The organism is Rhodococcoides corynebacterioides NBRC 14404 (assembly GCF_001894765.1).
Taxonomy (GTDB): Bacteria; Actinomycetota; Actinomycetes; order Mycobacteriales; family Mycobacteriaceae; genus Rhodococcoides; species Rhodococcoides corynebacterioides.
In genome coordinates this window covers 1-115343 of the sequence record NZ_BCWV01000009.1, presented here as the reverse complement: position 1 = coordinate 115343, position 115343 = coordinate 1, and the positions used below count along the sequence as shown (strand labels likewise).

Here is a 115343-nt window from a genome sequence, read left to right as displayed (position 1 = left end):
CCGCCTCGCTGCCCTGCACCACCAGCAGGTCGGCCCCGTCCTCGGCCGCCATCTCGGCCTCGGCCACCGAGGTGACGGTGCCGATCATCAGGGCCCCGATGTCGTGGACACGGTCGGTCAGTTCCCGCCCCGGCCGGCCGAAGGTCACCGACACCGCGGCGGGCCGATGACGCAGGACGATCTCGATCTTCGCCTCGATCGCGTCGTCGCCGTGGACGGGATCGCCGAGATCGACACCGAGGTCCGCCGCGAGCGGTTCCAGGCCGCGGCGGTAGTCGGCCAGCGCGGACTCCGACGCGATGCGCGCGGACGGCAGGAAGAGATTGACCCCCCAAGACCCGTCGGTCGACCGTTCCACCTCGGTCAGGTCCGCCTCGAGGGCATCGGGGGTGGAGATCGCACCCGCGAGCATGCCGAGCCCGCCCGCCTCGGCGACCGCCGCCGCGAGCGCGGGGGTGGACGGTCCGCCCGCCATCGGGGCGCAGACGATGGGCAGGGCGGCGGGGTGGACGGCCATGCGCACGAGGGTATCGACGGCCGCCGGGGCACGGATCGAACCGGTCCGCTCGACTGGACCAGAACAGACGACAGGTCCGGTTCTTCGGGACGAAGCACCACCGATGCCGGTTATCATCGTCACCGCAGTAGAGAAAGACGGCGTCGGGGCCGTACCGAATACGGGAGTACACCCATGCACGTCGACCCCTGTTCCACGCCGCGGCGATCGTCCGTCACGTGAGCCCGCCCGACCATCGGCAGCGTTCCGCCACGCCCCCGCACGATCCCCGGGGGCGTCGGGGTCGGCGCGGCGAGCCGCACCCCTGGCAGGGCCCGGGACGCCACTCCTCGCCGGAGCAGCGTGCGGCCGACGCCCGCCGGGGCCGGCGCGCCGCGTGGGGTGGTCGCATCGCGACGGGCCCGTTCGCCGTCTTCCGGCGGTGGCTGACCACTCCGCACGACTTCGACTGGATCTTCGTCCACCGCTCCACCCGGCCGCTGCACGGTCTGATCAAGGGCGTGGTGGTGTTCGGGGTCGGACTGAACGCGCTCGTGTCGATGCTCATGCTCGGCTCGCCCTACGGGCCGTCGGGAACCGCCGAGGTCACCTGGGTGATGATCGTGCTCGCCGCGCAGATCGCGGTGATCGCGTGGGTCACCTTCGCGCCCACCCCCACCAGGAAGGCGCAGTTCCTGGGGCTGCTGCTCTTCGGCGATCTGGGCATCACGTCGGTGATCCTGCTGGACACCCCGACCAGCGCCCTGATCGGCACGTTCCTGTTCGCGCTCAACGGCGCCCTCTGCACGTTCTTCCTCAGTGCGCGCATCTTGCTCGCGCACCTCGCCTTCGTGAACGTCGTCATCGCCTGGATCGGCCTGCAGGCGTACCTGCAGGGGCTCTGGGGGATCAACGACGCGGTGGCCGCCGTGCTGGTCGCGAGCGGATCGGTCAGCGGCGTTCCCGTCTTCGCCCACATCGCCTGGTCCCTGGTCTCGGCGGACGCCCGGGCGTCGGAGTTCGACGAACTCACCGGCGTCGCGAACCGTCGGGGCCTGCAGAACGCGGTCGACGAGCTGTGGGACGTCGCCCGCTCGCGCGGCGTGTCCGTCGCGGTCCTCCTGGTCGACATCGACCGGTTCAAGGCGGTGAACGATCGGTTCGGCCACGACCGCGGCGACGCCGTGATCCGGACCGTCGCCTCTCGGCTTCACGCGCTGCTCGGTGCTCGCGGGATCCTGGCCCGCACCGGCGGCGAGGAGTTCGTCGGTGTCGTCGTCGACACGGACGGCGACCTGCCCGACCTGGTGAGTCGCGTCACCGCGACGGTTCACGACCCGGCCGACGACGTGCCCGTCACGGCCAGTGTCGGCGTCGCCGTCATGACGCCCGATTCCCCGTCGTGGCAGGTCGGACCGGCCGCGGTCACCCGCGCGACCCGCGCGGCCGACTCCATGATGTATCGAGCGAAGGCCGCCGGCGGCGACCGCGTACTCACGACGAGGGTCTGACGGTGGCGCGGGCCGCCGCCCCCGGGGCGGGACACCGGGCACACTCGATTCCCATGACCTCCGTGTTCCATGGCCTCGTCGCGATGAATTCGCTCTTCGCGGCGTCGGCGTGGTGCCTCGCGCGCCCCACGCGCCTGTCCGCAGCCGCCACCGCCGTCGCGTCGGTGGGGTGGCTGTTCTTCAACGGCCCGATCGAGGGGCGCGTCCTGGTCGTGTTCTCCCCCCAGCACGGCATCACCGAGTCGGATCTGCTGTCCGTGGTCGGCGTCGCGATCGCCGTGACCGGGTGGTGGCGGTGGCGGCGCGCGCGGGACCGCGCCCTCCCCGTCCGCTGATCCCCCGGGCGCGCGCACAATCCGCGCGCGAACTGCGTGGACGGCGCATAGTGTTCCCATGTCGATCCAGGAACACCGGCGCCCGACGACGTCGTCGGTGACGCGAGAGGTGCCGTCCGACACGTCGTCGCCCGGGGGCCGATCCGGGGGCCGATCCGGGGGCCGATCCGGGGGCCGATCCGGGGCCTCGACCGGATTCCGCCACGAGGTCCCGCACTATCTCGGCCTCGCGGTCGGGATCTACTCGGCAGTGGTCTTCCTCTGGTCGCTCTCGCCCGCCCTGCGCGCGCTCACGCACCACCCCCGTGAGTGGCTCGACGACTACGTCCTCGACGCGCCGGACACCAGCCTGTCCTTCGCGCTCGTCGTCGCCCTGCTGGCGGCCGCGCTCTCGACCCGCAAACGCGTCGCATGGTGGATCGCGACGGTGTACGTGGCCGTGTCGATCGTGGTCAACGTCCTGATCCTCGTCGACGATCCGGGCACGGTGGGGTCCTGGATCGGCACCGTGTTGCAGCTCGCCGCGCTGGCACTGCTCCTGTGGTCCCGCCGCGAGTTCGACACCCGGGTGCGCCCCGGCGCGGTGTGGAAGGCCCTCGGCGTGCTGGTCGCCGGGCTCGCCGTCGGGGTGATCGCGGGATGGGGCCTGCTCGAGGCGTTCCCCGGGTCCCTGGATCGCAGCGAGACCATCTTCTGGTCGCTCAACCGCGTCGCCGGACTGGCGGTGATCGACAACGAGCAGTTCGACGGTCGCCCGCACGGATTCGTCAACTTCCTGCTCGGTTTGTTCGCGTTCCTCGCCCTCGCCGCAGCGGTGCTGACGCTGTTCCGGTCGCAGCGGGCCGTCAACGCCCTCACCGGCACCGACGAGTCCGCCCTCCGCGGCCTGGTGGCCGCCTCTCCCGACGACTCGCTGGCCTACTTCGCCACCCGCCGGGACAAGGCCGTCGTCTTCGCGCCGTCGGGACGCGCGGCGGTGACCTACCGCGTCGAGATCGGTGTCTGTCTGGCCAGCGGCGATCCGGTCGGCGTCCGCTCGGCGTGGCCGCAGGCCATCGAGGCCTGGCTCGACCTGGCGTCGCGGTACGGCTGGGCGCCGGCGGTGATGGGGGCGAGCGAGGCCGGCGCGGCGGCCTACCGCGCGGCGGGGCTCGGCGTGCTCGAGCTGGGTGACGAGGCGGTGCTGCAGACCCGCTCGTTCGGGCTCGGCGGCCCCGACATGCGGCCGGTCCGCCAAGCGGTCAACCGGGCGAAGGCGAAGGGCGTGTCCGTCCGAATCCGACGACACCGGGACATCGGCGCCGACGAGTGGCCCGCCATCGAGAAACGTGCCGACGACTGGCGGGACACCGAGACCGAACGCGGCTTCTCGATGGCCCTCGGACGCCTCGGCGACCCGTTGGACGGCGACTGCCTGCTGGTCGAGGCGGTCCTCGACGAGGCCGGCGGCGGGGCCGGGGACAGTGTGGTCGGCATGCTCTCCCTCGTGCCGTGGGGGCCGGCGGCCGCGTCGCTGGACCTGATGCGGCGCGCGCGGACCGCGCCGAACGGCACCGTGGAGTTGATGGTCTCGGAGCTGGCCACTCGGTCCGACACGGTGGGCATCACCAAGATCTCGCTGAACTTTGCGGTGTTCCGGTCCGTCTTCGAGGAAGGCGGTCGGCTCGGCGCCGGGCCGGTCCTGCGCCTGTGGCGCGCACTGCTGGTCTTCTTCTCCCGGTGGTGGCAGCTCGAGGCGCTGTACCGGTCGAACCTCAAGTACCAGCCGGAGTGGGTGCCGCGATACCTGTGCTTCGGCGACGGGCGCGACCTGCCGAAGGTGGGCACCGCGTCCGCCATCGCGGAGGGCTTCCTCAGCGTGCCGGGTCGACGCGGCCTCGCCGATCCCGGCGGCCGGGGCGTCGTCGGCCACACCGGCACCCACACCGCGGTGCCCGCGGCCGTCGCCGCGCACGGGCTGCTGCACGCCGACGGCAGCGAGCCGGACGGCATCGTGACCGAGACGGGCGCCGAGCGTCGCCGACCCGAGCAGGTGCGAGTCCGACTGGCCAAGTTCGACCGCCTGGCGGGCGAGGGCATCGATCCGTATCCCGTCGCGCATCCGCCGACGCACACCGTCGCCGAGGCCGCGGCGTCTCCCGACGGCACGACGGTCCGCGTGTCCGGACGCATTCTGCGTATCCGCGACTACGGCGGCGTGGTGTTCTGCCTGCTGCGGGACTGGAGCGGGGACCTGCAGGTCCTCCTCGAGCGCGACCGCATCGGGACGGAACCGTTGTCGCGCTTCGCCACCGACGTCGACCTCGGCGATCTGGTCTCGTGCAGTGGCATCCTCGGCCGATCGCGCGCCGGAGCGCAGGCGCTGCTGGTGTCCGACTGGCGGATGAACGGCAAGTCACTGCATCCGTTGCCGGACAAGTACCGCGGCCTGACCGACCCCGAGGCGCGGGTGCGGCAACGCTACGTCGACATGGCGATCAACCCGCAGGCGCGTGCGTTGATGCGAGCGCGCAGCGCCATCGTGACGTCGCTGCGTGACACCCTGGGCGGCCGCGGCTTCCTCGAGGTGGAGACTCCGATCCTCCAGCAGGTGCACGGTGGGGCCAACGCGGCGCCGTTCCTCACCCACATCAACGCCTACGACCTCGATCTCTACCTGCGCATCGCGCCGGAGCTCTACCTCAAGCGCCTGTGCGTCGGCGGCATGGAGAAGGTCTTCGAGATCGGCCGCGTGTTCCGCAACGAGGGTGCGGACTTCAAGCACAACCCGGAGTTCACGATCCTCGAGGCGTACGAGGCCCACAGCGACTACGAGCGGTGCATGGTCCTCTGCCGCGAACTCATCCAGAGAGCGGCAGTGGCCGCGCACGGCCGCGAGGTGATCCACCGTCCGGACGAGAACGGCACGCTCGTCGAGATCGACATCTCCGGCGAGTGGCCGGTCAAGACCATGCACGGCGCGATCGCCGAGAAGATCGGCGCCGACGTCACGCCCGCGACGCCCCTCGAGGAGCTGCAGCGACTCTGCGACCTGCACGACGTGCCGTACCAGTCGACCTGGGACGCCGGCGCGGTCGCGCAGGAGATGTACGAGCATCTGGTGGAGGACTTCACCGAGTTCCCCACGTTCTACATCGACTTCCCGACCTCGATGTCGCCGCTCACGAGGCCGCATCGGTCCATCCCCGGCGTCGCCGAGAAGTGGGACCTGGTGGCGTGGGGCGTCGAACTCGGCACGGCGTACAGCGAGTTGACCGACCCCGTGGACCAGCGGCGGCGGCTCACCGAGCAGTCCATGCTGGCGGCCGGCGGCGACCCCGAGGCCATGGAACTCGACGAGGACTTCCTCCAGGCCCTCGAGCACGGTATGCCGCCGACGGGTGGACTGGGGATGGGAGTCGACCGCGTGGTCATGCTCATCACCGGCGGCAGCATCCGCGAGACGCTGGCCTTCCCGCTGGCGAAGCCGCGCGGAGAATGACGATCGGGTCGAGCGGCGGAGCGCGCACTGTTTCACATGAAACCGTCACCGTGCTCGGCAGCGCGGTGCACGTGGCGCGGGTACACGGCGACTCCGCGCCGGTGGTGCTCTGCGGCGGCCTCGGCAGCTCCTGGCACGACTGGGTGGACGTGCTCACCCTCCTCGGCGACGCCGGGTGCAGCGCCGTCGCCCTCGATCGCCCCGGCTTCGGAGACAGCGAGCCGCGACCGGGGGAGGTGCCCACCGTCGCCGGTGAGGCCCGACGCATCGTCGCGGTACTCGACGCACTGGGCCCGACGCGGCCCGCCGTGCTGGTCGGGCACTCCATGGCGGGGTTCTACGTCGAGGGTGCCGCCCGCCTCGAGCCGGACCGCGTCGGCGGCCTCGTCCTGCTCGACTCGAGCGTCGAGAAGTCACCGGGCGCCCTGGTGCCCCGGCGCCTCCGCATGCCCGCCGCGCGCATCCTCGCCCGGACGTCCTCGGCGGTGGGGCTGCAGGCACTGGGCGCCGACGCCGTACGCCACCTCGTGGTCCGAGCGGTCCCCCCCGACGGCTACCCGCCCGAGCGCATCGACGACCTCCGGCGCCTCTACCGCGAACCCTCCTACCTCGAGGCCGCGACGGTCGAGTACTTCGCGTACGCCGACCTCGCCGTCGAGCTGAACCGACTGCGGCGAGACACTCCCCTACCGGACGTGCCCATCGTCGTCGCCGCGGCCCACACCTCCCACCGGACCCCGTGGGGCGCGCGGTGGATTCGGAAGCAGCAGCGGCTCGCGTCGTACCTCGGGGGACGGTTCGTCGTCGTCTCGCCCTCGCACCATCACGTGATGATCGACCAGCCGGGTGTGGTGGCGCGGGCCGTCGACGCGGTGCTGCAGGACGCCCGTCGCGAAAAATAGTCCGGAAACCGGAAAAGCCGGACATCTCCGTGCCGCGTCCATCCCGCGGCCGTGTCCGTTGGGTTCGACGACGACGAACCCGCGAGAACACGGAGGAAAACTCGCTCGGACACGAACATCACGCGAACTCACGGTGAACTCGACAGTATTCTGTGCATTCATTTCATTTCGACCGAACCGTACGTTTGTGATCGACGACTCGAAAAATTGCGAGATCGGTCATTGTCCGGAGGATCGATCACATGACGTCCCCGTACTCGATCGACCGAGAAACCGCCGTCGGCGCCGAAGCGCGGCTGTCCTGGATCCTCGCCGGAGTCGCCGGAATGCTCGGCGCGGTGGCCTTCCTGCATTCCGCGGGATACTTCGTCACCTTCATGACGGGCAACACCGAGCGCGCCGTCGTCGGCTGGTTCGGCCACCCCGACGGCAAGGAAGTCGCGCCTGGCGCAACACCTTTGGTCGCCCTGGCCCTCATCGTCTCGTTCGTGGCGGGCGTCGTCCTCGCGTCGTTCTGCCGTCGTCGCTACTGGGACAATCACCCGCACGGTGCCACCGTGGTCACCACGATCGCGTTGGCCCTGGCCGGCATCATCGACATCGCCGTGTCCGGCTGGTCCTCGGCGGACGTCAGCCTTTACCCCATTCTTCTGGTCGCCTTCGCGCTCGGTGCCCTGAACACCGCATTCACGAAGAAGGAAGAGACATTCATCCCGCTGAGTTATGTCACCGGCACCGTCGTGAAACTCGGCCAGGGAATCGAACGGCACCTGACCGGTGGCGGCACCCGATACGACTGGCTCTGCTATCTGCTGCTGCTCGGATCCTTTTCTCTCGGCGGCGCGGTGGGAGCGGCCGTGGGCGTCCTCATCACGGGTCCGCAGGTCCTCCTGCTCGCCGCCCTCCTCAGCGGCGGGGCCACCGTCTTCACCTTCACCCACACCGAGCGCCGAACGGTGTTCGGCTGAGAACGTCCGAGGCCCGGGCGGACAGGGTCGTCAGGAGCCCGGCTCGGACCGGGCGGCCCGGGCCCGCGGAACCACACGGGTGAGCTGGGTGACGTGCTCGGGGCCGAGGTCGGCGATCGTGTTCACCTGCAGCAGTTGCATGGTGCGCACGATCTCCTCGCGCAGAATGGCGATGGCGCGATCCACACCGGCGCGACCGCCCGCCATCAGCCCGTAGAGGTACGCCCGACCGATCAGGGTGAAAGAGGCCCCCAGCGCGATCGCGGCGACGATGTCGGCTCCGTGCATGATCCCCGTGTCGACGGCGACCTCGAAGTCCGGCCCGACCTCGCGCACCACCGACGGCAGCAGGTGGAAGGGCACGGGGGCTCGATCGAGCTGGCGGCCACCATGGTTGGACAGGACGATGCCGTCGACCCCACGTTCGGCGAGCTCGACCGCATCCGCCACGGACTGCACACCCTTGACCACCAACCTGCCGGGCCAGATGCTGCGGATGACGTCGAGATCGGCGAAGGAGATGGTCGGATCCATGGCCGAATTCACCAACTGGCCCACGGTGCCGCCGGTCGAGGACAGGGACGCGAACTCGAGCTTGGGGGTGGTGAGGAAGTCCCACCACCACCACGGCCGGGGAATGGCGTCGGCGATGGTCGACGCCGTCAACTGCGGCGGGATGGAGAAGCCGTTGCGCGTGTCGCGCAGCCTCGCCCCGGCGACGGGGGTGTCGACGGTGAACAGGAGAGTGTCGAAACCGGCCCGCGCGGCCCGCTCGACGAGGCCGAACGAGATGTCGCGATCGCGCATCACGTACAGCTGGAACCAGTTTCGGCCCGTCGGGTTGGCGGCGCGGACGTCCTCGATCGAGGTGGTGCCCAGAGTGGACAGGCCGAAGGGAATGCCGGCGGCCCCGGCGGCTCCCGCCCCCGCGTACTCGCCCTCGGTCTGCATCAAGCGGGTGAACCCGGTCGGGGCGATGCCGAACGGGAGCGACGACGGGCCCCCGAAGACGGTGGTCGAGGTGTCGACCCGGGACACGTCGCGCAGGATCGACGGGTGGAACTCGATGTCGCGGAACGCCTGTCGCGCCCGCGCGAGCGAGATCTCGGCGTCGGCAGCACCGTCGGTGTAGTCGAAGGCGGCGCGGGGAGTGCGTCGCCTGGCGATCGTCCGGAGGTCCTCGATGGTGAGGGCGGCGTTCAGTCGGCGGCGGCGCAGGTCGAAGTCCGGCTTCCGGAAGGACAGCAGCTCGCGCAGTTCGGCGGGGCGGGGCAGTTGGCGGGCGACGGGCATCGGTGTCGACCTCTTCTCGGGGGACGGCTACGGCAAGGACCACGTCCAGACTGCACCCGCACGGCGCCCCCTGGCACCATGGCGTCGGTGAAGCGCACCGTCTCGGCCGCCCTCGAGGTCACCGTCACCGATCCGACCAGCCTCGAGTTCCAGATCGCCGCCGCCCGCGTCCCGGGCCTGGTGATCGACGAGCAGTTGACGTTCGAGCTCGACGGCCGCGCCCTCGCACCCGTGGAGATCACGGCCGAGCACGGCAGCCGCATCCACGGCTTCGACTGCGATCGCGGCCGGCTCAGTGTCCGCTACCGCGCGACGGTCGACGGGCACGCCGAACCGCCGGACGTCGTCGATCGCGACCTGTCGGTGTACCTGCGCCCGTCGCGCTACGCGGAGTCCGACACGTTGACCGGTTTCGCCGCACGGGAATTCGGCCACCTGGAGTCCGACGGCGAGGTTCTCGCCGCCGTGACGGCCTGGGTCGCTCGGCGGTTGCGCTACGTGCCCGGCAGCAGCGATCCGATCGACGGCGCGTCGGACACGCTCCTCGCCGGAGCCGGCGTCTGTCGTGACTACACCCACCTCGTCGTGGCCCTGCTCCGAGCGCGGCAGATCCCCGCCCGCCTCGTCGCCGTGTACGCGCCGGGATGCGATCCCATGGACTTCCACGCCGTCGCCGAGGCCTGCGTCGACGGGGTGTGGCGCGTCGTCGACGCGACCCGCCTCGCGCCGCGCCAGTCCCTCGTGCGGATCGCCACGGGGCGGGACGCCGCGGACACCGCCTTCCTGGACAACCACGACGGGTACCTCACCCTCGACCGATTGGACGTCCTCGCCGTGGTCGAGGGCGACCTCCCCGTCGACGACGTGACCCGTGAGGTCTCGATTTCCTGAGCGGGCAGGGCTACCTTCTCCTGGCATGGCCCACCCCGTGCGGTTCGACGACGACGACGAGTTGCTGCGGCGTGTGCGGGAGCTGGCGTTGGCGTTCCCGGGCGCCGCGGAGAAGGTGAGCCACGGCCGGCCGCAGTTCGTCACCACCAAGACGTTCGCCGTGTACGGGGCGACGGTGAAGGGCGACCATCATTCGACGCGCTGGGCGCGGTCGCTGCAGTTCCTTCCCGATCCCGACGAGCACGACGCCCTGATCGGCGACGCCCGGTTCTTCGTTCCCGCGTACTGGGGTCCCGCCGGGTGGCTCGGCCTCGACCTCACGGCCGACGAGCCCGACTGGGAGGAGGTGCGCGAACTCCTCGACATGTCCTACCGACGCACGGCCACGAAGCGCCTGGTCGCCGAGCTCGACGCACGCTCGTGACAGCATCGACCGCGTGCAGCTGCTCCTGATTCGTCACGCGCTTCCGCTCTCGTCCACCGACGGGGCCGACCCGGATCTGTCCGATCTCGGCCGCGAGCAGGCCGCCCGCCTGCCCGACGCGCTGGCCCCGCACGACATCGTCCGCATCGTGTCGAGCCCGCAGCGTCGCGCTCTCGACACCGCCGCCCCGCTCGCGTCCGCGCGCGGACTGGGCGTCGACGTCCTGGACGGGCTGGCGGAGTACGACCGCGACCATGCCGGCTACCTGCCCATCGAGCAGGCCCGCGAGCAGTTCCCCGAGCAGTACGCACGCATCAAGGCCGGGTACCTACCCGACGGCGTCGACGCGGACGCGTTCGCCGGTCGCGTCGAGGACGCGCTCGCCCGGGTGATCGGCGAGGCCGACCCCGACGCGTCCGTCGCCGTCGTCGCGCACGGCGGCGTCGTCAACGCGGTGCTGCATCGCCTCCTCGGCACCGCGACGCCGCTGACGTTCCCGATCGACTACTGCTCGATCACCCGCGTGCTCGTCTCCCGGAGCGGTCACCGGACCGTGGCCTCGGTCAACGAGACCCAGCACGTGCTGGATCTGCTCCCCCGGTACCGGATGCGATCCTCATCGACTTCTCAATGAGCCTGCTCAGGGCCGGTTTTCGGCTGTGTGCGGGTTCCGGCGCGTCCGGCGGGGTCCGTCGGGGCCGTTAGCCTGAGCCCTACTATGTCTGCTCCCTCCGCGCACGGCGCGCCGCGGTCCGGCCCGCTCGCCGTCCTGTCCCGGCCTCTCGTGGCGCTTCTCGTGATCGTCCTTCCGCTGCTGGTCGTCGGCGGGTATGCCGTGGCCAGCGGGCACGACGTCGATCCCGTCGCGTCCTCGAGCACGTCCACCACCGCGGCGGCGGACGGCGAGAGCGGTGACGATTCCGCCGCGCAGCCCGGTGCGGACCCCCTCGCGAAGACGCGCTCGGCGCTGACGCAGACCCAGCTGCCGCTCAGCCTCCTCTCGGGCGGGCTGACCCAGCTCACCGACGGCGCGCCCCTCCTCTCGGGTGGGGTGAACCAGCTCTCCGACGGGCTGGGGCAGGCCCGCGACGGTGCCCAGCAGCTCGCGGACGGCAACGCCCAGCTCGCCGGTGGTCTCGGTCAGCTCCAGGGCGGGGTCGTCCAGCTCGGTGACGGTGCCACGCAGATCAGCGGCGGAGTGAACCAACTGACGACACCCCTGCTCGCCCTCGGTGAGAAGCAGGCAACCGCCACGGCGGCCATCGCCGACGTCGCGAACCGGATCGAGACGCTGAACAACCCCATCACCACCGACGCCGCCCGTCAGCTCCGCGAGTTGATCGACACCCTGAACGCCCAGGGCCTCGGCCCCGACACGGTCTCGCAGATCAACCAGCTGCGCGACGGCGCCGAGTTGCTCGCCTACCAGCTGAGCGACCCGTCCAGCGAGTTCGTCACCGGCGTCGCCACGGCGGTCGACGGCTCGAACCAGCTGGCCACCGGCTCGGTGCAACTGCGCGACGGCCTGGTCCAGCTCGACGACGGCGGCAAGCAACTGCGCGCGGGAACCGACCAGCTCTCCTCCGGCATCGAACCCATCGAGGGCGTGGTGACCAGCCTGCAGAACGGCGTACGCAACGCCTCGTCGTCGCTGCCCGGCGCGACCAACGTCACCGCGACCACCACGACGTCCGACGACGGCACCGTCTCGACCACCGTCGTCGCCTCGAGCCGGGACACCGCCACCTACTACGTCATCGCAGCACTCGTCGCGGTGGCCGCCGTCGCCGCGGTGAGCCTGCTGCGTCGCCTCCGACCGGGAGCTCGCGTGGTGCCCGTGGTGGCCGTCGTCGGCATCGCCGCGGCCGCCTCGCTCGTCTACTGGCTGGTCGGCGACGGCCGATCCGTCGGGACCCTCGTCGGCGGCGTCGCGTTCCTGCTGCTGTCCGCGGCCGCTTTCGTCGCGGCCGCCGGTGCGGTGCAGATGGCGTTCGGTCGCGCCGTCGGACAGTCCGTGAACCTCGTGGCGCTGCTCGTTCAGCTCGCGGTGGCCGGCGCGGCACTCGTCGCCGCTCCCGACAGCCCCGTCTTCGGTCGACTCGCCTCGTTCACGCCCGTCGGATGGCTCGCCACCGGCCTCGATCGCATCGGGGCCGACGCCATGGACGCCACCGGGTGGCTCGCCGTCGTCGTCACGGTGGCACTGCTCGGAGTCGCCGGCATCGTCTGGTCCGTCGTGGCCCGGTCGCACCCGGCCGACACCGTCGACGACCGGGCCTACGCCGGCGCCTGAGCCGCCCGTGGTTCAGGCGGGCGGTGCGAACGCGTCGATCACCGACGCCATGTCGTCCGATCCGTGGCCGCGATCGCTCGCGTCGGCGAACGCCGCCCGGACCGCGCCGAGCAACCGCCCCGCCGAGGTGTCGGTCGCGTCGATCATGAGGTCGAGATCCTTGACCACACCGTCCACCCCGAACGACGGGGTGAACTCGCGCTCGATCATCGCGGTCCCCTTGAGCTGCGTGTAGGGCGCACCGATGGGGCCGCCGTCGAGTGCCTGCAGGAAGAGCGTCGGATCGACGCCGAGGTGACGCGCGATGGCCACCGACTGCGCGGTGGCGGCCGTCAGGGTCGCCACCATCGCATTGCACGCGAGCTTGAGGGCGCTGGCCGCACCGGGCTCCGTGCCCGCCGACACCGTCTTCACGGCGATGGCCTCCACGACCGGCCGCACGGTCTCGAGGAGCGAATCGGGGCCGGAGATCAGCGCGGTGAGCGTGCCCTGCTCGGCCGGGGCCTTGGTGCCCAGAACGGGCGCGTCCAGCGTCGCGACGCCGTGCCGGGCAGCCAGGTCGGCCAACCGCACCGCTCCCGCCGGCCCGACGGTGGCGCTCTGCATCCACACCGCGCCGTCGCGCATCGCGGGCAGGAACGCGGCCGCGGCGTCGGCGGTGGCCGCCTCGTCGTACAGCATCGTGACGACCACGTCGGCGTCGCGCACACAGTCCGTCGGGTCGGTGGACCCCCGCGCCCCGGAATTCACGAGATCCGTCGTGCGCTCCGCGGTACGGTTCCAGACGGACACGTCGTGGCCCGCCCGCAGGATCGACGCGGCCATGCCCGCGCCCATGGTGCCGGTTCCGATCACTGCCACTCGCACGTGCGACCTCCCTCACGATGACGACGACGCATTTCGTCCCGCCCGTGCCGGTGTGTTCCCATCGAGGGTCGAGATCAATCGTGACTGACGGTAAGGACCACGCATGACCAGCCCACACACCACTGCTTCACCCCGAGCCGGGCTTCGGGAGTGGGTGGGACTGGCCGTCCTCGTCATGCCCATCCTGGTGGTGTCGATGGACATGTCGGTGCTCTACCTGGCCCTGCCGTCGCTCACCGTCGACCTGCAGCCGAGCAGCGCCGAGCAGCTGTGGATCCTCGACATCTACAGCTTCATGCTGGCCGGCCTCCTGGTCACCATGGGCTCACTGGGTGACCGCATCGGCACTCGCCGTCTGCTCATGATCGGGTCGGTCGTCTTCGGCGTGGCGTCCGTGCTGGCCGCGTTCTCGCAGAATCCCGAACAGCTCATCGCCTCCCGCGTGCTGCTGGGCATCGGCGGCGCCACCCTCGCGCCGTCGACGCTGTCCCTGCTGCGCAAGTTGTTCGTCGACCCGGTGCAGCGCGGCATGGCCGTCGGCGTGTGGACGGCCGGATTCGCCGGCGGTGGGTCCTTCGGTCCGGTGGTCGCCGGATTCCTGCTCGAGCACTTCTGGTGGGGATCGGTGTTCCTGATCAACCTGCCGATCATGGCCCTGCTGCTCGTCGCGGCGCCGCTGATCCTGCCCGAGGCGAAGAACCCCGACCCCGGGCGGTTCGATCTGCTCGCCGTCGCAGGGTCGATCGTGACCATGCTGGCTCTCGTCTTCGCTCTCAAGCACACCGCACAGGACGGCGCCGACTGGCAGGCCGGGGCGGCACTCGTGGTCGCCGCCGCCGTCGGCACGTGGTTCGTCCGCCGCCAACGCGCGAGCACCCACCCGATCATCGACTTCCCGCTGTTCCGCAATCCCGCGTTCTCGGTGGCCGTCATCGTGATCCTGGTGTCCGTTTTCGTCATCGCCGGGTTCAACCTGCTGCTCTCGCAGTTCCTGCAGCTGGTCATGGGATTCAGCACCCTCGAGGCCGGACTGTGGTCGCTGATCCCGGCCGTCGCGACCGCGATCGCCTCGCTCACGGCGCCGTTCGTCATGAAGCGACGGCCGCCGTCGGTGATCCTGCTCGGGTCCATCTCCGTCGCCGCCGTGGGCGCGGCGGTGGTCGGCCTGGTCGGGCTGCCGACGTCGGTGACCACCGGGGCCGCTCTGGCCATCCTGCTGTGCGGCATGGTGATCGCCTCGCTCGGCGTCGGAACGGGCACCACCCTCGGCTCGGACCGCGTGCTGGCCACCGCCGCACCCGAGAAGGCCGGGGCCGCGGGCGCCGTCTCCGAGACCGGCGCGGAACTCGGCGGCGCCCTGGGCATCGCGGTCCTCGGATCGATCAACCTCGCCACCTACCGCCTGGCGCTGGGCGGCGACGTCGCACCGAACAGCACCCTCGCCGGCGTGCTGTCGGATCCGACCACGGGATCGGACGTGGCCGACCGCGCCCGCGACGCGTACGTCGACGGTATGGTCGCCGCCGCCGGCGCCACCGTCGGCATGCTCGTGGTCGCGGGGCTGGCCTCGGCCTTCCTGTTCCGCCGGGCTCGCAGCAGCGCCCCCGACCCGGAGCGCGTGCCCGCCGCCTGACGCCCGCGACTTTTCCCACACGATCGGCGCGCGGTCCGCGGATTCGCGGAAATCGGCGCGATCGTGTGGGAGAACTCGCGCCGACGGCACCAAAACTGCGGTGCCCACGCCTGGCGCGATCCGGCGAAAAGTACCTGTCGGTCGGGATCGGAACCGAGAATGGCGGAATGACATCAATTCCGCCGGTGCCCGATGCGCTCGTTCCGCTTCTCACCTCCGGCCTTCCCCAGCAACGGGCCTTCGCGTTCTCCCGGCCTAGCTGGAGCAGATGGTTCGTACGCATGCCCGGTGTCCTGGACGCCATGGATGCGCTGCCCGACCGTGTGGACCGGGCCCACGTGGCCACAACTGTGGACGGGCTGATCGACAGCGATGTAGCTGCAGCGTTCGTCGTGGCAATGATCTGGGGTCACGGAAAGTCCGGCTACGGCCCGTTCCGAACAGCGCGCATCCTCACCGGAGGCCGCCGGCGCCCCTTGGAGCACGAACTTTCCACCGACGTGGTGGACAAACTCCGTGCGTCGGTCGACCACGTGCGGGGGGACGGACCTGTGGAGGGCTACCGATACATGGCGAACGAAGGGGCGCTATGGGGTCTCGGACCCGCCTTCTTCACGAAGTGGCTGTGTTTCGCGAGTGCCCGCGGTGATCACGAATCCGATACTGCTGCACCGATCCTCGACGCGATCGTCATTCGGTGGCTGCACCGGAACTCCGACGTTCGTCTACGAACGGGCCGAACCGTCGACTACGAGTGGTACGTCGACACGCTACGGGCATGGGGATCGGCGGCCGGTCTGTCCGCAGTCCAGGTCGAGGAGCGAATCTTCCGACTGAACCGTGCTGACGGCGCGGTCGCAGTGAATTGAGCGTGTGCCCGCCGCCTGACGCCCGCGACTTTTTCCACACGATCGGCGCGCGGTCCGCGGATTCGCGGAAATCGGCGCGATCGTGTGGGAGAACTCGCGCCGAACACCCCCGGACACACGTCAGCACCCCCTCCCGTGACGGGTGGGGGTGCCGACGGGGGTGGTTCCGACTAGCGCTGCGCCATCTGCGTCGGCGTGATCGGTGCCGGCAGGGCGGTCTTGCCCATGAGGAAGCTGTCCACGGCCGAGGCGGCGGAGCGACCCTCGGCGATGGCCCACACGATCAGGGACTGGCCACGGCCCATGTCTCCGGCCACGAAGACGCCCTCGACGTTGGTGTTCCACTTGTCCGTGCGGGCGACGTTGCCGCGCTCGTTGAGGTTCACACCGAGGTCGGTGAGCAGGCCGGGCTTCTCCGGGCCGGTGAAGCCCATGGCGAGCAGCACCAGATCGGCCTCGAGGTGGAAGTCGGATCCCTCCACCTTGTGGAAGCGACCGTCCTTGAACTCGACCTCGTGCGCGTCGAGCCCGGTGACGATGCCGTTCTCGCCGGTGAACTTCTCGGTGTTGACCGAGAAGACCCGCTCGCCGCCCTCCTCGTGCGCGGACGACACCCGGTACACCAACGGGTACGTCGGCCACGGGGTGGAATCGGCGCGCTCCTCGGGCGGGCGCGGCATGATCTCGAACTGGTGGACGCTGGCCGCACCCTGACGGTGCGAGGTGCCCAGGCAGTCCGCGCCGGTGTCGCCGCCGCCGATGATGACGACCTTCTTGCCGCGCGCGGTGATGGGCGGCTGGCCATTGGCGTCGGTGACGTCGTCGCCGAGCTGCACGCGATTGGCCCACGGCAGGAACTCCATGGCCTGGTGGATGCCGCCGTACTCGCGGCCGGGCACCTCCAGGTCACGAGCCTTGGTGGCACCGCCGGAGAGGACCACGGCGTCGAACTGCGACCGCAGCTCCGCCGCCGTGATGTCGACACCGACGTTCACCCCGGTGCGGAAGATGGTGCCCTCGGCCTCCATCTGCGCGATGCGGCGGTCGATGTGCCGCTTCTCCATCTTGAACTCGGGGATGCCGTACCGGAGCAACCCGCCGATGCGGTCGGCCCGCTCGAAGACCGTCACGGTGTGGCCGGCGCGCGTGAGCTGCTGCGCGGCAGCGAGTCCCGCCGGTCCCGAGCCGACCACCGCCACCGTCTTGCCGGTGAGGTAGGTCGGGTAGACGGGCTGAACCCATCCCTCGTCGAAGGCCCGGTCGATGATCTCGACCTCGACCTGCTTGATGGTCACCGGATCCTGATTGATGCCCAGGACGCACGACGCCTCGCACGGCGCCGGGCACAGCCGCCCGGTGAACTCCGGGAAATTGTTGGTGGCGTGCAGGCGGTCGATGGACTCGCGCCACCGGTCCTTGTACACCAGGTCGTTCCACTCGGGAATGAGGTTCCCCAGGGGACACCCGTTGTGGCAGAACGGGATACCGCAGTCCATGCAGCGGCTCGCCTGGGTCCGCAGCGTGTCCGTCGAGAAGTCCTCGTAGACCTCTTTCCAGTCCATCAGACGCAGGTCGACGGGACGCCGCTTCGGCAGTTCCCTGGACGTGTTCTTCAGAAATCCCTGCGGGTCACCCACGAGCTGCCTCCATGATCGCCTCGTCCACGTCGGCGCCGTTCTTCTCGGCTTCGGAAATGGCGAGCAGTACCTTCTTGTAATCCCGCGGCATCACCTTGACGAAGTGATTCACCTGCTGCGACCAGTCGGCGAGGATGCGCTCGGCGACCTCGGATCCGGTCTGGTCGCGATGACGGGTGACCGCGTCCTTGAGCCACGCGAACTCGTCGCCCTCGAGGGTTTCGATGTCCACCAGTTCGGTGTTGAGGTTGGCCTCGAACGTCGAGTTCGGATCGAACACGAACGCCACGCCGCCGGACATGCCGGCACCGAAGTTGCGTCCGGTCTCGCCGAGAATGACCACCTTGCCACCGGTCATGTACTCGCACCCGTGGTCACCCACACCCTCGACGACGGCCGTGGCACCGGAGTTGCGCACCGCGAATCGCTCGCCGACGACACCGCGGATCAGCGCCTCGCCCTCGGTGGCACCGAAGAGGATGACGTTGCCGGCGATGATGTTGTTCTCGGCGACGAAGTCCGGATTGGCGTCGCGCGACGGGCGCACGACGATCCGACCACCGGACAGACCCTTGCCGACGAAGTCGTTCGCGTCACCCTCGAGTCGCAGCGTCATGCCCTTGGGCACGAACGCGCCGAAACTGTTGCCGGCGGACCCGGTGAAGGTGATGTCGATGGTGTCGTCGGGCAGGCCGTCGGCACCGTACTTCTTGGTCAGCTCGTGGCCGAGCATCGTGCCCACCGTGCGGTTGACGTTGGTGATGCGCGTGGTGAACTGCACCTTCTCGCCCGAATCCAGTGCCTCACGGCTCTGGGTGATGAGCTGCTGGTCCAGCGCCTTGTCCAGCGAATGATCCTGGGTGCCCGTGCAGTACAGGTCCTGGTTCATGAACGCCGACTCGGGCTGGTCCAGGATCGGCGACAGGTCGAGCTTCGACGCCTTCCAGTGCTCCTTGGCCGCGGTGGTGTCGAGCAGGCCGACCTGGCCGACTGCCTCGTCGAGCGTGCGGAAACCGAACTCGGCCAGGTACTCCCGGACCTCCTCGGCGATGTAGAGGAAGAAGTTCTCGACGAACTCCGGCTGACCCGCGAACCGCTTGCGCAGCACCGGGTTCTGCGTCGCCACGCCCACCGGGCAGGTGTCGAGGTGGCAGACGCGCATCATGATGCAGCCCGACACCACCAGCGGCGCAGTGGCGAAACCGAACTCCTCACCACCGAGCAGAGCGGCGACCATGACGTCGCGGCCGGTCTTGAGCTGACCGTCGACCTGGACCACGATGCGATCGCGAAGTCCGTTGAGCAGCAACGTCTGCTGGGTCTCGGCCAGGCCGAGCTCCCACGGCGCACCCGCGTGCTTGACGGAGGTGAGCGGTGTCGCGCCCGTCCCGCCGTCGTGACCCGAGATGAGGACGACGTCCGCGTGGGCCTTCGACACGCCGGCGGCAACCGTGCCCACCCCGATCTCGGAGACGAGCTTGACGTGGATGCGGGCCGACGGGTTCGCGTTCTTCAGGTCGTGGATCAGCTGCGCGAGATCCTCGATCGAGTAGATGTCGTGGTGCGGGGGCGGCGAGATCAGACCCACGCCCGGCGTGGAGTGCCGAACCTCGGCCACCCACGGGTACACCTTGTGCGCCGGAAGCTGGCCGCCCTCACCGGGCTTGGCTCCCTGCGCCATCTTGATCTGGATGTCGGTGCAGTTGGTCAGGTAGTTCGACGTGACGCCGAAGCGCCCCGACGCGACCTGCTTGATGGCCGACCGACGCGAGTCGCCGTTCTCGTCCGGCGTGAAGCGTGCGACGTCCTCGCCGCCCTCACCGGAGTTCGACCGACCACCGAGGCGGTTCATGGCGATGGCGAGCGTCTCGTGCGCCTCGGCGGAGATCGAGCCGTAGCTCATCGCGCCGGTGGAGAAGCGCTTGACGATCTCGCGCGCCGACTCCACCTCGTCGATGGGAATCGGGCTCCGGCCCTCGGTGCGGAAGCGGAACAACCCGCGCAGCGACGCCAGCCGCTCCGACTGGTCGTCCACCATCTGCGTGTACTCCTTGAACACGCGGTACTGCCCGGTGCGCGTCGCGTGCTGGAGCTTGAACACGGTGTCCGGGTTGAACAGGTGGTACTCGCCCTCGCGGCGCCACTGGTACTCGCCACCGGTCTCGAGCTCGCGGTGTGCACGCTCGAACTTGTTGTCCAGGTAGGCGACTCCGTGACGGGCGGCCACGTCCGCGGCGATCTGGTCGAGGTCGATACCGCCGAGCGGCGAGGTGACGCCGTGGAAGTACTCGTCGATCAGATCCTGCGAGAGACCGATGACCTGGAACAGCTGCGCACCGGTGTACGACGCCAGCGTGGAGATGCCCATCTTGGACATCACCTTCAGCACGCCCTTGCCGGCGGCCTTGATGTAGTTGCGCACGGCGGTGTCGTACTCGACACCCTGCAGGTTGCCGCGCTCGATCATGTCCTCGATGGACTCGAAGGCCATGTACGGATTGACCGCGGCCGCACCGAATCCCACGAGCGTGGCCATGTGGTGCACCTCGCGCGCGTCACCGGCCTCCACGATCAGACCCACCTTGGTGCGCGTCTTCTCCCGCACCAGGTGGTGGTGGACCGCCGAGGTGAGCAGCAGCGACGGGATCGGCGCCAGCTTCTCGTTGGACTCCCGGTCCGAGAGGATGACGATGCGGGCGCCGCCGGCGATGGCCGCGGACACCTGCTTGCGGATGATCTCGAGCGAACGACGCAGTCCTTCACCGCCTTCGGCGACCGGGTACAGGCCGCGAACGACCACCGAGCGCAGCTCGTCGAGGTTGCCGTCGTCGTTGATGTGGACGAGCTTGGACAGCTCGTCGTTGTGCAGGATCGGGGAGTGCAGCACGATCTGGCGGCACGCCTCGGCGGTGGGCTGCAGCAGATCGCGCTCCGGACCGATGGTGCCGCCGAGGCTGGTCACCACTTCCTCACGGATGGCGTCGAGCGGCGGGTTGGTCACCTGCGCGAACAACTGCGAGAAGTAGTCGAAGAGCATGCGCGGGCGAGCCGAGAGCACCGCGACGGGGGTGTCGGTGCCCATCGAGCCGATGGCCTCGGCGCCCGTCTTCGCCATGGGAGCGAGCAGGACGTTCAGCTCCTCGGTGGTGTATCCGAAGATCTGCTGGCGGATGAGCACCCGGTCGTGCGACATGTGCACGTGCGGACGCTCGGGCAGCTCGTCGACCGCGAGCAGTCCCTCGTCCAGCCACTCCTGGTACGGGTGCTCGGCCGCGAGCTCGTCCTTGATCTCGTCGTCGCTGACGATGCGGCCCTGCGCGGTGTCCACGAGGAACATGCGGCCGGGCTGCAGACGGACCTTCTTCACGATGCGCGACGGCTCGATGTCGAGCACGCCGACCTCGGACGCCATGACGACCAGACCGTCGTCGGTGACCCACAGACGCGACGGACGCAGGCCGTTGCGGTCGAGCACGGCACCGATGACGGTGCCGTCGGTGAAGCACACCGACGCGGGGCCGTCCCACGGCTCCATCAGCGTCGAGTGGAACTGGTAGAACGCCCGGCGGGCGGGGTCCATGGTCTCGTGGTGCTCCCAGGCCTCCGGGATCATCATCAGCACCGCGTGCGGCAGGCTGCGGCCGCCCAGGTGCAGGAACTCGAGCACCTCGTCGAACCGAGCGGTGTCGGACGCACCGCGCGTACACACGGGGAAGATCGCGTCGAGCTTCTCTCGTCCGCCGAAGGCGTCCGAGTCGATCAGCGCTTCCCGGGCGCGCATCCAGTTCTCGTTGCCGGTGACGGTGTTGATCTCACCGTTGTGCGCGACACGACGGAACGGGTGCGCGAGCGGCCACGACGGGAACGTGTTGGTGGAGAAGCGGGAGTGCACCAGACCCAGGGCGCTCTCGACGCGCTCGTCCTGCAGGTCCAGGTAGAAGCCCTTGAGCTGAGGCGTCGTCAGCATGCCCTTGTAGACGATCGTCGACGGGGACAGCGACGGGAAGTACACCGACTCGCGGCCGGGGCCGTCCTTGCCGGGGCCCTCGGTCCCCAGCTCGTGCTCGACGCGCTTGCGGGCGACGAAGGCCCGGCGCTCGAGGTCCAGTCCGCTGAGCGACCGATCCGGTGCGGCCACGAAGATCTGGCGGAACGTGGGCATCGCGTCGCGGGCCAGAGCGCCCAGCGACGTGTCGTCGGTCTCGACGGTGCGCCAACCGAGGACCTCGAGGCCCTCCTCGACGACGATGCGCTCGACACCGGCGACCGCTTCCTGCACCGCGGCGCGTGCCTGCGGGAGGAAGGCGATGCCGGTGGCGTAGGCACCCTCGGCGGGCAGCTCGAAGTCCACGACCGCGCGGTAGAACGCGTCGGGCACCTGGATCAGGATGCCCGCGCCGTCACCGGTGTTCGGCTCGGCGCCCGCCGCGCCGCGGTGTTCGAGATTGACCAGTGCGGTGATCGCCTTGTCGACGATGTCGCGGCTGCGACGGCCGTACATGTCGACGACGAACGCGACACCACAGGAGTCGTGTTCGTGGGCGGGGTCGTAGAGGCCCCGTGCTGCTGGGTACCGGTGACCGGGAATCTGCATGGTGTCTTGCCTCACTGCGAGTCGAGCCAGAATCCGCGTCGTCGTCCTGGACTCCGCCGGCACGCTCGTCGAGACGAGAAGGAGCGCACGGGGCGATCGGGAGCCGCCGCGGGGCGGTTCGAGAGCGGGTTCGCCGTTGAACACACACTCGGATCGGGCTGTCGGCCGACCCGAACGCACCGCTCGATGATGGTGCTCGAGCAGCGCGCCGACGATCGACCGGGTGTTTCCGGGCAGGGGGGAGTGCTTGTGGGTCCACCCCGCGAGGAAAACGATAGGTCAGCACCCCGACGAACTCACAAACGAGGGTTACCTTCACGGCCCTCACCTGCGACGACGTCGAAAGCTACGACGGTACGTGGGCCGCCGGGCGTCGTTGCACGGCGTCGTGACCGTTCCGGTCCACCCGTCGATGTCGGCGGCCGGGGCGGCCGACACGGTCTGCACGGCTCGCCGTCGAGCGGGTGAGGACACGATCACGCAACGCCGACGATACCGGGACGACACCGGGCGCAACAGAGAGAAGGGCAGGAGAGCGACGATCAACGGCCCGTGAAACGACTACTGGCCGCAGCGATGGAGATCAGCTACGGCCAGCGTGGTGGGCGAAGGGGGACTTGAACCCCCACGTCCCGAAGGACACTGGCACCTGAAGCCAGCGCGTCTGCCATTCCGCCACTCGCCCGAGCGACCCGAGAACGGTAGCACGGCCGTCGTCGCGGGCCGAAATCGCCGGAGCCGCGGCGGTCCGTCCGGACCGTTCGCCCGTTTCTCGAGGTCGCGGCCGGGTCGGTCGACGGATTTCGGCGTATAGCATGACTGTGCCGTCCCGGACCGCCGGGACACGCAGCCGTGTCCGAAGCAGAATCGGTCGGGGCACGTCCGACACACGAGGTCCGACGCACGAACGAAGGAGGGTGACGTGGGAGTGGTTCAGCGGTTCGAGCGCAAACTGCAGAGTGCCGTCGGCGACGCCTTCGCCCGCGTGTTCGGCGGCGGCGTCGTGCCGGCGGAGGTCGAAGCCGCGCTGCGGCAAGAGGCCCTGAGCGGTGTGCGCACCCTCGACGGTGGTCACGTGCTCGCGCCCAACGACTTCGTCATCACCATCAGCCCGTCCGATCACGAGCGCCTCGCCTCCGATCAGGATCTGACCACCCGCGCCTTCTCGCGCCACCTGCAGGACTACATCTCCGAGCAGGGGTGGCAGACCTACGGTGCCGTGGCCGTCCACTTCGAGGCCGCACAGTCCCTCCATACCGGCCAGTTCCGCACCGCCGGTCGCGTGAACCCGGATGCGGGGACCGATCGTGGCCCCGCCGCCGCCGCACGTCAGACTCGAGACCGATCCCACCGCCCCACCCCGTCGACATCAGGAGCCGTCTCCATGACTCAGAATCCCGGGAATCGCACCGAGGGCGACGAGCCCGACCGCGAGGCCGGATCCGTCGCTCACGGCCCACGCAACGGCAGCGCCTACCCGGGCGAGACCGCGTCGGGTGCGGAGTCGGAGAACCGCGTTCGCCCGCCGGCCGGCTACCCCGGTCGCCCCGCGGCGGACGCACGTCCCCGCGGCCCGGTGGCGCCCTACGGTGCACCGAACGCCGACCAGGCCGAGCGCGCCGATGGACCCGGGGGCGACCGCGGGCGGGACGATCGCGGAGAGAGCCGTGGCGGCTACGACCCGCAGTACGGTCAGGCCGGATATCAGGGTGGCCCCGGCCCCGGCGGATACCAGTCCGGTGGATACCAGCCGGGTGGGTACCAGCCGGGCGGATATCGGGAGGACGACCAGCGCGGCTACGGGCCGGGCGGGTACGGCCCCGGCGGGTACGGCCAGGGCGGATACCCGCCGGGCCGCCCCCCGCAGGAGGACCAGCGCGGCTACGGCCAGGGCGGATATCAGCCGGGCTACGAGCAGGCGGGGCACGACCAGCGTGGCTACGGCCAGGGCGGGTACGACGACCGTGGCTACGGCCAGGGTGCGTACGACGACCGCGGTTACGGGCGGGGCGCCTACGACAACGGCGGCTACGGCCGCCCGGGACCCGACCCGCGCGCCTACGGTCGCCCCGACCAGCAGGGTTACGACGCACGACCGGCGTACGACCAGCCGGCCTACGACCAGCCGGGTTACGACCAGCCGGGCTACGACCAGCAGGCCTACGGCCGGGCGCCCTACGATCCGTCCGCAGCCGACTCGCGGGCCTACGGCGCCGCTGCTGCCGGTCACGACGCCGGGTACGCCGGCCCGTCCACGCAGGGCTATCGGGCTCCCGACCTGCACGACGTCCCCGCCGGGACGGCGACCGCGACCCTGTCGCTCGAGGACGGCAGTGGGCGACAGTTCCAGTTGCGCGACGGCGCCAACATCGTCGGCCGCGGTCAGGACGCCCACTTCCGTCTGCCCGACACCGGAGTGTCGCGTCGTCACTTCGAGGTGCGCTGGGACGGTCACGTGGCGACGTTGTCGGACCTCGGCTCCACCAACGGCACCACGGTCAACGGTTCCCCCGTGCAGGACTGGCAGCTCGCGGACGGCGACGTCGTGCGGGCCGGTCACTCGGAGATCCTGGTGCGCATCGTCTGATCCGGTGCACGGGGAGCGCCACCGCGTCGCGGTGCGCGTATGACCTCGCTGTCACCCCCTGCCCCTATGATGCTGCGAGATGGCACACGTGACGCGTGCGCCGGAACGTCCGTGTCGACGCACCGTCGTCGACGTCGCTCGCGCCGACGGCACTCCGTCGGCCGATCCACCGGTGGAACGAGGAGGTGATCGCTGTGCAAGGTCTCGTTCTGCAACTCACGCGTGCGGGTTTCCTGGTGGTGCTGTGGCTGTTCGTGTGGGCCGTCCTGCGCACCCTGCGCTCGGACATCTACGCCGCGTCCGGGCTTCGCGTTCCCCCTCGCTCGCGGAAGACGCCGGTGTCGCTGCCGGGCCGGAAGCAGAAGGTGGCCAAGTACCTGGTGGTCACCCAGGGTTCCCTCGCCGGTACCCGCATCACCCTCGGCACGCAGCCGGTGCTCATGGGGCGGGCGGACGATTCCACGCTGGTGCTCACCGACGACTACGCATCCACCCGCCATGCCCGTCTGTCGCCGCGCGGCAGCGACTGGTACGTCGAGGACCTCGGGTCGACCAACGGCACGTACCTGGATCGCGTGAAGGTGACCACGGCGGTGCGTGTCCCGCTCGGAACCCCCGTGCGCGTGGGCAAGACCGTGATCGAGTTGCGCCCGTGACCCTCGTTCTCCGCTACGCCGCACGCAGCGACCGTGGCCTCGTCCGGTCGAACAACGAGGATTCGGTCTACGCCGGCGCGCGCCTGCTCGCCCTCGCCGACGGCATGGGCGGTCACGCCGCAGGTGAGGTCGCCTCGCAGCTGATGATCGCGGCGCTGGCGCATCTCGACGACGACGAGCCCGGCGACGATCTGCTGGGCAAGCTCGAGCGCGCGACTCGTGAGGGCAACGCCACGATCGCCGAGCAGGTCGAGGAGGACCCCGAGCTCGACGGCATGGGCACCACGCTCACCGCGATCCTGTTCGGCGGACGCAAGATCGGCCTGGTCCACATCGGGGACTCGCGCGCCTACCTTCTCCGGGACGACGAGTTGACCCAGATCACGCGGGACGACACCTTCGTCCAGTCGCTCGTCGACGAGGGTCGCATCACCGCCGAGCAGGCCCACTCGCACCCGCAGCGGTCGCTCATCATGCGGGCGTTGACCGGCAACGAGATCGAACCCACGCTGACCGTCCGCGAGGCCCGCGCGGGCGACCGGTACCTGCTGTGCTCGGACGGTCTGTCCGACGTGGTGAGCAGCGAGACCATTGCGGACACCCTGCGCGAGGGTGAGAACGACGTGTGCGCCGACCGGCTCATCGAGCTCGCGCTGCGCAGTGGCGGTCCGGACAACGTCACCGTCGTCGTCGCCGACGTCATCGACCTCGACTACGGCCAGTCGCACCCGATTCTCGCGGGGGCGGCGTCGATGGACGACGAAGAGGACACTCCGCCGCCGAACACCGCCGCCGGTCGGGCCGCGGCGATGCGGCCGCCGCGGTCGACGCCGAAGCGCGTGGCACCGGCCCCGCCGCCGGAACCGGAGAAGAAGTCGCACAAGCTCCGGTGGATCCTGACGTCCGTCGCGCTGGTGGCGCTGCTCGCCGCCGGCGCCATCGTCGGGTGGTCACTGCTGCAGCGCAACTACTACGTCGGAACGGACGACGGCCGCGTCGCGGTGATGCGCGGTGTGCCGGGTTCGGTGCTCGGCTACTCCCTGCAGACCGTGGACCTGATCGGATGCGTGCGCGAGTCGCCCACCGAGTCCGCGTCCTCGGCCACCACCACGACGGCACCGCCGACCACCACGCCGGCCCCGGTGCCCGGGGCACCGACCGACACGGCACCGACCGACGCGGCACCGACCGACGAGCCGGCACCCGCGCCGGAGCCGGAGCCCGAGCCCGCGACCGTCGACCTGCGGTCACCGTCCGAGGCGGGCGACTGCCGCATTCTCGGTGTCGACGACCTGCAGCCGTCCGCCCGTGAGCAGGTGCGGTCCGGCCTGCCCTCCGGCACGCTGGCCGACGCGCGGTCCCAGGTCACTCGCCTGGTGTCGACGGATCTGCTGCCGGTGTGCGACGAGTCGCCGACCACCACCTCCACCACGCCCGTTCCCACCACGACCGACGTCCCCGCTCCGGGTGACCCGGCGGCCCCGCCCGCGGAGACCGCCCCGCCCACGGAGACGATCACGCCCACGCCGACCCCCACCCCCGTGGTGGGCCAGACGTGCCGGGTGGGTACGCGATGACGGCACCCTCGCAGTCCTCGCCGTCGTTCCCCAGCCCGCCCGGTGGGTTCGCCCCGGCTCCGCCACAGTCCACCCGTCGGGGTGTCGAGGCCGCACTCCTCGCGGCGGCGACGCTGATCACGACTCTGTCGTTCGTACTGGTCGAAGCCAGCCAGGAACAGGCCGTGACCTGGGACCTGGCGAAGTACGGCCTGGCGTACCTCGCGATGTTCGTCGTGGCCCACGCCGCGGTGCGACGGTTCGCCACCCATGCCGACCCGCTGCTGCTGCCCATCGTGGCGTTGCTCAACGGACTCGGCCTGGTGCTCATCCACCGACTCGACCTGGCCGCGCAGGAATCCGCGCGATACCTGGGAACGGACGCACCGTCACCGGACGCGAACCAGCAGGTGCTGTGGACGGCCCTCGGCATCGCGTGTTTCGTCGCGGTGCTGGTCCTCGTGCGCGACTACCGCACGCTCGCACGCTACGGCTACACCCTCGGCCTGGGCGGTCTGCTCTTCCTGGCGCTGCCCGCCGTCCTGCCGTCGTCTCTCTCGGAGGTCAACGGGTCCAAGATCTGGATCCGCCTGCCCGGCTTCAGCATTCAGCCCGGTGAGTTCGCCAAGATCGCGTTGCTGATCTTCTTCGCCTCGGTCCTGGTGGCCAAGCGTGAGCTCTTCACGACGGCCGGCAAGCACGTGTTGGGCATGGACCTGCCGCGAGCGCGCGACCTCGGTCCGATCGTGGTCGCCTGGATCGTCTCCATCGGGGTCCTCGTGTTCGAGAAGGACCTCGGCACGTCGCTTCTCATCTACTCGACGGTCCTGGTGATGATCTACATCGCCACCGAGCGGGTCGGGTGGATCGTCGTGGGGTTGGCGCTGCTGCTCGCCGGGTTCGTGGTCGCGTACAACACGTTCGGGCACGTCAAGATCCGCACGGACACCTGGCTCGACCCGTTCGCGGACTACAACGACACCGGCTACCAGATCTCGCAGTCGCTGTTCGGTCTCGCCACCGGGGGGATGGGCGGTACCGGCCTCGGCAGCGGTCGTCCGTCCCAGGTGCCGTTCGCCAACACCGACTTCATCGTCGCGACCGTCGGCGAGGAGTTGGGCCTGATCGGGCTCGCCGCCGTCCTCATGTTGTACCTGCTGTTCGTCCTCCGCGGCGTGCGCACCGCCCTCGCCGTGCGCGACAGCTTCGGCAAACTGCTCGCGGCCGGGTTGTCCGTCATCATCGCCGTGCAGCTGTTCGTCGTGGTGGGCGGAGTGACCAAGCTGATCCCGCTGACCGGTCTCACCACGCCCTTCATGTCCTACGGAGGCTCGTCCCTGCTCGCCAACTACGTCCTGGTGGCCCTGCTGATCAAGATCTCCGACGCGGCCCGCGCACCCGTCGTTCCGCAGAAGCGCGGACCCGCCGGCCCGCAGATCGGTGACGCACCCACCCAGGTGGTGAAGCGCCCGTGAACACACCCCTGCGCCGCGTCGCGATCGGCATCATGGCCATGGTCGTCGTGCTGCTCGCCAACGCCACCTACGTTCAGGTGATCAAGGCCGACGACCTCCGGACCGATCCTCGGAACTCGCGCGTCCTGCTGGACGAGTACGCCCGTCAGCGCGGACAGATCTCGAGCGGCGGTCAGGTCCTGGCCGCCTCCGTCGCGACGGACGATCGGTACAAGTACCTGCGCACCTACCCGTCCAACCCCGCGGCGCCCTCGAGCGCACTGGCGAACGCGCCGGTCACCGGGTTCTACTCGATGCTCTACTCGAGCACCGGTCTCGAACGGGCCGAGGACCCCGTCCTCAACGGGTCCGACAACCGGTTGTTCGGCAAGCGGTTCTTCGACCTGTTGGCCGGTCGCGACCCCCGTGGCGGCAACGTCGTCACCACCATCGATCCCGTGATGCAGCAGGTGGCCTACGACCAGCTGACCAGCAAGGGGTACACCGGATCCGTGGTGGCCATCGAGCCGTCCACCGGCAAGATCCTCACGATGGTCTCGACGCCGAGCTACGACCCCAACGAGTTGGCGTCGCACAACGGTGAGCAGACGGCCGCGGCCTGGGAACGGCTCAGCCAGGACCCCACCAATCCCCTGGTGAACCGGGCGATCTCGCAGACCTACCCGCCGGGGTCGACGTTCAAGGTGGTGGTCACCGCGGCGGCCCTCGCGGACGGCGCGTACCCCGACACGCAGCTGACGGCGGCACCCGACATCACGCTACCCGGCACGTCCACGACCCTCGAGAACTACAACGGAGCAACCTGCGGCGGCGGTGCCACCGCCTCGCTCCGCGAGGCCTTCGCACGGTCCTGCAACACCGCGTTCGTCGAGCTCGGCATCGACGCCGGTGCGGGCGCCGTGTCCGACACCGCCACCGCATTCGGCGTCGGCGAGAGCCAGTCCGTGCCCCTGCCGGTCGCGCCCAGCACCGTCGGGGACATCCCGGACGACGCCGCGCTCGGGCAGTCCAGCATCGGCCAGCGCGACGTCGCCCTGACCCCGCTGCAGAACGCCGAGATCGCGGCGACCATCGCGAATCGCGGTGTTCGCATGGCCCCGCATCTGGTCGCGCAGCTGCAGGCACCCGACCTGTCCACGCTCGACACCACCGAGCCGACATCGCTGGGTCAGGCCGTGTCGCCGGAGGTCGCCGGGACCCTCACCGACCTGATGATCGGCGCGGAGAACAACTCCGGATCCGAGGGCCGGATCCCGGGAGTACAGATCGCGTCGAAGACGGGTACCGCCGAGCACGGCAGCGACCCGCGCAACACTCCGCCGCACGCCTGGTACATCGCCTTCGCACCCGCGGAGGATCCGAAGATCGCGATCGCCGTCATCGTCGAGGACGGCGGTGACCGCGCCCTCGCGGCCACGGGCGGGTCGGTCGCAGCGCCGGTGGCGCGGGCCGTGCTCGGTGCCGGATTGCAGGGGAGGTGAGCCACGGAATGAACGGTGGACTGAACAACGGTGCCCTCGTGGCGGACCGCTACCGGCTGATCCGGCTCATCGCCACCGGCGGTATGGGCCAGGTGTGGGAGGCGACGGACAATCGCCTCGATCGGCGGGTCGCGGTGAAGATCCTCAAGCCCGAGTTCTCCGACGATCCGGAGTTCGTGGAGCGCTTCCGCATCGAGGCACGCACGACGGCGCTGCTCAACCACCCCGGCATCGCCAACATCTTCGATTACGGCGAGGTGCGTGACCCCAGCGGCCAGTCGCTGGCCTACCTCGTGATGGAACTCGTGATCGGCGAACCGCTGAACGCGGTGCTGGGGCGCATGGGACGGCTGCCGCTGGTGCATGCCCTGGACATGCTCGAACAGACGGGCCGCGCCCTGCAGGCCGCTCACCGAGCGGGCATCGTGCACCGCGACGTCAAGCCGGGCAACATCATGATCACGCCCGACGGCACGGTGAAGATCACCGACTTCGGCATCGCGAAGGCGGTCGACGCCTCCCCGGTCACACGCACCGGCATGGTCATGGGGACCGCGCAGTACATCGCGCCGGAACAGGCGCTGGGTCAGGACGCGACCTCGGCGTCCGACGTCTACAGCCTCGGTGTCGTGGGATACGAGGCGGTCTCCGGCCAGCGGCCCTTCGTCGGGGACGGCGCGCTCACGGTGGCCATGAAACACGTTCGCGACGCCGCCCCGCCGCTGCCGGCGGATCTGCCTCCGCAGGTGCGCGAGCTCGTCGAGATCACCATGACCAAGGACCCGGCGGCGCGGTACGCGAACGGCGGCGAGTTCGCCGACGCGGTGGCCGCCGTGCGGGCCGGTCGACGGCCCCCGACGCCGGGTACGCCCCGGTCCGCCACCGGAACCACTCGCGTGGTGCCCCCGGTCTCGGCGGGAGGGCCGAGCAGCACCCGGATGATGAGCACCGCGGCCGGTCGATACGCGGCCGCGGCGCCGCGTGACCCGGAGCCCGATCGTGGCGGCATGTCGCCCGGTCAGAAGGCACTGGCGTGGGCGGCGGCCGGACTGTTGCTCCTCGCGGCCATCGTCGCGTTCGGCCTCTTCGTGTTCTCCGAGAGCGGCGGCGGACCCACCGTCCCCGTGACCACCTCCACCACCACGACGACGCCGACGACGACCGAGCCGACCACCACCACGACCCGGCCGACGACCACGACCACCACCACGACCACCACGACGACGACCACCACCGAGCCCACCACCACCGAGCCCACGACCACGACGCCGAGCACCACCACGACCACTCCGGGCGGACTGTTCGACATCCCCGGACTCGGCGGTATCGGCAACGGCGGTGGAAACGGAGGCGGCAACGGAGGCGGCAACGGACCGGGAGGCGGCAACGGACCGGGAGGGGGCCAGCGATGACCACGCCACGCAAGCTGTCCGCCCGGTACGACCTGGGTGAGATCCTCGGCTTCGGTGGTATGTCCGAGGTGCATCTCGCTCGGGACGGACGCCTGGACCGGGACGTCGCCATCAAGGTCCTGCGTCAGGATCTCGCGCGCGACCCCACGTTCTACCTGCGGTTCCGACGTGAGGCGCAGAACGCCGCCGCACTGAACCATCCTGCCATCGTCGCGGTGTACGACACGGGCGAGGCCGAGACCGAGACGGGTCCGCTGCCGTACATCGTCATGGAGTACGTCGACGGTGAAACCCTGCGGGACATCGTCCGCGCCGAAGGGCCCATGGCGCCCAAGCGCGCGATGGAGGTCATCGCCGATGTCTGTGCGGCGCTCGACTTCAGCCATCGCAACGGCATCGTGCACCGGGACGTCAAGCCGGCGAACGTCATGATCAACCGTGCCGGCGCGGTGAAGGTGATGGACTTCGGCATCGCCCGGGCCATCGCCGACAGCTCGAGCCCCATGACCCAGACCGCCGCCGTCATCGGCACCGCGCAGTACCTCTCTCCGGAGCAGGCCCGCGGTGAGCAGGTGGACGCGCGGTCCGACGTCTACTCCCTGGGCTGCGTGCTCTTCGAGATCCTCACCGGCGAACCTCCGTTCACCGGCGATTCCCCGGTGGCCGTGGCGTACCAGCATGTGCGCGAGGACCCGCGCCTGCCGTCGTCGGTGAACAAGGACGTTCCGGCGGAGCTCGACTCCATCATCCTCAAGGCGATGAGCAAGAATCCGGCCAACCGCTACCAGAGTGCGGCGGACATGCGGTCGGACCTGATCCGCGTCCTCGGCGGACAGCGCCCGAGTGCTCCCGTCGTCATGAGCGACGAGGACCGCACCACGATCTTCGGCGGCTCCGACACCGGGCGCGCGCCCGACCGCGAACCGGCCGACGCACCGTCGACCCGCGCGTCGGGTCGGCACGCCGGGCCGGATCCGGACGACGGGCGCCGCAGCCGCGTGAAAGTCGCGCTCGCCGCTCTGGCCACTGTCGTGGTCGTCGGCATCGTCGGGGTGTTCCTGTGGAACCTCGGCCCGGGTGCCGACGCCCGGTCGGTGACCGTCCCGGACGTCTCGGCTCTCTCAGCGGACGACGCGCGGACCACCCTCGAGAACGCGGGTTTCCGCGTCGATGTGCAGCAGCGCACCGATCCGACCGTGCCGGAGGGTGCCGTCATCGGAACCCGGCCGGTCTCGGGTACCACCGTCGACGAGAACAGCACTCTGGTCCTCGAACTCTCGACCGGTCCCGAGCAGATCCAGGTTCCCGCCCTGACCGGACTGACCAGCGAGGCCGCGGCCGCCGCCCTCGATCAGGCGGGCCTGACGCTCGATCCCGACGTGGAGCGTGCCGCGTCGCCGCGCGACCAGATCGACAAGGTGGTCTCCCAGGAGCCGGCCCGCGGGTCGACGATGGTGCAGGGTTCGGCCGTGCGCATCACGCTGGGATCCGGTCCGCGGCAGATCCGGGTGCCCGACGTGGTCGGCCAGAACATCGAGGTGGCGCAACCGAACCTCGCCGGCGCAGGGTTCGTCGTCGATCGCCGCAGTGTCGATTCGGCTCGCCCCGCAGGCGAGGTCGTGTCGACGTCGCCGGCCGGGGGCGGCTCGACGAGCGAAGGGGACACGGTCACGGTGCAGGTGTCCAACGGGAGTCAGTTCACGGTGCCGGACCTCACCGGACAGACGCCCGTCCAGGCCGTCGACACCCTGCGTGCCGCCGGGTGGCAGGGCACCGTGTCGGACCTCGACCAGGTGGACGTACCGACGCTCGACACCGGTCAGGTCAATCGCATTCAGCAGCAAGCGGTTCCGGTAGGACAAGCACTCGGGAAGACCGCGCGGATCGGGGTCTCGATCGGCCGGTTCGGCATCTGATCCCGCGCGGCCGCCCGGGCCGGCCCGACCTCAGATCCGGGCGGCGCCCTCGAGGGTGCCGACCAGCGTCTCCGACGGGCCCTCGCCGCAGACGGCGAGCCAGTTGGCCAACATGCGGTGACCGCCCTCGGTCATGACCGACTCGGGGTGGAACTGGACACCGTGCACGGGCAGTTCGCGGTGCCGCATGGCCATGACGATGCCGGTCTCGGTGGTTCCGGTGACCTCGAGTTCGTCCGGGATCGTGTCCGGGCGCACCGTCAACGAGTGGTAGCGGGTGGCGGTGAACGGATCCGGCAGTCCGGCCAGCACGCCCAGGCCCGAGTGATGAACCCGGCTGGTCTTCCCGTGCAGCAGTTCGGGTGCGCGCTCGACGACCCCGCCGAACGAGGCTCCGATCGCCTGGTGACCGAGGCACACCCCGAGCACCGGGGTCACGGTCCGTGCGCACGCCTGGACCATGTCCATCGTGACGCCCGCCCGGTCGGGCGTTCCCGGCCCGGGACTGAGCAGCACGCCGTCGGCCCGCGCTACCGCGGCGTCGACGTCGAGGAGCTCCGGATCGTCGTTGCGCAGCACGGTCGGCCGCGTACCGAGCTGACCCAGGTACTGGACCAGGTTGAACACGAAGCTGTCGTAGTTGTCGACCACGAGGATGCGCATGCGAGCAGCCTAATCGCGGGATCGGCGCCGTCCGTGCCGGCGTCGTCGGTCGCGACGCACCGCGACGGCGAGCGAGCCGACCACCGCGATCAGACCGAGTCCCTGCAGACCGGGTGAGTCGTCGGCACCGCCGGCGATCACGGCCGCGACGCCGATCGCCATCACCACGACAGTGACCATGACGTCGATCCACGACACCCTCATTCGTCCTCCACCCACTCGAGCAGGTCACCCGGCTGACACTCCAGGACCCGGCAGATCGCCTCGAGGGTGCTGAACCGGATCGCCCGTGCCCGCCCGTTCTTCAGCACGGCGAGGTTGGCGGGCGTCAGGCCGACCTGCTCGGCGAATTCCCCCACACCGATCTTGCGCCGCGCCAGCTCCACGTCGAGGCGCACCACGATCGGCATCAGATCACCGTGTCCAGGTCGGACCGCAGGTCGGTGGCCTGCCGCAGCAGTGCCCGCATGACGACCATGAGCAGGGCGGCCACCGTGACGATCACGACCAGAAGGAAGAGCAGCAGCGGTGGGCCCGGGTCCGTCGCGGTGAAGCCGACCGCCAGGAAGACGACCACCAGGACCGCCCACGCCGCGACGATGGCACCGAGGATGGCATTCACCCACCGTCGCGACGACGTCGTGAAGATCGTGTTCCGCTGCACCTGGGTGAGGAGCTTCCACGTGGCGACCACCACGACCTGAACGCAGAGCACCCAGTAGATCGACACGGCCGTGAGCGGCCACCGAAGGCCGGCGTCCGCCGGTGACTCCTCGGCGAGGTGCGCGAACTGGCCGGGCAGAGAGAAGACCTGCAGGAACACCAGCACGGCGAACAGGACGGCGAGAACGAGTCGCAGCAGCGGCACCACTCGATGTTCGATCGACATGGATCGACTATCGACGTTGATCTATCGATTGTCAATCGACCTGCCGGTGCGCCCTGCTCGCCACCCGAGGGCGCGGGCACACGGCGATAGAGTGTTCTTCGAGGTGAGAACGCGCGCAGCCGCCCCACCGAGCCCGCCCCACCGAGCCCGCCCCACCGAGCCCGCCCCACCGAGACCCGAGGAAGTCCGATGCCGAAGTCGAAGGTCCGCAAGAAGACCGACTACACGCTCGATCCGACCAACCGCACGCCCGTCAAGGTCAAGGCCGCGCCGTCGAGCACGCTGTACCTGTCGGTGATGTTCGGTTTCATGTTGCTCGGTTTGGTGTATCTCATCGTGTACTACCTCGCCCAGGACAGCATCGGATGGATGGCGGACCTCGGAGCCTGGAACCTGCTCATCGGTTTCGGCTTCTGGATCATCGGTCTCGTCATGACGATGAAGTGGCGGTGACCGGCGGTGGCGACGTCGTGCGCGCGCGAATGACATCGATGTTGTTCATCAACAGTGTGGATAACTCCTGTGGATGAATCGTCCCCGGGCTCGGTCCGCGCGTGGGGAACGCCGCCTGCACTGATCGTCGTTCTGGTGCTCGGCGGGCTGGCTCTGCTGGTCGCAGCCGTGATGACCACCGGTGACACCCCCGGGCAGGTGCTGATCGGACTCGCGGCGCTCTGCGCCTGGGGGCTCGCCGGCGTCGGAGTTCGACGTCGACCGCAACTGTCGCTCTCGGACGAGACCTTGAACGTCAAGGGTCTGCGCGGGGTGCGCACCTACCGTCGCGGCGACGTCGACACCATTCGTCTGGTGCCGTACCCGCGCCTGGGGCGGCGGGTGCCGATGATCGAGATGGACCTCCGTGAACCCGACGCCTCGGAACGGCTGGTGATCCTCGGCCGGTGGGATCTGGGCACGGATCCCCGGACGGTGTTCGACGAACTCGACGACGCCGGGTGGGTGCCCGAAGGCTTCTCCTCTCGCTGATGCAGCGGCAGGAATCGGGGGCGCTCAGCCGAGCAGCACGCCGGCGCGCACCACGATCGCGAGGACGGTCAGCAGCCCGATCGCGCCCACGCCGATCCATCCGAGCACCCGAGTCCGCGCGGGGTCACCGCCGCGCAGGAAGAGGACGGCCGCGGTGGCGGCCGCTCCCGCGGCGAGACCGCCCAGATGTCCCCACAGCGAGATGCCGGGGATGGCGATCGACAGCACGACGTTCAGGCCGATGACGGCGAGCACGGGCGTCGGACTCCGACGCAGCCGCACGAGGATCACGGCCTGGGCGCCCAACAGTCCGAACACCGCCCCCGAGGCGCCGACGGTGGCCGACACGGGCGATGCCAGCCACATCACGGCCGCGGCCCCGCCGAGCAGGGACACCCCGTAGACCGCGAGGTAGCGAGCGCGGCCGAGGACGGCCTCGCAGTCCCGACCGATGACGTACAGCGCGAACATGTTGACGGCGAGGTGCACGATGCCCGAGTGCAGGAAGCCGCTGCCGAGCACCCGCGCGTAGTCACCATCGGCGACCAGGATCGGCACCAGTGCGAACGACCGGAACAGGCTGCTCGCCTGATTGCCGACGCCGCCCGCCTGCGCGGCGGTGAGGGCGTAGACGACCACGTTGATCGCCATCATCGTGTACGTCACGACAGGAGTCGCGACGGCGGCGCGCAGAGTCCCTCCGGCGACGGTGCGGGCCTGCGGCACGGCGCCCTCGGCGGCTGCCACGCAGTCGACGCAGTGCTGCCCCACGGACGCGGAGCGCAGGCACTGCGGACACGCCGGACGCCCGCAGCGCGTGCAGGACAGCCCGGTGGGAACGTTCGGGTGGCGGACACAGCCCGGCTGGGGCGGCATCGGAGCACCGCCCCAGCCAGGTGTGGTCATCAGGAGATGGTGACGCGCTCGATGACGACGTCGTCGACCGGGCGGTCGCCGCGGCCCGTGGGCGTCGCGGCGATCTCGTCCACGACCTTCTGGGACGCCGGATCGACGACCTCACCGAAGATCGAGTGGCGACGGTTCAGGTGCGGGGTCGGCCCGACGGTGATGAAGAACTGCGACCCGTTGGTGCCGGGGCCGGCGTTCGCCATCGCCAGCAGGTACGGGCGATCGAAGGACAGTTCCGGATGGAACTCGTCGCCGAACTTGTAGCCCGGACCGCCGGTGCCGGTGCCGGTGGGGTCGCCACCCTGCAGCATGAAACCGGCGATGACACGGTGGAAGATGGCGCCGTCGTAGAACGGGCCCTCCGACGTGCCGGCGGCGTTCTTGGTGGTGTACTCCTTGGTGCCCTGCGCGAGCCCGACGAAGTTCTCGACGGTCTTCGGCGCATGGTTGCCGAAGAGCGCGATCTGGATGTCGCCGCGGTTGGTGTGCAGCGTCGCTGTCTGGGTCTGAAGAGGTGAAGTCACGTCGTCCATCGTGCCAGGCGTCCGATGTGCGAAGGTGAAGGCATGACGACTGCACCGGATCGTGCGACGGCGAAGAAGGCCCTGGGGATCGCCCGCGAGACGGCGACCACCCTGGCGAAGGGCCCGGCGGCCACCGGATTCGTGGTGACCCGCAAGGGCGTTCAGGTTCTGCGGGCACGCCGCGCTCGTGCACGCGAGGACGGTGGCGTGTCGACACCGGTCCGCGCACCGCGGCCCGCACGACGGCGCCGGTCGGGTCGATCGCGCGTCCTGCGCATCGGGGTGCTCGGCCTGGTTGCCGCCGCGGCCGCCGGAGCACTCGCCGCGGCGCGGTCGCGGCGCACGGAGCTGCCGCCCCCGGCCGCCGAACCGCCGCGTCTGGACACGCCCGTGAACGGGTCGCGCCCGTCACCGCAGCCGCAGGCGTAGGACCCGAGTCCACGACGGGCTCCGTCCCTCACCACAGCCGCACCAGGAATCGCAGAACGTCGGCGACGTCGGTCGATCGCGAACCCCGGAGCACCTCCGTTCCCGCCACGACGGCCGCGACGTTGGACGCGGACACGCTGCCCTCGTCGAGATAGGCGGAGTGTCCGACGGCGCCGTCCGTCGCCAGGACGGTCGCCTCGGGGAGTTCGCTCGGATCGGTGCCGAATCGGCCGAGATCCGCCACCGGATCCGTCGCCGCTTCGAGCACGAAGGGAGCGGGGGCGTCGAGCGGCGGGTCGTTCCATCCGGGAGACCCGAGGAGAGCGACGGCATCCGCCGTTCCGCCCGCGCGGAGAGCCTCCGCCGCCAGCACCGTCCCGTACGAGTGCGCGACGATCGACACGCGGGGACCGTCGTCGGCGTCGTGCCGGGGCAGGTCCAGTGCCCGCAGGGCATCCGCCAGCGCGGCCGCGCCGGCGTGTGCCGGACCGAGACCGGCCACCGAACGAGCAGGATCGACGAGCTCGGCGTTCCAGGCCGGCGCCTCGTAACCCAGCCATGTGATGCCGGCGACCGCGGTGTCGGCGCGGCGCCCGGCGTCCGCCACGATGCCGGCGGTCTCGGCGTCGCGCTCGGCCAGATCACCGTCCACCGTCGTCCCGGCACCCGGGACGAAAACGGCAACGCGCTGCGCCGATCCGACCGGTCCCACGGCGACCGCCACCGTGGTCCGGTGCGGCCCCTGCTCGTAGTGCACGAGTCGGCGTCCGGGCAGCGCCAGCACGGCGAGCGTCGCGTCCAGCGCGGCCATTCGGTCGCGCGTCTCGACCAGCCCGGCGTCGGCATCGGTGAACAGCCCACCGAACACCGACCCGTCGACCTCGGCGGCGAGGTCCCGCTCGACGGCGCGCAGCGATTCCCGATCGGTGACCAGCCTCGCGCGCAGGACCGCATCGAGCACGTCGGCGGCATCGACCGCGTGACCCGCGTCGGTCGTCCGGGCCGACGACCCGTCGGCGTCGGCCACCACGGACCGCAGTGCCCCGGCCACGCGTGCGTCCAGTTCGGCGAGGACGTCCGCATCCGGCGGACCCCACCGGTCGAGCGACGCGCGTTCGTCCCCCGCGTCCGAGACGACGGCCTCGACGCGGCGCAACGCCGACACCGCCTCCTCGAAGCCGCGAGCCAGAGTCGTCGACTCGGCGGACGCCGCCGTCGCGGCGGCTCCCGACCACCCGGCGACGCGCGTCGTCGTCGCCAGGCGATCGCGAACCGTGTCGAGGCCCACCGCCGCCACCACGAGGGCACGCCCCCGCCGCCACATGTCCTGTGCCTGCCACATGACTGCCCCACCTCACCGTCTCGACGACCCCCGGGCGTCCAGTGGACAGCACGATGCCGACGGCCCGGGCGGTTCATCCCCGGGGAACCGGGTTGTCCCCGGGCAGTCGGATCCTGCCGATCGGGCGGTCAGGCAGACGGCCGTCGATGCGCGTCGAGAGGGGCGCCCGCATCCTCGACGACGGCCCGCGGCACCGGCCGCTCCGATCGGTCCGCCCCCCGCGCTCGCTTCGCGCGGTACAGCTCGGCATCGGCCGCCCTGTAGATCTCCGACCAGCGCCGCACCGTCGGCATGCAGACCAGACCGACGCTCCACTCCGCCGAATGAGCGAGCCGCAACTCGTCGAGGAGTGCGGCGGCGTCGTGCTCGGTGGTGCCGGGCATGAACAGCACGAACTCGTCGCCGCCGAGTCGGCCCAGCACGTCACCCTTGCGCAACCGCGCACGCCACGACGCCGCCACTCGTTCGAGCAGCACGTCCCCCGCGATGTGTCCGTAGCGGTCGTTGACGGTCTTGAAGTTGTCCAGGTCCAGCACGGCCATGCTGACGGGCAGGCCGCGCGCGGCGTACGTCGGCAACAACTTCTCCACGCTCGCCTCGAGTCCCTGCCGGTTGAGCAGGCCGGTGAGGGGATCCCGGTTCGCGGAATGGCGCATGCGGCGACTGTGGTTGCCGAAGAACTCCGCCGCGGCGACGATGCCCAGCGCGGTGAGCAGGTACGCGACGGCCGGCATGGTGGACGGGGACAACGCGGCGGCAACGACGCATCCCGCCAGGAGCACGACCACCCACACCCAGCCACCGCGCTCGCTCCAGTACCCGGTCAGCTGCATCGCGAGGAGCATGGCCGCCTGGGTCAGGAGGAGGTAGGCGACCGCGCCGTCGGACGTCAGGAACACCGCCCAGAGACCGGCCACCGCGACCCCCGTGGCGACGCCCAGGGTGCGCGTGGGAGTGGGGTGCGGGCCGAAGTGGACCAGGGCCGCGGCCACGGACTGCGCGACACCGACGACGATCATCACGACGGTGCCGGACGTGGTGCCGGAGAAGGCCACCGCTCCGGCCACGAAGAGAATCGACGTCAGACCGAGGTACGCCACCAGGGCGGTGGACGCTTCGAGGCGTCGCGCTGTGTTCACGAGAGCCAGTATCGGGGACGGTGGGTGATCACGTCACACCGCGGACATGGTGAATAGTCGTCAACCGACTGTGAGATCCCGAGCGAACGTCGACTGACGGAACGCGTGTCGGGCGACGAGGGAAGTGGAGCCTAGGAGATTCGAACTCCTGACATCTGCCTTGCAAAGGCAGCGCTCTACCAACTGAGCTAAGGCCCCGTCTCGGTGTCCGGCAGCGAGTGCCAGACGCGACTCTCGCGCACGATGGCGCGAATCGCGGCCGCCGTGGCGACCACCACGAGTGGGAGAACGATCTTCATCGGTGACCTCCACACTCGTTCGTGGGCCTAGGAGGACTTGAACCTCCGACCTCTTCCTTATCAGGGAAGCGCTCTAACCGCCTGAGCTATAGGCCCGCACATCGGCTCGAGACAGCGCTGATGCACTTTCCGAACCGAGGCACGAGATTACCGCACCGCGCGGCCAGGACCAAAACGCTTCCGGGCCCCGACCGCACGGTGGGTCAATCTCGGTCTGCGAGAGTCACTTCCAGTCCGCCGACCAGGTCGGAGGACAGGTTGTAGACGAACGACCCGACGGTGGTCAACGCCGTGAAGAGCACCACGTTGATCAGACCGATCACCGCTGCGTAGCCGAAGATCTGACCCGCCGACACCAGCCCGGCGTCGCCGGACGAGGCCACGATGTCGGAGAACGCGTTGTTGAGCCGGTCCCATACGCCCATGCCGTCGAGCACGAGATAGAGCAGGCCGACGGCCACCATCCACACGAAGAACAGCGACACCGAGATCACCAGCGACAGCTTCAACATCGACCAGGGGTCGAGCTTGCGTACCTGCACCGTGGCGCGCAGCGGTTCTCCGGGTACCGCCGCCGGACGCGGAGGGGCCACCGCGGCGACCCGTTCGGTCCGGGCGGGCTCCGACGTGGGATGCCGAACGGTGGACAGATCCGGCATGTCCGTCGGCAGGTCCTTGCGCTCGATGTTGCGCGTCGGGCCGTCGATCACCGCGGCCTTGCCGGCCGCAGCGCCGCGATCGGGCCGACCCTGCGCGCCAGAACCACCGGCAGGCGCACCCGCCGGTCCGCGCGCCCCGGCGGCCGGAGGACGCGGAGCCGTCGGAGCCGAACCGGTCGGCTGAGCACGACCCGCGCCCGGGTGCTGCGACAGGTTCGTCTGCGGCTGCCGCTGCTGACTGGACTGCTGCGGCCCCGACTGCTGCGGACCCGACTGCTGGGGTCCCTGCTGCTGGGGCGCGGGGTGGTTGGGACCCTGCGGCCGCGAACCCTGCGTCGCGGACCCCTGCTGCGCGGATCCCTGTTGCGGCCCGGACGGACGGCCCGACGTCGAGCCGGACCGCTCGGCCGGCGCGGGCGGGCGCGGGGCGTCGGAACCGGTCGGCGCGGCGTCGGTCCGCGGAGAACGGCCGGTGTCGGGCGTGTCGGGACTGGTCACGGTTCTACGACTCCTTCGATCCGTCGGTGTCTCCCGTGGGGAGATCCTCCGGCTCGTCCGCGTTGCGTGCGATGGCCAACAAGGTGTCGCCGTCCCCGAGGTTCATCAGACGCACGCCCTTGGTCTGGCGTCCGGCCCGTCGAACCTGCTTCGCCGCGGTGCGGATGACACCGCCGCTCGAGGTGATGGCGTAGAGCTCGTCGTCGTCGTTCACGATGAGCGCTCCCACCAGCGTGCCACGACGAGGGTCGAACTGGATGGTCAGCACGCCCTTGCCGCCGCGGCCCTGCGGCGGGTAGTCCTCCATGGCGGTGCGCTTGGCGTAGCCACCGGAGGTCGCGACCAGCAGGTAGGTGCCCTCCTTGACCACGTTCAGCGAGAGCAACCGGTCCTCGCCGTTGAATCGCATGCCCTGCACGCCGGAGGTAGCGCGACCCATCGGCCGCAGGACCTCGTCGGTGGCCGAGAAGCGGATCGACTGCCCCTGGGCGGAGACGAGCAGCAGGTCGTCGTCGGCGCTGCACAGCACCGCGCCCACCAGCTCGTCGTCGCCACGCAGGTTGACGGCGACGATGCCGCCGGACCGGTTGGAATCGAAGTCCGACAGCTTGGACTTCTTCACCAGGCCGGCCTTGGTGGCGAGCACCAGGTACGGGGCGTCGTCGTACGTCTTGATCTGGATGATCTGCGCGATGCGCTCGTCGGGCTGGAAGGCCAGCAGGTTCGCGACGTGCTGGCCGCGCGCCGTGCGATTGGCCTCGGGCAGCTCGTACGCCTTGGCCCGGTAGACCCGGCCCTTGGTGGTGAAGAACAGGATCCAGTCGTGCGTCGAGCAGACGAAGAACTTGCTGACGATGTCGTCCTGCTTGAGCCCGGCGCCCTGTACGCCCTTGCCGCCGCGCTTCTGCGAGCGGTACAGGTCGGTCCGGGTGCGCTTGGCGTAGCCCGTCTCGGTGATGGTGACGACGACGTTCTCCCGCGCGATGAGGTCCTCGTCGCTGACGTCGCCGTCGCTGGCGATGATGCGGGTGCGTCGATCGTCACCGTGCTTCTCGACGATCTCGGCGAGCTCGCTGCGGACGATCTCGCGCTGGCGCTCCGGCCGCTCGAGGATGTCCTTGAGGTCGGCGATCTCGAGTTCGATGGCGGCGAGGTCGTCGACGATCTTCTGACGCTCGAGGGCGGCCAACCGGCGTAGCTGCATCGCCAGGATGGCGTCGGCCTGGATCTGGTCGACGTCGAGCAGGTCCATCAGGCCCTGCCGCGCGACGTCGGCGTCGGCCGACCGGCGGATGAGGGCGATGACCTCGTCGAGCGCGTCGAGTGCCTTGACCAGGCCGCGCAGGATGTGGGCGCGTTCCTCGGCCTTGCGCAGCCGGTACCGCGTGCGCCGGACGATGACGTCGAGCTGGTGGGTGACGTACAGCCGGATCATCTGGTCGATGCGCAGGGTGCGCGGCACGCCGTCGACGATCGAGAGCATGTTGGCGCCGAAGCTGGTCTGCAGCTGGCTGTGCTTGTAGAGGTTGTTCAGCACCACCTTCGCCACCGCGTCACGACGCAGCTTGATGACGATGCGCATGCCGACGCGGTCCGAGGACTGGTCCTCGATGTCCGAGATGCCGGCGATACGACCGTCTTTCAGCTGCTCGGCGATGGAGGCGATCATGTTGTCCGGGTTGACCTGGTAGGGCAGCTCGGTGATGACGATCTGCGTCCCGCCGCGCTCGCCCTCCTCGATGTCGACGACACCGCGCATGCGAATGGACCCGCGGCCGGTGCGGTACGCGTCCTCGATGCCCTGCGAGCCGACGATCAACCCGTGCGTGGGGAAGTCCGGGCCCTTGATGCGCTCGATCATGGCCTCGAGGGCCACGTCCTCGGGGGCGTCGTAGTTGTCGAGCGTCCAGTACACACCCTCGGCGAGTTCCCGAAGGTTGTGCGGCGGAACGTTGGTCGCCATGCCGACGGCGATGCCGCCGCTGCCGTTGGCGAGCAGGTTGGGGAAGCGGCTGGGCAGCACCGTCGGCTCGAGGGTGCGACCGTCGTAGTTCGCGACGAAGTCGACGGTCTCCTCTTCGATGTCCGCGAGCATCTGCATCGCGAGCGGCGTGAGGCGACATTCGGTGTAGCGCATGGCCGCCGGGCCGTCGTTGCCGCGCGAGCCGAAGTTGCCCTGGCCGTCGACCAGCGGGTAGCGCATCGACCACGGCTGTGCCATGCGCACCAACGTGTCGTAGATCGAGCTGTCACCGTGCGGGTGGTAGTTGCCCATCGTCTCCGCCACGGGCCGTGCTGATTTCACGTATCCGCGGTCCGGGCGGTAGCCGTTGTCGAACATCGCGTAGAGCACACGGCGATGCACGGGCTTGAGGCCGTCACGGACCTCGGGCAGCGCGCGCCCGACGATCACGCTCATGGCGTAGTCGATGTAGCTGTTCTGCATCTCCTGCTGGATGTCGACAGGCTCGATGCGATCCGAGGTGGGGCCGTCCCCACCGGTCGGCGGGAGGGTGGTGTCGGTCATGCTGATCTCCTTGTGCGAGACCGCATCCCGCCCCTCGGGCGACCGTCCGTGAGGACGGCCACCGGGCGCGGGCGCGGGTGGTCGCTACACGTCGAGGAAACGAACGTCCTTGGCATTACGGGTGATGAAACTGCGGCGAGCCTCGACGTCCTCACCCATGAGGATGGAGAACAGCTCGTCGGCGGCAGCGGCGTCGTCGAGCGTGACCTGCCGCAGCACGCGCACGCTCGGATCCATCGTGGTCTCCCACAGCTCCTTGGCGTTCATCTCGCCGAGACCCTTGTAGCGCTGGATACCGTCGTCCTTGTTGATCTTCTTGCCCGCGGCGAGTCCCGCCTCGAGCAGTCCGTCGCGCTCGCGGTCGGAGTACGCGAACTCCGGCTCCGCGCCGCGCTGCCACTTGAGCTTGTAGAGCGGAGGCATCGCGAGGTAGACGTAGCCGTGCTCGACGAGCGGGCGCATGAAGCGGAACAGCAAGGTGAGCAGCAACGTCGAGATGTGCTGGCCGTCGACGTCGGCGTCGGCCATCAGCACGATCTTGTGATAGCGCAGCTTCGCGATGTCGAACTCGTCGTGGATGCCGGTGCCGAACGCCGTGATGATCGACTGGACCTCGGTGTTCTTGAGGACACGGTCGATGCGGGCCTTCTCGACGTTGATGATCTTGCCGCGCAACGGAAGAATGGCCTGGTACATCGAGTCGCGACCGGACTTGGCGGAGCCGCCGGCCGAGTCGCCCTCCACGATGTAGATCTCGCACTTGCTCGGATCGTTCGAGCGGCAGTCGGCCAGCTTGCCCGGCAGGCCGCCGATGTCCGTCGCGCTCTTGCGCCGCACCAGATCTCGCGCTCGTCGCGCCGCGGTGCGGGCCTGCATGGACGCGACGGCCTTGCTCACGATGAGCTTGGCCTCGGCGGGGTTCGCCTCGAACCAGTGCGTCAGATGTTCGCCGGCTGCCTTCTGCACGAAGGACTTCACCTCGGTGTTGCCGAGCTTCGTCTTGGTCTGCCCCTCGAACTGCGGCTCGCCGACCTTCACGGAGATGATGGCGGCCAGACCCTCGCGGATGTCGTCGCCGCTGAGGTCGCCGTCCTTCTCCTTGACGAGCTTCTTCTCCTTCGCGTACTTCTTCACCACCGTCGTCAGCGCGGTGCGGAATCCCTCTTCGTGGGTGCCGCCCTCGTGCGTGTTGATGGTGTTGGCGAAGGTGTGGACCGACTCGGTGTACGTCTGGTTCCACTGCATCGCGATCTCGAGCTCGTGACCGGTGCCCTTGGCCCCGAAGCCGATCACCGACGGATGCTGCGCCGTCTTGGACTTGTTGATGTAGCGGACGTAGTCCTCGAGACCACCGGGGTAGTGGTAGGTCTTCGTCTTGACCTTGGTGTCCGCGTCACCCTCGGCCTTGGGCATCTCGGCGAGCTCGTTGTCCGCCGTCTCGTCGGCGATGCGCTCGGCGTCGGACGCGCGCTCGTCGGTGAGCACGATGGTCAGTCCCTTGTTGAGGAAGGCCATCTCCTGCAGACGCCGCGCCACCGTCTCGAACTTGAAGACCGTGGTCTCGAAGATGTCGGGGTCCGGCCAGAAGGAGATCGACGTCCCCGTGCGGTCGGTCGGCTCACCCTTCTTCAACGGGCCGGGAACGGACCGGTCGTAGGTCTGCGTCCAGTGGTGGCCGGCGTTGTCGACCTCGGCCAGCAGGGTCGTCGACAGCGCGTTCACGACGGAGATACCCACACCGTGCAGACCGCCGGAGACCGCGTAGGAGTCGGAGTCGAACTTGCCGCCGGCGTGCAGCTGGGTCATGACCACCTCGATGGTGGGAATGCCCGACGCGTGCATGCCGGTGGGGATGCCGCGACCGTCGTCGACCACCCGAACGCCGCCGTCGGCGAGAAGCGTGACCTCGACGGTGGTGGCGTGCCCGGCCATCGCCTCGTCGACGGAGTTGTCGACGACCTCCCAGATGAGGTGGTGCAAGCCGCGCTCACCGGTGGATCCGATGTACATGCCGGGGCGCTTGCGCACCGCCTCGAGTCCCTCGAGGACGGTGATCGACGATGCGTCGTATTCCTTGGACTTGTCGCCGGGTTTGTCGCTCTTCCCCGAATTCCGGTCAGCCACGGTCAGCTGTTCTCCTTCTCGCCTCGTCCGCTCCCCCGCGCGCACCGAGGCTCGGTGGCGGCAACAGAGGACCTCGACCGAATGCGCGCGGCGCCACGCCGGGGCCGCGCTCGGTGGTCTGTACCGGTCCATCCTACCGGTATCGACACCCGGGGAGCGCACCTTGGCGCGCGAAACGCGGCCTCAGTGCCACAGAGACGGACGTTCGCGGCCTTCCGCGGGTCGGATCGTGGGTCCGACGGGCTGCGCCCCGTGTCCGGGCGCACGCGTGGCGATCGACGCCGGGCGATCAGAGATCGAGAACCAGCGAGTCTCCCTCGGCACGCGAGACACAGATCAGCATGTGGTCCTCGCGCTCGGCGGGGGACAGCCGCCGGTCCCGGTGCTCCGGCGTTCCCGCGAGAACACGGACGCGGCACGTTCCGCAGAAACCCTGGCGGCAGGAGTAGGGAATGCTCGGCCGCTGCTCACGCAGCACGTCGAGCGCGGTGCGGTCCGCCGGCACCTCCACGGTCTCCTCGGACCGGGCGAGGGTGACGCGGAACGGCTCGCCCGCCACCACCGGCGGCGGTGAGAATCGCTCGAGATGCAGTCGGGTCGCACCGGTCTCGGAGATGCCCTGGCGCACCAGATCCATCATCGCGGGCGGACCGCAGGTGTAGACCGAGCCACCGTCGGGGGCGTGGCGCAGCAGATCGGCCGCAGTCGGCAGGCCGTCGACGTCGTCGCTGCGGACCGTCACGCGCTCCGGCTCCCAGGTGGAGATCTCGTCGAGATACGGCGTCGCCTGCCGGGACCGGCCGGTGTGCACGAGGTGCCAGTCCATGCCCACCGCGCGGGCACGACGCACCATCGGGAGGATCGCCGTGATGCCGATACCACCCGCGACGAAGAGCGCCGACCCCGCGGCGACGAACGGAAAAGCGTTGCGCGGACCGGTGATCACGATGCGATCGCCGACATCGAGAGAATGCATCTCCCGCGAGCCGCCGCCGCCGTCCGGGATCAGCCGCACGGCCACCGTGTACGCGTCCGATTCGAGCGGATCACCGCACAGCGAGTACTGACGTCGTCGACCGGAGGGGAGTTCCGCGTCCACGTGGCAACCCGGATGCCACGCCGGAACGTCCTCGCCGTCGACGCGGCGGAAGGTGAACTCCACGACGTTCTCGTCGACGCACACCGTGCGTCGAGCGACCAGCTCCATGTCCAGGCGACGCACCACCGGGGGCGCCGCGACGCCCCGGTACTCGGACAGGTCGAGCATCGCGAACACCTTGTCGAGCCCATCGGTGATCTGTGCGAGCGCTTCGTCCTGGTCGTCGCCGCCGAAGAGATCCGTCGGAATGGTGCGGGACGCGCGATATCCCCGCACCGTCTCGAGAACTCGTGCGGCCTTGCGGCGGCGACCCGTCACCGTGCCGCGGCCCGCGCCGCGGGCGACTTGGCGAGGTAGTCGACGGCCAGCGCGGTGGAGCTCTCCTGCGAGGGGTGGAAGTCCTTCGCGAAGTACCGCAACGACGCCTTGCCGATGTCCTTGAAGTTGGGGAACAGCCCCGACGCCATCACGCGGTAGACGTCCCGCATCCGCGCCTTGCGCTGTGACGGCGGGAGCGTCGGATCGTTCTCCATCATGAACTTCAGTCCACGACCCCACATCGAGATGATCGACGGCGTCACCATGATGTAGGTACGCACGCGGCGCCACCGACGGGTGTCGAAGTACTGCAGCACGTCGAACGCCACGGACCGGTGTTCGACCTCCTCCGCACCGTGCCACCGAACCAGGTCCAGCATCATCGGGTCGATGTCGGCCTTGTCGAGGGCCGGCTCGGTGAGCACCCAGTGACCGAGGAACGACGTCAGATGCTCGATCGCCGCGATCAGGGACAACCGCTCGACGAGACTGTTCTTGGTGTCGGTGGGACGCTTGTCCAGCGCTACCCGGAACAGGTACTCCATGTGCTGGACGTACGGAGTCGGATCGAGTCCGTTGCTCCGCAACCAGTCGTGGATACCGGTGTGGGCCTGGGCGTGCATCGCTTCCTGTCCGATGAATCCGATGACGTCCTGCCGCAGCTTCTCGTCGTGGATCATCGGCAGCGCCTCCGTGAACACGCGCACGAACCATTCCTCGCCTTCCGGCAGGAACAGGTGCATCACGTTCATCAGGTGCGTGGAGACGACATTGTCGTCCATGTAGTGCATGCGCATGTCGTCCCAGCGGAACTCCACGTCGCGCGCTGTCAGCGTCACAGGTCCCGGATCATCGGTCACCGATGTCATTGTTCCTCCTCTGCCCCGATGAGCGGTAGTCGACGGCCATTCGGTTATTCGGTCCGCGACCACCGGTCGGATCGGTACGGCGTCCGCGTCGACGGTCGCGCGGTCCGACACCATCCCGACAACCGACCGTAAGACCGGACGCGGGACGGATCAACAGCTGTTGAGCCTCGTCAGTGCCGTCGCGTCGTCGCGTTGTGCTCGTGCGCAGAATCGTTGATTCGCCCCTCGCAGGCGATCAACCATAGGTGTCACGCGGGCCTCGTCCCGACACGTGTCGCTCGCCTTTTCGCCAGCTCGGAGCAGCCGGACCGGTGATCCGCAGGCTGGTGACCACGCCGTGTCCGACGGCCGCGGCGATACGACCGAGAATCTGGGACTGCATCAGCCGCAGCTGGGTCGCCCACGCCGTCGACTCCGCCGTGACGGCCAGCACCCCGTCCCGGAGCGTCGTCGGCTGCGCGTGCGCGGCGATGTCGGATCCGACCACCGACTTCCAGCGGCCGAGGACCGTTCCCTCGTCCACCTTGGCCGACCACCCCCGCGACTTCGCGAGCGACGCCGCGAGCGCCCCCAGCGCCTGAGGGTCACGGTCGTCCGGACGCGCCGACGACCAGGTCCGCGTGCGCCGCCGGCGCACCACCGACGCCCGGCCGTGGCCCACGGCCTTTCCGTTCGCCTTGGCGGCCGCGCGAGCGGCCTCGAGCGCCTGGCGGGCGATGTCCGACCCGCGCGGAGCCGGCGACTCCGACGGTGTCTCGCTCATCGATCCTCCTCGGTCTCGCGTCGAGTCTGCACGGGCTCACCGACAGCGTCCCCGGAACCGAGAGAGTCCCCGGAACCCGAGAAGTCTCCGAAACCCTGCCGAGTCGCCACCGACGATCGACCCGGCGTTCCGTCCGGGCCGGTCACCTCGTGCGCGCGGACGTCGACACGGACGGCGTCGAGCTCCGCCGGGACGTCCTCGCCGACCGCCGCGGTCACCAGGACCTGCTCGGCCGTGGCCGCGACCCGGGCGAGAGCCGTCCGACGCGCTCGGTCCAGTTCGGCGAAGACGTCGTCGAGGAGCAGCACCGGATCACTCCCCTCGGTGCGCAACAGCGCGAACGCCCCGAGCCGGAGCGCCAGAGCGAAGGACCACGACTCACCGTGACTGGCGAATCCCTTCGCCGGATCCGTGCCGAGGATCAGATCGAGGTCGTCCCGATGCGGTCCCACCAAGGTCGTGCCGCGCTCGATCTCGCGGGTTCGGACCACCGAGAGTTGCTGCAGGAAAGCCGCTTCGAGCACGTCGACGTCGTCCGGCGCCTCGGGCCGGGACAGATCGAACATCTCCGGGGGTGCCGACTCGGCCAGGGACGAGCGATAGGCCACGTACGCCGGACGGGACGCGGGTGCGATGTCGCGATACGACTGCGACACATGGGGTCCCACGTCGCGGGCGGCCCGTAGCCGGTGCAGCACGATCTCGGCACCGAACGCCGCGAGGCTGCTGTCCCATATCTCGAGCGTCGCCATCGCCGACGCACCGTCCTCGGATCCCGCACCGCGCCGCAGGGTGTGGCCGCCGGTCTTGAGGAGTGCGGAACGCTGACGCAGCACCTTCTCGTAATCCGCTCGGACAGCGGCCATTCGAGGCGACCGTGCCACGATCAACTCGTCGAGGTAGCGTCGCCGTTCGGTCGGCTCACCCCGGACCATGGCCAGATCCTCCGGCGCGAACAGCACCGTGTTGAGCACGCCGAGGATGTCCCGCGGTCGGCGCACGGGCGTGGTGCCCAACCGTGCCCGGTTGGCTCGCCCACCCGCGATGTCCAGATCCACCGTGAGCTCACGATCGTGGTTCACGACGGTCGCCCGAATCAGGGCTCGCTCCGCTCCGGTGCGCACCAGCGGCGCGTCGGTGGCGACCCGGTGCGACGACAACGTCGCGACGTAGCCGAGCGCCTCGAGGACGTTGGTCTTACCGTGCCCGTTGGGGCCGACGAGAACCGTCGCCCCCGGGGTCAGCTCCAGCGAAAGCCGTTCCCAGGAGCGAAAATCGACGAGCGTGGCGGAACGGACGAACACCTACGCACCGGTGGTCTCGGTGTTCGGAGCGCGCTGCACCGCGTGGCCACCGAACTGGTTCCGCAGGGCGGACACGGCCTTCATGGCCGGTGAATCCTGCTGCCGGGACGCGAACCGCGCGAAGAGTGCCGCCGAGATCACCGGAGCCGGGACCGAGTGGCGGATGGCTTCCTCGACGGTCCATCGCCCCTCGCCGGAATCCTGTGTGTAGCCGGAGATCTCGGAGAACGCCGGATCCTCCTCGAGGGCCTTCACCAGAAGATCGAGCAACCAGGAGCGCACCACGGTGCCCTTGGTCCACGCCCGGACCACACCCGTGACGTCCTCGACGAGATCCTCGGCCGCGAGCAGCTCGTAGCCCTCGGCGTACGCGTGCATCAAGCCGTACTCGATGCCGTTGTGCACCATCTTCGCGTAGTGACCGGCACCGACCGGGCCCGCGTGGACGAAGCCGTCGGCGCGCTCGCCCTCGGGACGCAGCGCGTCGAAGATCGGCATGGCGCGCTCGACGTCACCGGCGTCGCCGCCGACCATGAGGCCGTAGCCGTTGTCGAGACCCCACACGCCGCCCGAGACGCCGGCGTCGAGGTAGCCGATACCCTTCTCGGACAACATCTTTCCGTGCACAGCGTCGTCGGTGAACCGGGAGTTGCCGCCGTCGATCACCAGGTCGCCCTCGGACAGGACTCCGGCGAGCTCGGAGACGGTGTCCCGAGTGACCGGTCCGGACGGCACCATGACCCACACGATGCGCGGGGCCGGCAGCGCATCGGCGAGAGCGGCGAGGGACGCCACGTCCGTGACCTCGGGCCGAGGGTCGTACCCGACGACCTCGATGTCGTGGCGGCGCAGCCGCTCACGCATGTTGAACCCCATCTTGCCGAGTCCGATCAGACCGATCTTCATCCGTGGTGTCCTTTCAGGTGGTGACCCCGGGTCGCCGGTGACCGGCGCGTTCGGGTGTGTTCTGCCCCCGGTCAGCCCGGAAGACGCACGGGCATCAGCAGATACGTGTACTCGCTGCTCGGCGCCGCGAACGTTCCGCTCTCGTCGGCCGTGAGTTCGTCCTCGCCGGCCGGACGCAGCACGGCGGGGCGGCTCGGGGTGGTGAAGCCGAACGACACGCGCTCCGAGTGCAACGACGTGAGGCCGTCGATCAGGTAGCCGGGGTTGAAGGCGATGGTGAGCGGCTCGCCCTGGAAGTGCGCTTCGATGGACTCCTCGGCGCGTCCGGCGTCGTCTCCGCCGGCGGACAACGTCACGGAATCCGACGCGAACTCGAGGCGAACCTGAGCGCCGCGCTCGGCGAGCAGGGCGACACGCTTGATGGCGTCGAGCAGCGGCGCGATCGGCACCGTGGCAACGGCCGTGTGCTCGGCGGGCAGCAGCTGACGGAACTTGGGGAACTCGGCGTCGAGCAGTCTCGTCGTGGTGCGTCGACCGTCGCCGACGATGCCGAGCAGACCGTCGTTACCGACGTGCGACGCCGATCCGAGGGCGAGCTGCACGGCCGAATCCCCGCCCGTGCCGATGCTTTTCGCGGAATCCGACAGCGTCTTCGCCGGAATGAGCACGGCTGCGGTGGTGCCCGCGGCCGCCGGGCTCCACTCGAGCTCGCGGACCGCGAGACGGAAACGATCGGTTGCGGCCAGGACCACGGCGTCGCCGTCGATCTCCATCCGGATGCCGGTCAGCATCGGCAGGGTGTCGTCCTTGCCCGCGGCCACCGCCACCTGGGAGATGGCCTGCGCGAAAACGTCGACGGGCAGGGTGCCGGTCTGCGACGGGAGCTCCGGCAGCGACGGGTAGTCCTCGACGGGCATCGTCGGCAGGGAGAACTTGGCGCTACCGCACGTGATCAGCACCTTGGTGCCGTCCACCGTGACGTCGACGGGCTTCGCGGGGAGCGACCGGGTGATGTCGGCGAGCAACTTGCCCGACACGAGCACCTGACCGCTGCCGGCCACCTCCACCGGGACGCGGACCTGAGCGGAGACCTCGTAGTCGAAACCGGAGACCGTCAAGCCGGAATCGTCGACGGCCAGGAGCACACCACCGAGCACGGGAACGGCCGGGCGGGACGGAAGCGATCGAGCCACCCACGCGACGGAATCGGAGAAATCGTCTCGAGCGACTCGAAACTTCACGGTGCCCAGCTCCATCGCTCGGGTGATCCTCTCGGTCGTCGCGGGTCTCGTCACTCGACGGCCGGCCGCTGACAGCGGCGACGGGCCGAACGAGGTCGGGTGGGTCGGTACGGCACCGCTGAAGGGGCGGTGGGCACAGCACACGCTATGCGCTCGGCGGCTCGCTGGAAAGTCGGGCCTCGGTCCGATGCTCGGGAATCCCGACGCGAGTCGGTGGGTGTGCATCGATCTGTACCCACGCTGTTTTAGAAGAAGTGTTCTTGGAAAGAAATACAAGCAACAGTCATAGGTCCTGTGGAACCTGTGGAGCGAGGGTGTCCGGTGCTGGTGACACGGCGTGGCGGCTCGAGGATCGACCCGGGGGTGGAATCGGGACCCCGGCGGCTCGGGTGTGGACGGTCGGTGGCGCTCTGGAGAACTCCACGTTTCATCCCCGGGGAATCCACGTTATTCACATGGTTGTCCACAGGTGTGTATCGACGTCGAGTCGAGGGAAAGGCGACGGCCCCCGATCGATCCGCGGGGCGGAGATCGGGGGCCGGGGGGCGCTCGGGGTCATCGAGTGGAGCGTTGCTTGATGCGCGCGGTGAGTTCCTGGACCTGGTTGTAGGTCCGGTGACGCTCGGTCATCTCCTTGCGGATCTTCTTGTCGGCGTACATCACCGTGGTGTGGTCTCGACCGAAGGTCTGGCCGATCTTCGGCAGGGAGAGGTCGGTGAGCTCTCGGCACAGGTACATCGCGATCTGCCGGGCCTGGGCGATCGCTCGCGCCTTGCCGGGCCCGCACAGCTCCTCGATCGTGGTGTCGAAGTATTCCGCGGTCACCGCCATGATCGTGGCGGCGTTGATCTCGACTCCCGGGGCGTCCGGGATGAGGTCGTGCAGCACCACCTCGGCGAGCTTGGTGTCGAGAGTGTGCCCGTTGAGGGACGCGAAGGCCGTCACCCGGATCAGCGCGCCCTCGAGCTCGCGGATGTTGCGCTCGATCCGGCTGGCGATCAGCTCGAGGACGTCGTGCGGCACGTCGAGCCGGTCCATCTGCGCCTTCTTGCTCAGAATCGCGATGCGGGTCTCGAGTTCCGGGGGCTGGACATCGGTGATCAGGCCCCACTCGAAGCGGGTCCGCAGCCGTTCCTCGAGGGTGGCCAGCTGCTTCGGCGGCCGATCGGACGACACGACGATCTGCTTGTTGGCGTTGTGCAGCGTGTTGAAGGTGTGGAAGAACTCCTCCTGGATACCTTCCTTGCCCTCGATGAACTGGATGTCGTCGACCAGCAGCACGTCCGTCTCGCGATAGCGGCGCTTGAACGCCACCTTGCGGTCGTCCCGGAGGCTGTTGATGAAGTCGTTGGTGAACTCCTCCGTGGACACGTACTTCACGCGCATCCCGGGGAACAGACGCTGCGCGTAGTGGCCGGCCGCGTGCAGCAGGTGGGTCTTGCCCAGTCCCGACGACCCCCACACGAACAGCGGGTTGTACGCCCGAGCGGGGGCCTCGGCGATGGCGACGGCCGCGGCGTGGGCGAACCGGTTCGAGGCCCCGATCACGAAGGTGTCGAACGTGTACTTCGAGTTCAGGCTGGTCCCGCTCGACGCCGTCGTGCTGGTACGCGGTGGGGCGGTGTAGGACGTCGGCCACGAGTTCTGGACGGCGGCGACGGCATCCCGGTCGTCGTCGACCTCCTCGAGGTCACCGCCCTCGGTGTCCGACGGCACGCCCGACGTCGCCTCGCCGGAGAACCGGCGTCGATACACCGGGCCGGAGGTGGCGGGTTCGTACTTGTGATCGGGTTCGTCGTCCTCCTCGTCGTCCGAGGGCGGGGCGAGCCGCACGCCGAGCCCCTCGACGGGGACGTCCAGATGTCGACCCAGGGCCGTGAGGATCGGCTCGCGCAGACCCCGCTCGACGGCCTCCTGCGCCAGTGGGGACGGGACCGAGAGCAAGGCGAACCCCTGCGTGAGCGTGATGGGGCGCACCAGGGCCAACCAGGCCTTCTGCGCCCGTGACAGTGCCGCGGAGAGGTCCGAGCCGTCGGTGAGTTCGGCCACGACATCGGGCCACACTCCGGCCAACACGTCCGGATCGTCCTGCACGATGTCCCTCCCGATCGGGCCGTGGATCACCCGCGGCCGAAGTGACACGAGCTCCGTACGAGCCGGCGTCGACACCCGCGAATATGCCACCCGACCAGTGTTTCCACATAATTATCCACAGCTGTGGACGAACGACACGGATGTAGCCCCGAGGCCGTCGGTGGCGTGTGCCGTGGTCCTGCGCGAAATCGCCGCGAGGGCGACGAACCGGGTCCCGACCAGCAGAAACGCCGTCCACACCGGGTGCGCCGAGCGCACTCGTCCGGCCCCGCTGCCGTGGACGGCCCGACCCTGCGGCCGACCGGTTCCCCCTGCCGGGGGAGAAATTAGCACCCCGAGCGAGGCCCAACAAGGCGAACGGTCCGGTCCGTCCGATTCCGGTTCGTCGCCGGCGGTTTGACCCGCTTCCTCGCCGTCAGTACCCTCGAACGGTCACCTGCTGCGCACATGTGCGGTATGCGAATCCGCCGCGGCGGCCGCGCGGGTGACCACCCGAACTCGAGTTCACCGAACTCGCGACCATCAGCACACCATCGATGCCCGACGCGGGCGTCGACGTATCGAGGAGTTTCACCGTGGCCAAGGGCAAGCGGACGTTCCAGCCGAACAACCGTCGTCGTGCACGCGTGCACGGCTTCCGTCTGCGCATGCGCACTCGGGCCGGCCGCGCGATCGTGTCCGCTCGGCGCTCCAAGGGCCGCGCGTCCCTCACGGCCTGATTCGCCTCGGCGGACGCACAGGCATCCTTCTGGCGCGGTGATCGGAGGCTCGGGTGTTGCCTGAGCAGCACCGCCTGCATCGCTCGTCCGATTTCCGGGCGACGACGCGTGGCGGTCGTCGGGTAGGACGGCGCGACATCGTCGTGCACGTGTCCACCCGTCGCGTCGATGTGCGGCCGGACCCGGGAGGTCCGCGTGTCGCGCGCGTGGGATTGGTCGTCAGCAAAGCAGTGGGGCCGGCGGTGACTCGACATCGAGTCGCTCGCCGGCTTCGTCATGTCTGCGCTTCGATGGTCGCGAGCCTCGATCCCGACACCGACGTCGTCGTGCGCGCATTGGTCGGCGCCGCGACCGCGTCGTCGCCGGACCTCGAACGCCAGTTGCGGTCCGCGTTGCGACGACTCGGCGCGGTCGACGAGACGACCGCCGTGCCGAGTTCCGACCGCGGGCCGTCGGACCGGTGACAACTCCGTCGCGTCGTCTCCGGGCCGTGGTGTCGTTCCCCGCCCGTGCTGCGATCGCGATCATCGAGCTCTATCGCACGTACGTCTCGCCTCTGCGGCTGCCGACGTGCCGATTCACCCCCACGTGCAGCGAGTACGCCGTGGAGGCGCTGCGCACGCGTGGGCTGGTGGTCGGTACCGTGCTCGGCATCGTGCGTCTGCTCAAGTGCGCGCCCTGGCACCCTGGTGGGTGGGACCCGGTGCCGGAACGGCGGCGCCGGAGTGCCGCGCCGGCCACGGAGCGGTGCGACGACGAGTCCGGTCCCGATCATCCGCACGTGGATGGAACGAACATAAGGAGTACCTAGAGTCGTGCTCGACTTCATCTATTACCCGGTATCCGGAATCCTCTGGGTCTGGCACAAGGTGTTCGGTGCCGTCCTCGGCGCGGACTCCGGTTTCGCCTGGGCGCTGTCGGTGGTGTTCCTCGTGTTCACACTGCGATTGCTGCTGTACAAGCCGTTCGTGAAGCAGGTGCGGACCACTCGCCAGATGCAGGAGCTGCAGCCACAGATCAAGGCGCTGCAGAAGAAGTACGGCAAGGACCGGCAGAAGCTCGCGCTCGAGATGCAGAAGCTGCAGAAGGAGCACGGCTTCAACCCGATCATGGGTTGCCTCCCCGTGCTGGCGCAGGCGCCGGTGTTCATCGGCCTGTTCCATGTGTTGCGGTCCTTCAACCGCACCGGCACCGGTATCGGACAGCTGGGCCTGAGCCCCGAGGTCAACGCCAACACCCCGAACTACTTCTTCAGCGTGGACGACGTGCAGTCGTTCCTGTCGGCTCGACTGTTCGGTGCGCCGATCTCGGCGGCGATCACCTCGCCCGATTCCGTGCTCATCGCGTTCGAGCCGTTCGGCGGCATCCCGTCCGTGTGGCCGATCGTCGCGGTGTCCGTGCCCCTCATGATCATCGCGTCGGTGGCCACGCACCTGAACTCCCGCGCGTCGGTGGCCCGGCAGTCGGAAGCGGCGGCCGCCAACCCGCAGGCCGCGATCATGAACAAGCTCGCGCTCTACGTGTTCCCGCTGGGCGTCCTCGTCGGTGGACCGTTCCTGCCGGTGGCCATCCTCTTGTACTGGGTCAGCAACAACATGTGGACCTACGGTCAGCAGCACCTGGTGTTCGGTCGGATCGACAAGGAAGAGGCTGCGGCGAAGGAAGCCGCGATCGAGCGTCGCAACGACAACGCGCCCAAGCCCGGTGCGCGGCCCGAGCTGACCAAGAAGAAGCCGGCGCCCGGCGCCAAGCCGGTCCGTCCCGCCGTCTCGGGGAACGGTGAGTCGGCGGACGGCGATTCCGCGGCAGCGTCCTCGCCGTCCCCGTCCGGGACGGGTGGTGCGACCACACCGAAGAAGAAGAAGACCCCGCCGGGGAAGGTGCGGCCGAAGAATCAGCGACGTCGGTGATCGGCGCTGATCGGCTCTCCCCCACACCAGTCCGACACACCCAGCCCGATCGGTCCGCGAACCGATCGACGATGCGAACGGAAGCTGCCACTGTGACCACCGATGCACGGACCGACCCGGCCGAGCCCACCACCGACGAGACCATCGACGCGGCTGCGGTCGTGGAGTCCGACGCCGACGACGGTGAGGACTATCTGGTCGAGGAAGGCGAGATCGCCGGCGACTACCTCGAGCAACTGCTCGACGTGCTCGATTTCGACGGAGACATCGACCTGGACGTCGAGGGTGATCGCGCCGTGGTCTCCATCGACGGCGGCAAGGATCTCACCAAGCTCGTGGGACGCAAGGGCGAGGTGCTCGACGCACTCCAGGAGCTGACTCGGTTGGCCGTGCAGCAGAGCACGGGCGAGCGCAGCAAGCTCATGCTGGACATCGCCGGGTGGCGCGCTGCGCGCCGACAGGAGCTGACCGAGTTGGGCACCTCGGCGGCGGAGCGCGTCGCTCGGGACGGCGGCCGCGAGGCGCTCGATCCGATGACCCCGTTCGAGCGGAAGATCGTGCACGACGCGGTCGCGGCCGTCTCCGGAGTCACCAGCGAGAGCGAGGGTGCCGAGCCGCAGCGGCGGGTGGTCGTCGTCAAGGAGTGACGAACGACGGCTGTCATGCAGTGACAGGATCCTGCGGGATCGAGGACGGGGCGCGACCGAGGTCGCGCCCCGTTCGTCGTGTCGGGGCGTCGTCGGTTCGGACGATGTCGTGCTCTGCCATTACAGTGCGACGGTGCGCATCGGCACGACGGCACGGTGAATGACACCAGTGTGATTTCACGCCGCTGGACCCGGCGCGAGAGGATGTTTCACGTGGAACACGACAACACGGATGACGCCGCGGAGTGGGTGCACGACGCCATCGAGCGGGTGTTCGGCGATCGCACGGATCTCGCGCGGAGGTACTGGACCTCCCTCAGCACCGATGGTGTCGAGAGGGGGCTCATCGGTCCTCGTGAGGTTCCGCGCCTGTGGGAACGGCACCTGCTGAACTGTGCAGTGGTCGGCGAGCTCGTGCCGGACGGTGCGTCGGTGGTCGATGTCGGTAGCGGGGCCGGACTGCCGGGGATACCCCTTGCCATCGCGCGGCCCGACCTCACGGTGTTTCTCGTCGAGCCGCTGCTGCGGCGGTCCGTGTATCTCGCGGAGATCGTCGACGCTCTCGGTCTCACGGCCACGGTGGTGCGCGGTCGCGCCGAGCAACCGGGCGTCGTGAAGGAAGCGGGTGGAGCCGACGTCGTGACCTCCCGCGCCGTGGCTCCGTTGGAGAAGCTCGCGCGGTGGTCGCTCCCCCTCGTCCACGAGGGTGGCGTCATGATCGCCCTCAAGGGCAGTACGGCACAGGACGAGATCGACCGTGACCGGACTGCGTTGACGCGGTTGGGGGCTGCGAACCCGGAGGTCGCGGTCTGTGGTCGGGGAGTCGTACCGACACCCACTATCGTGGTGCGTGCGGAGCGCGCGCCTCGGAGCCACCGCCCCGCACGGCGGTCCGCCGGCAACTGACGGCGCGCGCGGTTTGTCCGCCCGCAGTCATCACACCCATGAAGGAGCCTGCATGTCGGGTGAGCCGACCAACCACGTTTCACGTGAAACACCCCGAGCTGTTTCACGTGAAACGTCGTCGGGCACGCGTGGTACCGACGGTGCCGCCGATCCGTACGGCTACTCGCCGATGACCACCGACGACACCCCCATCGGCGCAGCCGCTCAGCGCGCGAGTGAGGTTCTGCATCCGGGGGGCGTCTCGCTGCCGAAGCCGACACGCCGCCGCGTCCTGACGATCGCCAACCAGAAGGGCGGCGTCGGGAAGACCACGACAGCCGTCAATCTCGCCGCCGCCCTCGCCCTGCAGGGCCTCTCGGTCCTGGTCGTCGATCTGGACCCGCAGGGCAACGCGTCCACGGCGTTGGGTGCCGACCACACCTCGGGCACGCCGTCGAGCTACGAGTTGTTGCTCGGTGAGATCACGGCGTCGGAGGCCATCCAGCGCAATCCCAAGAACCCCCGTCTGATGTGCATCCCGGCGACGATCGATCTGGCCGGTGCCGAGATCGAACTCGTGTCGATGGTCGCGCGGGAGGGTCGCCTGAAGACCGCTCTCGCCGACAGTGCGCTCGACGGCCTCGGGATCGACTTCGTTCTCATCGACTGCCCGCCGTCGCTCGGACTGCTCACCGTCAACGCGATGGTGGCGGCCTCGGAGGTCCTGATTCCCATCCAGTGCGAGTACTACGCACTCGAGGGTGTCGGGCAGCTCCTGCGCAACATCGAGTTGGTCCAGGCCCACCTGAATCCGGCTCTGCACGTGTCCACCGTCATTCTCACGATGTACGACGGCCGGACCAAGCTCGCCGATCAGGTGGCCGACGAGGTCCGTGGTCACTTCGGCAGTGCCGTTCTGAAGTCGGTGATCCCTCGCAGTGTGAAGGTGTCCGAGGCACCGGGATACGGAATGACGGTTCTCGACTACGACCCGGGTTCACGGGGAGCGATGTCGTATCTGGATGCTGGACGTGAGATGGCAGCACGCGCTGCGGCGAGTGACGGTCGGGAGGTCGAGGCATGAGCCAGACGCGCAAGGGTGGGCTGGGCCGAGGTCTCGCGGCATTGATTCCGACCGGCCCCGGTCAGGGTTCGGGGCTGGGAACCGCGGCCGCGGACGTCGTGATCGGTGGTGACCCGACGGCAGCGTCGGCACCGACCCCCACTCCCCCGGCGGTGATCGCCGAGGAGGATCTCGCCCCCGCCGGCGCCACCTATCGTGAGATCCCGCCGAGCGCGATCGAACCGAACCCCAAGCAGCCCCGCACCGTCTTCGAGCAGGAGGCTCTGGACGAACTCGTGCACTCGATCCGCGAGTTCGGATTGATGCAACCCATCGTGGTGCGGGACATCGGCGGGGGCCGGTTCCAGTTGGTCATGGGCGAACGCCGCTGGCGTGCCGGCCAGGAAGCCGGATTGACCGCGATTCCGGCCATCGTGCGCGACACCGCCGACGACACGCTGCTGCGGGACGCGCTGCTCGAGAACATCCATCGAGTGCAACTCAATCCTCTCGAAGAAGCTGCTGCGTACCAGCAACTGCTCGAGGAGTTCGACGTGACTCACGATCAGCTGGCGGCTCGTCTGGGCCGGTCGCGACCGGTGATCACCAACATGATCAGGCTGCTGCGGCTCCCCATCGCCGTGCAGCGTCGCGTGGCGGCGGGCGTTCTGTCGGCCGGTCACGCGCGAGCACTGCTGTCCCTCGAGGCCGGGGCCGACGCGCAGGAAGAACTGGCGGCTCGCATCGTGGCGGAGGGGCTCTCGGTGCGCGCGACCGAGGAAGCGGTGACGCTGGCCAATCGGGAGGGACCGCCCGGGCCGGCTCCCGCGCCGCGCCGTAAGCCGATCCAGATGCCGGGGCTGCAGGACGTGGCCGAGCGGCTCTCCAACTCCTTCGACACGCGCGTCACCGTGAGTCTGGGCAAGCGCAAGGGCAAGATCGTGGTCGAGTTCGGGTCGGTGGACGACCTCGAGCGGATCGTGGAGATGATGGAACGTCAGAAGTCGTCCTGATCGCAGGAATCGTCGGTGCCGGGACACCAGGTCGATTCGTCACTGTGACGTTATGACGTCCCCCGGCGCCTAATACGTTGTGTCACAACGGATTCGGATGCTCGGCTGCCCGTCCACGGAACAATGGCGACCATCGCCTATTCTGAAGTGCGTCACATCGGTGCGAGGCCCGCCGGCTTCGCGCGTCGGGGTACGGAGGGTGAGTCCACGCGTGTCCATCGTCGTTTCCACACTCACACTCGGCGGCTTCGATGCGCTCCCGGCGCACGATCGGCGGTGCGCCTTCTGGACGATGGACCCGACCGCCGACGTCGTGGTCGATGCACTCGATCCGGAGTTCGAGAAGGAAGCATGGCTGTCCATGCTGATGCTCCAGTGGGGTCCGTGCGGACAGGTGGCCACGGGCGGCACGGACTCGGCGGTACCGGCGTCGTCGGATGCGATCGGGTGTGCGTTGTACGCCCCGCCGGACTCGGTGCCTCGGGTGACCCACTTCCCCACCGCGCCTGTCAGTCCGGACGCCGTACTCCTGACATCGCTCTCCACCCCGCCGATCGACGACGCCGGCCACGCCGACGACGTCCGTGACGCCCTGCTCGGTGCGGTGGTCCGCGATCTGATCAACCGTGGTGTCCGCGCGCTCGAGTCGTTCGGGTTGCGGCGCACCGACGAGGACGCGGTGGTGGTACCCGACGGTCGGTCCGCCGCGCCCTGCAGTCCGGCCACGTGCATGACCGACGCGGCTTATCTCGAGAAGTACGGTTTCGAGGTCATCGCTCCGCACCACCGGTTTCCCCGACTTCGACTCGAACTCGACCGGGACCACGGGTGGAAAGAAGACGTGGAAGCCGCGCTGGACCGCCTGCTCGAGGCCGCCGCGATCACAGTGGTGGAGCAGGACGCCCGGGTGCCCGTCGGCGCGCGGTGAGCGGCGCTCAGGCCCGTTCGGACGCGGCCAACTCGTAGGCGAGCAGTTCCGCGAACGTGAACGTTCCGGTCGGCTGATCGTCCTGGCCGAGCAGGTAGAGGCGCTTCACCGCCACCAGAATCGCCTCGGCGACGATGTCGCGCTGGCGTGGGTCGGTGAGCACCGCGACGTCGTGATCGTTGCTGAGATAGCCGAGGTCGAGCTGAACCGTCGGCATGTTGGTCAGGCGCAGGAGATCCCACGTGCGACCGTGAGAACGGCAGTCCTGCAACGACGTTCGAGCCACGATCTCACGCTGGATGTACCCGGTGAGTACCTGGCCGATGAGCGAGGCAGAACCGTGGGAGTTGCCGAAGTGGAAGCTCGCGACGCCGTGCGCCACCGGGCTGGTGTGGGTGCTGCATCGCAGCGAGATCATCAGGTCCGCACCGATGGAGTTGGCCGTCTCGGCTCGCTGCGCGGTACTCGGATCCGTGCCGCGCGCACGGGAGAGGTAGGTCTCCATCCCGGTGGCGGCCATGCGCCCCTCGAGCCGACCGGCCAGGTCCCAGAGGATGGCCTCCTCGGTGGTCGTTCCGTCGGCGGTGGTGACCACGGCACCGGTGTTGTCGCCGCCCAGGCCGGGATCGATGACGATGCGCTTGCCCGTGAGTTGGGGTCCGGAGCTGCGGACCAGTTCCTCCTCGGAGATGGCATGCGGTGAGCCACCCGTGACGCGCGGGCCCAGCAGCTCGAGCGCGCGCAACGTGGCCGGCCCACAGATGCCGTCGGCCGACAGTCCGATCTCTTCCTGGAACGACGACAGACTCTCGTGGGTCCGAGCGCCGAAGAAGCCGTCGACGCGGCCGTCGTAGAAGCCCAGGTCCTGCAGACGGCGCTGCAGGGTGGCGACGTCGTCGCCGTAGAGCGGCGCTGCGAGCTGGTAGATCAGCGTGCGCGCGCCGAGTCGGAAAGACGCTTCCTTGATGGACCGGTAGGTGGCGGTGTCCACCTCGCCGGTCACCAGCAGGCCGCGTTGCTGCTGGAATGCCCGGACGGCCTCGTCCAGACGGACGTCGAAGGTGACGTCGGGTTCGGTCCATGTCGCGCCGGTACCACCGCGTGCCGCATCGAGGGGAGCCAGGAAACCGAGGGTGCTCAAAATGTCCCTGATCTCCGCGACGGCCGGACCGTGATCGCCGTGACGGAGTGGTTTCATGCTGTTCGGCCCTTTCCTCGTGTCCACCGGACGACGGACTCGGCCCGTCGTGTCCAACCGTCCGATTGTCTCAGACGATGATGCGCGCCCGACAATCGTCGGGACCGCCTACGGCACGACGCCCGGCGTGTCGCGCACACCGGGCGTCGTGAACGCAGCAGATCGAGCAGTCAGGACAGGACGTCCTCGAGGTCGCGCAGGAGCGCGGCCTTGCCCTTGGCGCCGACGATCGTCTTCACGGGCTCGCCGCCCTTGAACAGGATCATGGTCGGGATCGACATGACCTTGAAGTCCCGCGCGGCCTTCGGGTTGGCGTCGATGTCGAGCTTGGCGACGGTCAGCTTGTCTCCGTGCTCACCGGCGATCTCGTCGAGCACCGGGGCGACCATCTTGCACGGGCCGCACCAGGTGGCCCAGAAGTCCACGAGCACGGGCTTCTCGCTCTGCAGGACCTCGGAACCGAAGGTGTCGTCGCTGATGGTGACGGTATTGGTGTCGGACATGCGCTTCTCCATCGAGGGGGTCGGGTGGACGAACTACAGGGGTGGGGGTCAGACGCTCACGGCGTCGACGTCGCGGTCGGCGTTCTCGACCGTGTTCTCGGTGATCTCGCCCTGCTCGGCGAGCCACCGCTCGGCGTCGATGGAAGCCGAGCAACCGGTGCCCGCGGCGGTGATCGCCTGCTGGTACACGTGGTCCACCAGGTCACCCGCGGCGAAGACGCCGTCGATCGAGGTGGCCGTGGTGGGGGCCTGGACTCGTACGTAGCCGTCGTCGTCCAGGTCGACCTGACCGCGGACGAGTTCGGACCGGGGATCGTGACCGATGGCGACGAAGATGCCGGTCACGTCGAGCACGCGCTCCTCGCCGGTGACGGTGTCCTTGATCTTCAGGCCGGTGATGCCGGTGTCACCCTGCATCTCGAGCACCTCGGCGTTGGTGACGAAGGAGATCTTCTCGTTGCTCTTGGCCCGCTCGAGCATGATCCGGGAGGCGCGGAACTCCTCGCGGCGGTGGACGATGGTGACCGAGCGCGCGAACCGCGTGAGGAAGGTCGCTTCCTCCATTGCCGAGTCGCCGCCGCCGATGACGGCGATGTCCTGGTCACGGAAGAAGAAGCCGTCGCAGGTGGCGCAGGCGGACACGCCCCGGCCCAGCAGTTCCTGCTCGCCGGGAACGCCCAGGTAGCGGGCAGCGGCGCCCATCGCCAGGATGATCGCGCGCGCGGAGTGGACGGTCCCGTCGACGGTGACGGTCTTGACGTCGCCGGTCAGGTCGAGAGCCTCGACGTCCTCGGTGCGGATGTCGGCTCCGAAGCGCTGGGCCTGCTCGCGCATCTGCTCCATGAGGTCGGGGCCCATGATGCCGTCGCGGAAGCCGGGGAAGTTCTCCACCTCGGTGGTGGTCATGAGAGCGCCACCGAACTGGGTGCCCTCGAACACCAGCGGCTTCAGCTCCGCGCGGGCCGCATAGACCGCCGCGGTGTATCCGGCGGGGCCGGACCCGACGATGATCAGGTCGTGGATGTCCGAAGTCGTCATCTTCGCCTTCCGTGGTGAGGGTGCCGCGTACGAGGACGCGGTCGGCAGGGCACACGTGGTGCACCGCCCGTGATCGCCTCAACACTAGGTCAGCGGCGATTGTTCCCCGGTCAGCCGATGTCCGCCCGCGCGACGGTGTCGGGAAATCCGGGCCCGCAGCGAGGGCCGACGGCCAGGGCGACCAGCGCACCCGGCGTCGTACCGGGCAGAACCACCAGCGTCGCCTCCCGCCCGTCGAGCGTGACCGGCCCGGACCCCAGAACTCGAGTCTCGGCGGCCACCCCGTTGGCGGCGAGACACGCCGCGAGTGTCGACGGATCGGCCAGTGGGCCGTCGTCGCGCCGACCGATCAGCGTCGCCACGTCCGTGCGGGTGACGACGGAACCGGGCGCGGCCACCGTCGTCGACGCAGGGTCACCCCGTGGCCACCACGTGGCGAGGGCACCGACACCGATCACGAGAGCCACGGCCGCCGCGGCGGCGCCGAGCGCGTGCCGGCGCGAGAGTCCGGAGGAGGGTGCGCAGGCGAGTGCCGCGTGGAGTTGCTCCTCCACCGCGGGCGGAATGGGTGCTCCGGCGTGAAGATCGGTTCCGCGCTCACGGAGGAGGCGCTGCACCTCGTCCAAGCTCCTCAGGTACTCCCTGCTCTCCCGCGAGGCCAGGATGCGTGGACGCAGGCGTGCGGCGTCGGCGTCGGACAGGGCTCCGGCGTGCAGGTCGGCGAGCTCGTCGTGCCCGGGTGCGGGGTGCCCCGCCGGCTCGCCGGGCCGCCCGCCGTCACTGGTCATGCCCTCTTGGACGCATCGCCGCGGGATTCGGTTCCCGCCGTCGGCCGAGTCGGCCGCGAGGGCCCGGGGGCGGACATCCCGACATCCGAGACAGCGGTGAAGTGCAGATCCTGGCCGCCGCCGTCGTCCGTTCGGACCGTCCGCAGGACTTCGGCGAGCTTCTGCCGTCCACGTGCGCAGCGGCTCTTGATGGTCCCCGTGGGCACCCCCAGCGCGGCCGCGGCGTCGGCGACGGAGTAGCCCTCCATGTCGACGGCCACGATGGCCGCTCGCTGGTCGGGAGGGAGGGTGAACAGCGCCCGCTCGACCACCATCGACAGGTCCAGATCGGCGTAGTGGTCGGACGGATCCCGCGGTTCGCGCACGTCGTCGTCCAGCGGGACGGTGGGGCGGACCCGGTTGCGCCGGATTCGGTCGAGGCAGGCGTTGACCACGATGCGGTGGAGCCAACTGCGGACGGCGGCGTCGGCCCGGAACGAGTGGGCGGTCCGATGAGCGCTGAGCAGTGCGTCCTGCAGGGCGTCGGCGGCGTCCTCGGCGGAGTAGCTCGCCCGCCGTGCCGTGATCCACAGATGATCCTGATGACGGCGGACCAGGACGGCGAATGCCGTCCTGTCCCCCGCGATATGTGCCGCCAGCAGCTCGCCGTCCGTGGCGTCACCCCCGGCGACTCCCCCCATGAGTCGCACGCGCGGAGACTAGCCGAGAACCGAACCGTCCTGGCGGTACGACGACATGCTTGTGACCACGCACGATGCGTGGCCGAACGATCAGCCCGCGGTGACGGTGATGTCCGCGATCGAGCTCTGATTGCGGCCACCCTGCGTGCTGAGATCCGTGATCCACACCAGCAGGTACTCCGTGGGCCCGTCCGGGGTGACGGCGATGTCGGTGCGGCCGTTGCCCAGCGTGGCCTGACCGATCACCTGGGTGTCGTCCAGCGTGGGCGACGCCGACGACGCACTCCGGATCTCCACCACCGTGCCCGGCGACGGCGAGTCGATCGACACCGAGGCGGGGGTCACGTCGCCGTCGAGCGTGGCCAGGATGCCGACTCCGCTCTTGAGGGATGGGAACGGGTTGAAGTACGAGTCCGTCTGCCACACGGTCGCCGGATCGTTGTCGAGCACGTTGTCGACGGTGGCGGGACTGTCGGCCGTGCCCTGCGGGGAGAAGACCTCCACCGAGGAGATGGCCACCGGGGCGGGCGCCGCGGGCGCAGCCGATCCCCCCGGGTCCGCGGGCGCGACCGCGGAGGTGGTCAGGCCGAAGTTCTGCTCGGTCAGCGGCTCGTCCGTCCCACCGCCGGCGAGCAGGTTCGCCAGCCACCACCCCACGAGCCCGAGGACCAGGACCGTGAGAGCACCGAGTCCCGCCAGCACGATCAGCGTGCGGTTGGACTTGGCGTCCGGCTCGTCGGGATCGGCGAGGGCATGACCCGTCGCGCCCGGCGGCCGTTGGCCGAGGCGCAGGGCCGGGATGTAGTCGGTCTTCTCGTTGACGACGGCCGCCTGGCCCAGGATGTGCTGCACCGTCGCGGCCGTGCGGATGCCGCTGTTCTGCTCGAGGGCGCGAACGGCGACGGCGGACACCTCGAACGGGATGTCGGAGCGGATCTCACGCGGGTCGACGGGCGCTCCCGCCGCGGTGCGGTCGGCCAGCGCCATGCCGCCGACCGATCCGGTCTCGCGTGCGTCGCCGAGCGGCCATCGGGCGGTCACGAGTGCGTAGAGCATCGCGCCCAGGCCGCGGACGTCGGAGCTCGGGTCGGCGTCGGCGAACGTGGCCGGGAACGCCAGCACCGCGTCGCCCTTGACGCTGATCCGCACCCGATCGGGATGGTCGATGGACAGGGCGCCACCGCTGCGATGGGCCTGCTCCGCGGCTGCGGCGAGGGACTTGATGGCATTGGCCGCCCCGAGCGGCGACGGCGTGGTGTCGGCCATCTCCCGCAGGGACCGACCCCGCGTCCACTCGGCGACGACGATGCCGCCGGAGCTGCCGCGCACCACGTCGAGTACGCGGGCCAGGCCCGGTGAGGAGATCCGGCCGAGCCGCAACGTCCGCGAGAGCACGGCCTGGGGGCCGTCGCCTCGGGTGTCGTCGGCACCACCGTCGGCACGCTGCTCGGCATCGACGAAGGTGAGCGCCACTTCGCGGTCGAGCTTGACGTCGTGGGCCTGCCAGAACTTCAGGCCGCGGGCACCGCCGTGGGGCGCGAGCAGACGGTAGCGACCGCCCGCGACGGAGGCACCCGGCACCAGCGTGGGCCCCCGCAGCGGGGCTCGCCGGGCGTCGGTCGGGGGCACGGCCGGCGGGAGCGGTGGCGATCCGACGGGCACGACGCCTGTCGTGGCCGGGTCGAGCGACGCCTCGCCGGCGGCCGAGGCGGTGTCGTCCGCAGCCGTCGACGCCTCGTCCGCGACGACCCGACCGGGGTCGGTGGCGGCGTCGTCGGTCGTCGGGGTCGCCGCCGGTGTCGGGGTCGCGGTGGCCGGAGCATCCGCGGTGGTCGGGGCGTCGTCCGTGCGGTCGGTGTGCACGCCGCCGTCGGGCCGGGCGGGGCCGTCGTCCCGGGTCGCCTGACCCCGGGTCGCCTCGTCGTCGGTCACGGACACTCCTTCGTCACGTCTGGTGGAACCGGTGCGGACCACCGGGAGAATGGTGGTGAGGGATTCGTCCGGGGGCACGTTCTGCACCCGTCGGACCGACCCTCGGTCACCGGTCGTCCCGGGGGCCTCACGATCCACAGGGTACGGGAGCGGTCCGACGTGGGGCGTCGGACCGAACCCGCCGGTCGGTCGTCCCACCGGCGGGAGATCGGGGCTGCCGATCGCGGGGATCAACTCGGTCTCGGCGAACATCTGAGGGTCCGCCGGGGGAGCCGGTGTCGCACGTCCGAGGCGTCGTCGCACGGCGACGGTCACGGCGTCGATCTCGGGGATGCGTGCTCGCACGAGACCGAGACCGGTGACCAGCAGCATCACGGCCCCGTCGAAGAGCACGCGCAGCAACGCGGCCGGCCCGGTGAGGCGATCGAGACCGAGCAGGGTGTCGGCCAGCACCACGGCGAGCATGCCGACCGCCGTGGCGAGGGCGGTGACGACGACGGTGCGCCGGACGCCGTCGAGACGCAGGTCGCCGAGGGTGCGGCGCAGGAGCATCCAGCCGATGATCGCGCCCGTCAGGTAGCCGAGGCCGTTGGCCGCACCGAGCAGCAGGACCACGGATCGGTCCGACGAGGCGACGAGCGGGGCCAGTGCGGAGAGACCGACCTTGACGGCGGTGATGCCGAGGACGATCCACGTCGGGGTCCAGGCCTGTTCGCGCGCGTAGAAGACGCGGAGATGGATCAGCACCAGCGAGTACGGCACCAGGGTGAACGCGGACCAGCTGACCGCCTCGCCGAGCCGGGCGGCGTCGGCGCTGCCGAAGTTGCCGTAGCCGTACAGCGCCTCGCCCACCTGCGGTCCGGCGACGGTGAGGAAGCCGATCACCGGGACCAGGGCCAGCATGGTCAGGCGGGTGGCGACGGACAGATCGTCGACGACGGCAGGGACGTCGCGGGCGGCGGCGTTGCGGCTCAGTCGCGGCATGATCGCGGTGAGCACGGTGACGCCGAGAACGCCGTAGGGCAGCTGCAACAGGATCCAGGCCTGGTTGTAGATGACGGGTCCGGCGGGGTCGACGTGCGAGGAGATGCGAGTGGCGACGACCATGCCGATCTGGCTGATCACGACGTAGAGCACGATCGCGACGGCCATGCCACCGAAGCGGCGCAGTCGATCGTCGAGTCCCCACAGGGGGCGGAGATCGATGTGGTTGCGGCGCAGCGCCGGGATCAGGCTGGTCGCCTGCACCACGACGCCCAGGGTGATGCCGAGGCCGAGGACGAGCAGTTTGGGGTTGCTGATCCGCACCGGATCGAGCGAGATCTCCCCGGGCATCAGGAGGTACACGACCAGGACCGCGAGGACCACGAGGTTGTTGAGCACCGGCGCCCACGCCCCGGGCTTGAAGTTCTGCCGGGTGTTGAGGATCGCCGTGAACAGCGCGGACAGCCCGTAGAAGAGGATGGCGGGCAGCAGGAGAAACAGCAGGGCGGTGGTGAGGGCCGTGTTCACCTGGCCGTCGTCCGAGAGGAAGACGTAGCGCGTGAGCAGCGGCGCGGCGGCCGTGGCCAGCACGGCGGCGATCACCAGCATGGTCAACGCCGCCGTGAACAGGCGGCGGACGAACGCGCGACCGCCGTCCGCGTCCTCGGACTCCGCACGGACCAGGACCGGGACCACGATCGCCGTCAGCACCGCGCCCAGCACCAACTCCGCGATCATGTTGGGAATCAGGCTGGCGACGGTGTACGAGCTCGCGACGGTGACGCCGAGGACGGTGACCAGGAGCAGCTGTTTGACGAAGCCGGTGATCCGGCTGCAGAGCGTCGCGAACGCGATCGCGCCGGTCGCGGACAGCAACCGGGAGCTGCCGCGCCGATCGTCGGCGCCGGTCTGCACAGCGCTCGGGTCTGCCGCGCTCTGCTCGGCGGACGTGGTTCCGCTCATCGCGTCCTCACTGTTCGTCGGCGGGGTCGGGTTGCCCGCGGAACCGGTGCCACAGGCGACGGCCCACCAGCAGCACCAGCAGTATCCCGGCTCCGACAGTGATCAGAGCCAAGGCACGACCGTACGCATTGGACCGAACGGTCACCTCGGCCGGTTGCCCCAGCTCGACGCCGTCGCTCGTGCCGAGCGAGAACTCGACGACCATCTTGCGGGAATCGCTCACCCGCGCGGGCACCTGCAGCGAGCGGCTGCCGCGGGGCGGCAACTGCTGCGGGCCGATGTCCTCGACCTCCATGGCCGGTGGGGCGTCGACCGCCAGGGTCACCGCGATGCCGATCGGGAGGTCGTTCCGGGCCACCAACAGCAGCGGGCTGGCCTCCGAGGCGAGGGTGAAGACGCCGCCGGGCGCGAGGATCGTCACCGCCCCGTAGGCGCGATCGATGCCCGCGACGACGGCTTCCGCGCGGATTCGGGCGGCGTCGTCGATCGCCGTCGAGTCGGTGCCGCCGCGACCGGCCGTGCTCAGGGTGCGGAGCAGGTCCTCCCGCAGGGGCGCGGCGAACAACGCCGGGGTCAGCGACGAGCGCGGGTCCTGCACGAGTGCCGACTGCAGTGCGGTGATGCGTCCGCCCTGGTCGCGTGCGGTGTCCACGAGGCTCGCATCCGGTGACCCGTCCGACGGCGACACCAGCGTCGCCGGCTCGGCGGGCGGGGTCACCCCCACCAGGTCGGCCAGGGGCCGAGGAGTCGCGAGGCCGCTGCGCAGGAGCCCGGCGACGGTGCCGAGGACGGCCGAGGCCTCCTCCCGGTCCGGAGTCCACGTCTGCGGCGGCACGACCGCCAGCGAGCGCGGCCCGCGGTCGAGCCGCGGGGTCGCGCCGGGCGCACCCGACGGAAGCAGCGCCTCGTACTGCAGCGCACCCAGCGCGTCCTGGAGTCGCGCCGTGCGCGAGTCCGCCGCCAGGTCGATCCGCTGCGCGTCGGGTGTGAACGCGGGGGTGACGGGCTCGGCGCCGACGCCGGCGAGGGCGGTGCTCACCTCGTCGTCGAACAGCACGGCCCGGTCCGATGCGGCCGTACCGGCGAGCAGCACGGTGTCCGGCGACGTGCCGGCGTCCACGACGTCGACGGCGGACCGCGCCAGCAACAACGACCGTCCGGAGTCGGTGGCGCCGGGGGACGACGCGGGGGTGGCGGCGACCATGTCGGCCGCGGCGGTGTCGACGGTTCCGGCGGCGGGCCACACGACGTCGCGGCGCGACGAGACCCCGAGCAGCGAATCGACGACGTCCGGCGGGGACGCGACGGCGGACTGCGCCAGGGCGGTGTCCCCCGACGCGGCGACGGCGGACAGGTCGGCCTGCGCGAACGGCACGGCGACGACGCAGCGGTCCGCGACCAGCGCGCGGAGCCGGTCCAGCCAGGCGACGGCAGCGTCGGTGCCCGTTCCGTCGCGGGCCGGTCCCGTCGGGTCGGCGGCGTCGACGACGAGGTATCCGCGGGTCATCGCGGCGACGGTCACCAACAGATCGGGGTCGACGGCGACGCACGTGGACGCGGCGAGGGCGCCTTGGGGATCGACCGAGGGCTGCACGGCGAACTCGAGCGCGGTGAGCAGCCCGTCGAGTCGTCCCCCGGTGCCGAGGGACGTCGCCAACTCGTCGTCGATCAGGCGCACCTTCTCGTCGACGGTGCCGGGCAGTCCGGCGGCGAGCCGCGGCCGATCGGCGAGCGGCCACACCACGGTGGCGGCGACGGGTCGGCCGGTGTCGGGGGGCAGCGGCACACCCGTCGGTGCCGCGAGGTCGGTCACCGTGGTGTCGCGCGGGAGCCCGGCGACGGGCAGCAGGAACGCGGCGTCGTCGAGCCGGGCCTGCTGGCCGTAGTCGGGAGTGCCGTTGACGTTGACCAGCATCGGATAGATGCCGGGGCGGTCGATGCCCAGCGAGAGGGTGCCGTCGGACGCGCGCAGCGGCAGCGACAGGGTGAACGGCAGGTCCTGTCCCTGCCGCAGCGGTTCGCCGCCGGCGAGTTCGTCGAAGTTCCCGACGGTGTCGAAGACGTCCTGGTCGTCGGCGAGCGCCGATCGGAGGCCTGCGTCGGTCCGCACGGCCGGGGCGCGTTGCAGCCGGACGCCGATGTCGGAGACGGGCCGGTCGCCCACGTTGGTGACGGTGCCACGGACGGTGACCTCGGGAGGCGAGGTGGTGGTGACCGTGGTGGGGGTGACCTCGTCGACGGAGATGCGCAGGAACGTGCCGTCGACGGAGGTGTCGGGAGGTGTGGTGGGTTGTGCGGCGGCGGGACCCACCGCGACGGTGAGGCCGACCGCGGCCACCGTGGCGAACAGGGCCAGGAGCAGGGCGAGGAGGCGGGTGGCGAGGGGCCTCATGCTTCTGCGGTGCCGCGGCCGTCGACCGGGGGGGTGAAGCCGGCGGGGTCCGCGGCCATCCGGTCGATCATGTCGCCGGCGCGCTCGGCGAGTTTGCGCTCGTCGGCGTAGGCGAGCCGAGTGTGCAGTTCGGCGAGCGGCACCCAGGCGACCTCGGTGACCTCGACGTCCTCGTCCGAGAGTTGACCGCCCGTGAAGCGCAGGAGGTAGTGGTGCACGGTCTTGTGCACGCGTCGCCCCTCGGTGACGAACCAGTAGTCGATGCTGCCGAGCGGAGCGAGCACGGTGCCGTTGATGCCGGTTTCCTCGGCGACCTCGCGTTCGGCGGTCTGCTCGGGGGTCTCGCCGCGCTCGATGTGACCCTTGGGCAGGGACCACAGGAGGCGTCCGCGCCGGTCGGTGCGGCCGATCAGCGCGGCGCAGAGACGCTCGCGCGGTCCTCCGAGACCGTCGACGACGAGCCCGCCGGCCGAGGTCTCGCGCACGGTTCGCAGGGCGGGTCGATCGCCGGTCCGGCCGGTCGCGTCGCCGCGCCCCCGCCGTCGCACACCGCGACGGGTTCGCTTGGCTCGTTCGGGACCGGACACCCGATCGATACTAGTTGCCGAGGGGCGTGTCTCCCGTGTTCGTCGCCGCGGTCGGGTGGTGGGGGGACGTCGGTAGGGTGTTGCGACGTGTCCACTTCCGTTCCGGATCCCGAGAGGCGTGCGCGTCTGCTGGCGTCGGGTGCCGTGGCGCTTCGGGCGCACGACGACATTCTGCGTCCGTTGGGTGCGCTCTTCGCGACGGCCGGGTACGAGTTGTTCCTCGTCGGCGGCAGTGTTCGCGACGCGCTGCTCGGTCGACTGAACACGGATCTGGACTTCACGACCAACGCCCTGCCCGAGCACACGCAGGCTCTGTTGGCGGGGTGGGCGGACCATCAGTGGGACACCGGCATCGAGTTCGGCACCGTGAGCGCCGTGCGGAACGGTCGGCAGATCGAGATCACGACGTTCCGCAGCGACGCCTACGACCGGGTCTCGCGCAATCCGGTGGTGCGGTACGGCTCGACGTTGGCGGACGACCTGGTGCGGCGCGACTTCACGGTGAACGCGATGGCCGTCCGGGTGGACGGCGACGGGGCGGGCGAACTGGTCGATCCTCTCGGCGGGTTCGACGCGCTGCTCGAGGGGGTGCTGGACACGCCCACCGAGCCCGAGATCTCGTTCGCCGACGATCCCCTGCGGATGCTGCGGGCGGCGCGCTTCGTCTCCCAGCTGGGGTTCACCCTCATGCCGCGGGTGCGCACCGCGGTACAGGAGATGGCCGCGCAGATCGATCGGATCACGGTCGAGCGCATCACCGCGGAGCTGGACAAGCTGATCCTCGGCGAACACGCCGTGGACGGGGTGGAAGCACTGTGCGACACGGGAATCGCGCAGCGCATCGTCCCCGAGGTCCCGGCGATGAAACTCGAGATCGACGAGCACCACCAGCACAAGGACGTGTACTGGCATTCGCTCACGGTGCTGCAGCAGGCGATCGACCTCGAGGAGGGCGACCCGGATCCGATCCTGCGGTGGGCGGCGCTGCTGCACGACATCGGCAAGCCGGACACCAAGCGCAACGAGCCGGGTGGCGGCGTCAGTTTCCACCATCACGAGGTGGTGGGCGCCAAGATGGTGCGGCGTCGGCTGCGTGCGCTCAAGTATCCGAAGAAGGCGACCGACGACATCGCCCAGCTGGTCTTCCTGCATCTGCGTTTCCACGGATACGGCAAGGGCCAGTGGACCGACTCGGCGGTGCGGCGCTACGTGACCGACGCCGGGGACCTGCTCCCGCGGCTGCACAAGTTGGTGCGGGCGGACTGCACGACGCGCAACAAGCGGCGCGCGGCGGCCCTGCAGGCGACGTACGACGATCTCGAGGCGCGGATCGACCGGTTGGCCGAGCAGGAGGACCTGGCGCGGGTGCGTCCGGACCTCGACGGCAACGCGATCATGGAACTGCTGGACATCCCGGCCGGTCCCGAGGTGGGTCGGGCCTGGCGATTCCTCAAGGAGCTCCGTCTGGACCGGGGTCCGCTGGACCGCGACGAGGCGGAGCGAGAGTTGGTGGCGTGGTGGAACTCCCGTCGATCGGCACAGCAGGCCGAGTGACGGCCGAGCGGGCGACGATCACCGCGACGACGAGGTAGAGCGCCGCGCCGACGCCCACCGCGCCGAGAGCGACGGCCCTCGATGCGGTGCTCACCGGACCGAACGCGACGGCCACGGCGGCCACCGCCACGACGAACGCGATGTTGAACACGGTGTCCTGCAGGGCGAACACGCGGCCGCGACGCCGATCGTCGACGTCGGTCTGCAGGGCCGCGTCGGCGCTGAGCTTGACGGTCTGGCCGGCCACGCCGAGAACGAAGGCGCCGACGACGAGCAGGTCGGGCTCGAGCGTGATCACCAGGGTTCCCTGCACGGCGGCGGCCAGCACCAACGCCGAGGCCGTCAGTCGGCGCGCACCCAGGCGGGGGCGCAGGATCGGGGTGGTGAGGGCGGCGACGAACAGTCCCGCCGCGGTCGCGGTGACGGCCAGACCGAAGCCCGCGATGCCCACCGGCAGCACGGTCGCGCGCGCGGTGGTGGCCGCGTCGCGGAGCACCAGGATCGTCACGACGGTGTCGATGCCGAAGACGACGCGGTGGGCGCCGACACCGAGCAGCGCCGAGCGCACGGTCGGCGTCGCGGCGACGGTGCGCAGACCCGTCGCGACGCCGCGTCCGACACCGACGATCCTCCCGGCGTCGCCACGCTCGGTGGTGCGGTCTCCGGCCGGACCCAGCCGACCGGGCGGGAAGCGCCGGGCGAGGAGGGCGGCGACGACGGCGCCCAGAGCCGACACGGCGGTCGCGACGGCGGCGGGAACACCCGTCGGGCCGGCGAGGGCGAGGACCGTGGTGGCGACGCCCGCCCCGGCCGCGGCGGTGACCGCGCCGAGGGTGACGAGCGCGGAATTGGTGGGGACCAGCGCGTCCGTCGCGACGACCCGGGGCAGCGCGGCGGACATCCCCGCGAGGACGAAGCGGCTGATGCCGACGAGGACGAGGGCGGTCACCAGGACGGTCGCGGTGGACGCGTCCACCAGCAGCAACACCGTGGCGAGGACGATCAGGGCGGTCTTCGCCAGGCCGGCTCCGACCAGGACGGCGCGGCGGTCGAGGCGGTCCAGCGCGACGCCGGCGACGGGCCCGACCAGCGAGTACGGCAACAGCAGGACGGCGAACCCGGCGGCGATGGTCAGCGGGTCGGCCGCCCGCGCGGGGTCGAAGAGCACGACTCCACCCAGCGCGGCCTGCACCATGCCGTCACCGAACTGCGTCGCCAGTCGGACCAGCGCGAGGCGGCGCGCATCGGGGTCCTGCACGACCGATCGGACGGTGGCCGCGATCGTGCTCATGTGCCCTGCCCCGTCTCGCGGCGCGGGGCGACCGCCGGTGCCATGATGAGACCGTGGCACACGCAGAGGACCCGGAGGACCGGACGGCGATGCCCGACCACGCCGTGCGGCCCGGAAGCTTGCTGGTCTCGTCCACCGAACTCGTGGAACCGACGTTCCGACGCACGGTCGTGTACGTGATCGAACACAACGACGCCGGCAGTCTCGGCGTGGTCCTGAATCGGCCCAGCGACACGGCGGTGCACGACGTCCTCCCGCAGTGGGCGCCGCTGACCAGCGCGCCGAAGGCCCTGCACGTGGGTGGTCCGGTCAAGCGCGATTCCGCGCTGTGCCTGGCGACCCTGCGTCCGGGTGTCGCCACGGAGAACGTGCCGGGGTTGCGCCGCGTCGACGGTCGGGTGGTCATGGTGGACCTGGACTCCGAGCCGTCGGCCGTCGCGTCGTCGATCGACGGCATGCGGATCTTCGCGGGGTACTCGGGATGGACGATCGGCCAACTCGAGGGCGAACTCGAGCGCGACGACTGGATGGTCGTGTCCGCGTTGCCGACGGACGTCGTCGGGTCCGGTCGGGTCGACCTGTGGGCACGGGTGCTGCGTCGCCAGCCGATGCCGCTCGCGATGCTGGCCACGCATCCCCTGGACACGTCCACCAACTGACCGGGTGACGCCGGTGCGCACGCCGGTCAGTGGGCGAAGGCGCGGGCGTGCGAGTGGCCACCGCGGTCGCGCAGGGCGGTCACCACCTCGTCGATCGCGTCGCACAGCTGCCGGGCGAGATCCGCCGAGAACCCCTCGCGCACCACGATTCTCAGGACCGCGACGTCCTCGGCGCGCGCCGGCATCGTGTACGCCGGCACCTGCCAGCCGCGTGCCCGCAGCTCGTGGGAGATGTCGAACACGGTGAGGTCCTGCTCGCCCCGCAGAGCGAACGCGACCACCGGGAGCGCCTGCCCGTCACCGATGACGTCGAACGTGTCGGAGGCGGCCAGCCGACCGGCGACGCGGGTGGCCGTCGCGCGGAGCGAGGCCATGACGTCGGTGTACCCACGGCGTCCGAGACGCAGGAAGTTGTAGTACTGCCCCACCACCTGATTGCCGGGGCGGGAGAAGTTCAGCGTGAAGGTCGGCATGTCCCCGCCGAGGTAGTTCACGTGGAACACCAGATCGTCGGGGAGGTCCTGCGCCTCGCGCCAGATCACGAAACCCAGTCCCGGATAGGTCAATCCGTACTTGTGGCCGCTGGCGTTGATCGACTTGACCCGCGGCACCCGGAAGTCCCACAGCAGATCGGGGTCGAGGAACGGGACGACGAACCCGCCGCTGGCGGCGTCGACGTGCACGGGCACGTCCGGCCCGCCCGCCGCGGCCACCTCGTCGAGCGCCTCCGTGATCTCCCGAACCGCCTCGAGTTCACCGGTGAACGTGGTGCCGAGAATGGCGACGACGCCGATGGTGTTCTCGTTCACCGCGTCCCGGACCTGGTCGGGGGTGATGACGTAGCGGCCCGGCTCCATGTCGAGGTAGATCGGCTCCACGTCGAAGTACCGGCAGAACTTCTCCCAGACCACCTGAACGTTGGTACCCAGCACCAGATTCGGGCGCGTGGCATCGGCACCCGCCGACTGCCGCCGCGCCCGCCACTGCCACTTCAGTGCCAAGCCGGCGAGCATGACCGCCTCGGACGAGCCGATGGTGGACACCCCGGTGGCGCTCGCCGGATCCGTCGGGTCCAGGTTCGGCGCGTTCCACAGATCGGCCACCATGTTGACGCAACGCTGCTCGATCGCCGCCGTCGCCGGATACTCGTCCTTGTCGATCATGTTCTTGTCGAACGTTTCGGCCATGAGTTTCTCGGCCTGCGGCTCCATGTACGTGGTGACGAACGTCGCCAGGTTCAGCCGAGAACTGCCGTCGAGCATCAACTCGTCGTGCACGAATCGGTAGACCGCATCGGGATCGGTGCGATCGGTGGGAAGCCGGAGGGCCGGAACGGGATCGTTCGCCAGCCGGCCGGTGTACGCAGGCGCGATGGTGCCGTCGGGATAAGTGTCCGTCACCCTCGCCACGCTACGGGGAGTCGGGCCGACCCGGGGATCACCGCAACAGACCGGCCGCCACGCGGAGATCGGCGACCAGACCGTCGAACGCCGCGTCACGGTCGGCGTCGTCGGTCCGCAGGACCGCCGACGGATGCACGGTGGCCACCGCCTTCGCGTCCCCGAGCGTCAGGACCTCGCCGCGGCCGGTCCCGATCCGGAACGACGGGCCCAGCAGGGCCTGCGCGGCGGTCGCGCCGAGCAGGACCACCACCTCCGGATCGACGGCCCGCAGTTCGGCCTGCAACCAGGGGTGACACGCGGTCACCTCCGAGCGGAGCGGCTTCTGGTGGATGCGCCGCGGACCCGACCCGCGGGTGAACTCGAGTGCTTCACCGCATTGGTCACGTAGGTGACGTCCCGGTCGATCTCGGCCTGCCCGAGAGCCCGGTTCAGCAGGATGCCGGCGGGTCCGACGAAGGGCGCCGCCCGCCGATCCTCCTGATCACCGGGCTGTTCGCCGACGAGCATCATGCGTGCCCCGGCCGAGCCCGCACCGAACACGACGTGCTCCGCCGGCTCCCAGAGATCGCATCCGCGGCACTCCCGCGCCGACGTCGCGAGCTCGGCCAGGTCGAGGGTGTCGGGCACGAACGTCGCCGCGCCGGGGAACTTCGCCATGCGCCGCGAGTACCCGGGCGATCGATCGCCACACCCCAACGGGGGTCGTTTGCCGTCGGTGCGGGCAGGGCATGCGGCTGCAGCGACCCGATGGAAACCGCCCGTCCCCTCGCTTCCGATTCCGTCCACCACCCCCGGTTGGAGCATCTCCGTGACCGATCAGTACACCTTCACCGACCCCGTGACGCAGTACCGCCAGGAAGGGTTCCCGGAGCAGCGGCAGGACCCGCCCGGTCTCGCCGCCGACCTCGAGCCCCGTGCCGACCACGGCGAACGGTCCTACCGCGGCACCGGCCGACTGACCGGCCGCAAGGCGCTCGTCACCGGTGCCGATTCCGGCATCGGACGCGCCGTCGCCATCGCCCTCGCGCGCGAAGGTGCCGACGTCGTCCTCAACTACCTCCCGTCCGAGGAACAGGACGCGCAGGAGGTCGCCGAGCTGGTGCGCGAGGCCGGCCGGACCGCCGTCCTCGCCCCCGCCGACCTCACCGACGAGCAGGCCACCCGCGGCCTCGTCCGCACCACCGTCGACGCCTTCGGCGGCATCGACCTCCTCGTCGCCGTCGCGGGCAAGCAGCAGTACGTCGAGAAGCTCGAGGACCTGACCCCGGAGCAGTTCGACGCCACGTTCAAGACCAACGTCTACTCGCTGTTCTGGATCGTGCAGGAGGCCGTGCCGCACATGCCGGCCGGGTCGACGATCGTCACCACCAGCTCGATCCAGGCGTACACGCCGTCGCCGGGACTCGTCGACTACGCGACCACCAAGATGGCCGTCAACACCATGAGCAAGGCCCTCGCCCAGCAGCTCGCTCCCCGCGGCATTCGCGTGAACGTCGTTGCGCCGGGACCGTTCTGGACTCCGCTGCAGGCGTCGGGCGGACAGCCGACGTCGGCGCTGCCGGAATTCGGCCAGGAGACACCACTGGGCCGAGCGGGTCAGCCGGCCGAGCTGGCCGCGGCGTACGTCTACCTCTCCTCCGCGGAATCGAGCTACGTCACCGGCGACACCCTCAACGTCAACGGCGGCATGCCGACGCCGTGATGCCGGGCGTCGGCGGGCCGACGCCGTGATGCCGGGCGTCGGCGGGCCGACGCCGTGATGCCGGGCGTCGGCGGGCCGACGCCGTGATGCCGTAACGGTTCGGGCCTACCCTCGATGCCATGACCGACGACGCCACCACGCCCACCGACTCCACGCCCTCCGATCGCGAGGTGCTCGAGACCGTGGTGGCGCTGACCGCCTCTCGCCCCGCGCTGGCCGCGGTGCGGGAGGCGGCGTCGTCTCTGCTCGCGGGCCCGGAACCCGGCGTCACCGTGGACGCGGAGATCGTCGACGACCCGATCGGCACGCCCGTGGGGGTCGGGGTCACCGAACCCGGGCTCGCCGCGCCGGGATCGACCTGGACCGACGACGGCGTCCCGACGTGGGACGGGGTCCGCGACCGGATCGAGGGGCGGTCGGGGACGGCACTGGGTGCGGCGGAGTTGGACGCCGCGAGCGCCACCGGCCGGACGGAGGCCGAGAAGTTCGCCGAGCGTGAGCGAGCCGGCAAGGCGCGCCTCGAGGAGATCAGGAAGTCGATGCAGCGTCCCTGATCGCCTGCCGCTCGTACCGGGCGGCCAGCACGGCGCACACCACCAGCTGGATCTGGTGGAAGATCAGCAACGGCAGCACGATGATGCCGATGGGCTGCCCGGCGAAGAGCACCGAGGCGATCGGCAGCCCGCTGGCCAGCGACTTCTTGGAGCCGCAGAACAGCACCACGATGCGGTCGCCGCGGTCGAAGCGACACAGCCGCCCGATCAGCTCGGTCAGCCCGAGCACCACCGCCAGCAGCACGCTGCAGACGGCCCCCACCGCGGCGATGCGCCACGGCGACAGGACCGACCACACGCCCTGCACCCGCGAGACGCTGAACGCGGCGTAGACGACCAGCAGAATCGATCCGCGGTCGACGAGCTTGGTGGCCGACGCGTGCCGCTGCACCCACCCGGCGATGCGTCGACGGGCGAGTTGACCGAGCAGGAACGGGACCAACAGCTGCAGGAGAATGTCGCCGATCGCGGAGGCATCGACGCTCGCCTCCCCCGTCGTCGTCACGAGCAGGACGACGAGCACCGGGGTGACGACGACGCCCAGCAGGTTGGAGACCGACGCGCTGACGACGGCGCCGGCGACGTTCCCGCGGGCGATCGAGGTGAACGCGATGGACGACTGGATGGTCGACGGAACCAGGCAGAGGTAGAGCATGCCGGTGTAGAGCTCGTCGGTGAGGATCGTCGGCGTGAGCACCCGCATCGCGAGTCCGAGCAGCGGGAACAGCAGGTACGTGCATCCGAGGACGACGGTGTGCAGGCGCCAGTGCGTGAGCCCGTCGAGGGCATCGCGCGGAGACAGCCGGGTGCCGTAGAGGAAGAACAGCAGCGCGATCGCGGCGACGGTGACCGCGTGCAGGACGTCGGATGCGCGGCCCGTCGCCGGCAGCAGGGTCGCAACGGCGGCGACGCCGAAGATCCCGAGGACGAACCCGTCCAGAGCAGCGGCAATGCGCCGCGGAAATCCCATGTCAGGCGGGCTTGCAGGCGTCCTTGAGGCTGCACGAGATGCAGGAATGACCGCAGCCGCCCTGCTCGTCGGGTGCGGGCGCGGCGGCGGCCGCGGCGCGGGTGCCCATGGTGCCGCCGTAGGCGGCCGAGACGAGTGCGGCAGCGGTGGTGACGGCCGCGGCGATCACGCCGAACAGGCCGCCGGGTGCGATCGCGGCGATCGCACCGAGCAGCAGCATCACGGCCGCGGCCGCGGTGGTGGGGGCGGCCACCTTGTTGGCGAGGGCGAAGGACTCGTCGCTGGCCATGCTCGCCTCGGTGCGCACACCGACCAGGGCGTTGCGACGCAGGCGCCCGCGCAGCCCGAGGACCGCGACCACGCCGAGGGCGACGGCGGCGGCCAGGAGCAGGACGAACAGAATCACGGACACGACGATCACGAAGTCCAGTTTACGGTCCGTCGGTGACCGGGCCGATCACGGCCCGGGGCACGCTTTACGCTGGTCGCGTGACTTCGCAGCCTGACCCCACCGCCGAGACGACGCCCGGACACCGCTACACGGCGGACCTCGCGGGCTCCATCGAGGCGCGGTGGCAGAAGCGCTGGGCCGACGAGGGGACGTTCGCCGCGCCGAATCCGGTGGGCGATCTCGCCACCGACGGCGACCTCCCGGCGGACAAGCTGTTCGTCCAGGACATGTTCCCGTATCCCTCGGGCAGCGGTCTGCACGTCGGGCACCCGCTGGGGTACATCGCCACCGACGTGTTCGCCCGCTATCACCGCATGCGGGGACGCAACGTGCTCCACACCCTCGGCTACGACGCCTTCGGGCTGCCGGCCGAGCAGTACGCCGTGCAGACCGGTACCCACCCGCGCACCACCACCGAGGCGAACATCGCGAACATGCGTCGTCAGCTCGGCCGACTCGGGCTGGGCCACGACATGCGCCGGTCGGTCGCGACGACGGACGTCGATTTCTACCACTGGACCCAGTGGATCTTCCTGCAGATCCACGGGGCCTGGTACGACGCCGAGGCCGGTCGCGCGCGCCCCGTCGCCGAACTGGAGTCCGAATTCGACTCCGGCACTCGCACTCTCGACGACGGGCGCGTCTGGTCGGAGCTCTCGGCCGCCGAGCGTCGCGAGGTGATCGACGGGTATCGGCTGGTCTACCAGTCGAATTCGCTGGTCAACTGGTGTCCCGGGCTGGGCACGGTGCTGGCCAACGAGGAGGTCACCGCCGACGGCCGCAGCGATCGCGGCAACTTCCCGGTGTTCCGGAAGAACCTGCGCCAGTGGATGATGCGCATCACGGCCTACTCCGACCGGCTCATCGACGATCTGGACCTGCTGGACTGGCCCGAGAAGGTCAAGACCATGCAGCGCAACTGGATCGGGCGCTCGCGCGGTGCGCAGGTACGGTTCGACGCCCAGCTGCCGCACGGCACGGGCACCGCCGGCATCGAGGTCTTCACCACGCGGCCGGACACGCTGTACGGCGCCACCTACGTCGTGCTCGCCCCGGAACACCCCCTGGTGGACGACATCACGGCCGTCGCCTGGCCCGCGGACGTCGATCCGCGCTGGACTCTCGGGGAGGGCACGCCCCTGCAGGCGATCGGCGCGTACCGCCGTGCCATCGCCGCGAAGTCCGACCTCGAACGGCAGGAGAACAAGGAGAAGACGGGCGTCTTCACCGGGTCCTACGCGGTCAATCCCGTCACCGGCGAGTCCGTGCCGGTGTTCGTGGCCGACTACGTGCTGACCGGCTACGGCACCGGGGCGATCATGGCGGTCCCCGCGCACGATCAGCGGGACTGGGAGTTCGCGACGGCATTCGGACTTCCCGTGGTGCAGGTGATCTCGGGCGGCGACGTCACGGAGGCGGCGTGGACGGGCGACGGCACACTCGTCGCGTCGGGCGATCTCGACGGCCTGACGGTCGACGAGGCCAAGACGCGGGTGATCGCGCAGCTCGAGGAGAAGGGGACGGGACGCGGCACCATCCAGTACAAGCTGCGGGACTGGCTGTTCGCCCGGCAGCGCTACTGGGGTGAGCCCTTCCCGGTGGTCTACGACGCCGACGGTGTCGCGCATGCGCTGCCCGATTCCGCTCTCCCGGTGGAACTCCCGGACGTCGAGGACTACGCGCCGGTGTCGTTCGACCCCGACGACGCCAACAGCGAGCCGTCGCCGCCGCTGGCCAAGGCGACCGACTGGGTGCACGTCGACCTCGACCTCGGGGACGGTCTGCAGAGCTACACCCGCGACACCAACGTCATGCCGCAGTGGGCGGGGAGCTCGTGGTACCAGCTGCGGTACATCGACCCCACCAACCCCGACACGCTGTGCGCCCCCGAGAACGAGGCGTACTGGATGGGCCCGCGCCCGGACGTCCACGGCGAGAACGATCCCGGTGGTCTCGACCTGTACGTCGGCGGCGTGGAACACGCTGTGCTGCACCTGCTCTACGCCCGCTTCTGGCACAAGGTGCTGTTCGACCTCGGACACGTGAGCTCGAGGGAGCCGTACCGCCGCCTGTACAACCAGGGCTACATCCAGGCCTACGCCTTCACCGACTCCCGCGGGGTGTACGTCCCCGCCGACGAGGTGGTCGAGCGCGACGGGCAGTACTTCTTCCAGGACCAGCCGGTGAACCGCGAGTACGGGAAGATGGGCAAGTCGCTCAAGAACTCCGTCTCGCCCGACGAGATCTTCACCGAGTACGGAGCGGACACCCTGCGGGTGTACGAGATGTCGATGGGCCCGCTGGACACCTCGCGCCCCTGGGCCACCAAGGACGTGGTCGGAGCGCAGCGGTTCCTGCAGCGCGTGTGGCGGCTGGTGGTCGACGAGGAGACCGGCGCGCTGCGGGTCACCGACGATGCTCCGTCCGACGACACCCTGCGCGCGGTGAACCGGGCGATCGAGGGCGTCGACGCGGATTACGCTGCGCTGCGGGACAACACGGCCGGGGCGAAGCTCATCGAGCTGACGAACCACCTGACCAAGGAGTACCCGGGCGGCGCTCCGCGGAGCGCTGTCGAGCCGCTGGTGCTGATGCTCGCGCCCTTGGCCCCGCACATCGCCGAGGAACTCTGGACCCTGTTGGGCCACGACGGATCTCTCGCACACGGACCGTTCCCGATCGCCGACGAGACGTGGCTGGTCGACGACACCGTCGATTACCCCATCCAGGTCAACGGCAAGGTCCGCAGCCGGATCAGCGTGGCGGCGGACGCGTCTCGCGAGGCGGTGCAGTCGGCTGCCCTGGCCGACGAGAAGATCGTCGCGCTGTTGAACGGCGGGGAGCCGAAGAAGGTCATCGTGGTCCCCGGGCGCATGGTGAACGTGGTTCTCTGACGCCGTTCACCGAGCGGCGGAGTGCATCTCCCAGATCAGGATTTCGCTGGGCGCTGTCGTCGTGATGCGGGGCGAGCCGCCGCCGGTGAGGCGGACGGCATCGCCCTGGCGGAGGTCGACGCCGTCCATCGTCGCGTCGCCGCGCGCGAGGAAGACGTGGACGAACGGCGCGTCCGGCACGGTGATCGACCGTCCGGCAGACGGTCTCGCGATGTGCAGTGCCGCGTCCCGGTTGCCGAGAGTGACCGCGGTGCGGTCCGCGTCGCGGGACAGCCCGGACGCGACCACGATCAGGTCGCCGCCGGCGAGGGCGTCGGACACGTCGCGCTCCTCGTAGGACGGCTCCGTGTCGTCGACGCTCGGCGGGATCCACATCTGGACGACGCGCAGCGGGCGCCGCGAGGTGTACCCGTTGTCGTTGCGCTCCGAGTGCAGCACGCCGGAGCCCGCGCTCATCCGCTGGATCACCCCCGGCCGGAGGACGCCGGTGTTGCCCACCGAATCCTCGTGTCGCAGTCTCCCGTCCAGGACCCAGGTGACGATCTCCATGGCGCGGTGGTGGTGACGGTCGAACCCCTCGCCGGGCGCGACGGTGTCCTCGTTGTGCACCAGCAGCAGCCCGTGGGCCGCCCTCGCGAGGTCGAAGTTGCCGGTGGCGGGGAAGGACTGGCGGGAGTCGATCGCGCCGTCCCACCAGTGCCTCCGGTCCTCGCTGCGGACGATCTGCGCAGTGGGGGCCTCGGTGGTCATGTCGAGGTGCCCTCGGTGGTCATGTCGAGCGGAACCCGGGCCGAGTCGCCGGCATTCCCGGCGCTCACCGCTCGAGCCGCAGGTCCTCGGGGCCGGTGAGCTCGATCCACGGCACGGGCCGGGCGGCGGGAACCGACGCGAGACGGTCCGCGTCCACGAGCAGCGGCATGGCGAGGTCCGTCGCCGCGGCGATGTCCGCGATCGGGACCTGGTAGGTGCGGTACGCGCCCAGCGGGGGAACGTCGTCGGCGCGGACCCCGCGCTCGAGGATCGGACCGAGCGAGTCCGTCTGGTCGAGCACGTACCCGGTGGCGGCGAGGTCCTCGTCCTGCGCCCACGCCGCGACCTTGAAGAAGCGCCGAGGAATCGCGACACCCCGGTACACCGGATCGTCCGACTCGAACAGGCACCCCGTGAACACCGAGAGCCGCTCGCCGTACTGCCGGGCGTGGTCCAGGACGTAGTCCTCGAGACCGAGCCACAGCGTCGTCGACTGGTTGAGGGTCGCCGTCTGAGGAGCGCACACCGTGTAGTGGAACGTGTCGGCATTGGCGCGCTCGGCGTCCTCGCCCCACACCGGATCGCGGCGCCGAACCAGGTGACCGCGATCGAGGTCGTTGCCGGAGTACAGCTCCGGCCCCGCCTGCTGCGATGCCGGCAGCCGCGGGTCGAGGCGCCAGTCGTCCTCGCGCTCGACGTCGCGGAGGTCACTGCCGTCGATGGTGACCGCGGTCACGGCCGCCAGCCGGCGTCCGGTGTCCATCGAGACCGCGAAGTGCGTGTAGTCCAGGGTGACCAGCCCGTCCCGCGACGGGATCGGGAGGGCGTCGGCGGTACCGAGGAAGCGCGCGTCGTAGGTCATGCGGAGCAGTCAGCCACACGGGGGTGACGGTGGGGTGAACGCGCCCGCTCGACCTGCGCGGCTGCACACAGGTGCTGCGGGTCGACGGGATACCGGAGATCCGGCCGACCTGTGTGCACGGAAGCAGGCTGCCACCGACCAGCGGTGACAGCCTGCGCGCACGCGGGTGGAGGCTAGAAGTCCACCCGCCGCCGCGACCGGACCTTGGTCACCGCGGAGAACACGACCGCGATGATCATCAGCGTGTAGAGCACCACGGTGATGCCGCTGCCGACCAGGACCGTGGCGTCGCCCTCGCTCACGGCCAGTGCCCGTCGGAGCGAGTCCTCGGCGAGCGGGCCGAGGATGACGGCGATCAGCACCGGTGCCAGCGGAATACCGAAGCGCCGCAACATGAATCCGATGACGCCGAGTCCGAGCATGAACATGAGGTCGACCACGGACGCGGACGAGGCGTACACGCCGAGCGAGGCGAACACGGTGATACCGGCGTACAGGTAGTTCTTCGGAATGCGCAGCAGCTGTGCCCACAGGGGTGCGAACGGCAGGTTGAGGATCAGCAGCACCACCATGCCGACGAACAGGCTGGCGATGAGCGCCCAGACGATCTCGCCGTTGCGGTCGAACAGCAGCGGCCCGGGCTGAATGCCGTACTGCTGGAACGCCGCCAGCAGGATCGCCGCGGTCGCCGAGGTCGGCAGCCCGAGTGCGAGGAGCGCGCCCATGGCGGTACCGGCCGTCGAGTTGCCGGCGGCCTCGGGCCCGGCCACACCGCGGATGGCACCCTTGCCGAACATCGGGTTCGGGCGCCGACGGTCCAACCGACGCTCCGTGCCGTAGGCCAGGAAGCTCGGCACCTCGGCGCCACCGGCCGGGATGATGCCGAACGGGACACCGAAGGCGGTGCCGCGCATCCACGCCGGCAGGGCCTCGCGAAACTCCGACCGGGTGAGGAACGGGCGGCCCTTCGACGGGATGAGGGTGGTGTCGTCGGGCTTGCCGATCTTCGACGCCACGTGGATCACCTCGCCGAGCGCGAGCATCGCGACGGTGATGACGACGATGTGGACGCCGTCGAAGAGCGACGGCACCTCGAACGTGAATCGTGATGCGCCGGAGGGCCCGTCGATGCCGATGACGGCGAGGGTCAACCCGATCAGCAGCGCCGACATGCCCTTGAGCACGGAGTCGGAGACCACCGCCGACGTGGCGATGAACGCGAACACCGCGAGCGCGAAGTACTCGGCCGGACCGAAGTTCGTCGCCAGCGAGGCCAGGGTCGGCGCGAAGAAGACCACCAGGGTGGTGGCGATGATGCCACCGATGAAAGCGCCGATCGCGGAGGTCGCCAGAGCTTGGGGGGCGCGGCCGTTCTTCGCCATGCGATGGCCCTCGAACGTGCCGGCGATGGCCGTGGAGTTGCCGGGCGTGTTCATGAGGATGCCGGAGATCGAGTCACCGAACAGTCCGCCGAAGTAGACGCCGGCGAACATGATGAGCGCGGACGTCGGCTCCAGGGTGAAGGTGACCGGCAGCAGCAGCGCCACGGCCATGGCGGATCCGAGCCCGGGGAGTACGCCGACGGCGGTGCCGAGCAGCGCGCCGACCACGACCCACACCAGGTTCATCGGCGTGAGCGCGGTGCCGAAGCCGTCGAGGAGATTGCTCAGTGCGTCCATCAGAACACCGCCGCCAGGATGCCGCCGGGAAGGGTCAGGCCCAGGCCCCCGGAGAACACCAGCTGGACCGCCGAGGACACGAGGAGCGCCACGGCGGCGTCGAAGACGTAGCGCCGTCCACCGAGTCCGATCGAGACGCCCCAGAAGAGAAACGCGCCCGCGAGCACCCAGCCGAGCGGCTCGAGCAGTGCGATGAACAGAGCGACGGTGCCGACCGTGATGCCGACGCTGCGCCAGTTGGAGAACGTCCCGGTGTTCGGTCGCCCCTCGTCGTCGACCCCGAGTTCGACGGGCTCGGGCCGCCGGATCAGCTGCACCGTGACCAGGGCCGCGATGAGGAAGCAGAAGCCCGCGACGAGGGCGGGGAAGACCTGCGGGCCCGGCGACGTGGCGGTGTCCGGCACCGTCATGGTCACGGTGCCGTAGACCAGGAAGAGGCCGAGGGCCACCAGCAGGGCAGGGACGACCAGGCCGCTCCGGCCGGTGAGGACGCCGGCCCGGGGACCGGTGTCGGGCGGGTCGGTGGTCACGCTGGTGCTCATATCAGACCCAACTCTCGGAGGATGTCGCTGATGCGGTCCTGTTCGGCCGCGAGGAACTCGCCGAACTCGTCACCGGTCAGAAGGGATTCCTTCCACCGGTTGCGCTCGACGGCGGTGGCCCACTGTTCGGTGTCGACCATCTCGGTGACGATGTCGATCAAGGTCTGCCGGTCGGTGTCGGACACCCCGGGCGGCGCGACCAGGCCGCGCCAGTTGACCAGGTCGACGTCGTAGCCCTGCTCGATGAACGTGGGCGTGTCGATGCCGGGCACCGGCTCCGGCGCCGCGACGGCGAGGGCGCGGACGTTCCCGGCCTCGATCTGGTCGCGGAAGTCGTTGCACCCGCTGACCGCGATGCCGACGGTGTTCGACAGCAACGACGTCAGCACCTCGCCACCGCCGGAGAAGGCGATGTAGTTGATGGCGGCCGGGTCGATGTCGGCCTGTTGTGCCAGCTGACCGGAGACGATGTGGTCGATCCCGCCGAGCGAGCCGCCGCCGATGGGGAGGCCACCGGGGTTGGCACGCCATGCGTCGAGGAAGTCGTCGAGGTTCCGGTACGGCGAGTCGCGGGGGACGACGAACACCTCGAAGTCCTCGGCGAGCCGGGCGACGGGCACGGTGTCCTGGAGGGTGACCGGCGAGTCGTTGATCGCGATGCCGCCGAGCATCACGGTGCCGGTGACCATGAGGGTCGTCGGCTGGCCGGTGAGTGTCTCGAGCTGGCTCAGCCCGATGGTGCCTCCCGCACCCGGGACGTTCACCACCTGCGCGTTGTTGACGATGCCGTCCGATCGGAGCGCCTGCTGCGATTCGCGGGCCACGAGGTCCCATCCGCCGCCCGCGGCCGCGGGTGCGATCATGGTCAGCTTCGCGCGTGCGTCGGACCCGCTGGCGCTGCTCGCGGCGTCGATGCCGGCCACCGTGACGGCCGCGGCGACGGCGACGGCGCCGAGCGCGCGCGTCAGTGTGAGCTGCATGGATTCGAGATTCTGGACGTGGTGTCGGTCACAGGCATGGACGGTATGACCTGTCTGTCCGTTTGGTCCAGACAATCCGAATTGTGCGCATAGTGTGCACGGCCGGGTTCGCCGAAACGGCTACCGGGTTCGCCCGATTCGGGCAACCCTGGTGCCTGTCCGGCCCCGGGGCCGGACCGACGACGACACCGAAAGGCTCACCATGACCGTTGCAGTGGCGATGAATTCGACGCCCGAGGGGCGCGAGGCTCTCGTGAAGGGGAGCGCGGAGGCGCAACTCCGTGGGGATGCGCTGGTGGTGCTCTCGGTGCTGGACACCGACGAGGTGACGGCGGCCGACCGCGAGGCGGTCGACGGTCGGGTGCGAGAGGTGCTCGGGGACGGGCAGTTCACGGCGCGGGTCGAGCCGGACGGCGGCGACGAGGCCGGGGCGATCGTCGATCTCGCGGCCGAGGTCGGGGCGACCCTCGTGGTGATCGGATCCAAGCGACGCAGCGCCGTCGGCAAGTTCCTCATGGGTAGCACCGTGCAGCGTGTGCTGCTCGACTGCCCGGTGCCCGTGATGGTGGTCAAGGCCGACCACTGAGCGCCGGCCCGCGAATTCAGCGGGGCCGCAACACGATCTCGGTCGGGTGCGCGTCCGCCGGGGTGTCGATGGCCTGGCGGACGGCACGCGCGACCGTGTCGACGGAGAGGTACTGCGAGCCGTCGTAGGACTTCCCCTCACCCGCGACGATGGCGCGCTGCATGTCGGTGTCGATGCGACCCGGGTGCACGCTGGTCACGCGGAGGTCGGGCTCCTCCTGACGCAGGGCGTCTCCGAAGGCGCGCAGCGCGAACTTGCTGGCGGCGTACGCACTCCAGCGCGGGTTGGCGCGCAGTCCCGCCCCCGAGTTGATCAGCACGACGTGGCCGCGGGCGCGGCGAAGGGCGGGCAGCAGGAGGCGGGTGAGCTCGGCGACCGCGAAGACATTGGCCTCGAACGTGTGTCGCCAGTCCTCGAGGGTCAGTTCCTCGACCGTGCCGAGGTCGGCGACACCGGCGTTGTGCACCAGGACGTCGAGGGAGTCGATGTCGGCGGTTGCCGCCCGGACTGCATCGGCGTCGGTGAGATCGACGGGCCACGGTGTGGCGGTGGACAGTTCGTCGACGATCCCGACCACCGAGTCGGCCGTCGTACCGCCGACCAGCACGTCGTGATCGGTGGCGAGCAGTCGGGCGATCCCGGCGCCGAGTCCGCGGCCGGCGCCCGTGACGAGTGCGGTGGGTGACATACCGACGAGCCTAGTGACGCGCCGTCGCCTGCAGGTGGGCCCGCATGTCGGAGTAGATGCGGCCCAGGGCGTCGACGTCGTCGTCGGAGAGGACGTCGAACATCGATTCCCGGACGGCGTCGACGTGGCCGGGGCTGGTCGCCGCCAACTTCTCCATGCCCGCGTCGGTGAGTTCGGCGGACATTCCGCGACGGTCGTCCTCGCATTCGACCCGCACGACCCATCCTGCGTCGACGAGTCGAGTGATGGCACGGGTGACGCCGCTGCGGGTGGTGGTGACCGCATCGGCGAGATCGCGCATGCGCATGCTGCGGCCCGGCGCCTCGCTCAACTTGACGAGCAGTTCGAAGTCGGTGAAGGAGATTCCGGATTCGCGGACGAGCTGACGGTCGAGGGTCTGCAGGAGCAACCGGGTCGAGTCGAGATAGGCACGCCAGGCGCGCTGTTCGTCGTCCGTCAACCAGTTCGTCATGGTGCCAGTCTACGACAGATAGTTGACGGCGCAATTATTTACGCTACGGTGGTGTTTGTTGACGACGCAACGATCCGCGATCGAGAAGGCGACATCATGAGTATCGACAGCAACGCCGCGGCCGAAACCCCCCGCGACGAGACCGAGCGGGCCGCTCGCGGCGAAGCGGAGCGCGAACGCCTGCGCGGCCTGCACCTGCAGCCCGCAGAGTCGAGGCCGACGTCCTCCGCCCGCGGCCTGCACCACACCGCGCTGATCAGCAGCGACGTCGAACGCACCATCGAGTTCTACCAGGGCGTTCTCGAATTCCCGCTGACGGAGCTCATCGAGAACCGCGACTATCCCGGCTCGTCGCACTTCTTCTTCGACATCGGCAACGGCAACCTGCTCGCCTTCTTCGACTTCCCCGGCCTCGACGTCGGGCCCTACGCCGAGGTGCTCGGTGGCCTGCACCACGTGGCCATCAGTGTCGAGCAGGAACGGTGGGAGCACCTCCGCGTCAAGCTGACCGATGCCGGGGTCGAGCTGGTCGAGCACAGCGAGGTCTCGCTGTACTTCCGCGATCCCGACGGTGCCCGCCTCGAACTCATCGCCGATCCGCTCGGCGAGATGTACGGCCAGCAGGTCCTCTAGCCCCGAACCACTTCCCAGGACGTCCCACCCCCGACCGAAAGGCACACCATGACCAAGATCGCCGTTCTCTACTACTCCTCCACCGGCCACGGCACCACGATGGCCGACATCGTCGGCAAGGCCGCCGAGGCCGCCGGCGCGGAGGTCCGCGTTCGCCACATCGCCGAGACCAAGGATCCCGCCACGTTCGCCGAGAACCCGGCCTGGACCGCCAACTACGAGGCCACCAAGGATCTGCCCGCGGCCACCGGCGACGACATCGTCTGGGCCGACGGCGTGATCTTCGGATCCCCCACCCGCTTCGGCAGCACCACCAGCCAGTTCCAGACGTTCATCGACTCCCTCGGCGGACTGTGGGCACAGGGCGCGCTCGCGAACAAGGCCTACGCCGCGTTCACCTCCAGCCAGACCGCGCACGGCGGCCAGGAGACCACCATCGTCAACCTCTACACCTCGCTGATGCACTTCGGCGGCGTGCTGGTGCCCCCGGGCTACACCGACGGTCTGAAGTTCGCCGACGGCAACCCGTACGGTGTCGGCCACGTGACCGGGCCCGAGAACAAGAACGAGATCGACGACGCCACCCGCAACGCCCTCGAGCACCTCGCCACCCGCGTCACCGGCATCGCCGCGAAGCTCGCGAGCTGACCTCGCCCCCTGCAGCGCCTCCCCGGAAGGTCGTCATGACTGCCTCCACCTCCCCCGTGCTCGACGTGCGACGGGCCGACACCCGGCCGCACACCCGCATCGAGTGGCTCGACTCGCACCACTCGTTCTCGTTCGGGCATCACTACGATCCGGACAACACCCATCACGGGGTGCTCATGGTCAACAACGACGACATCGTCGCGCCGGGAACGGGTTTCGACACCCACCCGCACCGCGACATGGAAATCGTGACCTGGGTGCTGCAGGGGTCGCTGGTCCACCAGGACTCCATCGGACACAACGGCGTCATCTACCCGGGCCTGGCCCAGCGGATGAGCGCCGGCACCGGAATTCTCCACTCCGAGAAGAACGACGCGTGGCGACGGCGTGACGCGGCCGACTCGTCCGCCGACCCCGTGCACTTCGTGCAGATGTGGGTCGTCCCGGACGAGGCCGGCGTGACGCCGGGCTACGAGCAGCTCGAGATCGACGACGAGCTGCTCTCGGGCGGACTGATTCCCGTCGCGTCGGGCATGGACGCCTACCGCGACCACTCCGCCATCCGCATCCGCAACAAGTACGCCGCGATGCACGTCGCGCGCCTGCGTGCCGACGGCACTCCGCAGACGCTGCCGGACGCCCCGTTCCTCCACGTCTTCGTCGCCCGCGGCGAGGCGTCGCTCGAAGGCGTCGGAGTGCTGCGCGAGGGTGACGCGGTGCGCGTCACCGGTGGTGGCGGTCAGCGTCTGAGCACCACCTCGGCGGCCGAGGTCATCGTGTGGGAGATGCACGCGACCATCGGTCGCTAGACCCGGCGGTGACGTGGCGCCTACCCGGTCGCTAGACCCGGCGCCTACCCGGCGGTGACACGGCGCCTACCCGGCGGTCGGCTCCAACCGGGACCGCCGCCGGGAGTAGCCGAAGTACAGCGCCGACGTCGCCCCGAGCCAGATCGCGAACAGAATCCACGTCTGCACGTGCAGCGTGCTGATCAGGTACAGGCAGGCGGCAATCGAGAGCAGCGGCAGGACCGGGTAGAGCGGGACCTTGAACCCACGGTCGATGTCGGGCTCACGCCGGCGCAGCACGATCACCCCGGCGGAGACGACGAGGAACGCCACCAGCGTGCCCATCGACACCAGGTCGGCCAGGAAGTCGAGCGGCAGCAGTCCGGCGAGCAGAGCCACGCAGCATGCCACGATGATCGTGTTCTTCACGGGCACGAGGCTGCGCGGCGCCACCTCGGAGAAGATCGGCGGCACCATGCCGTCGCGGCTCATCGCGAACAGGATGCGGGTCTGGCCGTACAGCGTCACCAGGGTGACCGAGAAGATCGAGACCACGGCGCCCGCGGACAGGACGATGGACGGCCAACTCGATCCGGTGACGTACGACAGGATCTCCGCCAGACCCGCCTCCTGACCGTCGAATTCCGTCCACTTCTGGGCACCGATGGCGGACAGCGTGACCAGTAGGTAGATGAGAGTGACCACCACGAGGGCGCTGATGAGCGCGATCGGAAGCGTCCGTCGGGGATTCTCGACCTCTTCGCCGGCGGTCGACACCGCGTCGAGACCGATGAACGAGAAGAAGATCAGGCCCGACGCCGCGCCGATGCCCGCGACACCGAACGGTGCGAACGGCTCGAGGTTCTCCAGGCTGAACCCGGTGAAGCCGACGATCGCGAACATGGCGAGAATGCCGATCTTGACGATCACCATGATCACGTTGGCGCGTGCCGATTCGCTGGTTCCGCGAATCAACAGCAGCGCACACAGGCCCACCAGCACCACGGCCGGCAGGTTGATCCCGAACCCCTCGCCTCCGCCGGGTGCGTGCGACAACACCTCGGGAATGCGCAGTCCGACGGTGCGATCGAGCAGGTCGTTCAGGTACTGCGACCACAGCACCGACACCGCTGCCGTGGACACGCCGTACTCGAGGATCAAGCAGGCGCCGACGAGCATCGCGATGAACTCGCCGATGATCGTGTAGGTGTACGTGTAGGTCGACCCCGACGCCGGTATCGACGACGCGAGCTCGGCGTAGCAGAGCGCAGTCAGTCCCGCGGTGATCGCGGCGATGACGAAGGAGAAGATCACGGCGGGACCCGCCACCGGCACGGCGGACGAGAAGATGAAGAAGATGCCGGTACCGACGGTCGAGCCGACGCCGATGCACGTCAGCTGGAACGTGGTCATGGAGCGTCTGAGGTCGCTCCCGCCCTGCGTTTCCAGCGCGGCGATGTCCGCCAACGGTTTGCGGCGGAGCAGGCTCCGCCCGGATCCCGACGCACTGCGTTCGCTCATGGTGTCTCCTTCGACGAGTGCGCCGGGCGCGCGGACCCGAGGCGACTGCCCCGCGGCACCACGATCACCGGAACGGGACTGTGCCGGACGATCTTCGACGCCGTCGACCCCAGGAAGACCCGGGCGACCGGGCCGGGCCGGGACGAACCGAGGACCAGGACGTCGTCGTCCCCCAGGTCGACCGACCGGAGAACGTCCTCCCATCCTCCCCCGACGCCGACCGCGCAGGTCGGGGCGAGGGACGGATAGCTCTCGGTGACCCGCGCTGCGGCCGCGCGCAGCAGGGTGGTGGCCTGGTCGGCCCACTGTGCGGTGACCAGGTCCTCGGCGCCGTACCCACCGAGCGGCGGGAACGTCGTCGTGCGACGGGGGGCGAAGGCGACCAGGTGGAGCGGGATTCCCCACCGATTCGCGAGAACCGCGGCGGTGTCGACGGCGTCGTCGGATTCCTCGGTCCCGGTGTAGGCACACGCCAGGCGCCGGAAGGGGCCACGACGGTCGGCGTACCCGCGGGGGGCGAGCGCGAGGGGAACGCGCGACGAGTGGAGCAGCGCGTCGCTGGTGCTTCCCGGCGTGAACCTGCCCGACGGGCCGTCGGTGGAGCCGAGCACGACGATGTCGGTGTGGTGGGTGGCGGCCGCGCCGATCAGACCGGCGGACTCGGCGGGGTTGTCGACGTGGAACGCCGCCGGCTCGTCCAGTTCCTGCGGCTGCAGGAACTCGGTCAGGGTGTCGTGCGCGGCGCGCACCGACTCGTCACCGCGTTCCCGTACCCAGCGGCGGTAGTCGGCGTCGGCCGCATTGGAGGTGGGGAACGGCCACGTGCGGGGCAGGACGGTGCAGCAGCGCACCAGGACGTCCGCCCCCGCTGCCCGCGCCGTGGCCGCCGCTCGCGCGGCCCACGCCACGGCGTCCCGTCCGGAGTCGTCCGGCAACCATCCGATCAGTACCGGCGTCGTCGCCACGGCCCCTCCTTCGCTGCCTCGCGGTTCGTGACCGTGAGTATGCGCCAGGAGGGGCCGCGAGGGGTGACGACTGGGCTCGGATCAGGCCTTCCAGACCGCCACCACGGACGGGCGCGGCTGGGAGTCGCCGCCGTCGGGCCAGTGCGAGGCCGGGGCGTCGGCGCTGGCGTCGTCGAGCTCGCCCGGGTGCTGTACCGACACCACGACGCGCTGCTCCTGCACGATCGGGCCGCAGGTCTCGGCACCCTTGGGGACCGTGAGGAACTGCTTGGTCTGGCCACGGCGCTCGCCGTCGAGGACCACCGAGAACAGGCCGTCGTTCGACTCGAGTGCGTTGCCGTCGGTGGAGATCCACAGGTTGCCCGCCGGGTCGAACGCCAGGTTGTCGGGGCAGCTGATGGGGCTGACCTGCGACTTGTCGAACCCACCGAAGTACGTGTCGGCGGCCTCGGGGTCACCGCAGACGAGGAGAAGGTTCCACGTGAAACCGGTGCCCGCGTGGTCGTCGTCCAGCTCGAGGACCTGACCGTTCTTGTTCTTGGTGCGGGGGTTGGCCTCGTCGGCGGGAGCCGTGCCCTCGGTGCCGCGGTTGGAGTTGTTGGTCAGCGCCACGTACACCTTGCCCGTCACCGGGTTGGGCTCGAAGTCCTCCGGCCGGTCCATCTTGGTGGCGCCGACCTTGTCCCCGGCCTGGCGGGTGAACACCGCCACCTCCTCCGCCGACATGCCGTCCACGAGGGACTCGCCGCGTCCGTCCTCGCCCGTGCGCAGCAACGGAATCCACTCGCCCGTGCCCGCGAAGCGGCCCGAGGCGGGGAGTGCGCCGCTGCCGTCGATCTCGTCGGGCGAATCGCCGGTGAGCTTCGCGACGTACAGGGTGCCCGCGTCGAGCAGCGTCAGGTTCGACCGCATGGCCGCGGGGCCGTTGCCCTGCATCATCTTTCGCGACGAGACGAACTTGTACATGTAGTCGAAGCGCTCGTCGTCGCCGCTGTAGGCGACCACCGTGCCGTCGTCGGTGACGTGGATCGTCGCGGCTTCGTGCTTGAACCGGCCGAGGGCGGTGTGCTTGATCGGGGTCGAGGTGGGGTCCCACGGGTTCACCTCGACCACCCAGCCGAAGCGGTTGACCTCGTTGGGCTCCTGCGCCAGGTCGAACCGCTTGTCGAAGCGCTCCCACTTCCGTTCGGACGCAGCCCCTTCCACGCCGTAGCGCGCCAGGCGTGCCGCGGCCGTCGGGTCGGTCACCGACTCGGCGTTGGCGAAGTACTGGTTGATGTTCTCCTCGCCGGAGAGCACCGTGCCCCAGGGCGTGAGACCACCCGAACAGTTGTTGAACGTGCCGAGGACCTTCGTGCCCGTCGGGTCGGCCGAGGTCTTGAGGAAGTCCGAGCCTGCGGCCGGGCCGGTGAGGACGAACTCCGTGGTGCCGGTGATGCGGCGGTTGTAGCGACCCATCTGCGGCGTGAGACGCCCGGATCCGTTCTCGCCCTTGACCTCCACGACGGACAGACCGTGGGCGGCCAGACCGATGGCCACCTGCTCGGCGGTAGGGTTCTCCGCGTCGTAGCCCCGGAAGAGGAACGGCTCGGTCGTGTACTCGTGGTTGACCACGAGGAGGTAGTCGGTGCTGGACCCGTCGATCGGCAGCAGACCCGCGAAGTCGTTGTTGAAGCCGAACTGCTTCTCCTGCGCCGCGGCGGTCTGGTTGTCGAAATCGAACTCCGGCGCACCCGCCACCACCTGGTCGCCCCACCGGATCACGACGGCCTGCTCGTGGCCCTCCGGGATCACCACGGCGTCCTCGGTGTTCGGCGCCACCGCGGCGAAGTCCAGTCCGCGCGGCTCGGGGGGCAGCGTGGACGACGGATCCGCCGTCGTCGCCGTACCGGACCGGTTACCCCCACCGCAGGCCGCGAGCGCGCCGGTCGCGCCGACGGCCACCACGGCCATCGCCCCGCCCTTGAGGATGCCGCGCCGCGACATCGCCGTCTTCACGACGTCGCCGAAGTACTCCCCCGTCGAGGTGTTGGGGACGTCGTGGAAGCAGGCGTCGCCGCACTTGTAGCGGCAGGTGAGGGTGGAGCGCGAGGAGCGGCCGTCGTGGGAGTGCACGACGTGCAGGGACAGCGGAATCGTGGTCACCGGCCGACCGTAGGAAACCCGGGCAAAAGACAGCCGGAACGCAGGCGACGGCGCGGAACCGGACAGGTGAACGGAAAGCGAACACGTGTCACGTTTCCGAGTGTCGGGTAAGACGAGACGAACCGCGCAACCAGCGGCCCGCGAACGAAGGAGACGCCAATGCCCATGCTCTCGGTGGGAGTCGAGAACGACACCCCGATCGACCTGCACTACCAGGACCGCGGCGAGGGCGCTCCCGTGGTGCTCATCCACGGCTGGCCGCTGAACGGACGGTCCTGGGAAGCGCAGATCACCTTCCTGCTCGACGCCGGCCACCGCGTGGTGACCTACGACCGCCGGGGGTTCGGCAGCTCGTCGCAGCCCGAAACCGGATACGACTACGACACGTTCGCCGCGGACCTGTCGGTGCTGCTCGAGACCCTCGACCTGCGGGACGCCACGCTGGTCGGCTTCTCGATGGGCGGCGGCGAGGTGGTGCGCTATCTGGCGAAGTACGGCAGCGAGCGGGTGGCCAAGGCCGTGCTCGCCGGGGCGGTGCCGCCGTACCTGTACAAGACGGAGGACAACCCGGACGGCGGCCTCGACGACGAGACCATCCAGGGGTTCCTGGGCGGCGTGGAGAACGATCGGAACGCGTTCATCGACGGCTTCGCCACCAACTTCTACAGCGCGAACGGTGAACTGAAGGTCAGCGAGGAGACCCGGCAGTACGCCGTCGACATGGCCGCGGAGGCCTCCACCACCGCGATGCTCGGGTGCGTGAAGGCGTTCTCCTACACCGACTTCCGTGGCGATCTGCCGAAGATCGACGTGCCGACGCTGGTGATCCACGGCGACGCCGACGCGATCGTGCCGTTCGAGGTCAGCGGCAAGCGCTCGCACGAGGCCATCGCGGACAGCTCGCTCGTGCTGATCGAGGGCGGCCCGCACGGGTTCAACGCCTCGCATCCCGAGGAGTTCGACGCCGCGCTGCTGGAGTTCCTCGCGCGCTGACCTGCCTGGTCGCACACAGCACGCCCCGATCGACGGGAAACTGCCGATCGGGGCGTCCTGTGTGCGGTGGTGCAGGTGCCGGGCGGCGCAGGTGTCAGGCGGCGCCGAGCATCCCGTGCGGGTCGAGCACGAACTTGGTGGCCTCGCCGCGGTCGAAGTCGGCGTAGCCCTGCGGCGCCTGCTCGAGCCCGATGGCGCGGGCGTTCACGGCCTTCGCGATCTGCACTCGGTCGTGGAGGATCGCCATCATCAGCCCGCGGTGGTACTTCATCGTCGGGCACTGACCGGTGGTGAAGGCCAGCGACTTCGCCCAGCCCGTTCCCAGGCTGAGCGACAGGGAGCCCTTCTTGGCGGCCTCGTCGGACGCGCCCGGGTCGCCGGTGACGTACAGGCCCGGGATGCCGAGCGAACCACCGGCCGCGGTGACGTCCATCAGCGAGTTCAGCACGGTGGCAGGGGCTTCCGTCGCGCTGCCGTCACCGTGACCGCGGGCCTCGAAGCCGACCGCGTCCACTCCGCAGTCCACCTCGGGGACGCCGAGGAGCTGTTCGATCTGGTCCGCCGGGTCGCCCTTCGACACGTCGACCGTCTCGCAGCCGAAGCTCCGTGCCTGAGCGAGTCGATCCGCGTTGAGGTCTCCCACGATCACCACGGCGGCGCCGAGGAGCTGGGCGCTGGCGGCCGCGGCGAGGCCGACGGGGCCGGCGCCGGCGATGTAGACCGTCGACCCCACCCCCACTCCGGCGGTGACGCACCCGTGGAAGCCGGTGGGAAAGATGTCCGACAGCATGGTCAGGTCGAGGATCTTCTCCATCGCCCGATCGCGGTCGGGGAACTTCAGCAGATTCCAGTCCGCGTACGGCACCATCACGTACTGCGCCTGACCACCGACCCAGCCGCCCATGTCGACGTAGCCGTAGGCGGCGCCGGGGCGATCCGGATTGACGTTCAGGCAGATGCCGGTCTTGCGTTCCTTGCAGTTGCGACAGCGACCGCAGGCGATGTTGAACGGCACCGAGCACAGGTCGCCCACCTGGATGAACTCCACGCCCGGCCCCACCTCGACCACCTCACCGGTGATCTCGTGGCCCAGCACCAGGCCCTCGGGGGCCGTGGTCCGACCGCGCACCATGTGCTGATCGCTGCCACAGATGTTGGTGGACACCACCTTCAGGATGACGCCGTGCGGGCACTCGCGGCCCACGCTCGCCGGATTCACCCCCGGACCGTCCTGGAGGGTGAAGCTGGGGAAGTCGATGTCGATCACCTCGACCTTCCCGGCTCCGGCGTAGGCAACGGCTCTGTTGTCCGACATGGGGTCTCCCGTCTCGTCGATCACGATGGCCGGCGCGGACATGCCTGGATGCGCATGCCGGCACCGATCTCGACGGTACGCGACACCGTGTGATGCGGGTCACGAACGACGACGTGCGGTGGCGCAGGTGTCAGAGCACCTCGGAGAGGAACCGCTTGAGCCGGTCGGTCTCCGGGTCGTCGAACAGCGCAGCGGGCGGGCCCACCTCGACGGCGCTGCCGTGGTCCATGAACAGCACGCGGTCGGACACCGAGCGGGCGAAGCCCATCTCGTGGGTGACCACGATCATCGTCATGCCGCCGGTCGCGAGGTCGGCCATGAGCGCGAGCACTCCCTTGACCAGCTCCGGGTCCAGGGCGGAGGTGGCCTCGTCGAAGAACATCACCTGCGGGGTCATGGCCAGGGCGCGCGCGATGGCGACGCGCTGCTGCTGACCGCCGGAGAGGTTGCCGGGGCGCGACCCCGCCTTCTCCTTCAGGCCCACCTTGTCGAGTTGCTCGAGGGCAACCTCTCGCGCCGCATCCTTGCTCCGCCCCTGGAGCTTCCACGGGCCCAGCGCCACGTTGTCCAGCACGGTCCGGTGCGGGAAGAGGTTGAACTGCTGGAACACCATGCCGATGCGCTGACGCAGCGCGTCGGGATCGTCCTTCAGCACGGACTTCCCGTCGAGCAGGATGTCGCCCTGCTCCGGCTCGTGCAGGCGGTTCAGCACGCGCAGGAGAGTCGACTTCCCGGAGCCCGACGGGCCGATGACGGTGGTCGTGGACCCGGCGGCGACGTCGATGTCCACCCCGCGCAGCACCTTGTTGGTGCCGAAGGACAGGTGCAGGTCGCGTCCGGCGAGGGAGACGCCGGTGAGTGTCTCGGTGGTCATGTCAGCCTCTTTCCACGACGATGGCCTGCTCGACCGGGTCGAGGGTCTTCTCCGCACGGCCCGTGCGCAGACGCTTGTCGATGTAGTTGACCAGGTGGGTCAGCGGAACGGTCATGGCCAGGTACACCAGACCGGCGGCGACCAGCGGGGACAGGTTGCCGGTCTGCGCGTTGAGGTCGCGGCCCACGGCGAACAGTTCGCGCTGGGTGGCGAGCAGGCCGAGGAAGTAGATCAGCGACGAGTCCTTGATCAGCGAGATGAACTGGTTCACCAGAGCCGGCAGCACCCGTCGGACACCCTGCGGCACCACCACGAGGCGCATCGCGCCGCGGTAGCCGAAGCCGAGGGCGCGCGCGGCTTCGAGCTGACCCCGCTCGACCGACTGGATGCCGGAGCGGAAGATCTCGCCGATGTAGGCCGCGGCCAGCAGCGAGAGCGCCAGCGCACCCAGCCAGTACGGGTTGTTGCCGGTCAGGCTGCTCGTCACCGGGCCGATGCCCAGGCCGATGATCAGGATGATGACCACGGCGGGCAGGCCGCGGAAGATGTCGGTGTACACCCGGGCCGGCCAGCGGAGCCAGCGCGAGCGGGACAGGCCCGCGAGGGCGAGCAGCATGCCGAGCACCGTGCCGATGACGCCCGACGCCAGCGCCAGGATCAGCGTGTTCGGCAGGCCGGTCTTCAGCAGGTCCGGGATGGCGCGCTTGTACAGCTCCCAGTCGAAGAACGTGTCCCCGAGCTGTTGGAGAGTCGATTTCGGTGCGACGGCCTGCGCGGCCGGGGCGGCGGCGTCGTTCTCCGCCGCGATGGCCGCGAAGTCGGGGAGCTCCGGCTGCGGAGCGGCCTTGCTGCCGGGTTTGAATCCCTCGGGCAACTCGCGCGGTACCCAGTCGGAGTACAGCTGCGCCCACGTGCCGTCGGCGATCACGGCGTCGAGTCCGGAGTTCAGCGCGTCGATCAGCGGCTGGTTGTCGCGTGCGACGGCCCACCCGACGAAGTTGTTCAGCGAGAACGTGTTCTGCGTGATCGCCGTGCCGTCCTCCGGCTTCACCAGGCCCTCCGCCTGCTGCGACGGGGCGACCCACGCGTCGATCTGCCCGGTGCGCAGGTTCGCGTAGGCGGTGTTGTAGTCGGGGAACTTCACCGGGTCGAGGCCGAGGGTGTTGACGACGTAGTCGTCCTGCACCGTGCCCTGCACCACGCCGATGCGGGTGGTGGGCCCGAGGTCCTCGAAGGCGGTGATGGGGCCGCCGGCCTTCGCGACGAGGGAGAAGTATCCGAAGTCGTACCCGTTGGTGAAGCCGACCGTGTTCCGTCGCTCGTCGGTGGTGGTGATCGACGACGAGCCGACGTCGAACCGTCGGCCCGCCACCTGGGCGAGCAGGCCGGAGAACTCGGTGCCGGAGAACGTCACCTGCAGGCCGAGCTTCGCCGCGACCGCCTTCAGCAGCTCGTTGTCGTAGCCGGTGTAGGTGCCGGAGCCGTCGACGCAGATGCTCGGCGGGGCGTCGGACAGCGTGCCGACGGTCAACGTGCCGGGGGTGATCAGCCCGAGTTGCGCGGGGTCGATGCGGTCGAGCGGCGTGACGGACGGCGTCGTGTACCGGTCCTCCGACGCGGCGGCGGCCGCGGCGTCGAAGTTGGTGGGTACCGACGACGCGCTCTCGACGCCGGGAGGCGCGCAGAGTTCGGTGGGGGCGGACGCGGCCGCGGTGTCGCCGTCCGACGACGAGCCGCACCCGGCGAGCAGACCCGCGAGAAGAAGGACGAGAACCACGGCGACGGACGTTCGCCCCGTGCGGTGCGCGTGCATGTCGAGAACAGTAGGTCGCAGCCACCGGAATCACCGAAACGGTGATCACGCAATGGTTCGGCTCAGTGATCTCCCGCCGATTCGCGATCACCGCCGGTGACGGCGGTGCGGGGCACTGTGACAACGGGTCGCTGCGCTCGGTTGACATGGCTCGCTGCGCTCGGTGACATGGCTCGCTGCGCTCGGTTGCCCGGGGTCTACTCTCCCTCACGGCGCCGGCATCGGGTCGGGACGACGGCAGGGCGGGCGCCGGGGGACGAAAGGCGATCGTATGAACACCGGTCTCGACTTTCCGGTCATGGGTGCACCGGACGCGGGCAACACGGCGTGGGTTCTGGCCGCCGCCGCGATGGTGCTGCTGATGACCCCGGGCCTCGCGTTCTTCTACGGCGGGATGGTCCGGGCCAAGAGCGTGCTCAACATGATGATGATGAGCCTGTCGGCCATCGGCGTCGTGTGGGTGCTCTGGGTTCTCTTCGGCTATTCGATGGTGTTCGGCGACAGCAGCCTCGGCGGATGGATCGGCGATCCGCGGCAGTTCGCCGGTCTGACCGCGCTGGTCGGTGGCACGTACACCGGCGGTGGCGGCCCGACGGAGATCCCGCTGGTGGGCACCGTGCCCGCGTTGGTGTTCGTCGCGTTCCAGGCCGGATTCGCGATGGTCACGGTCGCCCTGGTGTCCGGCGCCGTGGCCGACCGGATGCGGTTCCTGCCCTGGGTCGTCTTCGCGGGGATCTGGGCGACGCTGGTGTACTTCCCGGTCGCGCACTGGGTCTTCGCCCTCGACGGCCTGACGGCGCGCACGGGCGGATGGATCGCGAACGAGCTGCGGGCGATCGACTTCGCCGGCGGCACCGCCGTGGAGATCAACGCAGGCGCCGCGGGACTCGCGCTCGCACTGGTCGTGGGGAAGCGGCGCGGCTGGCCGCGCGAAGCGATGCGACCGCACAACCTGCCCGCCGTCATGGTGGGCGCGGGCCTGCTGTGGTTCGGCTGGTTCGGCTTCAACGCCGGATCGTCGCTCGCCGCGGACGGCGTCGCCGCGGTCGCTCTGGTCAACACGATGGGCGCGGGTGCGGTCTCGATGGTGGCCTGGCTGGTGGTGGAGAAGATTCGCGACGGGAAGGCGACGTCGTTCGGTGCCGCGTCGGGCGTCGTCGCCGGACTGGTGGCCATCACGCCGTCGTGCACGGCCGTCACGCCGATCGGGGCGCTGGGGGTCGGCGCTGCGGCCGGTGTCGCGTGCGCCCTCGCGATCGGCCTCAAGTACCGCTTCGGCTACGACGACTCGCTCGACGTGGTCGGGGTACATCTGGTCGGCGGCGTGGTCGGCACGCTGATGATCGGACTCCTCGCGAGCAGGTCGATGCCGCCGGGCGTCGACGGCCTGCTGTACGGCGGCGGCCTCGGCCAGCTGGGACGTCAGGCGGTCGCCGTGGTGGTCGTGCTCGCCTACTCGTTCCTGGTGACCGCGGTCATCGCCACGGTGGTGAAGCTGACCATCGGCGTTCGAGCGGACCCGCAGCACGAGACCGACGGCATCGACGAACACGAGCACGCGGAGTCCGCCTACGAGTTCGCCTCCACGCACGGCGGCTCGGGACTGTTCGGGAAGAACACGCCGCCGGCGTGACCAACGGCGCCGATCAGCCTCGGTGCGACCTCGCCCAGGAGATCGCGCCGGTGAGCTCGGTGAGGTCGTAGTCCGGCCCGTTCACCCCGACGGTGAAGAGGGTGGCACCGGCGTCGACGAAGTCCTGCGCGGTCTCCGCGCCCGGCCACGCCACGGACCGTTCGATCTGCGACACGTCGCGGCCCACGGTCTCGCCGTGGTCGGCGAGCACGCCCGACTTGTGCTTCAGCGCGTCGAGATCGGCGAAGCTGTGCCAGACGTCCGCGTACTGCGCGACCATCTTCAGCGTCTTCTTCTCTCCACCGCCGCCGATGAGGATCGGGATGTGGCGGGTGGGCGCGGGATTGCCGACGTCCAGGCGGTGCGCGATGCGCGCGAGGCTCTCGTTCAGCAGCGCCAGGCGCGACCCGGCGGTGCCGAACTCGTAGCCGAAGTTGTCGTAGTCCTTCTGATTCCAGCCGGCGCCGATGCCGAGGATGAGCCGACCACCGCTGATGTGGTCGACCGTCCGCGCCATGTCGGCCAGCAGGTCGGGGTTGCGGTACCCGCCGCCGGTGACGAGGGCGCCGATCTCCACGTTCGAGGTCTGCTCGGCCCACGCGCCCAGCATGGTCCAGCACTCGAAGTGGGCGCCGTCGAGGTCGCCGTACAGCGGATAGAAGTGGTCCCAGTTGAAGACGACGTCGACGCCCGCGTCCTCGGCGCGGAGCACCGCGTCGCGGATCAGCCCGTAATCCGGGGCGTGTTGGGGTTGCAGTTGGACTCCGATGCGCACACGAGTGTCGGCCACCCGGTCGACACTAATCCGCCGCGCCCGTCGGCGTCGGGAAGTCGCGCGTCAGCGTCACCGGGACTCCGTTGAGGACGGCGGTTCCGGTCACCGGGTCGACGCGGGCCGGGTCGGTGACCTCGTTGACGTTGGGACCGCCCAGGGCCGCGGCGACCGTCAACCCGTCGCCGCGGTCGCGGCCGTACCCGTGCGGGAGGCTGACGACGCCGGGGGCGACCTCGTCGGTCGCCTCGACCTCCACCGTCACCGACCCGTGCGCCGACGTGAGGAGGGCCGAGTCACCGTCGACGAGACCGCGTGTGGCGAGATCGTCGGGGTGGGCCTGGAGTCGGTGGCGCGGCGCACCTTTCGTCAATCGGGGAAGGTTGTTCATCCACGAGTTCGTACTGCGCAGATGGCGCCGCCCGATCAGCAGGAGCTCGGTGGGGTCTCGCCGCGCGTCGAGGTCGCCGGCCAGGGTCCGCGCCGCGTCCCCGAAGACCCGCGGCACCACCGGGATCCGTCGGTTCGGCGTGCGGAGTCGACCGGGCAGCGACGGCTCGAGCGGACCCAGATCGAGGCCGTGCGGGGCCGTCCGCAGCCTCCGCATCGACACTCCGCGTCGCGACGCGGCGAGCAGCAGTGCCAGCGTCCGCATCGGGGTGAGCCGGAGCATGGCCCCGCGCAGCCACCATCGCGGGTGGCGTGCGCGCCGAGGCGTTCGCCGTCGCAGGCCGAGGGCGAGGTCGCGGTAGATCTCCCAGTCGTGCCGCTCGTCCGCGGTTCGGGGCAGGATCGGGCCGTTGACCCGGACGGTGTTGCGGACGGCCAGGTGGGCGTGGAAGACGTCGACCTGCTCGCGTTGCACCGCCGAGGTGGGCGGCAGGATCACATCGGCCAGGCGGGTGGTCTCGGTGCGGTAGGGATCGACCGCGACGACGAAGTCCAGTTCGGCGACGGCGTCGCGGACCCGGTCGCCGCCGGGTGCGGACAGCACCGGGTTGCCCGCGATCACCACCAGCGCACGGATCGGCCGATCCGGATGGGCGAGTTCCTCGGCGAGGGCGGCGCTGGGAAGCTCGCCGCCGAACTCCGGCAGCCCGCGCACCCGGGTGCGCCACCGACCCGACTCGCCGGCCTCCATGGAGTCGGTGGCCACCAGATCGGCGGCCGGGTGCGGAATCAGGGTGCCGCCCGGCCGGTCGAGGTTGCCGGTCACGATGTTCAGGACGTGGATCGCCCACTGGCACAGGCCGCCCGCCCGCTGCGTGGACACGCCCATCCGACCGTGGGCCGCTGCCCGGGACGCGGCAGCGAAGTCCCGCGCCAGGCGCGCGACGGTCTCCGCGGGGACCCCGGTGAGCGGCGCGACCCGGTCGGGTGCGAACGGCGCGACGACGGCGGCCAGCTCACCCAGACCGTCGACGTACGAGGCGGGTGTCGCGGCGCCGTCCTCGAGGATCGTGCGGATCATGGCCAGCAGCACGAAGGCGTCGGTGCCGGGGCGGACGGGGACGTGCTCGTCCGCGGCGGCCGCGGTGCGGGTACGGCGCGGGTCGACCACGACGAGGCGACCGCCGCGCGCGCGGAGGTCACGGAGCCGCTGCCCGACGTTCGGCACGGCCATCATGCTGCCGTTCGACACCAGCGGGTTGCTCCCGAACAGCAGCAGATGGTCGGTGCGGTCCAGGTCCGGAACGGGCGCGAGCAGTTGATGTCCGTACAGGGCACGGTGCACCATCAGATGGGGCCGCGAGTCGAGCGAGGTGGCGGAGAAGACGTTGCGGGTACCGAGCTCCGGCAGCAGACCGCCGATGCCGTGAGTGAGCCCACCGAGGTTGTGCGCCACCGGGTTTCCCCAGTACACCGCGACGGCGTCCCGGCCGTGGCGGGCGCGGATGTCGCCCAGGCGGCGGTGCACCAGAGCCAGGGCGTCGTCCCACGACGACTCCCGCCAGGTGTCTCCGTGTCTGATCAGAGGCCGACGCAGGCGATCGGGATCGGTGTGCAGATCACCGAGTGCCGTCGCCTTCGGGCAGAGGTGGCCGCGGGACAGTGGATCCTTCGCGTCGCCGCGCACGCTCGTGATGCTGCCCGCGGACACGGTGAACTCGAGTCCGCACATGGCCTCGCAGAGCGGGCAGGTGCCGAGGCGCCGGGTGGTGCCGTCGCTCACGGGGTCCCCCGTCTCCGTCATCGGTCGGTCCGGTCGCCGTCAGAGGTGCGCCATCGCGGTCAGCCGGTCGGCCCACTCGACGCGAGCGGCACCGATGCGCCGCAGGGTGCGCGTGTACCGCGGCAGCATCTCGGCCGGGCGATACCGGGCGGCGTCGACGAGCCACTCCCCGGCGTCCTCCGCGGACAGGGTCGGGACGTCGCGGTAGCGCGCCGTCGGCTCGATCATCGGGGTACGGATGAGGGGAAAGTAGACGGTGGTGACGCCGACTCCGGTGCGCGCCAACTCGATCGCGATGCTCCGGCCGAACATCGACAACGCACTCTTCGATCCCGCGTAGGCGGAGAACTTGGGCATGGCCCCGCCGGGAACACCCCAGGTGGAGACGTTGACGAAGTGGCCGCTGCCGCGCTCGACCATGGCCGGCGCGAAGCCCAGCGTCAGCTGCACCGGCGCGAAGTAGTTGATGGCCGCGGTGCGTCGATAGTCGTGGAGCCGGTCGGTCGACTCCAACATCCGGCGCCGGATGGAGCGGCCGGCGTTGTTCACCACGACGTCGGGGGCACCGAACTCGCCCAGGACCTTCTCGATCAGCCGGGCGGCGTCGTCCTCGTCGGCCAGATCCGCGGTCAGGGCGACGGCCGCACCACCGGCGTCGACGATCTCGCGGCGAACCTCCTCGAGAGGCTCTGCGGAGCGGGCCACCAGCAGGACCGTGGCGCCCTCGGCGCCGAACCGGCGTGCTGCGGCGGCTCCGATGCCGGACGACGCCCCGGTGATCAGCACCGTCGATCCGGCGAGCGGGTGCCCGCGTCCGATCAGCTCGGACACCGGACGCGGCCGTTGCAGACCGGCGCGGTCGAACCGTGCGGCTCCCCGCCGATACGTGCCGGTCACGGCCCCCCACAGGTCCATCGCACTTCCCTTCCACCCCGACGGCGAACCCGTCACGTCCCGGTTCGACCGCCCGAGGTTAGCCCACGCGGACGTCGTTCCGGCCGTAGATGCATCGCAGGACGAATGCCGCTTCGGGTCCCACCACTCGATCGAGGAGGTCGAGCAGCCGTGCCGTGAATTCCGGTCCGTGCGCGGCGTGGGGAGTGGTCTCCGGATCACGACTCTCGAGGTGGTGGGCGATCTCGTGCAGCACCACCAACTCCCGCATCGCCCACGCGTGACCGGCGACGTGCAGCGGCACCGCGATGACGGCGGCGTCGTGCTCGTAGTGCGCGGCGCCCTGCCCGGCGCGGGCGCGGACCCGGCAGCGACGTGCCGCCCGCGGGTAGCGACGGCGGACGTCCTGCAGGGCGAGCACCGCGTCGACGTAGGTCTGCACCGAGTCGATCGAGGCGAACCGACGCTCGATCGGCAGCGTCACCGTCGAGCCGGCGATCTCCACCGACCGGCCGGCGTGCGCGGTGTCGGCGCGGTCGAACATGGTGCGCAGCAACATTTCCGACTCGTACACACGAGCGCGCTGCGAGTCGCGGGCGGGCACCGCGACTCAGCGATCGATCGCCCCACGCGGAGATCCGAGCTCCGCGTCGGTCCCGAGCCGGGCTCGTCGTCCGGCGTGGTCCCCGGCGCGCCGCGCAGCGCGCGAGAAACTGGTGGGCGCCGCGTTGCCGCGCCACCGGCCGCGTGCCGTCGACGTGCTGCGGTAGAAGTCGGTGAGGGCGAGATCCTTGTCGCGCAACGCCAGCGCCGTGCCGGTGGTGGCGTCCGACGCCGCGACCGCGTCGGCGGTGATCTCCGCCTTCACCGCAGCGAGACGGGCGCCGATGCGGTCGGCGAACGCCGACTGGAATTCGATGCGGGCGGTGACCGCGGCGAGCGGCTTGCGCTCCACCCGCGCGCGCCCGTACCCCGGCCGCACCACCCGGTCGACCGTGGCGTCCCGGTAGGCGCCCGACGAGATGTACGCGTCCGACGCGCGGACCATCTGCACGACCAGCGAGGCGTAGAGCGCCTGCGTGGTGTCGATGTCGGACGCGAAACCGTAGGCGTACACCTGCGTGGAGGTGGACAGCACATCGCACGTGACGTCGTTGGCCGCGGCGATGGCGACGAACAGACGGACGTAGGTCTTCAGGCCCCGCTTGCCACGCTCACCGATCTCGACCGTGCGCTGCACGGGCCCGCTGCGTGACTGCCCCCCGGACGCGTGCGACCGCGCCACCGCGAGATCGATCGAGGCGGCGGTGGCGAGCCGCTGGGCCGCCTCCATGAACGCCTCTGCCTCGTGCGGATTGTCCGTGGACTCCGCCTGCCTGAGCAGCCCCCCGATACGGGTGAGCATCCTGTCCTGACTCACGTCGGCGACAGTACGCCCGGACGCCGACAGGCCCCCGGTCGTGACCGGGGGCCTGTGGATGAATCCATCGAGCGTAAAACGTCAGTCGTCGGCGCCGATGATGAACGCCTCGAGCTGCGTCCGAGCGGTGTCGTCGGCCATCTGCTCCGGCGGGCTCTTCATCAGGTACGCCGAGGCCGGCAGGATCGGGCCACCGAGGCCACGGTCCTTGGCGATCTTCGCCGCACGCACGGCGTCGATGATGATGCCGGCGGAGTTCGGCGAGTCCCACACCTCGAGCTTGTACTCGAGGTTCAGCGGCACGTCGCCGAAGGCGCGTCCCTCCAGACGGACGTAGGCCCACTTGCGGTCGTCGAGCCACTCGACGTGGTCCGACGGCCCGATGTGCACGTTCTTGTCCGCGATCTTCCCGGCCAGCGAGCCGGTGAGGTTCGAGGTGACGGCCTGGGTCTTGGAGACCTTCTTGGACTCCAGACGCTCGCGCTCGAGCATGTTCTTGAAGTCCATGTTGCCGCCGACGTTCAGCTGGTACGTGCGATCGAGGGCCACGCCGCGATCCTCGAACAGCTTCGCCATCACCCGGTGGGTGATGGTGGCGCCGACCTGGCTCTTGATGTCGTCGCCGACGATCGGCACACCGGCGTCGGCGAACTTCTTCGCCCAGACGGGGTCCGACGCGATGAAGACGGGAAGCGCGTTGACGAAGGCGACGCCTGCGTCGATGGCCGCCTGTGCGTAGAACTTGTCGGCCTCGTCCGAGCCGACGGGGAGGTAGGAGACGAGCACGTCGACCTGCGCGTCCCGCAGCGCCTGCGCCACGTCGACCGGCTCGGCGTCGGAGAGCTCGATGGTCTCGGCGTAGTACTTGCCGATGCCGTCCAGGGTCGGTCCGCGCTGGACGGGAACGTCGGTCGGCGGCACGTCGGCGATCTTGATGGTGTTGTTCTCGCTGGCGAAGATGGCCTCCGAGAGGTCGAAACCGACCTTCTTGGCGTCCACGTCGAACGCGGCGACGAACTCGACGTCGCGGACGTGGTAGCGGCCGAACTTCACGTGCATGAGGCCGGGAACGGTGGCGTTCTCGTCGGCGTCCTTGTAGTACTGCACGCCCTGAACGAGGGACGACGCGCAGTTGCCCACGCCCACAATGGCCACGCGCACCGCAGTGCTGTTGTCACTCATGGTCGGGATCTCCTTTGCTTTCGTGTCGGCGGGTCGAGGTGTCGGTGGGGGCCGCATCTCGGTGCCCGGATACCGCGACCGGGGGGTCGGTCGCGGGTGCGGGCGGCAGACCCTCCGAGCTGATCGCCAGTGCCTCGGCAGCGATCAGTTCGTTGAGCCACCGCACTTCGCGCTCGCTCGACTCGAGGCCGAGCTGATGCAATCCGCGCGTGTATCTGTCCACCGACCCACTTGCTCGGCCGATGGCGTCGCGAAGCCCTTCCCGGCGCTCCTCGACCTGACGTCGCCGACCTTCGAGAATTCGCATCCGCGCCTCGGCGGGGGTGCGTCCGAAGAAGGCCAGGTGAACGCCGAATCCATCATCGGTGTAGTTCTGCGGGCCGGTGTCGGCGACGAGTTCGGTGAACCGTTCCCGGCCGGCGGGGGTGAGCTCGTAGACCCGGCGCGCCCGGCGGACGGTGCCGCCCGACGCCTGGTTCTCCACGATCAGTCCGTCCGCCTGCATCCGTCGCAGGGTCGGATAGAGCGAGCCGTAGGAGAACGCCCGGAACGCACCGAGCAGGCCGGTGAGACGTTTCCGGAGCTCGTACCCGTGCATCGGAGAGTCGAGAAGCAGCCCGAGAACAGCCAGTTCCAGCACGGCCCGTCCCCCTTCCCGTCCGATGGTTCGTCCACCTCCGCAGTGATGACTCGTCGATCATAGCTCTCGTATGTATCGGGCCGATACATACGGGTACGCGTAACTCACCGAGACAGCAACAGGTACCCCGTCTCGTCGGAACCCAATCAGAGGATCGGGCATGCGTGGCTGCACGGAAGTCGGCCCGATCGGCGGGATTCCGTCGATCGGGCCGAGTCGTGGACGATCACGCCCGCGTATCCCGTCGGTCGGAGGTCGTGACGTGCAGATGCAGTGGAAGTTCGCCGGTCCGCCGCCCGGTCCGGGTGGTGAACGTCGTGGCGACCCCGGGGCGGAACGATCGGTTCGCTTCACGGTTCATTCGGTCGATCGACCCGAGTCGGGGGTCCGTCACCGACCCGCGGCGACGGGGCGCACGTACTCTGGACGTCGTGCGATTCGAACGGCAGGTGGTGGACTACGCGTTGCAGCGCAAGTCGCTGCTCGCCGAGGTGTACTCGGGTCGCACCGCTGTCGCCCAGGTCTGTGATGCGGATCCCTACCTGTTGCGTGCGGCCAAGTTCCACGGGCGCCCCTCCACGGTGGCCTGCCCGATCTGCCGCAAGGAGCAACTCACCCTCGTGTCCTGGGTGTTCGGGGAGAAGCTGGGGCAGATGAACGGCTCCGCGCGATCCGCCGAGGACCTGGGCCGGCTGGCCGCCACGCAGGAGGAATTCTCCGTGCACGTGGTCGAGGTCTGCCGTACGTGCAGTTGGAACCATCTCGTCCAGTCGTATGTACTGGGCAGTGCACCGGCCCCCACCCGCCCTCGCACCCGTAGTACCGGCCGTCGCCGCACGGCCAGCGAGTGACCGGGAGAGGTGATCGGCGGTACCGTCCGCCGAGAACCGACGGGCGGGCACCCCAGCCGGGACCCGCTCGCGCTCAGCGGACAACCGACGCCGACGTCCTCGTCGCGCGTCCCGACAGTGGAGTACGTCAGTGACCACCCCCTACGACGGGTCCCGCGACGACGGGGCCGGCGCGGGTAACGACCGTCCTCGCAGCGACGGCCCGGGCTACGACGACCGCTACCGTGACCACCGCGACCGCGACGACTACCGGCCGCGTCACCAGCTACCCGACGACCAGCCGCCGCGTCCTCCCATGCCGCCTCGGCGCGGCGACGGCCCGGGGCAGTACCGCGGGTCGTACGGCCCCCCGCCGCAGGGACCGCCCCCGCAGGGACCGCCCCCGCAGGGACCGCCCCCGCAGTACCGGGCTCCGCGTCCGGCCTACGGGACCGGGGGGTTCGACCCCGGTCGCGACCCCGGGTACGGCCCCCCGCGCAATGTCGGGAACGGCCCCGCGTACGACCCCGGGCGAGACGATGCGACGCGGGCCCGCCCCGTCGGCCCACCGCCCGGGCGACGGAGTGACGACGAGACCGGTCATCTCGGTGGCGCCGCCGGTGCCGGTGCGGCAGGAGCCGCGGGCAGCGCCGCGTACTCGCAGGCCCGCTCGCCTCGCGACGATGCCCCGACGTCCGGCTACGGACGCGGCGAGTACGACCGTGACGACGGGGCCGGATACGGCCGTGACGAGGACAGCTCCCGGTTCGGTGGAGGACCCACCGAACCGCCATCAGGAGGTAGGACCACGAAGACCGCGAAGAAGTCCCCCTGGCGCACCGTGCGACGCACGGTCTACGCCCTGGTCGCGCTCGGACTGATCGTGCCGATCCTCGCGTTCATGGTGGCGTACGTGATCGAGGACGTCCCGCGTCCCGGTGACATCAAGACCAATCAGGTGGCCACGATCCTGGCGTCCGACGGGACGTCCGTCCTCGGCACCGTGGTGCCGCCGGAGGGCAACCGCACCGACGTCGAGATCGGCCAGATCCCGGAGCACGTCCGCAACGCTGTGTTGTCCGCGGAGGACCGTGACTTCTACTCCAACCCGGGCTTCTCCGTGTCCGGCTTCGCGCGCGCCGCGCGGGACAACATCCTGGGCCGCGACAGCGCCGGCGGTGGCTCCACCATCACCCAGCAATACGTGAAGAACGCGCTGGTCGGGTCCGAGCGCACGCTCACTCGCAAGATGCGGGAGCTGGTCATCTCCTCGAAGATGGCCCGGCAGTGGACCAAGGACGACATCCTCGCCGCCTACCTCAACACCATCTATTTCGGTCGTGGCGCGTACGGCATCGCCGCCGCGTCCAAGGCCTACTTCGACAAGCCCGTCGAGGCGCTGAGCGTCGAGGAGGGCGCGGTGCTCGCCGCGATAATCCAGCAGCCGTCGGGTCTGGATCCGGAGAACAATCCGGTCGGCGCCCAGAGTCGATGGAACTACGTGCTCGACGGCATGGTGACCATGGGTGCGCTCGACCAGGGCGCACGGTCGGCCATGCAGTACCCCGCCACCCGGCCGCTGGCGTCCGTCAACAGCGGCGACGCCACCGACGCCGGCCCCAACGGGCTGATCAAGACGCAGGTGTTGCGCGAGCTGTCGTCGTCGGGTATCAGCGAGCAGGACCTCAACACCGCCGGGTTGCAGATCACCACCACGATCGACCCGCAGGACCAGCAGGCCGCCATCGACGCCGTGAACAGCAACATGGAGGGCGAGCCGTCGGAGTTGCGGACGGCGTCGGTGTCCATCGATCCGCGTACCGGTGCGGTCAAGTCCTACTACGGCGGCGCGGACGGCCGCGGGTTCGATTTCGCGCAGTCCGGTCTGCAGACGGGGTCGTCGTTCAAGGTGTTCGGCCTCGCCGCGGCGCTCGACCAGGGCATCCCGCTGTCGCAGATGTACGACAGCTCGCCGCTCACCGTCAACGGGATCTCCATCGGCAACGTCGAGGGCGAGTCCTGCGGCACCTGCACCATCGCCGAAGCGCTCAAGCGGTCGCTGAACACCAGCTTCTACCGTCTGCAGCTGAGTCTCGACGGCGGCCCGCAGGCCGTGGCCGACATGGCGCACCGCCTCGGGATCCCCGAGGAGACCGAGGGCATCGGCCCGACGCTCACCGAGCCCAACGGTGCCGGCCCCAACAACGGCATCATCCTGGGCCAGTACCAGTCGCGGGTTCTCGACATGGCCAGTGCGTACGCCACGCTGGCGGCGTCGGGCACCTACCACGCACCGCACTTCGTGCAGCGCGTCGTCACCGCCGACGGCACCGTCCTGCTCGACCGCGGCACCGAGCCGGGCGAGCAGCGAGTCGACCCGACCGTCGCGGACAACGTGACCGCCGCCATGCGGCCCATCGCCGGCTACTCCAACGGTCACAACCTCGCCGGTGGTCGGCCGTCGGCCGCCAAGACGGGCACCGCGCAGCTCGGCGACACCGGGGAGAACAAGGACGCGTGGATGGTCGGGTACACCCCGTCGCTCGCGACCGCGGTCTGGGTGGGCACCGAGCAGGGCCTGCCGCTCCGCAACGTCTACGGCGGGCCGATCTACGGATCCGGTCTGCCCTCGGACATCTGGAAGGACACCCTCGACGGGTCGCTCGAGGGCACCGAGGTCGAGTCGTTCCCGGCCCCGGGAGCGATCGCCGGGCAGGCGGGTGTGCCGCAGTATTCCGCGCCCGCCCCGACGCGGGCACCGGTGACCACGTCCGAGGCGCCGTCCGCGCCGCCGACGACGGAGGCGCCGGCCCCGCCGGTCGTCGTCCCGTCGCAGGTCGAGATCCTGCCGGGTATCACCATTCCGGTGCCCGGGCTGGCGCCCGCGGCCACGACGACCGCGCCGGGCGCGGAGCCGGGTGCCGGTGCCGGTGGAGGTGCCGGGACGGGAGCGGGTGAGGGCGCCGGCGGTGGTGCCGGT

Annotated in this window: 98 protein-coding genes, 3 tRNA genes and 1 pseudogene (1 of these 102 running past the window's edge); 43 read left to right on the top strand and 59 right to left on the bottom strand. The window is 70.0% G+C overall.

Going from position 1 to position 115343, the window contains the following annotated elements; all coding sequences use genetic code 11:
* On the bottom strand, nucleotides 1-517 hold the start of the coding sequence (locus RC2_RS18090) for a nitronate monooxygenase (RefSeq protein ID WP_068144799.1). The gene continues 521 nt to the left of window position 1, outside the view; only the first 517 of its 1038 coding nucleotides appear in the window; it begins with the start codon at nucleotides 515-517; its stop codon lies beyond the left edge, outside the window.
* A gap of 218 nt (nucleotides 518-735) precedes the next feature.
* On the opposite strand from RC2_RS18090, the gene RC2_RS18085 reads away from it, so the two are divergent.
* The 5 genes from RC2_RS18085 (at nucleotide 736) to RC2_RS18065 (ending at nucleotide 7693) form a co-directional block, all read left to right on the top strand.
* Nucleotides 736-2007 carry a GGDEF domain-containing protein gene (locus RC2_RS18085; RefSeq protein ID WP_082895337.1) on the top strand — a complete coding sequence of 424 codons (1272 nt, stop codon included), beginning with the start codon at nucleotides 736-738 and terminating at the stop codon, nucleotides 2005-2007.
* Between the two features lie 53 nt (nucleotides 2008-2060).
* Nucleotides 2061-2342 carry a hypothetical protein gene (locus RC2_RS18080; protein WP_068144801.1) on the top strand — a complete coding sequence of 94 codons (282 nt, stop codon included), beginning with the start codon at nucleotides 2061-2063 and terminating at the stop codon, nucleotides 2340-2342.
* Nucleotides 2343-2580: 238 nt separating this feature from the next.
* Nucleotides 2581-5823 carry a bifunctional lysylphosphatidylglycerol synthetase/lysine--tRNA ligase LysX gene (gene lysX / locus RC2_RS18075; protein ID WP_068144869.1) on the top strand — a complete coding sequence of 1081 codons (3243 nt, stop codon included), beginning with the start codon at nucleotides 2581-2583 and terminating at the stop codon, nucleotides 5821-5823.
* Nucleotides 5824-5873: 50 nt separating this feature from the next.
* On the top strand, nucleotides 5874-6725 hold the full coding sequence (locus RC2_RS18070) for an alpha/beta fold hydrolase (RefSeq protein ID WP_245811184.1): 852 nt from the start codon (nucleotides 5874-5876) through the stop codon (nucleotides 6723-6725).
* A gap of 242 nt (nucleotides 6726-6967) precedes the next feature.
* Entirely contained in the window at nucleotides 6968-7693 is a 726-nt protein-coding gene (locus RC2_RS18065) for a YoaK family protein (protein ID WP_068144807.1), read from the top strand.
* Between the two features lie 30 nt (nucleotides 7694-7723).
* On the opposite strand, the gene RC2_RS18060 is transcribed toward RC2_RS18065, so the two are convergent.
* Nucleotides 7724-8986: an alpha-hydroxy acid oxidase gene (locus tag RC2_RS18060; RefSeq protein ID WP_068144810.1), complete on the bottom strand. Its 1263-nt coding sequence runs from the start codon at nucleotides 8984-8986 to the stop codon at nucleotides 7724-7726.
* Between the two features lie 78 nt (nucleotides 8987-9064).
* Here RC2_RS18060 and RC2_RS18055 point away from each other — a divergent pair, with 78 nt between their 5' ends.
* The 4 genes from RC2_RS18055 to RC2_RS18040 all read left to right on the top strand — a co-directional run bounded on the left by RC2_RS18055 (nucleotide 9065) and on the right by RC2_RS18040 (nucleotide 12594).
* Nucleotides 9065-9877 (top strand): transglutaminase-like domain-containing protein, encoded by an 813-nt coding sequence (locus tag RC2_RS18055; protein ID WP_068144814.1) that lies wholly within the window; start codon nucleotides 9065-9067, stop codon nucleotides 9875-9877.
* Nucleotides 9878-9902: 25 nt separating this feature from the next.
* Entirely contained in the window at nucleotides 9903-10301 is a 399-nt protein-coding gene (locus RC2_RS18050; RefSeq protein WP_068144816.1) for an MmcQ/YjbR family DNA-binding protein, read from the top strand.
* A gap of 13 nt (nucleotides 10302-10314) precedes the next feature.
* A complete protein-coding gene (locus RC2_RS18045; protein ID WP_068144819.1) occupies nucleotides 10315-10935 on the top strand; it encodes a histidine phosphatase family protein in 621 nt (206 codons plus the stop codon).
* Between the two features lie 84 nt (nucleotides 10936-11019).
* The gene (locus tag RC2_RS18040) at nucleotides 11020-12594 is read left to right on the top strand and encodes a hypothetical protein (RefSeq protein WP_068144822.1); all 1575 of its coding nucleotides are present in this window, start codon (nucleotides 11020-11022) and stop codon (nucleotides 12592-12594) included.
* A 12-nt stretch (nucleotides 12595-12606) separates the two neighbouring features.
* Here RC2_RS18040 and RC2_RS18035 read toward each other — a convergent pair whose 3' ends face one another.
* Nucleotides 12607-13455 (bottom strand): NAD(P)-dependent oxidoreductase, encoded by an 849-nt coding sequence (locus RC2_RS18035; protein ID WP_072681739.1) that lies wholly within the window; start codon nucleotides 13453-13455, stop codon nucleotides 12607-12609.
* A 109-nt stretch (nucleotides 13456-13564) separates the two neighbouring features.
* Here RC2_RS18035 and RC2_RS18030 point away from each other — a divergent pair, with 109 nt between their 5' ends.
* Nucleotides 13565-15094 (top strand): MFS transporter, encoded by a 1530-nt coding sequence (locus RC2_RS18030; RefSeq protein ID WP_068144824.1) that lies wholly within the window; start codon nucleotides 13565-13567, stop codon nucleotides 15092-15094.
* Nucleotides 15095-15261: 167 nt separating this feature from the next.
* Nucleotides 15262-15963: an 8-oxoguanine DNA glycosylase OGG fold protein gene (locus RC2_RS18025; protein WP_139277460.1), complete on the top strand. Its 702-nt coding sequence runs from the start codon at nucleotides 15262-15264 to the stop codon at nucleotides 15961-15963.
* A 170-nt stretch (nucleotides 15964-16133) separates the two neighbouring features.
* On the opposite strand, the gene RC2_RS18020 is transcribed toward RC2_RS18025, so the two are convergent.
* The 3 genes from RC2_RS18020 to RC2_RS18005 form a co-directional block, all read right to left on the bottom strand.
* Entirely contained in the window at nucleotides 16134-17600 is a 1467-nt protein-coding gene (locus RC2_RS18020) for a glutamate synthase subunit beta (protein WP_068144831.1), read from the bottom strand.
* Entirely contained in the window at nucleotides 17593-22194 is a 4602-nt protein-coding gene (gltB, locus tag RC2_RS18015; protein WP_068144832.1) for a glutamate synthase large subunit, read from the bottom strand. The genes RC2_RS18020 and gltB overlap by 8 nt, the downstream gene beginning before the upstream one ends.
* 599 nt (nucleotides 22195-22793) lie before the next feature.
* Nucleotides 22794-22879: transfer RNA gene (locus RC2_RS18005), tRNA-Leu, on the bottom strand.
* A 237-nt stretch (nucleotides 22880-23116) separates the two neighbouring features.
* Here RC2_RS18005 and RC2_RS18000 point away from each other — a divergent pair.
* The 7 genes from RC2_RS18000 to pknB all read left to right on the top strand — a co-directional run bounded on the left by RC2_RS18000 (nucleotide 23117) and on the right by pknB (nucleotide 33277).
* Nucleotides 23117-24781 carry an FHA domain-containing protein gene (locus RC2_RS18000; RefSeq protein ID WP_068144838.1) on the top strand — a complete coding sequence of 555 codons (1665 nt, stop codon included), beginning with the start codon at nucleotides 23117-23119 and terminating at the stop codon, nucleotides 24779-24781.
* 194 nt (nucleotides 24782-24975) lie between these two features.
* Nucleotides 24976-25437: an FHA domain-containing protein FhaB/FipA gene (locus tag RC2_RS17995; protein ID WP_068106642.1), complete on the top strand. Its 462-nt coding sequence runs from the start codon at nucleotides 24976-24978 to the stop codon at nucleotides 25435-25437.
* Nucleotides 25434-27014, top strand: coding sequence for a PP2C family protein-serine/threonine phosphatase (locus RC2_RS17990; protein ID WP_072681738.1), 1581 nt, complete (start codon nucleotides 25434-25436; stop codon nucleotides 27012-27014). Before RC2_RS17995 ends, RC2_RS17990 begins: the two co-directional genes overlap by 4 nt.
* Complete coding sequence (locus RC2_RS17985) at nucleotides 27011-28468, top strand: FtsW/RodA/SpoVE family cell cycle protein (protein ID WP_068153385.1); 1458 nt, start codon at nucleotides 27011-27013, stop codon at nucleotides 28466-28468. Before RC2_RS17990 ends, RC2_RS17985 begins: the two co-directional genes overlap by 4 nt.
* Nucleotides 28465-29949 (top strand): peptidoglycan D,D-transpeptidase FtsI family protein, encoded by a 1485-nt coding sequence (locus RC2_RS17980; protein WP_068153381.1) that lies wholly within the window; start codon nucleotides 28465-28467, stop codon nucleotides 29947-29949. The genes RC2_RS17985 and RC2_RS17980 overlap by 4 nt, the downstream gene beginning before the upstream one ends.
* Before the next feature lie 8 nt (nucleotides 29950-29957).
* A complete protein-coding gene (locus tag RC2_RS17975; protein WP_139277459.1) occupies nucleotides 29958-31361 on the top strand; it encodes a serine/threonine-protein kinase in 1404 nt (467 codons plus the stop codon).
* Nucleotides 31358-33277, top strand: a complete 1920-nt coding sequence (pknB, locus tag RC2_RS17970) for a Stk1 family PASTA domain-containing Ser/Thr kinase (RefSeq protein WP_068153383.1) — start codon at nucleotides 31358-31360, stop codon at nucleotides 33275-33277. Before RC2_RS17975 ends, pknB begins: the two co-directional genes overlap by 4 nt.
* 30 nt (nucleotides 33278-33307) lie before the next feature.
* Here pknB and RC2_RS17965 read toward each other — a convergent pair whose 3' ends face one another.
* The 4 genes from RC2_RS17965 to RC2_RS17950 are packed head-to-tail and all read right to left on the bottom strand — an operon-like array spanning nucleotide 33308 to nucleotide 34829.
* Complete coding sequence (locus RC2_RS17965) at nucleotides 33308-33940, bottom strand: aminodeoxychorismate/anthranilate synthase component II (protein WP_072681736.1); 633 nt, start codon at nucleotides 33938-33940, stop codon at nucleotides 33308-33310.
* Nucleotides 33941-33949: 9 nt separating this feature from the next.
* Nucleotides 33950-34144: a hypothetical protein gene (locus tag RC2_RS17960; protein WP_139277458.1), complete on the bottom strand. Its 195-nt coding sequence runs from the start codon at nucleotides 34142-34144 to the stop codon at nucleotides 33950-33952.
* Nucleotides 34141-34350, bottom strand: a complete 210-nt coding sequence (locus RC2_RS17955) for a helix-turn-helix domain-containing protein (protein ID WP_072681733.1) — start codon at nucleotides 34348-34350, stop codon at nucleotides 34141-34143. Before RC2_RS17955 ends, RC2_RS17960 begins: the two co-directional genes overlap by 4 nt.
* Nucleotides 34350-34829: a DUF2975 domain-containing protein gene (locus RC2_RS17950; RefSeq protein WP_072681732.1), complete on the bottom strand. Its 480-nt coding sequence runs from the start codon at nucleotides 34827-34829 to the stop codon at nucleotides 34350-34352. Before RC2_RS17950 ends, RC2_RS17955 begins: the two co-directional genes overlap by 1 nt.
* Before the next feature lie 189 nt (nucleotides 34830-35018).
* Between RC2_RS17950 and crgA the strand changes: the two genes are divergently transcribed.
* Together crgA and RC2_RS17940 are read left to right on the top strand one after the other, a co-directional pair.
* Entirely contained in the window at nucleotides 35019-35282 is a 264-nt protein-coding gene (crgA, locus tag RC2_RS17945; RefSeq protein ID WP_068104391.1) for a cell division protein CrgA, read from the top strand.
* A 69-nt stretch (nucleotides 35283-35351) separates the two neighbouring features.
* On the top strand, nucleotides 35352-35813 hold the full coding sequence (locus tag RC2_RS17940) for a PH domain-containing protein (RefSeq protein ID WP_072681730.1): 462 nt from the start codon (nucleotides 35352-35354) through the stop codon (nucleotides 35811-35813).
* Nucleotides 35814-35837: 24 nt separating this feature from the next.
* Here RC2_RS17940 and RC2_RS17935 read toward each other — a convergent pair whose 3' ends face one another.
* Together RC2_RS17935 and RC2_RS17930 are read right to left on the bottom strand one after the other, a co-directional pair.
* Nucleotides 35838-36719 (bottom strand): rhomboid family intramembrane serine protease, encoded by an 882-nt coding sequence (locus RC2_RS17935; RefSeq protein WP_072681728.1) that lies wholly within the window; start codon nucleotides 36717-36719, stop codon nucleotides 35838-35840.
* Nucleotides 36719-37255 carry a peptidylprolyl isomerase gene (locus RC2_RS17930; protein ID WP_082895754.1) on the bottom strand — a complete coding sequence of 179 codons (537 nt, stop codon included), beginning with the start codon at nucleotides 37253-37255 and terminating at the stop codon, nucleotides 36719-36721. Before RC2_RS17930 ends, RC2_RS17935 begins: the two co-directional genes overlap by 1 nt.
* Before the next feature lie 33 nt (nucleotides 37256-37288).
* Here RC2_RS17930 and RC2_RS17925 point away from each other — a divergent pair, with 33 nt between their 5' ends.
* Nucleotides 37289-37675, top strand: a complete 387-nt coding sequence (locus tag RC2_RS17925) for a hypothetical protein (RefSeq protein ID WP_068152900.1) — start codon at nucleotides 37289-37291, stop codon at nucleotides 37673-37675.
* A 28-nt stretch (nucleotides 37676-37703) separates the two neighbouring features.
* On the opposite strand, the gene RC2_RS17920 is transcribed toward RC2_RS17925, so the two are convergent.
* From RC2_RS17920 to dnaA, 14 genes are all read right to left on the bottom strand, one after another.
* Nucleotides 37704-39017, bottom strand: coding sequence for an alpha/beta hydrolase (locus RC2_RS17920; protein ID WP_068152904.1), 1314 nt, complete (start codon nucleotides 39015-39017; stop codon nucleotides 37704-37706).
* 128 nt (nucleotides 39018-39145) lie between these two features.
* Complete coding sequence (locus RC2_RS17915) at nucleotides 39146-40156, bottom strand: GGDEF domain-containing protein (protein ID WP_068152907.1); 1011 nt, start codon at nucleotides 40154-40156, stop codon at nucleotides 39146-39148.
* Between the two features lie 125 nt (nucleotides 40157-40281).
* A tRNA-Ala gene (locus RC2_RS17910) sits at nucleotides 40282-40354 on the bottom strand.
* A 123-nt stretch (nucleotides 40355-40477) separates the two neighbouring features.
* Nucleotides 40478-40551, bottom strand: a tRNA-Ile gene (locus RC2_RS17905).
* Nucleotides 40552-40658: 107 nt separating this feature from the next.
* Entirely contained in the window at nucleotides 40659-41612 is a 954-nt protein-coding gene (locus tag RC2_RS19025) for a DUF3566 domain-containing protein (RefSeq protein ID WP_072681727.1), read from the bottom strand.
* Nucleotides 41613-41616: 4 nt separating this feature from the next.
* On the bottom strand, nucleotides 41617-44139 hold the full coding sequence (gyrA, locus tag RC2_RS17895; protein ID WP_068152910.1) for a DNA gyrase subunit A: 2523 nt from the start codon (nucleotides 44137-44139) through the stop codon (nucleotides 41617-41619).
* 84 nt (nucleotides 44140-44223) lie between these two features.
* On the bottom strand, nucleotides 44224-46263 hold the full coding sequence (gene gyrB, locus RC2_RS17890) for a DNA topoisomerase (ATP-hydrolyzing) subunit B (RefSeq protein WP_068152913.1): 2040 nt from the start codon (nucleotides 46261-46263) through the stop codon (nucleotides 44224-44226).
* 289 nt (nucleotides 46264-46552) lie between these two features.
* On the bottom strand, nucleotides 46553-47680 hold the full coding sequence (locus tag RC2_RS17885) for a PDR/VanB family oxidoreductase (RefSeq protein ID WP_245811183.1): 1128 nt from the start codon (nucleotides 47678-47680) through the stop codon (nucleotides 46553-46555).
* Nucleotides 47677-48549: a metal-dependent hydrolase gene (locus RC2_RS17880; protein ID WP_068152914.1), complete on the bottom strand. Its 873-nt coding sequence runs from the start codon at nucleotides 48547-48549 to the stop codon at nucleotides 47677-47679. Before RC2_RS17880 ends, RC2_RS17885 begins: the two co-directional genes overlap by 4 nt.
* 235 nt (nucleotides 48550-48784) lie before the next feature.
* Nucleotides 48785-49312, bottom strand: a complete 528-nt coding sequence (locus RC2_RS17875; RefSeq protein ID WP_068152917.1) for a DUF721 family protein — start codon at nucleotides 49310-49312, stop codon at nucleotides 48785-48787.
* Nucleotides 49309-50616 (bottom strand): DNA replication/repair protein RecF, encoded by a 1308-nt coding sequence (recF, locus tag RC2_RS17870; protein ID WP_068152921.1) that lies wholly within the window; start codon nucleotides 50614-50616, stop codon nucleotides 49309-49311. The genes RC2_RS17875 and recF overlap by 4 nt, the downstream gene beginning before the upstream one ends.
* Complete coding sequence (gene gnd, locus RC2_RS17865) at nucleotides 50617-51522, bottom strand: phosphogluconate dehydrogenase (NAD(+)-dependent, decarboxylating) (protein WP_068152924.1); 906 nt, start codon at nucleotides 51520-51522, stop codon at nucleotides 50617-50619.
* A gap of 71 nt (nucleotides 51523-51593) precedes the next feature.
* On the bottom strand, nucleotides 51594-52778 hold the full coding sequence (dnaN, locus tag RC2_RS17860) for a DNA polymerase III subunit beta (protein WP_068152927.1): 1185 nt from the start codon (nucleotides 52776-52778) through the stop codon (nucleotides 51594-51596).
* 540 nt (nucleotides 52779-53318) lie between these two features.
* Nucleotides 53319-54857, bottom strand: coding sequence for a chromosomal replication initiator protein DnaA (gene dnaA / locus RC2_RS17855; protein WP_068148632.1), 1539 nt, complete (start codon nucleotides 54855-54857; stop codon nucleotides 53319-53321).
* 575 nt (nucleotides 54858-55432) lie between these two features.
* Here dnaA and rpmH point away from each other — a divergent pair.
* The 9 genes from rpmH (at nucleotide 55433) to RC2_RS17810 (ending at nucleotide 62022) form a co-directional block, all read left to right on the top strand.
* Nucleotides 55433-55576, top strand: a complete 144-nt coding sequence (gene rpmH, locus RC2_RS17850) for a 50S ribosomal protein L34 (protein WP_068148504.1) — start codon at nucleotides 55433-55435, stop codon at nucleotides 55574-55576.
* A gap of 53 nt (nucleotides 55577-55629) precedes the next feature.
* Complete coding sequence (gene rnpA, locus RC2_RS17845) at nucleotides 55630-56040, top strand: ribonuclease P protein component (RefSeq protein ID WP_072681725.1); 411 nt, start codon at nucleotides 55630-55632, stop codon at nucleotides 56038-56040.
* On the top strand, nucleotides 56037-56387 hold the full coding sequence (gene yidD / locus RC2_RS17840; protein ID WP_068148509.1) for a membrane protein insertion efficiency factor YidD: 351 nt from the start codon (nucleotides 56037-56039) through the stop codon (nucleotides 56385-56387). The genes rnpA and yidD overlap by 4 nt, the downstream gene beginning before the upstream one ends.
* Nucleotides 56388-56391: 4 nt before the next feature.
* Nucleotides 56392-57486 carry a membrane protein insertase YidC gene (yidC, locus tag RC2_RS17835; RefSeq protein WP_068148512.1) on the top strand — a complete coding sequence of 365 codons (1095 nt, stop codon included), beginning with the start codon at nucleotides 56392-56394 and terminating at the stop codon, nucleotides 57484-57486.
* Between the two features lie 71 nt (nucleotides 57487-57557).
* Nucleotides 57558-58133 carry a Jag family protein gene (locus tag RC2_RS17830; RefSeq protein ID WP_082895514.1) on the top strand — a complete coding sequence of 192 codons (576 nt, stop codon included), beginning with the start codon at nucleotides 57558-57560 and terminating at the stop codon, nucleotides 58131-58133.
* Nucleotides 58134-58337: 204 nt separating this feature from the next.
* Complete coding sequence (gene rsmG, locus RC2_RS17825; protein WP_068148515.1) at nucleotides 58338-59039, top strand: 16S rRNA (guanine(527)-N(7))-methyltransferase RsmG; 702 nt, start codon at nucleotides 58338-58340, stop codon at nucleotides 59037-59039.
* Nucleotides 59040-59091: 52 nt separating this feature from the next.
* Complete coding sequence (locus RC2_RS17820; RefSeq protein ID WP_068148641.1) at nucleotides 59092-60102, top strand: ParA family protein; 1011 nt, start codon at nucleotides 59092-59094, stop codon at nucleotides 60100-60102.
* The gene (locus tag RC2_RS17815; protein ID WP_068148517.1) at nucleotides 60099-61094 is read left to right on the top strand and encodes a ParB/RepB/Spo0J family partition protein; all 996 of its coding nucleotides are present in this window, start codon (nucleotides 60099-60101) and stop codon (nucleotides 61092-61094) included. The genes RC2_RS17820 and RC2_RS17815 overlap by 4 nt, the downstream gene beginning before the upstream one ends.
* Before the next feature lie 211 nt (nucleotides 61095-61305).
* Nucleotides 61306-62022 (top strand): hypothetical protein, encoded by a 717-nt coding sequence (locus tag RC2_RS17810; RefSeq protein WP_068148519.1) that lies wholly within the window; start codon nucleotides 61306-61308, stop codon nucleotides 62020-62022.
* 7 nt (nucleotides 62023-62029) lie between these two features.
* Here the strand turns inward: RC2_RS17810 and RC2_RS17805 are convergent, their stop codons facing one another.
* From RC2_RS17805 to RC2_RS17770, 8 genes are all read right to left on the bottom strand, one after another.
* On the bottom strand, nucleotides 62030-63220 hold the full coding sequence (locus tag RC2_RS17805; protein ID WP_068148520.1) for an N-acetylmuramoyl-L-alanine amidase: 1191 nt from the start codon (nucleotides 63218-63220) through the stop codon (nucleotides 62030-62032).
* Between the two features lie 170 nt (nucleotides 63221-63390).
* Complete coding sequence (gene trxA / locus RC2_RS17800; protein WP_068106661.1) at nucleotides 63391-63723, bottom strand: thioredoxin; 333 nt, start codon at nucleotides 63721-63723, stop codon at nucleotides 63391-63393.
* Between the two features lie 48 nt (nucleotides 63724-63771).
* On the bottom strand, nucleotides 63772-64761 hold the full coding sequence (gene trxB, locus RC2_RS17795) for a thioredoxin-disulfide reductase (RefSeq protein ID WP_068148523.1): 990 nt from the start codon (nucleotides 64759-64761) through the stop codon (nucleotides 63772-63774).
* A gap of 110 nt (nucleotides 64762-64871) precedes the next feature.
* Nucleotides 64872-65549, bottom strand: coding sequence for an RsmA family anti-sigma factor (locus tag RC2_RS17790; protein WP_068148526.1), 678 nt, complete (start codon nucleotides 65547-65549; stop codon nucleotides 64872-64874).
* The gene (sigM, locus tag RC2_RS17785; RefSeq protein WP_068148528.1) at nucleotides 65546-66229 is read right to left on the bottom strand and encodes an RNA polymerase sigma factor SigM; all 684 of its coding nucleotides are present in this window, start codon (nucleotides 66227-66229) and stop codon (nucleotides 65546-65548) included. The genes RC2_RS17790 and sigM overlap by 4 nt, the downstream gene beginning before the upstream one ends.
* A gap of 90 nt (nucleotides 66230-66319) precedes the next feature.
* Nucleotides 66320-70108 (bottom strand): murein biosynthesis integral membrane protein MurJ, encoded by a 3789-nt coding sequence (locus RC2_RS17780; RefSeq protein ID WP_068148530.1) that lies wholly within the window; start codon nucleotides 70106-70108, stop codon nucleotides 66320-66322.
* Nucleotides 70109-70115: 7 nt separating this feature from the next.
* On the bottom strand, nucleotides 70116-72500 hold the full coding sequence (locus RC2_RS17775) for a DUF6049 family protein (RefSeq protein WP_068148532.1): 2385 nt from the start codon (nucleotides 72498-72500) through the stop codon (nucleotides 70116-70118).
* On the bottom strand, nucleotides 72497-73087 hold the full coding sequence (locus RC2_RS17770; protein ID WP_068148535.1) for an NUDIX hydrolase: 591 nt from the start codon (nucleotides 73085-73087) through the stop codon (nucleotides 72497-72499). Before RC2_RS17770 ends, RC2_RS17775 begins: the two co-directional genes overlap by 4 nt.
* A gap of 87 nt (nucleotides 73088-73174) precedes the next feature.
* On the opposite strand from RC2_RS17770, the gene RC2_RS17765 reads away from it, so the two are divergent.
* The gene (locus RC2_RS17765) at nucleotides 73175-74641 is read left to right on the top strand and encodes a CCA tRNA nucleotidyltransferase (protein ID WP_068148539.1); all 1467 of its coding nucleotides are present in this window, start codon (nucleotides 73175-73177) and stop codon (nucleotides 74639-74641) included.
* Here RC2_RS17765 and RC2_RS17760 read toward each other — a convergent pair.
* The gene (locus tag RC2_RS17760) at nucleotides 74538-75932 is read right to left on the bottom strand and encodes an MFS transporter (RefSeq protein ID WP_072681724.1); all 1395 of its coding nucleotides are present in this window, start codon (nucleotides 75930-75932) and stop codon (nucleotides 74538-74540) included. The two genes, RC2_RS17765 and RC2_RS17760, sit on opposite strands and share 104 nt — an antisense overlap.
* Before the next feature lie 53 nt (nucleotides 75933-75985).
* Here RC2_RS17760 and RC2_RS17755 point away from each other — a divergent pair, with 53 nt between their 5' ends.
* Nucleotides 75986-76591 carry a YqgE/AlgH family protein gene (locus RC2_RS17755; protein ID WP_072681723.1) on the top strand — a complete coding sequence of 202 codons (606 nt, stop codon included), beginning with the start codon at nucleotides 75986-75988 and terminating at the stop codon, nucleotides 76589-76591.
* A gap of 26 nt (nucleotides 76592-76617) precedes the next feature.
* Here the strand turns inward: RC2_RS17755 and gad are convergent, their stop codons facing one another.
* Together gad and RC2_RS17745 are read right to left on the bottom strand one after the other, a co-directional pair.
* Nucleotides 76618-77991 (bottom strand): glutamate decarboxylase, encoded by a 1374-nt coding sequence (gene gad, locus RC2_RS17750; protein WP_139277457.1) that lies wholly within the window; start codon nucleotides 77989-77991, stop codon nucleotides 76618-76620.
* A gap of 37 nt (nucleotides 77992-78028) precedes the next feature.
* Nucleotides 78029-78651 (bottom strand): annotated as a pseudogene (locus RC2_RS17745) (UdgX family uracil-DNA binding protein).
* Between the two features lie 151 nt (nucleotides 78652-78802).
* Here RC2_RS17745 and RC2_RS17740 point away from each other — a divergent pair.
* The gene (locus RC2_RS17740; RefSeq protein ID WP_068148551.1) at nucleotides 78803-79696 is read left to right on the top strand and encodes a glucose 1-dehydrogenase; all 894 of its coding nucleotides are present in this window, start codon (nucleotides 78803-78805) and stop codon (nucleotides 79694-79696) included.
* Between the two features lie 119 nt (nucleotides 79697-79815).
* Entirely contained in the window at nucleotides 79816-80250 is a 435-nt protein-coding gene (locus RC2_RS17735; protein WP_068148553.1) for a hypothetical protein, read from the top strand.
* On the opposite strand, the gene RC2_RS17730 is transcribed toward RC2_RS17735, so the two are convergent.
* Nucleotides 80225-81220 carry a bile acid:sodium symporter family protein gene (locus RC2_RS17730; RefSeq protein ID WP_068148556.1) on the bottom strand — a complete coding sequence of 332 codons (996 nt, stop codon included), beginning with the start codon at nucleotides 81218-81220 and terminating at the stop codon, nucleotides 80225-80227. The genes RC2_RS17735 and RC2_RS17730 overlap by 26 nt on opposite strands.
* A 1-nt stretch (nucleotide 81221) precedes the next feature.
* Nucleotides 81222-81641, bottom strand: coding sequence for an SdpI family protein (locus tag RC2_RS17725; RefSeq protein ID WP_068148559.1), 420 nt, complete (start codon nucleotides 81639-81641; stop codon nucleotides 81222-81224).
* 68 nt (nucleotides 81642-81709) lie between these two features.
* Between RC2_RS17725 and leuS the strand changes: the two genes are divergently transcribed.
* Nucleotides 81710-84565, top strand: coding sequence for a leucine--tRNA ligase (gene leuS, locus RC2_RS17720; protein ID WP_068148561.1), 2856 nt, complete (start codon nucleotides 81710-81712; stop codon nucleotides 84563-84565).
* 6 nt (nucleotides 84566-84571) lie between these two features.
* Here leuS and RC2_RS17715 read toward each other — a convergent pair whose 3' ends face one another.
* The 5 genes from RC2_RS17715 to RC2_RS17695 all read right to left on the bottom strand — a co-directional run bounded on the left by RC2_RS17715 (nucleotide 84572) and on the right by RC2_RS17695 (nucleotide 89378).
* Nucleotides 84572-85315 carry a pirin family protein gene (locus RC2_RS17715; protein ID WP_068148564.1) on the bottom strand — a complete coding sequence of 248 codons (744 nt, stop codon included), beginning with the start codon at nucleotides 85313-85315 and terminating at the stop codon, nucleotides 84572-84574.
* 64 nt (nucleotides 85316-85379) lie between these two features.
* Nucleotides 85380-86177 carry a DNA/RNA non-specific endonuclease gene (locus RC2_RS17710; protein ID WP_068148567.1) on the bottom strand — a complete coding sequence of 266 codons (798 nt, stop codon included), beginning with the start codon at nucleotides 86175-86177 and terminating at the stop codon, nucleotides 85380-85382.
* 173 nt (nucleotides 86178-86350) lie between these two features.
* Nucleotides 86351-87856, bottom strand: coding sequence for a tripartite tricarboxylate transporter permease (locus RC2_RS17705; protein WP_068148571.1), 1506 nt, complete (start codon nucleotides 87854-87856; stop codon nucleotides 86351-86353).
* Nucleotides 87856-88398: a tripartite tricarboxylate transporter TctB family protein gene (locus tag RC2_RS17700; protein ID WP_068148573.1), complete on the bottom strand. Its 543-nt coding sequence runs from the start codon at nucleotides 88396-88398 to the stop codon at nucleotides 87856-87858. The genes RC2_RS17705 and RC2_RS17700 overlap by 1 nt, the downstream gene beginning before the upstream one ends.
* Nucleotides 88395-89378: a Bug family tripartite tricarboxylate transporter substrate binding protein gene (locus RC2_RS17695; RefSeq protein ID WP_068148575.1), complete on the bottom strand. Its 984-nt coding sequence runs from the start codon at nucleotides 89376-89378 to the stop codon at nucleotides 88395-88397. Before RC2_RS17695 ends, RC2_RS17700 begins: the two co-directional genes overlap by 4 nt.
* Before the next feature lie 202 nt (nucleotides 89379-89580).
* Here RC2_RS17695 and RC2_RS17690 point away from each other — a divergent pair, with 202 nt between their 5' ends.
* Nucleotides 89581-89964 (top strand): universal stress protein, encoded by a 384-nt coding sequence (locus tag RC2_RS17690; RefSeq protein WP_068148579.1) that lies wholly within the window; start codon nucleotides 89581-89583, stop codon nucleotides 89962-89964.
* Nucleotides 89965-89980: 16 nt separating this feature from the next.
* Here the strand turns inward: RC2_RS17690 and RC2_RS17685 are convergent, their stop codons facing one another.
* Together RC2_RS17685 and RC2_RS17680 are read right to left on the bottom strand one after the other, a co-directional pair.
* The gene (locus RC2_RS17685) at nucleotides 89981-90652 is read right to left on the bottom strand and encodes an SDR family oxidoreductase (protein ID WP_068148581.1); all 672 of its coding nucleotides are present in this window, start codon (nucleotides 90650-90652) and stop codon (nucleotides 89981-89983) included.
* A gap of 10 nt (nucleotides 90653-90662) precedes the next feature.
* Entirely contained in the window at nucleotides 90663-91124 is a 462-nt protein-coding gene (locus RC2_RS17680; protein ID WP_068148584.1) for a MarR family winged helix-turn-helix transcriptional regulator, read from the bottom strand.
* A gap of 96 nt (nucleotides 91125-91220) precedes the next feature.
* On the opposite strand from RC2_RS17680, the gene RC2_RS17675 reads away from it, so the two are divergent.
* From RC2_RS17675 to RC2_RS17665, 3 genes are read left to right on the top strand one after another with little or no spacing between them, the layout of a single operon-like run.
* Complete coding sequence (locus RC2_RS17675) at nucleotides 91221-91757, top strand: VOC family protein (RefSeq protein ID WP_068148587.1); 537 nt, start codon at nucleotides 91221-91223, stop codon at nucleotides 91755-91757.
* 48 nt (nucleotides 91758-91805) lie between these two features.
* Nucleotides 91806-92405: an NAD(P)H:quinone oxidoreductase gene (wrbA, locus tag RC2_RS17670; protein WP_068148588.1), complete on the top strand. Its 600-nt coding sequence runs from the start codon at nucleotides 91806-91808 to the stop codon at nucleotides 92403-92405.
* Between the two features lie 35 nt (nucleotides 92406-92440).
* Complete coding sequence (locus RC2_RS17665) at nucleotides 92441-93214, top strand: pirin family protein (RefSeq protein ID WP_068148591.1); 774 nt, start codon at nucleotides 92441-92443, stop codon at nucleotides 93212-93214.
* A gap of 66 nt (nucleotides 93215-93280) precedes the next feature.
* Here the strand turns inward: RC2_RS17665 and RC2_RS17660 are convergent, their stop codons facing one another.
* The 3 genes from RC2_RS17660 to RC2_RS17650 all read right to left on the bottom strand — a co-directional run bounded on the left by RC2_RS17660 (nucleotide 93281) and on the right by RC2_RS17650 (nucleotide 97824).
* Nucleotides 93281-94714, bottom strand: a complete 1434-nt coding sequence (locus tag RC2_RS17660; protein WP_068148595.1) for an amino acid permease — start codon at nucleotides 94712-94714, stop codon at nucleotides 93281-93283.
* A complete protein-coding gene (locus tag RC2_RS17655; RefSeq protein WP_068148598.1) occupies nucleotides 94711-95679 on the bottom strand; it encodes a universal stress protein in 969 nt (322 codons plus the stop codon). Before RC2_RS17655 ends, RC2_RS17660 begins: the two co-directional genes overlap by 4 nt.
* Before the next feature lie 81 nt (nucleotides 95680-95760).
* Nucleotides 95761-97824, bottom strand: coding sequence for a PhoX family protein (locus tag RC2_RS17650; RefSeq protein WP_068148600.1), 2064 nt, complete (start codon nucleotides 97822-97824; stop codon nucleotides 95761-95763).
* A gap of 159 nt (nucleotides 97825-97983) precedes the next feature.
* On the opposite strand from RC2_RS17650, the gene RC2_RS17645 reads away from it, so the two are divergent.
* Nucleotides 97984-98817 (top strand): alpha/beta fold hydrolase, encoded by an 834-nt coding sequence (locus RC2_RS17645; RefSeq protein ID WP_068148604.1) that lies wholly within the window; start codon nucleotides 97984-97986, stop codon nucleotides 98815-98817.
* A gap of 94 nt (nucleotides 98818-98911) precedes the next feature.
* Here the strand turns inward: RC2_RS17645 and fdhA are convergent, their stop codons facing one another.
* The 3 genes from fdhA to RC2_RS17630 form a co-directional block, all read right to left on the bottom strand.
* Complete coding sequence (gene fdhA, locus RC2_RS17640; RefSeq protein ID WP_068148644.1) at nucleotides 98912-100132, bottom strand: formaldehyde dehydrogenase, glutathione-independent; 1221 nt, start codon at nucleotides 100130-100132, stop codon at nucleotides 98912-98914.
* A gap of 130 nt (nucleotides 100133-100262) precedes the next feature.
* The gene (locus RC2_RS17635) at nucleotides 100263-101006 is read right to left on the bottom strand and encodes an amino acid ABC transporter ATP-binding protein (RefSeq protein ID WP_068148606.1); all 744 of its coding nucleotides are present in this window, start codon (nucleotides 101004-101006) and stop codon (nucleotides 100263-100265) included.
* 1 nt (nucleotide 101007) lies between these two features.
* Nucleotides 101008-102819, bottom strand: a complete 1812-nt coding sequence (locus RC2_RS17630; RefSeq protein ID WP_068148610.1) for an ABC transporter substrate-binding protein/permease — start codon at nucleotides 102817-102819, stop codon at nucleotides 101008-101010.
* 271 nt (nucleotides 102820-103090) lie between these two features.
* On the opposite strand from RC2_RS17630, the gene RC2_RS17625 reads away from it, so the two are divergent.
* Nucleotides 103091-104452: an ammonium transporter gene (locus tag RC2_RS17625; protein WP_068148614.1), complete on the top strand. Its 1362-nt coding sequence runs from the start codon at nucleotides 103091-103093 to the stop codon at nucleotides 104450-104452.
* 13 nt (nucleotides 104453-104465) lie between these two features.
* Here RC2_RS17625 and RC2_RS17620 read toward each other — a convergent pair whose 3' ends face one another.
* The 7 genes from RC2_RS17620 to RC2_RS17590 form a co-directional block, all read right to left on the bottom strand.
* Nucleotides 104466-105242: an LLM class F420-dependent oxidoreductase gene (locus RC2_RS17620; RefSeq protein ID WP_068148617.1), complete on the bottom strand. Its 777-nt coding sequence runs from the start codon at nucleotides 105240-105242 to the stop codon at nucleotides 104466-104468.
* A gap of 10 nt (nucleotides 105243-105252) precedes the next feature.
* Nucleotides 105253-107418: a molybdopterin-dependent oxidoreductase gene (locus RC2_RS17615; RefSeq protein ID WP_068148619.1), complete on the bottom strand. Its 2166-nt coding sequence runs from the start codon at nucleotides 107416-107418 to the stop codon at nucleotides 105253-105255.
* 18 nt (nucleotides 107419-107436) lie between these two features.
* Complete coding sequence (locus RC2_RS17610) at nucleotides 107437-108312, bottom strand: SDR family NAD(P)-dependent oxidoreductase (RefSeq protein ID WP_068148622.1); 876 nt, start codon at nucleotides 108310-108312, stop codon at nucleotides 107437-107439.
* Nucleotides 108313-108370: 58 nt separating this feature from the next.
* Nucleotides 108371-108895, bottom strand: a complete 525-nt coding sequence (locus RC2_RS17605; protein WP_072681722.1) for a TIGR04338 family metallohydrolase — start codon at nucleotides 108893-108895, stop codon at nucleotides 108371-108373.
* A gap of 6 nt (nucleotides 108896-108901) precedes the next feature.
* Complete coding sequence (locus tag RC2_RS17600) at nucleotides 108902-109711, bottom strand: DUF2786 domain-containing protein (protein ID WP_068148625.1); 810 nt, start codon at nucleotides 109709-109711, stop codon at nucleotides 108902-108904.
* A gap of 81 nt (nucleotides 109712-109792) precedes the next feature.
* Nucleotides 109793-110893, bottom strand: a complete 1101-nt coding sequence (locus tag RC2_RS17595; protein ID WP_068148630.1) for an inositol-3-phosphate synthase — start codon at nucleotides 110891-110893, stop codon at nucleotides 109793-109795.
* The gene (locus RC2_RS17590) at nucleotides 110886-111533 is read right to left on the bottom strand and encodes a PadR family transcriptional regulator (protein ID WP_083529709.1); all 648 of its coding nucleotides are present in this window, start codon (nucleotides 111531-111533) and stop codon (nucleotides 110886-110888) included. The genes RC2_RS17595 and RC2_RS17590 overlap by 8 nt, the downstream gene beginning before the upstream one ends.
* A gap of 431 nt (nucleotides 111534-111964) precedes the next feature.
* Here RC2_RS17590 and RC2_RS17585 point away from each other — a divergent pair, with 431 nt between their 5' ends.
* On the top strand, nucleotides 111965-112384 hold the full coding sequence (locus RC2_RS17585) for a DUF5318 domain-containing protein (RefSeq protein ID WP_068104497.1): 420 nt from the start codon (nucleotides 111965-111967) through the stop codon (nucleotides 112382-112384).
* An 820-nt stretch (nucleotides 112385-113204) separates the two neighbouring features.
* The coding region (locus RC2_RS17580) for a transglycosylase domain-containing protein (protein WP_169846850.1) at nucleotides 113205-115343 on the top strand (2139 nt) is incomplete at its 3' end.

What these genes read in the sequence shown, in the direction of transcription:
- RC2_RS18080 (WP_068144801.1), top strand. Translation starts at nt 2,061, where the DNA reads ATGACCTCCGTGTTCCATGGCCTCGTCGCGATGAATTCGCTCTTCGCG.
- RC2_RS18065 (WP_068144807.1), top strand. Translation starts at nt 6,968, where the DNA reads ATGACGTCCCCGTACTCGATCGACCGAGAAACCGCCGTCGGCGCCGAA.
- RC2_RS18060 (WP_068144810.1), bottom strand. Translation starts at nt 8,986, where the DNA reads ATGCCCGTCGCCCGCCAACTGCCCCGCCCCGCCGAACTGCGCGAGCTG.
- RC2_RS18055 (WP_068144814.1), top strand. Translation starts at nt 9,065, where the DNA reads ATGGCGTCGGTGAAGCGCACCGTCTCGGCCGCCCTCGAGGTCACCGTC.
- RC2_RS18050 (WP_068144816.1), top strand. Translation starts at nt 9,903, where the DNA reads ATGGCCCACCCCGTGCGGTTCGACGACGACGACGAGTTGCTGCGGCGT.
- RC2_RS18040 (WP_068144822.1), top strand. Translation starts at nt 11,020, where the DNA reads ATGTCTGCTCCCTCCGCGCACGGCGCGCCGCGGTCCGGCCCGCTCGCC.
- RC2_RS18030 (WP_068144824.1), top strand. Translation starts at nt 13,565, where the DNA reads ATGACCAGCCCACACACCACTGCTTCACCCCGAGCCGGGCTTCGGGAG.
- RC2_RS18025 (WP_139277460.1), top strand. Translation starts at nt 15,262, where the DNA reads ATGACATCAATTCCGCCGGTGCCCGATGCGCTCGTTCCGCTTCTCACC.
- gltB (WP_068144832.1), bottom strand. Translation starts at nt 22,194, where the DNA reads ATGCAGATTCCCGGTCACCGGTACCCAGCAGCACGGGGCCTCTACGAC.
- RC2_RS17985 (WP_068153385.1), top strand. Translation starts at nt 27,011, where the DNA reads ATGACGGCACCCTCGCAGTCCTCGCCGTCGTTCCCCAGCCCGCCCGGT.
- RC2_RS17975 (WP_139277459.1), top strand. Translation starts at nt 29,958, where the DNA reads ATGAACGGTGGACTGAACAACGGTGCCCTCGTGGCGGACCGCTACCGG.
- pknB (WP_068153383.1), top strand. Translation starts at nt 31,358, where the DNA reads ATGACCACGCCACGCAAGCTGTCCGCCCGGTACGACCTGGGTGAGATC.
- RC2_RS17965 (WP_072681736.1), bottom strand. Translation starts at nt 33,940, where the DNA reads ATGCGCATCCTCGTGGTCGACAACTACGACAGCTTCGTGTTCAACCTG.
- RC2_RS17960 (WP_139277458.1), bottom strand. Translation starts at nt 34,144, where the DNA reads ATGAGGGTGTCGTGGATCGACGTCATGGTCACTGTCGTGGTGATGGCG.
- RC2_RS17955 (WP_072681733.1), bottom strand. Translation starts at nt 34,350, where the DNA reads ATGCCGATCGTGGTGCGCCTCGACGTGGAGCTGGCGCGGCGCAAGATC.
- RC2_RS17950 (WP_072681732.1), bottom strand. Translation starts at nt 34,829, where the DNA reads ATGTCGATCGAACATCGAGTGGTGCCGCTGCTGCGACTCGTTCTCGCC.
- crgA (WP_068104391.1), top strand. Translation starts at nt 35,019, where the DNA reads ATGCCGAAGTCGAAGGTCCGCAAGAAGACCGACTACACGCTCGATCCG.
- RC2_RS17935 (WP_072681728.1), bottom strand. Translation starts at nt 36,719, where the DNA reads ATGACCACACCTGGCTGGGGCGGTGCTCCGATGCCGCCCCAGCCGGGC.
- RC2_RS17930 (WP_082895754.1), bottom strand. Translation starts at nt 37,255, where the DNA reads ATGGACGACGTGACTTCACCTCTTCAGACCCAGACAGCGACGCTGCAC.
- RC2_RS17925 (WP_068152900.1), top strand. Translation starts at nt 37,289, where the DNA reads ATGACGACTGCACCGGATCGTGCGACGGCGAAGAAGGCCCTGGGGATC.
- RC2_RS17920 (WP_068152904.1), bottom strand. Translation starts at nt 39,017, where the DNA reads ATGTGGCAGGCACAGGACATGTGGCGGCGGGGGCGTGCCCTCGTGGTG.
- gyrA (WP_068152910.1), bottom strand. Translation starts at nt 44,139, where the DNA reads ATGACCGACACCACCCTCCCGCCGACCGGTGGGGACGGCCCCACCTCG.
- RC2_RS17880 (WP_068152914.1), bottom strand. Translation starts at nt 48,549, where the DNA reads ATGACATCGGTGACCGATGATCCGGGACCTGTGACGCTGACAGCGCGC.
- RC2_RS17875 (WP_068152917.1), bottom strand. Translation starts at nt 49,312, where the DNA reads ATGAGCGAGACACCGTCGGAGTCGCCGGCTCCGCGCGGGTCGGACATC.
- gnd (WP_068152924.1), bottom strand. Translation starts at nt 51,522, where the DNA reads ATGAAGATCGGTCTGATCGGACTCGGCAAGATGGGGTTCAACATGCGT.
- dnaN (WP_068152927.1), bottom strand. Translation starts at nt 52,778, where the DNA reads ATGGAGCTGGGCACCGTGAAGTTTCGAGTCGCTCGAGACGATTTCTCC.
- RC2_RS17830 (WP_082895514.1), top strand. Translation starts at nt 57,558, where the DNA reads ATGCGAACGGAAGCTGCCACTGTGACCACCGATGCACGGACCGACCCG.
- rsmG (WP_068148515.1), top strand. Translation starts at nt 58,338, where the DNA reads ATGTTTCACGTGGAACACGACAACACGGATGACGCCGCGGAGTGGGTG.
- RC2_RS17820 (WP_068148641.1), top strand. Translation starts at nt 59,092, where the DNA reads ATGTCGGGTGAGCCGACCAACCACGTTTCACGTGAAACACCCCGAGCT.
- RC2_RS17815 (WP_068148517.1), top strand. Translation starts at nt 60,099, where the DNA reads ATGAGCCAGACGCGCAAGGGTGGGCTGGGCCGAGGTCTCGCGGCATTG.
- RC2_RS17805 (WP_068148520.1), bottom strand. Translation starts at nt 63,220, where the DNA reads ATGAAACCACTCCGTCACGGCGATCACGGTCCGGCCGTCGCGGAGATC.
- trxA (WP_068106661.1), bottom strand. Translation starts at nt 63,723, where the DNA reads ATGTCCGACACCAATACCGTCACCATCAGCGACGACACCTTCGGTTCC.
- trxB (WP_068148523.1), bottom strand. Translation starts at nt 64,761, where the DNA reads ATGACGACTTCGGACATCCACGACCTGATCATCGTCGGGTCCGGCCCC.
- RC2_RS17790 (WP_068148526.1), bottom strand. Translation starts at nt 65,549, where the DNA reads ATGACCAGTGACGGCGGGCGGCCCGGCGAGCCGGCGGGGCACCCCGCA.
- sigM (WP_068148528.1), bottom strand. Translation starts at nt 66,229, where the DNA reads ATGGGGGGAGTCGCCGGGGGTGACGCCACGGACGGCGAGCTGCTGGCG.
- RC2_RS17780 (WP_068148530.1), bottom strand. Translation starts at nt 70,108, where the DNA reads ATGAGCGGAACCACGTCCGCCGAGCAGAGCGCGGCAGACCCGAGCGCT.
- RC2_RS17775 (WP_068148532.1), bottom strand. Translation starts at nt 72,500, where the DNA reads ATGAGGCCCCTCGCCACCCGCCTCCTCGCCCTGCTCCTGGCCCTGTTC.
- RC2_RS17760 (WP_072681724.1), bottom strand. Translation starts at nt 75,932, where the DNA reads ATGAGCACGATCGCGGCCACCGTCCGATCGGTCGTGCAGGACCCCGAT.
- RC2_RS17735 (WP_068148553.1), top strand. Translation starts at nt 79,816, where the DNA reads ATGACCGACGACGCCACCACGCCCACCGACTCCACGCCCTCCGATCGC.
- RC2_RS17730 (WP_068148556.1), bottom strand. Translation starts at nt 81,220, where the DNA reads ATGGGATTTCCGCGGCGCATTGCCGCTGCTCTGGACGGGTTCGTCCTC.
- RC2_RS17715 (WP_068148564.1), bottom strand. Translation starts at nt 85,315, where the DNA reads ATGACCACCGAGGCCCCCACTGCGCAGATCGTCCGCAGCGAGGACCGG.
- RC2_RS17710 (WP_068148567.1), bottom strand. Translation starts at nt 86,177, where the DNA reads ATGACCTACGACGCGCGCTTCCTCGGTACCGCCGACGCCCTCCCGATC.
- RC2_RS17705 (WP_068148571.1), bottom strand. Translation starts at nt 87,856, where the DNA reads ATGGACGCACTGAGCAATCTCCTCGACGGCTTCGGCACCGCGCTCACG.
- RC2_RS17700 (WP_068148573.1), bottom strand. Translation starts at nt 88,398, where the DNA reads ATGAGCACCAGCGTGACCACCGACCCGCCCGACACCGGTCCCCGGGCC.
- RC2_RS17695 (WP_068148575.1), bottom strand. Translation starts at nt 89,378, where the DNA reads ATGCAGCTCACACTGACGCGCGCGCTCGGCGCCGTCGCCGTCGCCGCG.
- RC2_RS17690 (WP_068148579.1), top strand. Translation starts at nt 89,581, where the DNA reads ATGACCGTTGCAGTGGCGATGAATTCGACGCCCGAGGGGCGCGAGGCT.
- RC2_RS17685 (WP_068148581.1), bottom strand. Translation starts at nt 90,652, where the DNA reads ATGTCACCCACCGCACTCGTCACGGGCGCCGGCCGCGGACTCGGCGCC.
- RC2_RS17680 (WP_068148584.1), bottom strand. Translation starts at nt 91,124, where the DNA reads ATGACGAACTGGTTGACGGACGACGAACAGCGCGCCTGGCGTGCCTAT.
- RC2_RS17675 (WP_068148587.1), top strand. Translation starts at nt 91,221, where the DNA reads ATGAGTATCGACAGCAACGCCGCGGCCGAAACCCCCCGCGACGAGACC.
- wrbA (WP_068148588.1), top strand. Translation starts at nt 91,806, where the DNA reads ATGACCAAGATCGCCGTTCTCTACTACTCCTCCACCGGCCACGGCACC.
- RC2_RS17665 (WP_068148591.1), top strand. Translation starts at nt 92,441, where the DNA reads ATGACTGCCTCCACCTCCCCCGTGCTCGACGTGCGACGGGCCGACACC.
- RC2_RS17660 (WP_068148595.1), bottom strand. Translation starts at nt 94,714, where the DNA reads ATGAGCGAACGCAGTGCGTCGGGATCCGGGCGGAGCCTGCTCCGCCGC.
- RC2_RS17645 (WP_068148604.1), top strand. Translation starts at nt 97,984, where the DNA reads ATGCCCATGCTCTCGGTGGGAGTCGAGAACGACACCCCGATCGACCTG.
- fdhA (WP_068148644.1), bottom strand. Translation starts at nt 100,132, where the DNA reads ATGTCGGACAACAGAGCCGTTGCCTACGCCGGAGCCGGGAAGGTCGAG.
- RC2_RS17635 (WP_068148606.1), bottom strand. Translation starts at nt 101,006, where the DNA reads ATGACCACCGAGACACTCACCGGCGTCTCCCTCGCCGGACGCGACCTG.
- RC2_RS17630 (WP_068148610.1), bottom strand. Translation starts at nt 102,819, where the DNA reads ATGCACGCGCACCGCACGGGGCGAACGTCCGTCGCCGTGGTTCTCGTC.
- RC2_RS17625 (WP_068148614.1), top strand. Translation starts at nt 103,091, where the DNA reads ATGAACACCGGTCTCGACTTTCCGGTCATGGGTGCACCGGACGCGGGC.
- RC2_RS17615 (WP_068148619.1), bottom strand. Translation starts at nt 107,418, where the DNA reads ATGACGGAGACGGGGGACCCCGTGAGCGACGGCACCACCCGGCGCCTC.
- RC2_RS17610 (WP_068148622.1), bottom strand. Translation starts at nt 108,312, where the DNA reads ATGGACCTGTGGGGGGCCGTGACCGGCACGTATCGGCGGGGAGCCGCA.
- RC2_RS17595 (WP_068148630.1), bottom strand. Translation starts at nt 110,893, where the DNA reads ATGAGTGACAACAGCACTGCGGTGCGCGTGGCCATTGTGGGCGTGGGC.